The organism is Cupriavidus sp. UME77 (assembly GCF_014170355.1).
Classification (GTDB): domain Bacteria; phylum Pseudomonadota; class Gammaproteobacteria; order Burkholderiales; family Burkholderiaceae; genus Cupriavidus; species Cupriavidus basilensis.
Map to the genome: position 1 here is coordinate 171,799 of NZ_LZZU01000055.1, position 84,166 is coordinate 255,964.

The following is an 84,166-nucleotide window of genomic DNA, read 5'->3' on the forward strand; positions in this document are numbered from 1 at the left end:
TGGCGCGTCCTCGCACCTGGCCGGCGTGCTGTTCAACAACCTGGCCGGCACGGACTTCCGCCATATTCCCTACAAGGGCACCGGCCCCGCGCTCAACGACCTGCTTGGCGGCCAGGTGAGCATGAGCTTCACCGACGTGCTGACCGCGCTGCCCTTCATCAAGAGCGGCAAGTTCCGCGTGCTGGGCGTGACCACCAAGAGCCGCTCGCAGGCGCTGCCCGATGTGCCCACCGTGGCCGAGCAGGGCGTGCCCGGCTTCGACGTCTCGGTGTTCTTCGGCGTGGTCGCCCCGGCCGGCACGCCGCCGGCGGTCATCGCCAAGCTCAACCATGCTTTTGCCGATGCGCTGCAACAGCCCGAAGTGCGCAAGACCCTGCAAGCGCAAGGCCTGGAACTGCCGCCGTCGACCTCGCCCGAGCAGCTTGGCAGCTTCGTCAAGGCAGAGGTGACCAAATGGCGCGGCGTGGTACAGAAATCGGGCGCTCAGCTGGACTGAGCCAGGGGCACGCCCCGCCAAGCCAGGCTATGAATCATGGCCGGTTCGGCGGTAGTATTGACGTTTGCCAACCTGCGTGCAGTCCAATGCACCCGGCGGCGTGAGGGCGAATTCCTGGGCATCGCGGCATAGCGGTGCCCGTTTTGCCTTCATGCGGCCCCAACCTACCCTGTGCCCGCCATGACCGATCTCTCCTCGCCCGCATCCGTCAACGAATTTGCCGGTGAAGCGCCAGGCCTGCTGTTTGCCCTGCCGATGCCCATGGCCCGCGTGTTCGGCCTGACCGGCGTGCACATCAACGCCAAAGAGGCGCGCGTGAGCATGGCCTACCACCCGGACCACACCAACAGCCGCGGCGACGTGCATGGCGGCGCGCTGGCCACGCTGCTCGATTGCGCGCTGTCCTGCGCCGCGCGTGGCCACGATCCGCGCCGCTTTGGCGTGGCCACGATCGACCTGTCGGTGCATTTCACCGCGCCCGGGCGCGGCGAGCTGACCGCCACCGCCTGGTGCGAGCGGCGCGGGCGTTCCCTGTGTTTCGCGCGCGGCGAGATCCGCGACGCGCAGGGCGAGCTGCTGGCGCTGGCCACTGGCACCTTCAAGCTGCTGGATCGCACGCCCGCGCCGGCCGCCTGAGCCAACCCGCGTTTTTCGTCGCACGTTCATCGCCGCAGTTACGGAACCCCTCTCATGAGCAAACTCCCTGTCTCGCCCGGCGCGCTCGCCGGCATCCGCGTGGTCGATCTCTCCCGCATCCTGGGCGGGCCGTTCTGCGGCCAGATCCTTGGCGACCATGGCGCCGACGTGCTGAAGATCGAGCCGCCCCAGGGCGACGATACCCGCACCTGGGGGCCTCCGTTCAAGGACGGCGTGGCCTCTTATTACTTCGGCCTGAACCGCAACAAGCGCGTGATGCGGCTGGACCTGAGCGCCGATGCCGACCGCGAGGTGCTGCTTGTCCTGCTGGCCGACGCCGACGTACTGGTCGAGAACTTCAAGACCGGCACGCTGGAAAAATGGGGGCTGGGGTTTGACGCGCTGTCGGCGCGCTTCCCGCGCCTGGTGCACTGCCGGGTTTCCGGCTTTGGCGCCGATGGCCCGCTAGGCGGCCTGCCCGGCTACGACGCGGCCATCCAGGCCATGGCGGGCATCATGAGCATCAACGGCGAAGCCGGCGGCGACGCGCTGCGCGTGGGCTTGCCGGTGGTGGACATGGTCACGGGGCTGAACGCCGCGCTGGGCGTGTTGCTGGCCCTGCAGGAGCGCGAGCGCAGCGGGCGCGGCCAGTTTGTCGAGGCGGCGCTGTACGACTCGGGCCTGTCGCTGCTGCATCCGCACGCGGCCAACTGGTTCATGAGCGGCAAGGAGCCGACTCGCACCGGCAACGCGCACCCGAACATCTATCCGTACGACACCGTCGCCACCGCCACCGACCCGATCTTTCTCGCGGTCGGCAACGATCGGCAGTTCCGCATCCTGTGCGAGCACCTGGAGATGCCGGGGTTTGCCGACGATGAGCGCTACGCCACCGCCGGCGCGCGCTCGGTCAACCGTGCCACGCTCAAGGTGGAGCTGGAGGCGCGCATGGGCAAGCTGGATGGCAAGGTGCTGGCCGATACGCTGGTGGCCGCCGGCGTGCCGTGCGCGCCGGTGCTGTCGGTGGCGGACGCCTTGCAGCATCCGCACACCGTCCACCGCGAGATGGTGGTGGAGATGGCGGATGGCTACAAGGGCCTCGGGTCGCCCGTCAAGCTCAGCCGCACGCCGGCCACCTACCGTTACGCGCCGCTGGCCGAGGGCGACCGGTTCCTGCCGCGCGACGCCGCCAACGACGGCGAGTAAGCGGCGGGGCTGTGCCCGCTCGGTGGGTCAGTGGCTCAGTAGCTCAGTAGCTCAGTGGGGAATCATCCCCGTGAACACATAAGCCTGCAGCATGGTGATGATGCCCACGATCACCGCAAACAGCAGGCTGTGCTTCACGGTAAAGCGGAACAGCTCGGATTCCTTGCCGACCAGCCCGGTGGCCGCGCAGGCTACCGCGATGGATTGCGGCGAGATCATCTTGCCGGTCACGCCGCCGGTGGTGTTGGCCGCCACCAGCAGCGTGTCGGATACGCCGATCTGGTGCGCGGTGGTGCTCTGCAACGAGCAGAACAGCGCATTGGACGACGTGTCCGAGCCGGTCAGGAACACGCCCAGCCAGCCCAGGAAGGGCGAGAAGAACGGAAACGCCGCGCCCGTGCCGGCCAGCAGCAGCGCCAGCGTCGACGACATGCCCGAGTAGTTGGCAACAAAGGCGAAGCCCAGCACCAGCCCGATCGACAGGATCGGGCGGCGCAGCTCCATCAGCGTTTCGCCGAAGGTGGCCAGCGCAGCGCGTGGCTTCATGCGCAGCAGCACGGCGGAGATCAGCGCGGTCAGCAGGATGGCGGTGCCCACCGCCGATACCAGGTCGAGCTTGAACACCGCTTCGTAGGCCTTGGGCTGTGCCACGATCGGCGCGGCCTTGATCACCAGCTGGTCCAGCGCCGGCACATGGAACTTCAGCACCCACCCGGCCAGCGCGCCGTTGCCGGCAAACAGCGCCTTGAACGATGGCAGGCTCCACACCGTCACGATGGCGGTGAGGATGCCGAACGGCGCCCACGCGCGCACGGTCTGCGCCACGGTGTAGGGCGAGGCACGGCGGTTGCTACCCGCCCCGTCGCCCGCACCGTTGCCGAAGCCGCCTGCATCGCTAGCCAGCCCGCCACCCATGCGCGCCAGTGCCGCGGCACCGCCGCCGCCCGCCTTCACCGCGCCGCCAGCCCGCTGGCTTGCGCTTTTGGGCTGCCACACCTTCAGGAACAGCGTCAGCGACACCAGGCTCACCAGCGCCGACGTGATGTCCGGCAACTCCGGCCCGATATGGTTCGAGGTGAAATACTGCGTCACCGAGAAGCTCGCGCCGGTCACCAGCGCCGCCGGCCACGTTTCTTTCACACCGCGCTTGCCGTCCATGATGAATACCAGCCAGAACGGCACCGCCAGCGACAGCAGCGGCAATTGCCGGCCGGCCATGGCGCCGATGTGCATGGCATCGATGCCGGTCACCTGGCCCGCCACGATGATGGGAATGCCCATGGCGCCGAAGGCCACCGGTGCGGTATTGGCGATCAGGCACAGGCCCGCCGCATAGAGCGGGTTGAAGCCCAGGCCCACCAGCAGGGCCGCGGTAATGGCCACCGGCGCACCAAAGCCAGCCGCGCCTTCCAGGAAGGCGCCGAAGGCAAAGCCGATCAGCAGCATCTGCAGGCGCTGGTCGTCGGTGATGGCCAGCACCGACGCGCGGATGATGTCGAACTGCCCGGTCTTCACCACGATCTTGTAGAGGAACACCGCGGTCACGATGATCCACGCGATCGGCCACAGGCCGTAGGCAAAGCCGAAGCCCGCGGCGGCGAGCGCCTGCGGCACGGGCATGCCGTAGGCGAAGATCGCCACGCCTAGCGCGAGGAGCAGCGTGATGGCTGCTGCCACGTGGCCTTTCATGCGCAGCACGGCCAGGGCGAGGAAGAAGAAGAGGATGGGTAGCGCGGCCGCGAGCGCGGACAGCCATAGGCTGCCTAGCGGTGTGTAGGTTTGGGTCCAGGGTTGCACGGTGGGTCTCCTCCGGGGAATGCGTTTGGGTGAACTGGGGTGGGGCGTTTTGTTGCTTGTGTTTTTTGTCTTGTTCTTGTTGCCTTGTTGCCTGACTGCGAAGTCAAAGGCTTAAGGTCAAAGGCTTAAAGTCAAAGGCGGTTTCACCACCCCTGCGGGGCGGCGACCTACTTTCTTGTCTTGCCAAGAAAGTAGGCAAAGAAGGCGCGCCGGATGGGGCGACACCCCCTCGTCGTCAGCCAAAAAGAGCGGCCGGGGGCCAAACTCACATCGCCTTAAGGCGATGCTCAGACATGGCCCCCTCTTTTCCGCTCTTTTTGCCTGCCGACGAGGCGCCCCATACGGCCTGGTAAACCTTCACGGCTCGCTTCGCATCGCGCTGTGTTGCCCGCTGGCGGGTCTATACGTGGGCGCTTTTGTTGTGTCTGTTCTTGGTACCGGCTTACTCTGCCTGTCCGCGCTCGCGCAGCAAGTCCGACAGGCTGCGCGGCGCGGGGGTAAGCGGTGCGCGGTGCCGGGTCCACCCGAGTTGCTGTTTTGGCGTCAGCACCCGCAGCCGCGTGGCGGCCCAGCGGAACAGCCGGTAGGCGAGCGGATGCGCGAACGCGCCGCTCCAGAAGCGCCAGACCAGGTGCTCGCCGCGGCTGAACTTGGCGCCTTGGCCGCGCAGCGGGTGCGCAACCTGTTCGTCGGGATCGCGGTTGGCCTCGGTGCGCAGGCGGATCAGCAATTGCGGAATCGGGATGCGCACGGGGCAGACTTCGCCGCAGGCGCCGCACAGGCTGGAGGCGGTGGCGAGGTCCGCCGTGGCATCGAGCCCGAGCAGGTGAGGCGAGATGATCTTGCCGATCGGGCCGGGGTAGGTGGTGCCGTAGGCATGGCCGCCGATGCGCGTGTACACCGGGCAATGGTTCATGCACGCGCCGCAGCGGATGCACTGCAGCGTGGCGCGCAGTTGCGCATCGGCATAGGCCTGGCTGCGGCCGTTATCCAGCAGCACCAGGTGCACCTCGCGCGGGCCGTCGCGCTCGCCCGCGCGGCGCGGGCCGGAGATCAGGTTGAAGTAGGTGGTGATGGCCTGCCCGGTGGCCGAGCGCGTCAACAGGCTGGCCAGCGGCACGATGTGCTCTAGCCGTGCCACCACCTTCTCCATGCCCATGATGGCGATGTGCACATCGGGCACGGTGGTGGACAGGCGGCCGTTGCCCTCGTTTTCCACCAGCCACAGCGTGCCGGTGTCCGCGGCGGCAAAGTTCACGCCGGACAGGCCGATGTCCGCGTTGACGAATTCCTGGCGCAGCGCGCGCCGGCCGGTCTGGATCAGTTCGTCCACGTCCTCGGTATAGGGCGTGCCGGGGATATGCTGCGCGAACAGCTCGGCAATGTCGCCGCGCGTCTTGTGGATGGCCGGCATCACGATGTGCGACGGCTTCTCGCCGGCGAGCTGCACGATGTACTCGCCCATGTCGGACTCGATGCAGTCGATGCCACGCTCGGCCAGGTAATGGTTCAGCTCGATCTCCTCGCTGGCCATCGACTTGCCCTTGATCACGCGGCTTGCCTGACGGGCCTGTGCGATGCCGTGCACGATCGCATTGGCCTCGTCCGCGGTCTCGGCCCAGTGCACCTGCACGCCGGCCGCGGTGAGCTTGTCCTCCAGTTGCACCAGCAGGTCCGGCAGCTGCGACAGTGCGTGCTGGCGGATCGCTTCGCCCAGGTCGCGCAACTGCTCCAGCTCATCGCCGTCGGGAAACTGCACGGCGCGCTTGACCTGCAGGAAGTCCATGGCGCCGCGAAAGCTGCTGCGCAGCTTGGGGTCGTCCAGCGCCGCGCGCGAGCGCGCCTTGAAGTCCGCGGCGGGCACGAAGTGCAGGGGCGCGGCGCCGTCCCGCGCAGTCGTTGATGTGCTCATTGCGCGGCTCCCGTCCCGGCGCTGCCGGTCACGATGATGACCCACAGCTCGCGCGGGCCATGCGCGCCGTAGGCCAGCGTTTGCTGGATGTCCGAGGTCTTGGATGGGCCGGATACCAGCACCAGGTTGGTCGGCATGCCAGCGCTCCAGCGCTCGGCGCGCGCGGCGCAATGCAGGTCCGGATGCAGCGTCTCGGCGTACACCAGCGCGATATGCAGCGGCGGCACCAGCGAGACCGTGCGTGGGGTTTGCGCGTCGGGCGCCAGCACCAGCGTGCCGGTGGCGGCAATGCCGGAGCGCGCCACGGTGAAGCCCGCGTCCACGGTGTCGAAGAGTTCCGCCTTCCACGCTTCGATGGGGCGCGCGTAAGACAACGTCGCCACGCTGGCGGGCAAGGCGCGCATCAGCGCGGCGCCTTGCGCGGCCGCGGGGTCCAGCAGCAGGCGGCGCACGCCGGCGGCAGCGAGCCTGCCTGCAAGCTGCGCGGGCCAGGCCTCGGCGCTGGCGCACCAGGCCCGCGCGTGCGAGGCACTTAGTGCAGCCTGCATGGCCTGCGCCAGCTCGGCGGGGGTGGCCGCCTCGCGGCGGGCATCGTAGTGTGCGTCGATGCGCGCATCCAGCTGGCTGGCATCGGCATCGGCAGTGGCATCGGCAGTGGCAGCGGGTGCGGCTGCGCGTAGCCGGCCCAGCATGCGCTCGCGCGCGCTCAGTGTGCTCATGCTTGCTCCTTGGTGGCGCCGCCGGTACGCCGCCACAGGAAGGTGGCGAGATGCTCGACAGCCAGCGGCGCGCCCTGGTGCCTGGCCGCGTGCCCGATATTGAGCAGGCAGCCGCAGTCGGCAGAGACCAGCCGGTCGCAGCCGGTGGCGCAGGCCGAAGCGATCTTGTCCTGCACCATCGCGCCGGAGATGTCGGGATGCTTGAGCGAGAAGGTGCCGCCAAAGCCGCAGCATTCGGATTCGCGCTGATGCTCGGCACGCGTGACGCCGGGCAGGACGTCGACCAGTGCCACGCCATGGTCGCGCGTACCCATTTCTCGACGGGCGGCGCAGGAGGTGTGCAGCACCACGGTTTCGGGCGGCTGGCCGGCGACGCCGCTCACGTCGAAGCGGACTTTCAACACGTGCAGCAGGAATTCGCTCAGCTCGTACACGCGCTCGGCCAGCAGGGCGGCCTTGGGCCCGGCCACGGGGTCCTGCGCGAACAGCTGCGGCCAGTGGTGCCGCATCATCCCGGCGCAAGAGCCAGAGGGCACGATCACCGGCCATGGTTCGGCGAACAGATCCAGCTGGGCCAACGCCACCGCCCGGGCCTGTTCCGGGTTGCCGCTGCTATAGGCAGGCTGTCCGCAGCAGCTTTGCCCACGGGGGAAGTGCACGGTCAGGCCCTCTCGCTCCAGCAGCCGCACGGCGTCCAGGCCGGCTTGCGGCACGAACATGTCGACCAGGCAGGTGGCGAACAGGTAGACCTGTGCCGGGGCAGGGGGATAGCGCCTTTGCTTCATGTCTCGCTCCGTGGGTGCGGCCGCCTGGCTGTGGGGCTCAGGGCCGGCCGTTGTTTGAGCGCATAATTCCGCGAGACGCGCGCCAGTTCAAATTGGTTGGACCAGTTGGGCGTGGCGAACGGATTTCGGAGCGAGTGGATGGCGGCGGGCAGGCAGGCGCGCGGGCGCGTGGAAGAGGTGATGCGGAAACTGGAAACGGCGATGCTGGACGGCACTTGGCCAGCCGGCGCCCGCCTGCCCGCGGAGCGGCTCCTGGCCGAGCAATATGGCGTGGCGCGCAACACCATCCGCGAGGCTATCCAGCGGCTGGCGGCGCGGGGCTTGCTGCAAAGCCGGCAGGGCGCCGGGGTGTTCGTCACCGAGCAGTTGCGCACCGGCTTTGCCTCGCCATGGCGCCAGCTGGTGGCGGACCACCCGGTGCTGCGCGACGATATCCTGGAGTTTCGCCGGGTGCTGGAGGGCGCTACCGCTTACTTTGCCGCTATGCGCGCGGATGCCGCGGATCTCAAGCGCATCCGCGGCCTGCTCCGCGCGCTGGAAGCCGCCCGCCAGCAAGACGACAAGGCCGCCGAGGCCGAGGCGGATGCCAAGCTGCATGAGGCCATTGCCCAGGCCTCGCACAACACCATGTTCCTGCACCTGCATACCAGCGTGATCGGCATGCTGCGCGAACACATCACCATCAACGGCACGGGCCTGCGGGTGCAGGACGAGGATGCCTCCGCGCTATTGCTGCTGCAGCACCGCACGCTGTGCGAGGCCATCTGCGCGCGCCGCCCGGAGGAGGCGCGCACCGCCATGCAGACGCACATCGACTTTGTGCGCAGCCGGGTTGAGCAGCGAGGAGACGGGGCAAGCGCCTGACGTTGGGCACTGGAGCGGCGGGCACCGGATCGGCGGGAATTGGTCCTACCGGTGGCGCCGTGCGTCAGATCAGGCCCTTGTTGGACAGCTCGCGCTTGAGATAGGCGTAGTAGATCGGCCCGGCAATCACGCCGGCGACGCCGTACAGCGACTCCATCAGCAGCATGACCGTGAGCAGCTCCCAGGCGGCGGCATTGATGCGCGCGCCGATGATGCGTGCGTTGAGGAAGTACTCGAACTTGTGGATCACCACCAGGTACAACAGCGAGGCGATCGCCATGGGCAGCGAGACCGACAGCGAGGCCACCACGATGCCCGTGTTCGACACCAGGTTGCCCAGTACCGGCAGCAGCCCGACCAGGAACGTGAGGGCGACCAGTGTCTTGGCCAGCGGCAGGTGCACGCCAAACAGCGGCAGCACCACCAGCAGGTAGATCGCGGTGAGCACGGTGTTGATCAGCGAGATCTGCACCTGGGCGAAGATGAACTGCGAGAACGCCAGCTGCAGGTTGCGGGCACGTTCCACCAGCGCCGAGGCCAGCGGCCGGCGGTTGGGCTTGGAGATGGCGCGGTACAGCGCGACCATCGCGCCGATCACCAGGCCGATCAGGATATGCGCGAGGCTGCGCAGCACCTCGGTGCCGAACTTCTGCGCCATCTGCGCGTGCTCGCGCAGCCAGGCAATGAGGGCGTTGGCCAGCTCATCCACGCCGCGCGGCAGCGCGTCGCTGACCCAGACCGGCAGCTGGGCGCGAGACTTGTCGATGATGTCGGCGGTGCGGATCAGCAGGGTGTCGAGCGTATTGCCGTCGCCGCTGACAAAGCGCACCAGTGCCCAGCCCCCGAGCGTGAGCCCCAGCAAGGTGACAGCGGAGAGGATCGCCACCGCCAGGGCATCGTGGCGCTGGTGCAGGCGCACCAGCTTGGGCGCCAGCACGTCCACCAGCGAGTACAGCAGCAGGCCCGCCATGAGCGCCGCCACCAGGTTGGCCTGCATCACCATCCAGAGCGCCAGGGCGGTCAGGATATAGGCGGCAGTCGTGACATTGAACCACTTTGCATCCGGCAAGCGGGGTATGCGTGGCGGATCGGGTTGATTCATCAAGTCTCCTGCGTTGAGGGGCCGCGCCGTCTGGTGAACGGCCGGGCGTCTGTGCATTGTACGGCGCTCGATTGTCCGATGGGCGGACGGCGAAGGCAAGCGCCCGGGCGGCGACAATGTGCGCCCGTGGTTGCTATGATCGGGCTGTTCGCGGGCCCGCCAGCTGACCGAGACAGATCCCATGACCTTTGCCCACACCGTAGCCTCGCGGCGGCATCTCTTTGCCGATCTCAAGACCCTGCTGGCCAAGGCCAGCCCGGCGCGCTCGGGCGACTACCTGGCCGGGCTGGCGGCTGCCAGCGAGGAGGAGCGCATGGCCGCGCGCATGGCGCTGGCCGAGGTGCCGCTGGCGCACTTCCTGGCCGAGGCGCTGGTGCCCTACGAGGACGACGAGGTCACGCGCCTGATCATCGACCACCATGACAACCACGCCTTTCGCGAGCTCGCGTCCTTCACCGTAGGCGACTTGCGCAACTGGCTGCTGCTGCACGAGACCGACGCCGCGACGCTGGCGCGCGTGGCGCCGGGCATCACGCCGGAGATGGCGGCAGCGGTGAGCAAGCTGATGCGCAACCAGGACCTGATCGCGGTGGCGCGCAAGTGCCGCGTCGTCACGCGCTTTCGCAACACCATCGGCCTGCCCGGCCGGCTCTCGGTACGGCTGCAACCCAACCATCCCACCGACGATGCCCGCGGCATTGCCGCCTCGATGATCGATGGCCTGCTCTACGGCTGCGGCGATGCCACCATCGGCATCAATCCCGCCACCGACAACCTCGGCGCCATCGTCACGCTGCTGCGGCTGGTCGACGACCTGCGCTGCCGCTTCGATGTGCCCACCCAGTCCTGCGTGCTGACCCACGTCACCAACACGCTGCGCGCCATCGAGCAGGGCGCGCCGGTGGACCTGGTGTTCCAGTCGGTGGCCGGCAGCGAGCGCGCCAACGCCGGCTTTGGCATCAGCCTGGCGCTGCTGCGCGAGGCGCATGACGCCGCGCAAGGCCTGGCGCGCGGCACGGTGGGCAACAACGTGATGTATTTCGAGACCGGGCAGGGCAGCGCGCTGTCAGCCAACGCGCACCACGGCGTGGACCAGCAGACCATGGAGGCGCGCGCCTATGCGGTGGCGCGCGCGTTCTCGCCGCTGCTGGTCAATACCGTGGTGGGCTTTATCGGCCCCGAGTACCTGTACGATGGCAAGCAGATCATCCGCGCCGGGCTGGAGGATCATTTCTGCGGCAAGCTGCTCGGCGTGCCGATGGGCTGCGATGTCTGCTACACCAACCACGCCGAGGCCGACCAGGACGACATGGACACGTTGCTGACGCTGTTCGGCGTGGCCGGCATCAACTTCATCATGGGTGTGCCCGGCGCCGACGACATCATGCTGAACTACCAGAGCACCTCGTTCCACGACGCGCTCTACCTGCGCGACACGCTCGGCCTGCGCCCCGCGCCCGAGTTCGAGGCCTGGCTGCAGCGCATGGGCATCCTGGGCGCAGATGGCCGGCTGCTGGAGCTGGCTGAGCGCCAGCCGCTGCTGCAACTCGCGCACGGCCTGTAACGCGTCATGGCCAGCCAACGTTTTCCCGCACGCACGAGGCCCGCGTCATGAGCCAGAAACTGATCCACGACAACCCCTGGCAGCGCCTGCGGCAGTTCACCGTGGCACGGATTGCACTGGGCCGCTGCGGCAACAGCCAGACGACGGAAACCGTGCTCGCGTTCGGCCTGGCGCATGCGCAGGCGCGCGACGCGGTGCATGCGCCGCTGGCGCGCGCCGCCATTGAGCTGGCATTGCGCAATGCCGGCTTCGACACCGTGGCTGCGCACAGCGCCGCACCGGATCGGCAGCACTACCTGCGCCGCCCGGACCTTGGCCGCCAGCTCGACGACGCCAGCCGCGCGCTGCTGGCGCATGCGTGCCCTGCCGAGCCGCCCGACGTGGTCTTCGTGATGGCCGACGGCCTGTCCGCGCAGGCGGCGCAGCGCCACGGCGTGCCATTGCTGCTGGCCGTGCGCGAGCGCCTGCCGGGCTGGCGCATCGGCCCCGTGGTGGTGGCCGAGCAAGCCCGCGTGGCGCTTGGTGACGAAGCCGCGCAGCTTCTCGGCGCGCGCCAGGTGGTGATGCTGATCGGCGAGCGCCCCGGGCTGAGCTCGCCCGACAGCCTCGGCGTCTACCTGACGCACGACCCGCGCCCGGGCCGCACCGACGCCGAGCGCAACTGCATCTCCAACGTGCGCCCCGAAGGGCTGCCCTATGCGCAGGCCGCGGCCAAGCTGGCCTTCCTGCTGCGCGGGGCGCTGGCGCTCGGGCACAGCGGGGTGGATTTGAAGGATGATAGCGAGCATGGGGTGTTGCCGGAGCCATCGGCGCAGCAAGGACCGTTGGGGAACTGACCGGCCATCGCGGATGGCTTACTCGTTTAAGCCGCTTGATGACATCCGCCCGCCTTTCAGGCGAGTCACCTTGCCGACAAAGCCGGATCTGCGCTGCCGTGCTCCCCTCTCCCGCGTGCGGGAGAGGGGTTGGGGGAGAGGGCGGGTGCTCGTTACGCCTGCGTGCAGGACAACCCCAAACACCACGGGCTTCGCTTGAAGTGGCTCCTAGCTAAGCCACCCCTCTCCCCGGCCCTCTCCCCCTGAGGGGAGAGGGAGAGACAGCCGTCGTCATGGCGCGCGGCTCTGGCCTGTTCGGCGGCTTCGCCTTGTGCATCAGGTTTGTCAGCAGTCTGGCTCGCCTTCAGGCGCTTTTTTTGCCGCGCTCACGCAAGATCAAACACCCGCCCCGGGCTCAGGATGTTGTGCGGATCCAGCGCGCGCTTGAGCAGCCGCATCAGCGCCAGCTCCTCCGGTGTGCGGGAGCAGTGCAGGTAGGGCTTCTTGTGAAAGCCGATGCCGTGCTCGGCGGAGACGCTGCCCTTGAATTCCCGCACCACGCCGTACATCACGTCGGAGATCTCATGCTCGGGGAAGTCGTGGTCGGTGGCGCCGGGCAGGTAGACGCTGACATGCAGGTTGCTGTCGCCCACGTGGCCGAAATTGACCGGCTCGGCATGCGGCCACACCGCCAGGAGGCGCTCGCGCAGCGTTTCGGCGAATTCGCCGATGCGGCCGATCGGCAGGCTGACGTCATAGGCCGCATTGGGCGACCACATCACCGGGAATTCCGCCACCGCATCGCGCAGTTGCCAGAAGCTCTGCGCTTCCTTGTGGCTGGATGCGATCGCCGCATCCTGGATCAGGCCGGTTTCCATCGCGGATTCCAGCATGCCTTCGAAGACCGGCGCGTCCTGCGCGGCGTCGTTGCCCTGCAGGTCGAGCAGCACGTAGAAAGGATGGCCGGCGGGCAGCGGCGCGCGCACGCCGGGCACGCGCGTGGTCACCAGCCCGTAGAAATCCGCCCACATGACTTCGAAGGCTGACAGCCGCCCCGAGAGCTTGCGCTGCGCATGGCGCAGCAGGCGCACCACGTCATCGTAGGTTTCGAGCGCGCACAGCGCTGTTTGCGTGGCGCAGGGCAGCGGCGCCAGCCGCAGCACGGCGCGGGTGATCACGCCCAGGGTGCCTTCGCTGCCGATAAAAAGCTGGCGCACGTCATAGCCGGCATTGTTCTTCTGCATCTTGTTGAGCGACGACACCACCGTGCCATCGGCCAGCACCGCTTCCAGCCCCAGCACCTGGTCGCGCATCATGCCGTAGCGGATCACGCGGTTGCCGCCCGCGTTGGTGGCGATATTGCCGCCGATCTGGCAGCTGCCGCGCGCGCCCAGGTCCACCGCCAGCAGCCAGCCGGCCGCACGCGCGGCTTCCTGCGCCGCCTGCAGCGTGGTGCCGGCCATCACGGTCATGGTGCCGGCCTGCGCGTCGATCTCTTCCACGCCGCGCATGCGCTCCAGCGAAAGCACCAGCTCGCCGCCTTCGGGCGTGGCGGCGCCGGCCAGGCCGGTCAGCCCGCCTTGCGGCACCACGGGCTGGCGCAGCCGGTGGCATAGCGCCAGCACGGCGGCCACTTCTTCCGTATTGCGCGGGCGCACCACCGCCAGCGGCGGCACCGCGCCGAGCGGTGCATACCAGTCCTTGCGAAAGCGGGTTTCGATGGCGTCGCCGGTTTGCAGCCCGGGCGCGTCCAGCAGCGTGGCGAGTTCCCTGAGCAGGGCGGAGGACGGGGCGGGTTGGGGAGCGGGGCTTGCCATGTGCGGTGTGTGTGAAGGAGAAGGGTGCTAATGCTATGGGAGGATGGGCACAGCGTTAAGGGCCAATCGGGCCGGTGACGATGGCACCATCACCGCAATGGGGCTCAGCCCGCCAAGAACGCCGAGATCGCCTGGGCCAGGAAGGCGCGATCGGCCGCGATGTTGTGCGGGTTCCCGGCTCGGTGCCCGTAGTCCGAGGGAATTGGCCGCAGCGTGGCAGTGCGGGCTGCGGTGAGCTTGCCGATTTCCGCGGCGTTGTCCTGGGCCTGGAAGTAAGCATCGGTCTGGCCGGGCATCAGCAGCACGTGCGCCCGGATCGCCGCCAGCGCGCGGTCCAGGTCGCTGCCGAAGGCATCGCAGCGGCTGATATCGCCGTTTTGCCACGTCCACAGTTGCGCCAGCAGGTCGTTGGCGTCACGGCGCGAGAAATTGACGTCCCAGGTCTTCGCCAGGAAATCCTCCAGCGAGGCAAAGCCCGATTGGCGCCACAGCTCGTCGCGGTAGAACGCATGCGACAGCGCCCAGCCGGCGTACACGCGGCCCATGGCGCGGTACCCCGCGCGCGGCGCCTCGGTGAAGCGGCCGTCCTTGAATGCCGGATCGGCAGTGAGCGCGGCCCTGACACCTTCGAGGAAGACCTGGTTGAACGGCGAGCATCGCGCGCTGCCGCAGACCACGGCAATCCGCTCGACCATGTCCGCATGGCAGGCGCCCCAGTGATAGGCCTGCATGCCGCCCATCGACCAGCCGTACACCAGGGCGATCTTCTCGATGCCGAACACTTCCTGCAGCAGCCTGCGCTGCACCGCCACGGCGTCGTGGTAGGTCACGCAGGGGTAGGCGCCCGGCGCGAACCGTGCCGCGGCATTCGACGGCGACGCCGACAGGCCGTTGCCGAACAGGTTGGGGATGATGACGAAGTAGCGTTCCGGGTCCAGCACGCCGCCCGGTGCGACCAGCCATTCGGTGTCGTAGTGCTGCGCGCTGAACGAGGTCGGGTAGACGATCACGTTGTCCTTGCGGGCGTTGAGCGTGCCGAAGGTCTTGTAGGCCAGCTCCATGCCGGGGAAGGCCTGGCCGGATTGCAGCGTCACGGTGCCTGCATCGAACAGCGCGTAGTCTTTGTCGACGGTCATGTCAGCAGCTCCAGGTAGGGATGGCGGCTATTGTGCCCGCACTCGCATCAACGCACTCAAGCACCGCTCCAGGCCTCCCGGTTGATCCCCGCTACCGGCGCTCGGCGTGGCGCCTGCGTGCGCGCCAGATGCTCCAGCGCGGGTTCGATCACCTCCGCCAGCTTGTGGAAGGCCGGCGCGATCTCGTCGTCCGGCACGCAGGCATAGCCCAGCAGCAAGCCCTGGTTGGTCGCCCGCGCGGGGTCCGCGAAATAGCGCGACAGCGGCCGCGTCGACAAGCCCTGGGTACGCGCCGCCATGCTGATGCCGAGGTCGTCGGCGCCCGGCGGCAGGTGGATCACCATGTGCAGCCCGGCTTCATGCGTGGAGGTGGGCCAGTCCGCGCCCAGGCGCGTTGCGATGGCCTCGCGCAGCAGCCCCTGGCGTTGCGCGTAGCGCTGGCGCATGCGGCGGATATGCGTGGCGTAATGCCCCTCCTCGATAAAGTCGGCCAGCACCGCCTGCTGCACCAGCTGCCCCTCGCGGAACAGCTCCGACAGCCCGGTTGCGAAGTGCGGCGCCAGCGGCTTGGGCAGCACCATGAAGCCCATGCGCAGGCCGGGGAACAGCGTCTTGGAAAACGTGCCCATGTAGATCACGCGGTCATGCTCATCCAGCCCCTGCAGCGAGGCAAGCGGGCGCCCCTCGAAGCGGAATTCGCTGTCGTAGTCGTCCTCCACGATCCACGCGCCGCGCTGGCGCGCATATTCCAGCAGCATGCGCCGGCGCGACAAGCTCATCACCATGCCCAGCGGATATTGGTGTGACGGTGTGGCAAAGATAAAACGCGGCGGGTTCTGCAGCGTGGCCGCATCCGGGGCAAGGCCTTCGCTGTCCACCGGCACGGGGATGGTCTCGATGCCGGCGCTGTTGAGCAGGCTGCGCGTGCCCCAGTAGCCGGGGTCCTCCATCCAGGCCTTGTCGCCGACATCGCCCAGCAGCCGCGCGATGAGGTCGATGGCCTGGTGGATGCCGGTGGTCAGGATGATCTGCTCAGGCTCGCAACGCACCGAGCGCACCAGCCGCAGGTGCTCGGCCAGCACGCGACGCAGCGGCAGGTAGCCACCGTTGTGCGCATACGTCAGAAGCTCGGGCTTGGGGGCGCGCCAATGCTTGTTGAGCAAGCGCGCCCAGACCGCGTGTGGAAACAGCGAAACGTCGGGTACGCCCGAGACGAACGCACCCCATTGGCGATCCGACGCACCAGAATGCGACACCAGATGCTGCCCGCGCCGCGAGAGCGCGAAGCGGTTTGGATTTTGCTGCGCCGCGAGCACTGGCATGGTGCCACTTTGCGCCCTAACGTTGTGCAATGCACTGTGGTCGGGAAAACTCTGCGACACGAAGGTGCCACTTCCGCTGGCTGCGGTGACATAGCCTTCTGCCAGCAACTGCTCAAATGCATAAAGCACGGTATTGCGGGAAACCCCTATCTCCTTCGCAAGCAGGCGCGACGCAGGCAGCTTGCTACCCGCAACCAAAGACCCAGCAAGGATTTCCTGCCGAATGATCTCGTAGAGCTGGCGGTTCATATGCGCGCCGTTTTTGTCCGCCGCACCATCTGCGGGCCGCTCCAGACGCTGCAGCAGCAGCTCCGACAAAATCGTCTCTTTCAAAGTGGCCCCGCGTGAAAAGAAAAATATGGATCTATGTATGGTACCAATGATCGGCTAAGTTTCGACACATCTTGTTTCGATCGTCGTTTTTTTCAACGACGCTTTGCCGCTCAGGCCGATTCGATCCTCTCCGGGCACGTTCCAAGCGCGCGCACCGGACAGCCAGTGGAGCCACTTATGCAACGTCCCACCGCTATGCCTGCCATGCCCTCTACGTCCTCTACGTCCTCTACGTCCTCTACGCCCTCTACGCCCTCTACGCCCGCCATCCCCGCCACCCCCGCGCTTTCCACCGATGCCATCGCCGCCGCCGTGCGCGCGCTCGAGCCTTACATGGTGCGCACGTTGTCGGAATTCGTGGCGGCACCCAGCCCCTCCGGGCAGGAACAGCCGGCCGTGGCGTTCATGGAGGGCGCGCTGCGCGAGCTGGGCCTGGAGCCGGAGCGCATCTACCTGCGCAGCGAGACGCTGAAGGACCTGCCGCTGTTCTCGCCGCCATGCTGTCCGGACGGCGGACGCTACAACCTGCTGGCCACGCATCGCCCGGCGACGAAGGGCGGCCGCTCCGTGCTGTTCAACGGCCACCTGGACGTGGTGCCAACCGGCCCGGAGTCGATGTGGCGCCAGTCGCCGTATGCGCCGTTTGTCGAGGACGGCTGGCTGTTCGGCCGCGGTGCGGGCGACATGAAGGCCGGCATCATCTGCACGCTCGCCGCCTATAAGGCGCTGAAAGATCTCGGCGTGCAGCCCGCCGGCGCGGTCGGCTTCAACGCCGTGCTCGAAGAAGAGAACACCGGCAACGGCGCGCTGGCTACCGTGGCCGCGCTCGCCAGCGCGGTGGGCGCCGGCAAGCTGGCCTCGTTCGACACCGTCGTGATTCCCGAGCCGTTGGGCGAGAGCCTGATGAGCGCGCAGATGGGCGTGTTCTGGATGTTCGTCGAACTCACCGGCCGCCCGGCGCATGCCGCCTACATGACCACCGGCGTGAACCCGGTGGAGGCCGGCATCGAGGTGATGGCCGACCTGCGCAAGCTCGAGGCCGAATGGAACCTGCCGCAGAACCGCCCCGCCGTGTACCGCGACCACGCGCACCCGATCAACTTCAATCTCGGCCAGATCCAGGGCGGCGAATGGAACTCGTCGGTGCCCTGCACCTGCACGCTCGGCATTCGCATCGGCTTCTACCCGACCATGAGCGTGACCGATGCCAAGGCGCGCGTCGAAGCCTGTGTGCGCGGCACGCTGGAGCGCCTGGCCAGCAACCTCACGCTCGATATCCGCTACGAAGGCTTCCACGCCCCGGGCTGCGAGTTCGATCTCGATGTGCCCAGCATGCAGGCGCTTGGCGAAGCCCACCGCAAGGTCAATGGCGAAGAGGTGCGGCGCGAAGCCACCACCGCCACCACCGACGCGCGGCATTTCCGCCTGATGCTGGAAACGCCGGTGACCTGCTACGGCCCGCAGGCCCGCAATATCCACGGCATCGACGAATCGGTTTCCATCCAGAGCATGGTGCGCGTTGCCACCACGCTCGCGCAGTTCATGCACGACTGGTGCGGCGTAGAGCCGGTCAGCGCTTGAAGTCCACGCAGCAACGCGTCTTCGCGTATCCGCAGATCACGATCACCACCACAGGAAACTGACCGATGAAACACCTCACCCAACACCTGAAAAAGAGCTTTGGTAAAAGCCTGGTGTCGATGGCGCTGGCAACCGCCGGCCTGGCCCTGGCACCGGCACTGTTGCCCGCGGGCAGCGCGGTAGCGCAGACCGTTGGCGGCACCTTGTCCGGCATCGTGCAACCCGAGCCGCCGATCCTCGTCAGCGCGATGAACTCGCAGGCGCCCACGCAGTATGTCGCCGGCAAGATCTACCAGGGCCTGCTCACGTACGGCCCGGACCTCAAGCCGCGCCCGGAGCTGGCCAAGTCGTGGAAGGTGTCGCCCGATGGCCTGACCTACACGTTCGAGCTGCAAAGTGGCGTGAAGTGGCATGACGGAAAGCCCTTCACTTCCGCCGACGTGGTGTTCTCGATCGACAAGATGCTGCGCGAAGTGCACGTCCGTACGCGCGCCGTGCTGAACAAGTACATGGAATCGATCCGCGCCGTGAGCGACAGCACGGTCGAGATCAAGCTCAAGGAAGCGTTCCCGCCGTTTATCTCGATGTTCGAGACCGGCACCATGCCGATGATGCCCAAGCACATCTACGACGGCACGGACTACCGCAACAACCCGGCCAACCAGAAGCCTGTCGGCACCGGCCCCTTCATGTTCAAGGAATGGAAGAAGGGCGCCTATATCAAGCTGGCCAAGAACCCCAACTACTGGAAGAAGGGCAAGCCCTACCTGGATGAACTGGTGTTCTACGTGATCCCGGACTCGGCCTCGCGCGCGGTGGCTTTCGAGAAGGGCGACGTGCAGGTGCTGCGCGGCGGCGACGTGGACAACGTGGATGTGAAGCGCCTGCGCGCGCTGCCCAATGTGGAATACACCACCAAGGGCTGGGAGCTGTTCTCGCCGATGTCGAACCTGTTGATGAACATGCGCAAGCCGCCGTTCAACAACGTCAAGGTACGCGAGGCGGTGATGCACGCGCTCAATCGCAAGATGATCGTGGACAACATCTTCTTCGGCATGGGCAAGCCGGCGGTCAGCCCGTTCGCCTCCGCCACGCTGTTCTTCGACAAGAGCACGCCGGTCTACGACTTCAACCTGAAAAAGGCGCGCGAGCTGATCAAGGAATCCGGCGTCAACGTGGGCCAATACCCGGTCAAGATCCTGTCGTCATCCTATGGCGCCAACTGGGACCGGCTTGACGAGTACATGAAGCAGATGCTGGAACAGCTTGGCTTCAAGGTCAGCATCGAGTCCGCCGATGCCGGCACGTGGTCCGCCCGCGTCAGCAACTGGGACTTCGACCTGACCGCCACCTACACCTACCAGTACGGCGACCCGGCGCTGGGCGTGGAGCGGCTCTACGTGACCAAGAACATCGTCAAGGGCACGCCGTTCGCCAACGTGCAGGGCTACAGCAATCCGCAGGCCGATGAACTCTGGGCCAAGGCCAGCGTCACCATGGACCCGGCCGAGCGTCAGAAGCTCTACAGCCAGGTGCAGAAGATCCTGATGACGGAAGTGGCCGCGGGCAACCTGTTCGAGCTGGAGTTCCCCACGCTTTACCGCAAGAACGTGAAGAACCTCGTGACCACCGCCATCGGCCTGAACGAGTCGTTCGACAACGTTTCCATCGAGAAGAACTGAGTACGCCAGAGTACGCCAGAGTGCCTCTACCCAGGTAACAAGTCGCCAGTCAGTTCACGCGCCGGGCCATCCGCCCGGCGCGTGCGTGGAGCATGCCGTGAATTTCCTCTCTTTCCTGCTATCCCGACTGTGGAAGGCCCTCGTGGTCGTCCTCGGCGTGGTCATCATCAATTTCTTCCTGATCCGCATGGCGCCCGGCGACCCCGCCACCGTGCTGGCGGGTGAGGCCGGCGCGGGCGATGCCGCCTTCGTTGGCCAGTTGCGTCAGCAGTTCGGGCTGGACCAGCCGGTGCTCACGCAGCTTGGCATCTACCTCAAGGGCGTGGCCAAGCTCGATCTTGGCTACTCGTATCGCAATCACCTGCCGGTGCTCGACCTGATCCTGGACCGGCTGCCCGCCACCATCGTGCTGATGAGCGGTGCCTTTGTCTTTTCCCTCGTGCTTGGCGTGTTTCTCGGCGTGATCTCGGCGCGCACGCGCTATGAGAACAAGCGGCGCTGGATCGACAGCGCGGTGATGTCCGCGGCGCTGCTGTTGTACGCCACGCCGCTGTTCTGGCTCTCGCTGATGGCCATCATCCTGTTCTCTGTGGTGCTGGGCTGGCTGCCGGCGTTTGGCATGGAAACCATCGGCGCAGGCTATACCGGCCTGGCGCGCATCCAGGATGTGGCGCTGCACATGATCTTGCCCACCATCTCGCTCGGCTGCTTCTTCATGGCGGTGTACGTGCGCCTGACCCGCGCCTCGATGCTGGAAGTGATGGGCATGGACTTCGTCAAGACCGCGCGCGCCAAGGGCGTGCCCGCGGGCCGCGTGATCCGCGTGCACGTGCTGCGCAACGCGCTGCTGCCGGTCATTACCTTTGCCGGCATCCAGCTCGGCCAGATGGCAGGCGGCGCGGTGCTGACCGAAACCGTGTTCTCCTGGCCGGGCATTGGCCGGCTGATGTTCGATGCCCTGCTGCAACGCGACTACCAGTTGCTGCTCGGCATCTTCTTTGTCACCTCGGCGCTGGTTGTGTTCTTCAACCTCGCGACCGATATCGTCTACCGCTTCATCGACCCCCGCATCTCGGTGGGCGGCAAGGGAGCCACGGCATGAAAGCCTTCGCACAACGTTATTGCCGCAACTACGGCGCCGTGATCGGCCTGGTCGTGCTGCTGCTGGTGGTTGCCGTGGCGCTGCTGGCGCCGGTGCTGTACGAGGAGTCGCCCTGGCTGATGGTGGGCGATCCGCTGGTGCGTCCGTTTGCCGACGCGGCGTTTCCCTTTGGCACCGACATGCTCGGGCGCGACATCACCGCTGGCATGCTGTACGGCGCGCGCGTCTCGCTGCTGGTGGGCGTGATCTCCACCGGCGTGGCGCTGGTGTTCGGCATCCTGATCGGGTCGGTGGCCGGCTACTGCGGCGGACGCATCGACGACGCGCTGATGCGCTTTACCGAGTTCTTCCAGACCATCCCGCAGCTGGCGATGGCGGTGGTGATCGTGGCGATCTTCAATCCCACCATCTACTCCATCGTGGCCGCCATCTCGGTGGTGTCCTGGCCGCCGGTGGCGCGCCTGGTGCGCGGCGAGTTCCTCACGCTCAAGCAGCGCGAGTTCGTGCAGGCCGCTGTGGTGATCGGGCAGAAGCCGCTGCGCATCATCCTCACGCAGATCCTGCCCAACGCCATGTCGCCCATCATCGTGTCGGCCTCGTTCATGGTGGCCACGGCAATCCTGACGGAATCCGCGTTGTCCTTCCTGGGCCTGGGCGACCGCAACATGATGAGCTGGGGCTTCATGATCGGCGCGGCCCGCACCATGATCCGCGAAGCCTGGTGGATGAGCGTGTGGCCCGGCGTGGCGATCCTGCTGACGGTGCTGTCCATCAATCTGATCGGCGAAGGCCTGAACGACGCCATGAACCCGCAACTGCGCCGCCGTGGCGAGTAACGACAAGGAAGACGCCACCATGCAAGCACAAGACAAGCTACCGCTGCTATCCGTGCGCGACCTCACCATCGCGCTGCCCACGGGCGGTGACCGTGCGCACGCGGTGAAGGATGTCAGCTACGACCTGCACGCCGGCGAGATTCTCTGCATCGTCGGAGAATCCGGCTCGGGCAAGTCGATGAGCGCCAACGCCATCATGGGCCTGCTGCCGCCGTACCTGAAGCCGCAGGGCGGTCAGATCCTGTTCCAGGGCAAGGACTTGCTCACGCAGGATGAGCAGACCTTGCTGTCCATGCGCGGCAAGGCCATGGCCATGGTGTTCCAGGAGCCGCTGTCGGCGCTTAACCCCGTGATGACGGTGGGCGACCAGATTGCCGAGGTCATGCGCGTGCACGACGCCTACCCCGGCGAGGCGCGGACAAAGCGCGTGCTGGACCTGCTGGAGTTCGTCGGCTTGCCCGATCCGGCCACGCTGATCCACAGCTATCCGTTCCGCCTGTCCGGCGGGCAGCGCCAGCGCGTGGTGATCGCCATGGCGCTCGCGCTGGAGCCGGCGCTGCTGATCGCCGACGAGCCGACCACTGCCCTGGACGTGACCACGCAGGCCCAGATCCTGGCGCTGATCAAGCGCATCCAGGCGGACAAAGGCATGGGCGTGATGTTCGTCACGCACGATTTTGGCGTGGTGGCGGAAATCGCCGACCGCGTCGCGGTGATGGAGAAAGGCGTGCTGGTGGAGGTAGGCCCGGTGCAGCAGGTGCTCAACCATCCGCAGCATCCCTATACGCGGCGGCTGATCGGCGCCGTGCCGCACGGGCGCGCCAAGGCGCGCGACCAGCAGGCGGCCGAGACCGTGCTGGAGGTGCGCGACCTGCGCAAGACGTATTCCTCCGGCGGTGGCCTGTTCAGCAAGAAGCGCGTGGTCAACGCCGTGGACGGCGTGAGCTTCAGCGTGCGGCGCGGGCAGACGCTCGGCATCGTTGGCGAATCCGGCTCGGGCAAGTCCACCATCGGCAAATGCCTGCTCAAGCTGACCGACATCGATGGCGGCGAGCTGCTGTTCGACGGGCAGGACATCGCCCGGCTGACGGAGCGCCAGTTCCGCCCGCTGCGCAGCGATGTGCAGATGATCTTCCAGGATCCGTTCGCCTCGCTCAACCCGCGCCATACGGTGGGCCGCATCATCACCGATGGGCCTGTCGCCAATGGCGTGCCGCTGGCGCAGGCCCAGGCGCGCGCGCGCGAGCTGCTGCAGCTGGTGGGCCTGGAGCCTTCCGCGTTCGACCGCTATCCCAACCAGTTCTCCGGCGGGCAGCGCCAGCGCATTGGCATTGCGCGCGCGCTGGCGCTGGATCCCAAGTTGCTGGTGGCCGATGAATCCGTCTCCGCGCTGGATGTCTCGGTGCAGGCGCAGGTATTGCAACTGCTGGGCGACCTGCAGAAGCGGCTGAACATCGGCCTGATCTTTATCACCCACGACCTGCGCGTGGCCGCCCAGATCTGCCACCACGTGATCGTGATGCACAAGGGCCGCGTGGTGGAGTCCGGCCCGCCAGACCAGATCTTCGACGCGCCGCAGCATGCCTACACGCAGCGGCTGATTGCCGCGATTCCGGGCAAGGAGTGGGACCCGGCCCTGATCCGCGCCGCGGCCTGATCCCACTGATCCCGACAGTACAACCCCGACAGCACAACCGATATCAAAGATGGAGCAACAGATGAAGAATGCCGAACTGGTTCGCCGCAAGGATGCCGCCACGCCCCGTGGCGTTGGCGTGATGTGCAACTTCTACGCCGAGCGTGCCGAGAATTCGGAGATCTGGGATGTGGAAGGCAAGCGCTATATCGACTTCGCCGCCGGCATCGCCGTGCTCAACACCGGCCACCGCCACCCGCGGCTGGTCGAAGCCATACAACGCCAGCTTGAGCGCTTCACGCACACCGCCTACCAGATCGTGCCGTACGCCAGCTATATCGAGCTGGCCGAGCGGATCAACCAGCGCGCGCCAGGCCGCAGCGCCAAGAAGACGGCGTTCTTCACCACCGGCGCCGAGGCGGTGGAGAACGCCATCAAGATCGCCCGCGCCGCGACCGGCCGCCCGGGCGTGATCGCCTTCTCCGGCGGCTTCCACGGCCGCACCATGATGGGCATGGCGCTGACCGGCAAGGTGGTGCCGTACAAGGTGGGCTTTGGCCCGTTCCCCGGCGAGGTCTTCCACGCGCCGTACCCGTGCGCGCTGCATGGCGTGTCGGTGGAGGACTCGCTCAAGGCAATGGAGCACCTGTTCAAGGCCGATGTGGATCCCAAGCGCGTGGCCGCCATCATCTTCGAGCCGGTGCAGGGCGAGGGTGGCTTCAACGTGGCGCCGCCGGCCTTCGTCAAGGCGCTGCGCGCGATCTGCGACGAGCACGGCATCCTGCTGGTCGCCGATGAAGTGCAGACCGGCTTCGGCCGTACCGGCAAGCTCTTCGCCATGGAGCACTACGACGTGGCGCCGGACCTCACCACCATGGCCAAGAGCCTGGCCGGCGGCATGCCGCTGTCGGCGGTGTGTGGCCGCGCGGAGGTGATGGACGCCCCCGCGCCCGGCGGCCTGGGCGGCACCTATGCCGGCAATCCGCTGGCCGTGGCCTCGGCGCTGGCGGTGCTGGACGTGCTGGAAGGCGAGCAGTTGATCCCGCGTGGCGCGGCACTCGGCCAGCGCCTGGTAGAGCGGCTGGAAACGCTCAAAGCGCGCGTGCCGCAGATTGCCGAGATCCGTGGCCTGGGCGCGATGGTGGCGGTGGAATTCCGCCGCGCCGACGGCGCGCCGGATGCGGAGTTCACGCGCGAGGTGCAGAACCGCGCGCTGGAGCAAGGCCTGCTGCTGCTGTCCTGCGGCGTGTACGGCAACGTGATCCGCTTCCTGTTCCCGCTGACGATTTCCGACGCGGTGATGGACGAAGGGCTGGATATCCTGGCCGACGTGCTCACGCGCTGAAACGAAGCCATCCACGAAGCGATCCACGAAGCCATTCACGAACAGACAGAGAGAACCAGAACGATCATGCAACTCAAAGACCCCACCCTGCTGCGCTCGCAAGCCTTTATCGGCGGCCAGTGGCAGAACGCCGACAGCGGCGCCACCTTCCCCGTGACCAACCCCGCCGACGGTTCGCTGATCGGTACCGTGCCGCTGATGGGCGCGGCGGAAACCACCCGCGCCATCGAGGCGGCCCGCGTGGCGCAGGCCGCGTGGCGCCGCAAGACGGCCCGCGAGCGTGCCCAGGTGCTGCGCGCCTGGTACGACCTGATGCTGGCCAATGCCGACGACCTCGCCGTGCTGATGACTACCGAGCAAGGCAAGCCGCTGGCCGAGGCGCGCGGAGAAGCCGTCTACGCCGCCTCTTTCCTGGAGTGGTTCGCCGAGGAAGCCAAGCGCGTCCACGGCGACGTGCTGGCCACGCCCGCGTCCGACAAGCGCCTGCTGGTGGTCAAGGAACCGGTTGGCGTGTGCGCGGCCATCACGCCGTGGAACTTCCCGCTGGCCATGATCACCCGCAAGGCCGGCCCGGCGCTGGCGGCGGGTTGCGCCATGGTGCTCAAGCCGGCGGAAGACACACCGCTGTCGGCACTTGCGCTGGCGCTGCTGGCCGAACGCGCGGGCCTGCCCGCCGGCCTGCTGAGCGTGGTGACGGGCGACGCCACCAGCTCGATCGAGATCGGCGGCGAGCTGACCGGCAGCCCGGTGGTGCGCAAGCTCAGCTTTACCGGCTCCACGGAAGTCGGCCGCATCCTGATGCGCCAGTCGGCGCCCACCATCAAGAAGCTGTCGCTGGAACTCGGCGGCAACGCACCCTTCATCGTGTTCGACGATGCGGACCTGGACGCCGCCGTGGAAGGCGCCATGGCGTCCAAGTACCGCAACGCCGGCCAGACCTGCGTCTGCGCCAACCGCCTCTACGTGCATGACAAGGTGTACGACGCCTTTGCCGAAAAGCTGGTCGCCGCGGTGAGCAAGCTCAAGGTCGGCCACGGCCTGGAGCCTGGCGTACTGCAAGGCCCGCTGATCAATGAAGACGCGGTCGCCAAGGTGGAGCAGCACATTGCCGATGCATTGGGAAAAGGCGCGCGCGTGCTCACGGGCGGCAAGCGCCACAGCCTGGGCGGCACGTTCTTCGAGCCCACCGTGCTGGCCGGCGTCACGCCGGACATGGTGGTGGCGAAGCAGGAAACCTTCGGACCGCTCGCGCCGCTGTTCCGCTTCACCAGCGACGAGGAAGTGGTCAACATGGCCAACGATACCGAGTTCGGCCTGGCCTCGTACTTCTTCAGCCGGGACATCGGCCGCATCTGGCGCGTGGCCGAGGCGCTGGAGTACGGCATGGTGGGCATCAACACCGGCCTGATCTCCAACGAGGTGGCGCCTTTCGGTGGCGTCAAGCAATCCGGCCTGGGCCGCGAAGGCTCCTCGTACGGCATCGAGGAATACCTGGAGGTCAAGTACCTCTGCATGGGCGGCGTGGACCGCTAAGCCCTCGGCACAACGCAACGCGTCATCAGGAGAAACCACCATGAGCAGACCCCAGGCCGTACCCACCGTGCAGGTGGACAATGATCGCGTGGTCGTTACCGAGTGGCGCTTTGCGCCGGGCGCGCAGACCGGGCATCACCGCCACGGCTACGACTACGTGGTGGTGCCGATGACCACCGGCGCGCTGCGGCTGGAGACGCCGGACGGCGAAGTCGTCAGCCAGCTCGTGGCGGGCCACGCCTACTACCGTGGCGCGGGCGTCGAACACAACGTGATCAACGCGCACGAAGGCGAATGCGTGTTCGTGGAAATCGAGATCAAGCCAGTTGCGCCGCCTCCCGCAGCCGGGAAACCGTGAGTCTCACCCAAAAAAACAATCATGCGCGCCTTCTTCTCGGATGACCAACTGCTGCACCAGCCCCGCCAGTTCATGCGTGCGGGCCGCCTGTGCGAACCCACCGACGTGCCCGCCCGGGCCCATGCGTTGCAACGCGCGCTGGCCGGGCGCGGCATCACGCTGGCTGAGCCGGCCGACTTTGGCCGCGCGCCGCTGGAGGCCGTGCACAGCCCGGCGTATCTCGATTTTCTTGGCTATGCGTACGAGCGCTGGATGGCGCTGGCGCGGCCCGGGTTCGAGCCGGGCATCGAAGTGCTGCCCAATCTTTCGCCCTACTACAACGGGCGCGTGGACCAGCCGCGCCGCGTGCCGTGCCCGACGGATTCCATCATTGCCCAGGCCGGCTATTACCTCGGCGACCTGAGCGCGCCGCTCGGGCCGCAGAGCTGGCGCTCCATCCTGCGCTCCGCGCACAGCGCCGTGGCCGCCGCCGAGTACGTGTGCGAGCAGCAGGACCGGCAAGGCATCGCCTACTCGCTGTCGCGCCCGTCCGGCCACCATGCGCACAGCGACCGCGCGGTGGGCTTTTGCTACGTCAACAACTCAGCCATCGCCGCCGAGACCTTGCTCAAGCGCTTCGACAAGGTGGCGGTGCTCGACGTGGACGCGCACCACGGCGATGGCACGCAGCAGATCTTCTACCAGCGCTCCGACGTGATGACGATCTCCCTGCACGCCGATCCGAGCGCGTACTACCCCTTCTATACCGGCTACGCCAATGAGCGCGGCTACGGCGCGGGCTACGGCTACAACCTGAACTTCCCGCTGCCGCACGGCACCGAGGACGCCGGCTTTCTCGGCGCGCTCGACAACGCGCTCGATGCCCTGCGTGACTACCGTCCGCAGGCACTGGTGCTGGCACTGGGCTTCGACACCTACATCCACGATCCCATCAGCGTGCTGCGCGTGGGGCTGGATGCCTATCGCGGCATCGGCGAGCGCATCAATGCGCTGGGCGTGCCCACGGTGGTGGTGCAGGAAGGCGGCTACGAGGTCGAGGCGATCGGTCCGGCGCTCGATTCCTTTTTGTCGGGCCTCGTACCCGCCATGGCCTGAGCCACGTGCCACAACGCTTGCGCTACCCGATTCCGCTTGTACAAGGAGAGCCGACATGACGACATTGAAGATCGATGGCGACCGCCTGTGGCAGTCGCTGATGGCATTGGCGCGCATTGGCGCCACGCCGCGCGGCGGCAACGCGCGCCTGGCGCTCACCGCGCTTGACGGCCAGGGGCGCGACCTGGTCACGGGCTGGATGCGCGATGCCGGCCTTGCCGTCACGGTTGACAAGGTCGGCAATATCTTCGGCCGCCGTGCCGGGCGCAACGACAGCCTGCCGCCCGTGATGACCGGCAGCCATATCGATACGCAGCCCACGGGCGGCAAGTTCGACGGCTGCTTTGGTGTGCTGGCCGGGCTGGAGGTCATGCGTACCCTGAATGAGCAGGGCGTGCAGACCGAGGCGCCGCTGGAACTGGCAATCTGGACCAACGAGGAAGGCACGCGCTTCGTGCCGGTGATGATGGGCTCGGGCGTGTTTGCCGGCATCTTCCCGTTGCAGACCGCGCTGGATGCGACAGACAACGACGGCAAGCGCGTGGCCGATGAACTGCGTGCCATCGGCTACGCCGGCAGCGCCGAAGTTGGCGGGCGCGAGATCGGCGCGTATTTCGAGGCGCATATCGAGCAGGGCCCGGTGCTGGAAGACGCCGACAACGTGATCGGCGTGGTGACCGGCTCGCTAGGCCTGCGCTGGTACGACGTGACCGTGACCGGCATGGAGGCCCACGCCGGCCCCACGCCGATGCCGCTGCGCCGGGATGCGCTGTATGGCGCGTCATTCATCCTGCAGGAGGTGGTGCGCATCGCGCACGATTTCGCGCCGCACGGGCGCGGCACGGTGGGCGTGCTCGATGTCCATCCGGCCTCGCGCAATGTGATTCCCGGCACGGTGAAGTTCACGGTGGACCTGCGCCACCAGGACGCTGGCAAGCTGGCCGAGATGGATGCCCGCCTGCGCGCGGCCTGCGACGCGCTCGCGCAAGGCAAGACCACGGGCAACCCGCTCGGCGTGCAGATCGATGACGTGCAGTATTTCCCCCCCACGCCGTTCGCGCCGGAACTGGTGGGCCACGTGCGCCAGCAGGCGCAGGCGCTGGGCTACACGCACCAGGACATCGTCACCGGCGCTGGACATGACGCGGTGTACATCGCCACGGTGGCCCCCACCGCCATGATCTTTGTCCCTTGCAAGGACGGCATCAGCCATAACGAAGTGGAAGACGCCAAGCCCGAGCACCTGGAAGCCGGCGCCAATGTGCTGCTGGGCGCGATGGTGGCGCAGGCTGGTGGCGTGAGTGCCTGATCCGCGCCGTTCCCGGAGCCGTCACGGATCGGTCCAGACCAGTGCGCCGCACAGGCAGGATGCACCGCGGCGCGACGCCCCGCTGACCATCGCGGTGCGCTAGCCAACCCAATACCACGGTAACGGCGGGGGCGGCCCCGCCGCGTCCGCGCGCACCGGCTTTCCGGCCCGGACCGGATGGCACAGCACTTGCAATTCAAGCGCATCGCCCGTCGCTGCCACCACGACGGTTCACGTCTTCACTTCCGCAAAGCAAGGAATCCCATGTCCATCCGTTTGCTCCAACACCGCACCGGCGCCATCGCGCTGGCGGCCATGCTGGCCACCGGCCTGGTTGCCGCTTCCCCTGCATCAGCGCAAGCCACGCACGACTGGCCCACCCAACCCGTGCGCATCGTCGTGCCGTTCCAGGCAGGCTCCGCTACCGATCTCATCACGCGCCAGCTCGGCATCGGCCTGGGCCGCGAGTACGGCCAGACCTTCGTCGTGGAAAACCGGCCAGGCGCCGCGGCCATGATCGGCAGCGAGGCAGCCGCGCGCGCGCCTGGAGACGGCTACACCTTGCTGATGTCGGGTCCCGCCTCCATGGTGACCAACCGCTTCCTCTACAAGAAGCTCAGCTACGATCCAGACGCCTTCGAGAAGGTCGCGGTGGTGGCCATCACGCCGAACATCCTGCTGGCCAGCCCTGGCCTGCCCTTCAAGACGCTGCCGGAAATGATCGCTTACGCCAAGGCCAATCCGGGCAAACTGACCTATGCGTCGTTTGGCGCGGGCACCACGTCGCATATGGCAGGCGAGATGCTCAAGGCGCTGGCCGGCATCGATATCGTCCACGTGCCGTACAAAGGCGCGGGCGAAGCGATTCCCGCTTTGCTTTCCGGGCAGGTGTCGATGTACTTCGACACCATCATGACGGGGTTGCCGTATGTGAAGGCGGGCAAGCTGCGCGCGCTGGGTGTTTCCAATGCCAGGCGCTCGCCGATGGCGCCGGATATTCCCACGATTGCCGAGCAGGGCTATCCGGGCTTCGATATCGCGCCCTGGTATGGGATTGTCGCGCCGAAAGGCACGCCCGCCGAGGTGGTTGCCAAGTTGAATGTCTCGATCAACAAGCTGCTCAAGGACCAGGGTTTTCGCGAGAGGCTCGCCGCTACCGGCGCGGAGCCGCGCGGCGGTTCGGTGGCTGATTTCAACGCCATGGTCGGCGCGGAAATCCCGCGCACGGAGAAGCTGGTCAAGCAGTCGGGGATCAGCCTGCAGTAAGGCCTCTGGCGCGAGGCAAAAAGACACCTGGAGAAGCCGGATCTGCGTTGTCGCGTTTCCCTTTCCCGCGTAGCGCCTGCGTGCTGGACAACCCCACGGGCTTCGCTTTGCGTGGCTCCTAGCTAAGCCACCCCTCTCCCCGGCCCTCTCCCCCTGAGGGGAGAGGGAGAGACAGCCGTCGTCATGGCGCGCGGCTTTGGCCCGTTTGGCAGCTTTGGCCCGCTACATCATGTGGCGTGAGAAGCGCCCGTGCTCGGCACCGACCATCAGGTCGGCGAACTGTTCGCTGCTCATGTGCACGAGTTGCTGGTGATCGCCGGCTTCGAAGAACACTTCGGGCTGGGACAGCAGGGCCTCGTCGAGGTAGGTATGCATGCCGTAAGCCATGGCTACCGGCGGGATGGCGCCCAGGTCGCAATCCTTGAAGACTTCGCGGATCTCCTCTTCGTGGGCCAGTACCAGCGTGCGCCCGGATTGCGCGCAGATGGCTGCCAGGTTCAGGTGATGGCTGGACGGGATCACCGCGGCTACGTAGCCGATGTCATCCTCCAGCAACAGGGTCTTGGCCAGGCGATCTCCGGGAACGTGCGCTGCCTCCGCAGTGGCCATGCTGCTGAGGGTGTAGGGATGGCGGATGGTGTCGAAACGGCTGTTCCTGCTGTTGAGGCAATTTGCCAGGGTGGTAGCCAAGGCCATGATGCGTCTCCTTCGCTGTACGTTGCGCTCAGGGCCGCGACGGACCCTAGCGCTTCCTACTATAGACGGTGCCTTTGGCGCCGGGGTGCCACGCGCAGCGCGTCATGCCTCGTCGTGCGCATCCATGGCCGGCAAGCGGCGCGGTTGTGGCCACAGGGCCTGCAGTTCGGTCTTGAGGAAGTTCAGCAGGTAGCGCGTGGCCATGGTCTGGTAGCGGTTGGGCATGGTCAGCATGTAGAGGCGGCTGCCGAACACGCTGATGTGGTAATCCGCCAGCACGGGCAGCAGGGTGCCCGCGTCGAGTTCCGCGCCGATGGCGTAGATCGGGAAGATGCCCAGGCCCAGGTCGCCCAGCACGCCGTCCTTCAGGAAGGCGAAATTCTCCGAGCTCAGCGTGGGTTCCAGCGCCACTTGCTCGCGCACGGCGTCGCTGCCGGTGCCGCGCGTGCCGAAGGCCTTGAGCTTCTGGCCGATGGGCGAGGCGCAGACGATGGCGTGGTCCTTGAGATCGGCCAGGTCGCGCAGGGGCGGCTGCGTGGCCAGGTAGCCGGGAGACCCGCACACCACCCACTCCACCACGCCGATCTCGGTCGCCACCACCGAGTCCGGCGGCGTGGAGATGATGCGCAGCGCCACCTCCACGTCTTCGGAGACCAGGTTGTGGATGCGGTTGTCGAACACCACATCGAGGGTGATGTCGGGGTAACGGTGCTTGAACTTCACCAGCAGCGGCGAGAGCATCGAGTGCCCCAGCCCGGTAGGCACCGACAAGCGCACATGGCCATGCAGGCTCTTGCCCATGCTGTTGATCAGCGCGTTGGCCGCCGCCACTTCACCGAGGATGTTGCGCCCGTGCTCGTACAGGCCGGCGCCCACGGGCGTGGGCTCGACGTGCCGGGTGGTCCGGCGCAGCAGCTGCACGCCCAGCGCTTCCTCCAGCGCCTTGAGGTGGTAGCTCACGTTGGCGCGGGTCATCTTGAGCTTGCGCGCGGCAGCCGAGAGGTTGCCGGCGTCGACGATGTCCACGAAAAGGCGTAAGGCGTTCAGGTCCATTTGGTGGCTTGCTCTTGTTCGGGTGAAAGCGTGCTGGCGTTGACGGGCATGGCAAACAGTTTATCAAGCCGCCGCGTGCCCAATGCGTGAACCGGCGATGCTGGCCGCTCCTGATGGCGGCACGCCATCTAAAGACGGGCAAGCCAAGACAACGCAATTGCGTCAAAGGCTGATGCGCAAAGGATCGCGCCGGGGCATTCCCTTTATGTTCCCTTATGCCCCCTGATGTCCCCTGATGTCGAAGCGATGATCTTCGCAAGCAGCGGTTTCTTCCAGTGCGGGGGGAGCGGATTGCCACTACAGCGGAGACATATCCGTTGCCGATATTGCGTTCGCTCACCACCGTGCGCTGGTGATCGGCGGTCATCGATTGATTGTGCATGCGCCGGTCCAGGCGCCGGAAATCGGTGGCGAATTCCAGCCAGCGCCAGGCGCGCCACGAAAGCATCCAGGCCGGATAGGAGCGGGTAGAACACGGATTCGCCGGGGTGTTGCACCTGGCCCGGCGCCAGCGATCACCGGCCCGGTCGGTAAGGAAAGGAGAAATCCGCGCGGTCTTTTCCGTGCAATGCGGTCCGGCGCCTATTGGAGTGACAGTGAACACGGGATTGCGCAAGCGCGAATGCCGCGTATCAAACGCCGTGCGGGAGCCGGTTGGCCGGGGCTTGCATCGCGCTAGCGGATTGCCATCTCCTGTTTTTGAATGATGCATGGGGCTTGAATGCCAGGCATCAAAGTCAGGATCAAGTCCAGGCGTGGATGCAGGCGAGCTTGCGCTAAAAGTGGATATTGCTTAGCTTCAGGCCCATGCATTTAGCCGGTTTGGGGGCAATTACGGCAAAGCCGGGCGCGCTCCGACAGGCTTTTTTATCACATTGTCTGTACATTTTTCGTGGCAGAACGGGAATTGCGGCTTCGATGCCTGCAGGGCAATGTCCTTTCAGGAACCTTTCTGGATGTTGTCAAATTGTGTCATCGCGCTGTCGGATGAATGCACCGTCAGGACGCATGCCAATGGGGGGATCCAATGGGGGGATCCAATGGCGCCGATGGCATGGCAGAGAAATCCCGCACATAGGGTATTACCTGAACCCGCATTGCGATCCGGAATGCGGAGGCATCGCACGTGCGATCCGGCGTCCAATCGCACCCGCATTCGGCGTTTCCACGGCGTTTTCTATTCTTGTGCAAATCTGGTCGGATGTATCAACTTCTTACGCGATTGGATTTTCTTTAATCAAACGTGGTAGGCTATGCCAGCAAATTTTCCCCTATCATTGAATTAACACCGCTCCAGGAGAATCAAAATGGCAACTTACAAGCAGCTGATTGCAGAGAAGGAAGCGCTCGAAGCAAAGCTGGCCGAGATGCGTGCCAGCGAAGTGGCGGGCGTTATTGCGCAGATCCAGGGCCTGATGGCGGAATATGAGCTGACGGCCGACGACATCGCCCCGAAGCGCCGCCGGGGCCGCCCGGCTGCCAACGCGAATGGCGCCGCGGCCAAGCCCAAGTCCACCCTGCCCGCGAAGTATCGCGATCCCAAGACTGGCGCTACCTGGACCGGCCGTGGCCGCGCACCGGGTTGGCTGGGTAAGAACCGTGCCCGCTTCCTGATCGCCGAAGCCTGATCGCATTGCTGTCTCATTGACGCAGTGGCGCCGGCCCCGCCGGCGCTAGCTTCCCCTTGCGGGCGCTGCGGCAAGCCATTGGCGCAAGCCTTGCGCAAGGCTCGCGCCAATGGCGTCCCTCACCAAATTCCCCCCTCCCAGACCCCAGACCCGATATGAAAAAAGCGCTGCTTTCCGCGTTGCTGCTTTGCGCGTCTTTTGCCGCGCTGGCGGATGAAAAATTGTTGTCAAAGCAATACGGGGCCTGCATGGATCGTCCGGATGTCACTACCGCCGGCATGCACGACTGCATCGCGGCGGAGACGGCGCGGCAGGATAAATCGCTGAATGCCGCCTATAAAAGCCTTCAACAGGCATTGCCTGCCGCCAGGAAAGCAAAATTGCTCGACGCCCAGCGCGCTTGGCTGAAGTTCCGGGACGCCAATTGCAGCTTCCAGGCCGATCCCGATGGCGGCACGATCGCCGGTGTCAACGCGTCTGCCTGTTTTATGCAGATGACGGCGGACCGGGCGCGGGAGCTTAGCGATTTCGCCGCCGAAGCGGCAGGGCGCTAGCCAGCAGGAGGCCAGCCGCACCAGGAATATGCTTCTTTGTGCCCTTCTCTTGATTGTCAAAAGAGATTATCCATTCTGTTCAATACCTGTGGGATTGTCAAAAACGGGTGACGGCGTACCATGTTGGGCACATCGTTGCTTGCTTTGACCGGAGATCCCCATGAGCCTGGATGCAGAATCCTTTTCGCTGCTGCGCGCGTCGGTGCAGCGTTTCATCGACGAACGCCTGAAGCCGGCGGAAGACACGCTCGAGGAAACCGACGATGTGCCGGCGGACATCGTTGCCGACATGAAGGAGATGGGCCTGTTCGGGATCTCCATCCCTGAAAACTACGGTGGCATTGGCCTGTCGATGTCGCAGGAATGCGACGTGGTGTACGACCTTGGCCACACAGCCTTTGCCTTCCGCTCGGTCTTCGGCACCAATGTCGGCATCGGCTCGCAGGGCATCCTGATGGACGGCACCGAGGCACAGAAGCAGGAATACCTGCCCAAGATCGCCAGCGGCGAACTGGTGATCTCGTTCGCGCTGACCGAGCCCAATGCCGGCTCCGACGCGGCTTCGCTGCAGACCAAGGCCGAGCTCGACGGCGACCACTACATCATCAACGGCACCAAGCGCTTCATCACCAACGCACCGCGCGCGGGCGCATTTACCCTGATGGCGCGCACCGGCGGTGCCGGCGCCTCGGGCATCTCCTCGTTCATCGTGCCGGCCAACACCCCGGGCATTTCGCTTGGCAAGCCGGACAAGAAGATGGGCCAGCGCGGCACCAAGACCTGCGACGTGGTGCTGGAAAACGTGCGCGTGCCGGCGGCCAACATCATCGGCGGCGTGCCTGGCGTTGGCTTCAAGACGGCCATGAAGGTGCTCGACCGCGGCCGCCTGCATATCTCGGCGCTGGCCTGCGGCATGGCGCACCGCCTGATCACCGATGCCGTGGCCTATGCCAAGGAGCGCAAGCAGTTCGGCCAGCCGATCGGCGATTTCCAGCTGATCCAGGCCATGCTGGCCGATAGCCAGGCCGAGCTGTACGCCGGCTTGTCGATGGTGCGCGATTGCGCCCAGCGCTACGACGCCAAAACCCCGGGCAAGAGCGATCCGGAAGTCAGCATGCTGGCCTCCTGCACCAAGATGTTCTGCACCGAGATGGTGGGCCGCGTGGCCGACCGCGCCGTGCAGATCCATGGCGGCGCCGGTTATATCGCCGAGTACAAGGCAGAGCGTTTCTATCGCGACGTGCGCCTGCTGCGCCTGTATGAAGGCACCACGCAGATCCAGCAACTGATCATCGCCAAGCAGCTGCTGCGCGACTGATCGGAGGGCGCGGATGCCTGCCGGCACGACCGGCGGGCTCCGCGAGAGGGCCCGTGCCGCACTGGTGCCACTTGTGGGCAGCGTGCATCGGCCTGGCCAATGGACGCGCGCAACGCAATGTCCTGTTGTCTCAACGGAGGCTGCCCCGATGGCTATTGCCGCTCTCAAGGTTCCCGCTAGCTACGCCGGTTTTCCGTCCATGCGCGCCCCTCGCCGGCTCGATACGCCGCCATCGCAAGCGGTGCCCGGCAACGACCACGCAGGCCCGGATAGCACCGCGCCTTGCTACCCGATCATCGCAGCGCTGATGGCCCGCGCCGCGCGGCCCGCCTGCACGCCGCTGGACTGCATCCGCCTGGCGCTCGATGCCGCCGGCGCGCTGGGCCGCGACGATCCGGTTTCCTCGGTCCAGCCAACCCGGCTGCAAAGCTTCGACGGCGCGCTGTATCGCACGGGCACGGGCGCCTGGACGATTCTCTACAGCGATAGCCTGGCGGCGCCGGATGTGCGCTTCATGATTGCGTACCTGCTAGGCCGGCAGCTGCTGGGTGGCAGTGAGCTGGACTACGTGGAATGCACCAACGCCGAGCTGATGGCCATGCCGGACGATGACTCGGCCGGCGGGCTCGCCTACGCCTTTGCCAGCCGGCTGCTGATGCCGCTCAATGCCTGCCGCCTGGCCTTGCCCGGCGCGGTGGACCTCGACGTGCTGGACGCGCTGGCCGAGCGCCTGTGCCTGCCGGTGCATCACGTGGCGCGGCGCTGGCTGTCCTATACCTCGCACAAGGCCGTGCTGACGCTCAAGCGCGATGGCGCTGCGCTGGGCATGTGGGCGAGCGAGACGGCCTTCGGGCTGCGGGCCGATGACCTCGGTGGCGGCATGGGCGTGCGCACGGCGTCGCAGGCATTGTTGCTTGGCGATGGCGTGGGCGTCGAGCTGGCCGTGGGCCCCAGGCACGTGGCAAGCCGCGCAGGCGCGCGCCAGCGCGCTGCCTTTCCCGTCTGACGCGCTGGCGCGTCAGTGCTCGTGGTGCAGGTACTTAGCCTGCCGCGGCAGCCGGAAGCTGACAAGGAACACGATCACCATCATCACCGTCACATACCAGTAGAAGCTGGATTCGTGGCCCAGCGATTTCAGGTCCAGCGCGACATACTCGGCCGAGCCGCCGAAGATCGCGTTGGCCACGGCATAGGCCAGCCCCACCCCCAGCGCCCGGATCTCGGTCGGGAACATCTCGGCCTTCACGATGCCGCTGATGGAGGTGTAGAGGCTCACAATGGCCAGCGCCAGGGAGATCAGCACGAAGGCGACAAAGGGGCTTTTCACGCTCCCGAGCGCCGTCAGGATCGGAACCGTGGCCAGCGTGCCAAGTGAGCCGAACAGCAGCATATTGGCACGTCGCCCGATGCGGTCCGACAGCGCGCCAAAGAACGGCTGCATGCACATGTAGAAGAACAGGCAGCCGGTCATCACGTAGCTGGCTGTCTTGATCGACATGCCGGCGGAGTTGACCAGGTACTTCTGCATATACGTGGTGAAGGTATAAAAGATCAGCGAGCCGCCCGCGGTATAGCCAAGCACGGTGAAGAAGGCCGCCTTGTGATGGCGGAACAGCTCCGTGAGCGTGCCGGCCTCCTTGCTCGCCCGGCTGGCGGCGGAGGTCGTTTCATGCAGGGTGCGGCGCAGGAACAGCGCCACCACCGCCGTGATGGCGCCGATCACGAACGGGATGCGCCAGCCCCATGCCTTGAGCTCAGCCTCGTCGAGGAACTGCTGCAGCACCACCACAACGAGCACCGCCAGCAACTGCCCGCCGATCAGCGTGACATACTGGAACGACGAAAAAAATCCCCGCTGGCCCTTGAGCGCCACCTCGCTCATATAGGTGGCGGTGGTGCCGTATTCGCCGCCGACGGACAGCCCCTGCAGCAACCGCGCGACCAGCAGCAGCGCCGGCGCCCAGGCGCCAATGCTGTTGTAGGTAGGCAGGCTGGCGATCAGCAGCGAGCCGCAGCACATCATCGTCACCGAGATCAGCAGCGAGTTCTTGCGGCCATGCCGGTCGGCAATCCGCCCGAACAGCCACCCGCCAATCGGCCGCATCAGGAAGCCCGCGGCAAATACGCCGGCGGTGTTCAGCAATTGCGCCGTGGGATCGGATTTGGGGAAGAAAGACCCCGCGAAGTAAATGGCGCAGAACGCGTAGACGTAAAAGTCGAACCACTCGACCAGATTGCCGGAAGACGCGGCCACGATCGCGTAGATGCGCTTGCGCTTTTCCTCGGCGCTCGGCGGCGCATCGAGCAGGGGGGCGGACAGGTCTGTCATGGTTTGTCTCTTCCGTTCGGCATGTCGCCCACGCTAAAAGGCCGTGGTGCGAGATCGGCAGGCAGGATTCCAGTGTAGTGCGATTGCGCCGTGATGGCGGCGCAGGGTGACCTGTCTTGCACTACTTGGGGGGGCGGGGAATGGCTGGCGAGGCGGCTCGCAGCCCGTACCGGCGGGGTGCCGGCCGAAAAACGCGTCTGGCCGCATCACGCGGCAGGGCTGGCGCCGTGGGTCGCGGCAGCGGGGCGAGGCGATGGGCCAGGTCCGCTGCGTTTGACGTGAATAACGCCTATTACTGTGTCTTGCCGGGTCTTGTTGGGACTTCTTGGGACTTCTTGGGACTTGCTGCGTCTTGTCTGTGTTACTGCGCTTCTTGCGGCCAGACTCCGTCCACATCCCTTAGCAGATGGCCTGCCAGGATGTAGTCGCCCAGTCGGGTCGCCTTGGCTTCGAGATCGAGCAGTTCATGGTCGGCAAGCGTGCCGAGATCGAACTGGCAATACAGATTGCGCTGCCTGAAGGTGGTCTTGGTCTTAGACAGCCCTTCGATCAGGGCTTCGCGCGAATGGACAGCAATGCTCTCCTGTCCGCGGTATTGCACTTTGATGCCGCGTTTCTCTCCGAGCCGGCCAAGTTCGACGGCGTCCTGCCATCCGGTTTCATAGTCCAGCTCAAGCGCCAGCACATCTTTCGATGCGAGAAGCCGAAGCGCTTCTGCTTTGCTGCTAGCTCGCACTATTGACATCCACACCTCTTATATCGTCTTATACTGTACGAATATACAGTCAACGCGTCATTGCGGCAAGGGGTTGCCCCCAAGCCGTTTGGACTACTGCGCCAGCGGTGTCCCGCACCGCCCTGCGTTGCCACTATTTTCCTCCAGTATTGCCCTTTAGGGGACGGTCACGGCTTCGTTTGCCGGCCCGTTCGCCTTCATTGCCTTCATCGCCTTTGTTGCCTCTATTGTCTTTATCGTCGCCCCGGCATCTTGCACTGCCGTGACAGAAAAATCTCCCGCATACACATGCACCACCCGCGCCGGGTCCAGGTGCTTGCGGATGGCCGCATTGACCTGTTCGACGGTCGCCGTGGCGATACCTTGCTCGTATTCCGTGACAAAGCGCATCGTGCGCCCCAGAAATAGCTGGCTGGCGAGCGTGCCGGCCAACGCGGAATCGCTGGTGCGGGCCAGTGTGCCTTGCTGCAGCAGGCCACTCCTGGCTTGTGCCAGCTCCTCCGGCGTGATGCCGGCGGCTGCCAGCCGCGACAGTTCCTCTTCCACGCCACGCTTGAGCTTGCCCAGGTTCTGCGGCGCATAGAGCGCTTGCATGCCGAAGCGCCCGTTGGTGTCGAGCGCACCTACCTGAACGAAACTGCCGACACTGTAACTGATGCCGTCGTGTTGGCGCAGGCGATCCGCCAGCCGGCTCTTGAGCGCGCTCCCGCCGAACACGCGATTGGCGATCACCAGGGCCGGATATTCCGGTGCATCGCTGGTCAGCGCGACCGGCAGCGCGGCCAGGTAGATGGCATTGGCCTTGTCCGGCGTCTCGCGGGTCAGGTGGGCCGGTGCCAGCGGCACGAAGGGGCGTTCGATGCGGGCATAGGGCACCTGGGCCTGCCAGTCGCCGAACAGCGTGGCCAGTTGCGCCTGCGCCGCCTGGCGGTCGAAGTCGCCGACCAGCGCCACCTGGCCGTGGCTCGCGCCGTAGAAGCGCGTGTGGAAGGCGCGCAGGTCGGCCAGTTGCACTTGCCGCAGCGCCGCGATGTCCTCCTGCGGGGTGCCGACATAGCGCGGATCCCCCAATGGGTAGGGATTGCCGTGACGGCCGAGCACGTTCGATGCGATCGCCTCGGGCTGGCCCAGGCCGCTCTCGATGCCGGCGATGGCGTTGGCGCGCAGGGTCTCGAACTCCGCGGCGGGCAGGCTCGGCTCGCGCAGGATGTCGCGCAGCAGCGCGAGTGTGTCGGCCAGCGTTTCGCGGCGCGCTTCAAAACGCACAGTGACCGCTTCGGCATCGCCCTGGACCGACACCACCGCCTTGAGCGCAGACAGGCGGTCGGCAATCTGCTGCCGCTCCAGGCGGGTGGTGCCGCGTATCAGCATGGCGGCGGTGAGGCTGCCGACCGCGTCCTGGCCTTGCAGGCTGGTGACGTCGCCCATGCGCAGGCTCAGCGTGCCGTTGACGGTCTGGCCGCGGCTGGGCTTGGGCAGCAGCGCGAACTGCATGCCGTTGGCCAGCTTGCCGCGCAGCGTGTGCGCCTCGATATTGTCCGGGCTGGGATCAAAGGCTGCCACCGCGGCCTTGGGCGGCTTGCCCTGGTAGGCCGCCACCAGCGCGGCGACGTCCGGCGCGGCGGGCATGGAGGCCCGGGCCAGCGTCTCGGCCGGCGCATCGCCGGGCATGTCGATGGGAATGAAGCGGCCGAGCGTGCGGTTGCTGGCGCGCAGGTAATTCTGCGCGACCCGTTGCAGGTCCGCTAGCGTGACGCGCTCGGCTTGCTGGCGTGCCACCAGCAGCAGGCGCCAGTCACCCTTGGCGATGGCCTCGGACAAGGCGACGGCGTAGCCGGAAGGATTCTCCAGCAGGCGCTCGTAGCTGTTGAGCAGGCGGGTGCGGGCGCGGTCCAGTTCCACCTGCGTCACCGGCCGGGCGGCAAAGCCCTCCACCTGCGCCACCAGCACCTGGCGCGCGGCTTCGAGATCCTGCGTCTTGCTCAGCCCGGCGGCGAACAGCACCGAGCCGGGATCCTTCATGCCCGATACCGAGCCAGACTGCCAGCTGGCCTTGCCGCTCTCGACCAGCGCCTTGTACAGGCGGCCGCCCGAGCCATCGGTCAGGATATCGGCAAGCAGTTGCAGGGCCACCGTATCCGGATGCGCGCCCGGCGCGATGTGATATTGCACCGCGACCAGTTGCGAGTCGCCCACGCGGCGCAGCGTGACCTCGCGCGCGCCCTCCTGCGGCGGCTCCACGGTGTACTGGACTGGCAGCGCGCGCGTGGGCCGGGGGATGGCGCCGAAGTACTTGCCGATGCGCGCGAGCGTGGCGGCCACGTCGAACTTGCCCGCCACCACCAGCACCGCGTTGTCAGGCTGGTAATAGCGGCGGTAGAAGTCCTGCAGGTTGCCGATGGCGACGTGCTCCACGTCGCTGCGCGCACCGATCGGCGCCTTGCCGTAGTTGTGCCAGCGATAGGCGGCCGAGCGCATCTGCTGCATCAGCATGCCACCGGGATTGTTCTCGGCGCGCTCCATCTCGTTGCGCACCACCGTCATCTCGCTGTCGAGCGCCTCGCGCGCGATAAAGCTGTTGACCATGCGGTCCGCTTCCATCTTCAGCGCCCAGTCGAGGTTTTCCTCGCTGGCGGTGAAGCTCTCGTAGTAGTTGGTGCGATCGAACGCGGTGGTGCCGTTGAACTGCATGCCGCGGCGCGTGAGCTCCTGCGCAATGGTGTTGCCCGGCAGCGCCGGCGTGCCCTTGAACAGCAGGTGTTCGAGCAAGTGCGCCATGCCAGTCTCGCCATAGTTCTCATGGCGGCTGCCGACCAGATAGGTCATGTTGACCGTGGTGACGGGCTGCGCAGCATCGGGCGCAAGCAGCACGCGCAGGCCGTTGGGCAGCCGGTACTCGGTAATGCCTTCCACGCTGACAACTTCCGCCGGCGCCGCGCCGGGCAGCTTCGCGGCGGCAGGCGCCGGCGCCTGGGCCACGCCCGGCGCGGCGTTTGCGGATACGCTGAAAGCCAGGGCTAGCAGCAAGGAAAGGCGCTTGATGATGAGACGCATGCGGAATTCGAAGTCTGGATTGGCTCCCTTGTCGCGGAGATCTGTGCGATTCAGCGGGGCGCGGCAAGGCAGCGGTAAGGCTGGCCCGATGGCCGATTCTAGCTGTTGCCGCGCCCACAGCGGCATGTTGCTGCGTTTTTCAACCGGTGTGCATTGAATTTGGGAATTTTCCGCACCCCTCAAGCCGTGGCAGCGCGCTGGCATCATCCATCGCCACTCTCGCCCTCCGGCTCATCCATCGCGGCGGCCAGTTCGCTCAACACCAGCGTCTCGTGCGCAAGCACGGCCACCAGCGAAAGCAGATGGGCCTGGGTCTCTTCACCAAGGTTGCAGAAGGTGCCGCCCGCCGCGTTCTCGACGGCGACAGACAACAACGCATTGAGCTGCGCGGTTTTTTCCGCGGCAAGGCTTAGCGGGCTTTCGGATGGAGCATGCGCGGTCAGGAAGGTATCGCGGCCTGTGCGTTGGGCGGTGATGTTGTAGCGCGGGTAGTTATACATCGAGCGCCCTCCATTGGGGTGCGCGCAGGCGCTGGCGAATGATGGGGAGCTTGGGGGATGCGATTTGCCCGGAATGGGCGAGCGAAGACTGGGGCATGGAGGTGCCTCCTTCTTAAGCGATTTCGACCCCGCTCCCCGCTGCTAATCGGGGTGGGCGGGCGCATGGCGAGGTTAGCAGACCGGTAAGAAGGAACCAGCGAGCCCGAAGGCTCCCCCGCCAAGGCCCGCCCATAGGGACGTGCGAAGGCGCGACGGACAAAAACCGCCTGGCGGCGGTTGTCCGCCTTCCTAAACGGGCTGCTAAACCCGGCCGCTGTGGTTGCAGCGACGAGCGAAGTATAGCGTCGCGCCATGCAGCCTAACCCAGCCGCAACAAAAAGTCACACCCGCTACCAGCGCCAAATATCGACCCGCCCTGGCCACAGTGCGCTCCAATGAGGCCGCATCACGTCTGTCCACTCGATCTCCTCGTTGCGGAAAAATCGATAGGCAGCGATGGTCGCTGACCATCCACCGCATGCCCCCGGGCCGTCAAGAAGCTGACGGAAGCGGGAACAGTACTGCGCAGGCGCGGAGCAAGCGGCGCGCGTCAATCTCGTTGTCGCCTCAGTCATGCAGCCAACGGCTGTATGTCTTCGGTCCGTGCATGGTGGAGCGTTTCCTTGTGCTGGTTTCTGACTTCGACAATCAGATTCTCAGTTGAAACCGCCACCGCCTTCAACTCCCTGCCTCAACTCCCCGCCCGTACACCACTTTCGACTTTCGCTGGCGGCACAACCAGCGCCACGAATTCACGCCACGGCACCACGCGCTGCATCTCGTCAAGAAACACGCGCGTGCGCCGGTTGCTCAAGTCCAAGCCGAGGTCCGTCTGTTTCATGCGCTCATTGTGGCTGCCAAGCCTGCTCATGGATATCAGGCATTGTGCGGGTTTTGAACACAATCCTTAGCGGATGGCCCGGCGCATGTCGGTTGGTCGCAAGCGCTGGATGTGCGTGTTCGCAGAACGCTTACGCCGCGCAGTAGTTCCATGCAACACAGCGTGGCCGCCGAGAGTCGGTTCGCGGTTCTGTACCAGGATCGAATCACCCACCTATCCACGTCACCGAGATCGTGCTCGGCTCGCCAGCCAATGCGGCCCTATCGGCCACAACATCCGACCACCGTAGAAATGGGCATAATCCACATCAATACAAGCAGATAAATCAAGCATATGCCGGCAAGCATCCCAAATATAACGAGTGGTGCCCAATAATTCCATCGCTTCCTGTGGGATAAGATGGAGAAAACGTGATATGTCGTATAGAGCCAACCAACTCCGCTGACGATGAAACCAAAAGAACCGTCAGTCTTAATACTCAGCGTCGATAGCAGCGTAGCTATCAGCATCAAGAAAAGAATGGCAACTGGCATGGAAAGGACTGTGAGAAGCATCCCGATGCCAATGCATTGCGATGCGGAAAGCCGACGTTCTTTCTGATCAGGATTCATGTATTTTGTGAGCGTTGTGCACGCTTGACGATGGTTAGCGCATTGCGCAAGGAGAAAGGTATCAGTTCGCGATAGGCATGACGCAGCAGCGAATACACCAGCAGGTCATCCAGTCCGCGCTCAGAGTCGGACATTGCTGCCATCGGTCAGGATCTGCTGCCCTGTATATCGGACCAGCCCCTTGGCATCGAGTTTCTGTACCTGGACGCCGGTGAAGTCGATGGCCTTGATGATGTTGGTATTGCGGAAAGTGAGCGAGCCAATCTTGCTGGTGACGAAGCTGGCTTTGTCGGCGGTGAAGTTGTCGATCAAGACGTCAGCGGAATCCAGCCACAGTGCGGCCTTCGGGATGGTGCAGTTGCGAATCACTGTACTGTCCTGGCCTCCCATGATCCAGCACCCAGAAACGGTCTCACCAACTTGGTTCGCCACGTTCCTGTCGCTCTGATCATCGCGCCCGCATTCCACGTTCTCCAGCACAACGGATTTCAGGTTCTTGCGGTCCCCAAGCGAAACGAAGCAGTCGAGCGAACGATAGAGCTTGTCGTAGCTTTCCTCGGGGTTGACATTGACGCCCCTGAACCTGCTGTTTCGGATGGTGATGGAGCGAGCGTTGGCGAACATATCGACCATCGCGCCAGCCTGCACGCCCTCGATCAGGACATCGCCCAGCACGTCGGATTGGCCGATCTCCAGGATATCGAACTTGCTATTGCGGATGGTGAGGCTGGTGAGGGACGATCTCGCGATTTGCGTCTCCCCTTTGAACGTGCAGTTGTCGATGGTGACCGTGGCGCGGTACTGCTTGCCATTGTCCCAAGTCCCATTTTTTGCATCAATGCTCCCAAATTTGCAGTCGCGATAGCTGACGATACTGTTGCCACCAATATCCATGTACTGGCCGGTGCAGCGCTCATAGGAAACATCTCCTTTAAAGTAGATGGCACCATATTGATTGAGATCAGGGTTCTTCCCGCCAAAATCGCATTCGACGAAGCGGACGTTTTTCCCACTTGGTGCCATCAGGTAAGCCCGGCCCATCGTATCGCTGCGGAGGAAGAGAACGTCCTCCATGGCAGAGGCCTGGAAATTGGAGCCTGGAAACTGGCAATGTTCGAACACGCAATTGCGCATGCGTAACAGATGAAATACGCCATAGAAGATGCAATCGTAGAAGTGGATGTTTTCCCACTCCAATTTGTAGAAGTCCGTGCCGCCCAGACCAAAATCTGCGCTGCTGATCTTCAGCCGCTGATCTCCCAATGCCTTGCGGCGCTTCTCCGGGTCCATCAGCAAGGCATACTCGCGCGGCATTTCTTCAATCTTCTTGGCAGTCATTCTGGTGCATCCGGTAGTGGTGAGGCTGGCTATGCCCAGCAGCGCGAGGAAGCGGCGGCGGCTGGTCATTGAGTGTCTACGCCAGTAACGCTATTGGCGACGGGATATCGGGTTTCACCAAGGGTTTTGGACAGCCAGTCCCAATCAGGCACCTCGCCCTGTTCGCCAAGCCGTCGGCGCAGCACGGGCATGGGCCCGTATCCGGTTTTACGTATGCGGAATTCCACGGGGAAGAACCATGAATCGAGCTTGAAGTGGTTAGCCGGAAACCCCTTTGGCGCCTTGAGCTTGACCTCGCAGAACCAGCGGGTGGTTTTCGCGTCCTGTAGTTCCTTGACATCGGCGAGCTTGGCGGCCGGCAGGGCCATCTCGTAGACCCCGCTTTGCGGCGCTGCCACCGGGGATTCGTGGGCGCTACCTCCGGCGAGGTGCCGGAACTTGAGCGTGGTGTCAAATGGCATCCATGTGCCGCTGTCGTTTTGTAGCGTGTTCTTCTTGAATCCCCAAAGCCTGATTGCCACAATGCATTCAAGCTTCTGCGTCTTCGGCCCAACAACCAGGAAGATGGTACTGCCCTTGGCAGGCTCCCACTGGAGCACCCGTTCGGCGTCGCTGATCTCCATGTAATCCAGCGCCACTGCCAAACGCGGTTGCGCGCTGCCCTTGGTATAGGTGATCTGCCGGAATGGCGACTTTGCGGTGCTGTCGTAGAGCGTGCCCGAGGGCGGCGTGAGGGTCCAGCCACCCAGTTCGTGATTCAGGTTCTGCACGCCAATCGGCCCGCCGCAGGAACTCACGACGAACTTTGTCACGCCGGGCTCGATCGCATTGGCTTTGTCGTTGGGCTGCAGTCCGGGGTCGAAAGCACCGACGACGTGTACGACGCTTCCTTGCTCCGATTGGGACGTGGTGTACACGCCGGCGCGGTGCGAGTGCCCGCTGAAATGCACGTCCACACCGCCCGTCTTGCGTTGGTTGGCGCAGTTCTGGAAAAACCAGGCCAGATTGCGTTCGCAGGTGCCCATATTATTGAAGTTCCAGCCGCCGCTGTTTTCTCCTGCTTTGGTGCAGTCGCCCAGCGCATTGGCCGGCACGAACATGCGGTCCCGATCGGAGAAGGCCACCTTGGTGTCATAGTTGACGAATGTGAAGTGCGAAAACAGCAGCATCTGTCCATGGTATTTGCTCTTCGCCAGGTACTGGGTCCTGTTCAGCAGTGCACGCTGCGCATCGCTGATGGCTTGCTTGGCGCGCGGCAGGATGCCCGCTCCCTGCTTGTCCGCACGCAGCGGCATTGTTCCCGACAGATTGACATACTCCTCTTCCGGTCCCCAGTCCAGGCCGAGCATGTATTGCGTGCCGTAGACATGGCGCCAGTCCGAAAGCGGTGTGAACAGGATGAAGAACCAGTCGTAGTAGCCTGCGTCGTAGTTTTTCGCGGTAAGCACCTGAGGGTAGGTTGGCCCATAGGCCAGACAGGCTTCGTAGATGGTCAGGTTGTGATCGGCCGCGATGCCATCATTGGCCTTTGCCTCAACGAACTCACTGGCGCGGTCCGCATCGGCATAGACATCGGCCGGACTGCGGGTAAGATAAGCATCCTTGCCGATTGCTGCCAGCAACTTATACTTGGTCGCTGCGCTGGCAAGCCCGGCGGCCCCCAGGTTGACCGGCCTGAGCCCATGGGGCGCCTTGCCGAAGGCGCCTTCGTCCTCGAGCACCCCGGCAGCCAGCACCCAGGGGTTCTGGCGGGGCGAGATGCCGTAGGGTATCTGGTACGCCTCGTGGTTGCCTGTGGTCAGGAACACCGGCAGGTTCAGTTCGCGGTAGGCATGACGCAGCAGCGAATACACCAGCATGTCGTCCAGTCCGCGCTTGTACAGTGCGCCGTCCCCGATCTTGTTCAGAACATTGAACGCTTTCCACTGTTCGCCTATGTTGTCAGCCGGCACCGCAGCCGGATCCAGGTTGCGGTTAAAGTCGAGCAGGTCGCCGGTGATGACCAGGGCGTCAGCCTTTGGCGTGTCGGAGTCACCCTTGCCGAAGCGTTCCACCAGGCCGTGCAGCGCAATGAAGCTATTGCACAGGTTGGAAGCCGGCGGCTTGGCCGGCGTCTCGGGCGCGGGAGCGCCGCCGGGCAACTCCAGCAGATGGGCCGGGGATTTTGCCAGCGCGTTTTGTCTGGCGTTGACGTGCACGTCGGAGAGATGGCCGATCTTGAGGGCCGTGGCCTTGCTGCGGATGATCGGGTGCCACGCCATCAGGCGATGCGTCGTCTCCGGTGTTTGCCTTGGCAGGGCCGTTGCCGACAACGGCGCTTTCAGATCGAACTCATACAGGTTGGGGTAGTGGCTTCGCTGGGGATTGGTCTTCTGCGCGTCCAGGAAATCCAGGATCACCTGGTCCTGATACTCCCACATCTCCACGCCTTTCAATTCGGGGCGTTGCACGTACTTCTGCGGCACCGGCACCATCCAGGCGAAGGTGCACATGGTACTGAGGCTCGCGCCGCCCGGCAGCTTGGACAGATCGATTTCGATCTCGTAGATGTGGCTCAGTCCGGAATACATCTTGACTGTGGCCGGGCGAATGATGGCCACTGGCTCGCCACTGTGGTTCACCATCATGCCGCCCCTGAATGCGCCTACTTGCCAGACCCGTACCGCAGCCATGGCAAGCGGCGCAGCCTTGCCGTCGGCAAACAGCATGGTGTCCTTGGTCTCCTTGGCGGTCTGCTTCCCCTTGATGGGGTACAGGCGCAGGTGACGGTCCACGAAGACGGCCCCATACTTGGTGTTGAGGACTTTGTTGCCGAAGTACTCCGTGGGCCGAAGGGGCGCGTCAAAGCCAACGCCAAAGTACTGATTCGCGAGAGGCTCCGCGGCGATAAAGATGCTGCACTTGTTCTGCCCTGGCGGCAGGATTAGCGGTGTGCCGAGATTTGGACTAAGAATGACGGCCCGGATCGGTGCCTTCTCTTCGCAGTCCACGCAACCCGCTATCTTAGGCTCGTGCGTGACATTGGTGAAGCTGGTTCGTACCTTCTCGGCAGGGGTGAGTTCAGAAGATGCCATCGGGGATTCCATTGCAGATCGTAGTCAGCGCGCGAGTCCGGATGCGCCGGGTCCAAGCAGGCTGGCAAAGCGTGAGCGTTGCGCCGCCAGGTGTTGCTGGCCCACCGTGTGCGCGAGCACCCAATCCGAGTCGGCCGATGTGGCGACAGCGCGCATGAATGAGCCCGCCACGTTGTCCTTCGTTGCCAAGGCCTGCGCAACGTGCGGTAGCGCCTCGTCGAACAGCGGGTGGGTGCGCAGTCCGATGGAGGCAAATAGTCGGATGCTGTCCTGCGTTGCGAGACCATGCTGACGTGCGCGCCGAATCAGATCATTAACAATCTGGTATTGCAGGTGCGGAGCCAGCGCGTCGAGTTCGCCCTGCCTGATGTCTTCTGTAACGATCAGGCTGAGGATCAGATCGGGCTCGCCGGCTCTGCCAAGTGCAGATATCAACGTATCGGGTAACGCGAAGCACGCATGTTCGGATTGGAACTGCTGGCTGTTCTTTCCTTCGGTGATTTGCCAGCCAAGTTCTCTGTCCCACAAGGCTAGCGTGTCGAGCGGCGCCAGCAGCGCAGTGCGCATGATCTGCGGCGCTATTGTCAGCAGTGACGCCATGACCCGGGGGTCGTAGTAGCGCAGTTGCACCGAATCGCCGCTTTCCAGAAGGCCGTTCAGGCAGCCTCGCAGGTGGGTATGAAGTTTGAAGTCCGGCAATCGGCTACTGAGAAAGCAAACCGTCCAGCCGTATTCCATCAAGCCGACGATCGCTTCGAGGGCGCCTTCATTCGCGTTGCCCAGATCGATCAGGTAGGGGCCGACAGATTCCAACTGGGCTTCCGGCGTATGACGCAGGATGGGCTCAAATGACAATCCGAGCTTTTGAAGCAGGGCGTCCAGATCGACCTCGGTAAGGTGAAGCTGGCCTGCATCTATCAAGGCGTAGGACGCCACCGTTTCTTGTCCCGTCTTCGTTGTCAACCAGCGTCGCGCATCAGCAAGTAGTGCTTGCCGGAAGATCTGGCGCAGCGCTGGCTGCGTCCAATCGGCGTGTGTCATGCTCGTATTGCTCGCGGTCATTGCCTTGCCCCGGGGACACTGCGTTCGGTCACGGCAGAACCCTGCTGCGCCGCTTGCACGGCGCAGGGCAGGCAAACGCCGGAAGGCGGCATGGCCACCGGCATGGTCAGGGACTTTTTCCCTGGCCATCCATGTGTCGCCGCATGCGCTTTCCAGGTGCCCGGCGTGCCTTCCTCGATGCCCCCCTGACCGACCTTCAGGTAACTGCCACCGGCCAGGAATGTCACCGCCTTGGGCGAAACGATCTCAATCCGGTCCTGAGCGCTGATGAGCATCAGCACCCTTTGAGCAATGATTTCGATGTTGTCGTCGTGGGACTGCACTTCGATCTTGCCTTTGGCCGCAATGAAGCGCAGTCCTCGCTTGCGCGCGAACAGCACGAGGCGCTCGGCCGCGCTGGCCAGGAAGCTCTTGCCGGTGGCGAGGGTAAGGTGCTCGCCGCTCGAGATCGCAGTGTGCTGCGCGCTGTGCAGATGGATATCCTCGCCGGCGGTGGCCGCGAGGCCGGCGGGGCTGGCCAGCACCAGCACCGGTTGCGACAGTTCACCCTGCTCGCCGCTGCCCTTGATGGCGTCGTGCTGCGCTTGGGCGGCGTGCGCGACCTTGACCTGCTCACCGTCGAGTGCGCGCTGGTGATCGGCCACCTCGCCCAGCGTGCGCTGGATCTCTTGGCCGTTCTTCAGGCGCGCAGCGGTTTCGCCAAGATCCTTGTGATGGCCCTGCGCGTCGTGCCGGGCCTCGGTGCTGACCAGCATCCCGGCGCCGCCGCGTACCGCCCCCCAACCGTCGGTGCGCAGCTCGAGCCCTTCGCCGCGCTTGTCCTTGCGCCCGTCGGCATCCGGGATGCGCACCATGTAGCCCATGCTGAGCATCGAGGCCTGGTGATCGCTGCCGATCTGGGTCTGGATCTCGCCCTGGGTATCGTCTTGCACGAAGGTGTTGTGGCGCTCGCCGAACAACTCCTTGCTGCGAAAGCCCGACAGCGCATGCTGGCTGGGCAGGTTCCACTGGGGCTTGTTGACGCGGTTGGCCGCCCGGCCGGTGATGATGGGGCAGTCGGCGTTGCCGGTGAGGAAGTCCACGATGACTTCCTGGCCGATGCGTGGCAGGTGAATGGCGCCGTAGTTGTCGCCTTGCCAGTTCGAGGATGCGCGCACCCAGCAGGAGCTTTGTTCGTTGCGTTGGCCGATCCTGTCCCAGTGAAGCTGAATTTTCACGCGCCCGAACTGATCCACCCACAGCATCTGGTTGTCGGGACCCACGACGGTGGCGGTCTGGGGACCAAAGGTGCGCGCCCGCGCCTGGTTGCGATCGGGCCGGAAGATCTCGCTGGTGGGCTGGGCCTCGAAGGCGATGTCACAGCGCCACTGCTGACCCTGGCCGGAAGCCTCTGCCACGTCCTCGATCTCCAGCACCGTCGCGAAGACCAGGTATTCCCGGTTCGCCGATCGACTCGGGTGATGCGTCAGCTTGAAGGTGCAGCCGGGCACCACGGCGCGGAGATTGCCGCGCCCCTTGGCACGGCTGGCGTGCTGGCGGATCGCTTCGATGCGGATGCGCGAGAGCATATCGCCCTCCTGCCAGGGATCATTGTCCGTGGCGGGCTGTGCATGGGTGCCGGGCCATTCGACCATCTCGCCGTCTGCGTGCGCAGTGTCTCGCGGATCGGCGGTGCCCACGGTCAAATCGGCCCGCGGCTTCACGAAGTCGTAATCGTTCGCTGTCCACTTGCCGGACACGAGCTTGTCGACAATCTGGAAGTCGAACAGGTGCTCCTCGTCGACCCGGTCGGCGCTGGGGTACCAGCGCAGGGTGTGGTAGGCGGGACTCGCGAAGCGCCGGAAGGCGCCGTTGCCATCGGTCAGCACCAGCCGGTGCCTGCCTTCCGAGTGTTCAAAGAAGAATGAGATGCCCCATTCTTCGGTCAGGCGCTTGAAGAATGCATAGTCCGTCTCGCCGTACTGCACCTGGTATTCTCGCCTGGGATAGCGCGCTACATCGAGCCGCTTTTCCACAGGGAAGGTGTAGTCGGCCAGCAGTTCGTCCAGGATCTCGACGACGGTCTTCTGCTGGAAGATCTTGTAGTCCGTGGTGCGCGTGGCGAGCCAGAGCCAGGGGCGCAGGGTCAAACGGTAGACGGCTTGCCGCCCGATGATGATCGGGCCTTGGACCTCATGCACAATGCCGGTGATCTCACGGGTGCCGGCGCCCACATTCCCGGCCAGGCCGGTGCCGCTACCCTCGAGTTCAATCTCGATGGTAAGTTCCTTCCCCTGCATTGCCTGCAGGTCCAGGTTGGCTTCCGGGCCAAACCACACGTGGCGGCTGTCAGGCGTTTTGAGCTCAATCTCGTACACGAAGAGCGTATTGACCCCGTCCCGTCCCTTCAGGCGGGAGAAGGTCAGCGCCGATTGCCCAAGGAGGGCGGGCAGGCCGGTGCCCTTGACCGTGACGGCACGCGCCGAATTGAACGGCAAATCTCGAAGTCCCATGGGCCGATCCTTGCGATGTGTGGGTTAGAGACGACGTACCGTCATGCACAGGGCAATGCGGTCACGTAACTGCAGCTCCCAGCCTGTGAGTTCCGGTTGGGAGCAGGGCCACGCTTGTCTGGCACGGCCTCGATCTCGATAACGTAAAGGGACCCTGACGGCGGCTGCGGCTGCGCGACGGCTCATTCGGCCTCCTCCTCCAGTGCCCAGCGCTGGACAAGATCGGGTGGGATCGCCTGAAACACCTCATCGAAGCGCTTGCCCACGAGGCGCTCGGCCTGTCCGAGCAGCAGGGATACGGGACTGCTGGGCTCGTGACGCTCGAACCACTGACGGGCAGCGTGGATCTGAGAGAGGGCAGCTTGGCGGTCGATGGGCATATCGTCGGTGTCCCCCGCACAGGAGAGGTGTGCGGACTGCGCATGCACCGCATTGGGAGATGGCGCCAGTGCTGCCGGAGCGGTCTTGGCGGCGGGAGCGGGAATGGCTTGCGCGGGCGCTGGCTGGGCAAGCTCGGCGTTGCCGACCAGGCGCAGCAGCTTTCCCAGGGGGGCCAGGTCCGGCGCATGGCCTGGCAAGGTGTCCTCGCACCAGCGCTGCAAGACTTCGGCCAGCCGGCACGCCTCGTCCATGGCGGCCATCTGGGGGAGTCCTTGATTGCGCAACGCCTCCAATTGCTGGCGCACCGACTCCGGCGCAAGTGCGTCGGCGGCGCGGGGCGCGCCCAGTGCGCGTTCCACGTCCCGGATTTGCAGGCGCGTGGCAGCATTGCCGGCGAGGGGGATCTCACGCACATCAGCAACGAGCCCCTCCGGATCGGCCAGCGCCGCCAGCGCATTGGCCCGCAGGGCCGGATCGTGTTCGCCATCCGCGTCCAGCCGTGGGTGAATGGCGGCCGGGTAGGTGGTGAGCAGGCGTTCCAGGAGCGCCAGGCCGTCGCGCAGGCCTTCCGCCTGGTCTAGCCGGGTGCGACAGCGCAGGAACAGTGTTAGCAGCCGGATATCCTTGGTGCGCAACAACAGCCGCCGGCAGTTGCGTTCCAGCTCGGTCCAGTTCAGCGGCTCGGCCTGCGCGACGAACTCGCCGTACTGGGCCTCCGCGCGTGGCGCGGCCTTCGCCAGCAGTACCACGAACTCGGCATCGTATTCGAGGTCCTCTCCACAGGGCAGGGTGGCATCGACCGGTGTCGCCAGATCGGCAAAGCGGATCGGCGGCAGCGCTTGCGCCTTGGGCGCAGGAGTGGGCGTCGTGGTCTTGGCCTTCATGGCTTAGTGGGTAACGTATTGTTCAGGGTGGAAAACCATGCCGGTAGTGGCGCGATCCTGGTTGGGCTCGCCCAGCCAGGTGGACCAGCCCAGGCGCTCCTCGGCGCCGAGCACGGCAGGCGGCGCGGATTGCGGCTGCACCTGCAACTCGACTTCCCATTCATATTCGAAGCCGACAAAGGACCGTATCCACTCGACGAGGACCGGCAAGTCCCGTCCGTTGGGCGTGAAGTTCAGGTATTGCTGCAGGTCCAGCGGCCCGATCACCAGACGGAACTTGTGCTGGCGATCCGGCACCATCTCACCCAGCAAGGCGCCCTGGCCCATCACGCTGGGGGAACCCGGGCGGCCAAGGTGGCTGTGTTCGGCCGGATCGAGCGCAATCCAGTGCAGCACGAATTCCTCCAGTCCCACAGGCACGCCGAAGAACTGCGACAGCGCGGCCACGATGCCGTCCGGGTTGCGTGCCTCGCGCACATGGTGTGCGCTGGCGGCCAGGCGGGCGTGCGTGGGCAGCGGGCTGCGGGCGATTTCGGCGGCGTCTTGTCCGGCCAGCCAGCCCACATATCGGGAGAAAACTTCCTCGTCGGGCCGGTCGAGCCCGGCCGTGGCTTGCGATCCCGCCCAGGCGCGGTAGAACTGGGTCAGGGCCCGATGGTGGAACAGATCCAGGAAGGCGGCGGTCGTCTCGTCCCGGTTCGTCTCGGTCCGTTCCCGTACGATTTCCGTCAGGTGGATCGGCAGGGCGCCGTTCGGGCCCAGCATGCCGAGCCCGAACAACTGGATCCGCAGGCCGTTGGCGCGCGCTTCCAGCCTGGCGATCTCGCGTGGCGCAAAAGTGAGCGAGGCGGTTTGTCCGATACGGAAGGGCTCCGCTTGCGGACGCGTGGCGCGGCCCACCGGCGGCAAATCGCGGTGCTGTGCCGACAGCCCGCGCAAGAGGCCAAGGAAGCTGAGCTTCCATGGGGCATAAAGCGCATAGCTGCCGGCGGCACCCTTGGCGGGCGCCGGCGTTGCACTACGCGGACCGATGTCGTCGTGACCCTGGAACATGTCTATACCGCGCCGCGGCCTCCCATGCGCACCGGCCAGCGATGAATCAGACCGCGCTCCATTGCGTACAGCTCCGTTTCCGTGAACGCATTGACCGACACGTGCCGGGCGAGGAAGTGCTCCAGCACGACCCCGAACAGATAGGGACTGATGCCGGAGAAGCCACTCTCATCCACCGTCAACTGGCACTGGATCCCGCGACCATAGAGGATCGGGCCGTTGCCGGGTAGACGCCGCGTGACGGGCTTGATCTTGCCGCCGATCAGGCTCTGGATTTGGCGCTGCTGGGCTGGCTCGTCGCTGGCGACGAAGAGGCGCAGCATCTCGCGCAAGCCCTGGCCGCCTTCGCGGTGATCCAGGTCGGTGAGCGACAGATAGTTGAAGCCCAGTTGCCGGATCAGGCGCCAGGCCGTTTCCCCTTCGGCGAAGGGTGTGCGCGGTGTTGAGGGCGGCCGGATCAACCCGACTCCGGCTACCGGGATGGAATCCGGTGAGCGCAGATCGTTGAAGCCGTTGCGCGGCACGAGATTCGGCAGGTCCCGATTGGTGGCCATGGCCCGCACGGAGAGATAGCGCAGATCGTTCGGGTAGGGCGCTTCATTCTGGTCCACCAGCGAAACGAAGATCTCCGTGCCAGTGTAGGCCGTGCGCGTGCCGTACTTGCGGGCATGGTCCGAGATCAGCCGCCGCTCCCGTCGTATGGAAAAATACCGTCCATGGTTGCCTTCGTCGCTGTTGAGCGTGGCAAAGAGGGGACGGAACTCGACCGGCGTGCTGTGTTCCGACACCTGGCCTGACAAGCTCTGTACCGAAAAGATCTCGTAGTCGAGCGGACGACGCCGGTCGGGCACCAGGTGGAATTCGGTGCGGCCCGGGTCGATCTCCATCCGATCGGTACGCATCGGGAACAGGTTGACCACCGGCGTGCAGAAGAGCGCGAACTGGCTCGCATCGACCTGGCTGGCGAGCGCGCCCGGGGACTTGCCCAGCAGGATGACGATCTCGACCTCGCGGCCATCGATTTTGGCCAGACCCGGCGCTAGTCCGTTGAGGCCAAAGAAATAGAAGCGCTGCGGGCACGCGAAGTATTCGTGGACCAGATTGTGGCCATGAAATTTGTTCCAGGCAAGCGGCAGGGCGCTTTCGTCCGGCGCCAAGCCGACGTAGCCGACCGCATTCTGCGTGATCGCATAGGGTTGCTCGCCCATCGCACCGGGCTTGCCCACGAGCACCGACACCCCGGCACCATGCAGCAGCTCAAAGAGGTGCGAGGCAATTTGATCATTGCCGCACAGGTAGACGGGTAGCGCATCCAGTTCAGCCAGCTTGGCGAAGGTGACGTTCCGGGTTAGGCGAAGGCGCAGGCGCAACGCGCCCTGCACGGTCACATGGGCGGGGACATAGCGCTCCAGGTGGCGGATATCCGGCGGGATGCCGGTCAGCCGGGCTTGCGCGATCTCGATCGGCCACAGGGTCAGCGGCTGAGTCGTACGGAACTCGCACTGCGTGGATTCGCCGGCCGGCGCACGAGCCAGCAGCGCCGTGTCGCGCGGCACCGGGATGCCGCGCACCAGATCGCCTTCCTTGTGGCTGGGGTGGAACTGCGCGACGGCGATGGCTGGCGTCGGCGCGATGTAGTTGGGATAGATGACTTCCAGCAGCCGCTGCGTGAAGCGCGGGAACTCGGCGTCCAGCTTGATCTGGGTGCGTGCCGACAGGAAGCAGAATGCCTCGATCAACCGCTCCACATAGGGATCGGCCACCTCGATGCCATGCATGCCCAGGCGTCGCGCAACCTTGGGGTGCTGTTTGGCGAATTCCCCAGCCAGCTCGCGCATGTAGACAAGCTCGCGGTTGTAGTACTCCAGCAGTTGTGGATCCATGGGGTGTCGGTAGGTGTCAGTTTGCGTGGATCGACTTGAGCTGCATCCGGCTGGTTTCCAGGTCGAGCGAACTCTGGGCGGTGAACGCCATCGGATACGGGTCCATGTGGATGAGCCCAGAGATCTCGAACAACAGCACGTTGTAGCGATGCGGAGCGTCCTCCTTCAGCAGCGGCTCGATCTTGAGCGACCCCGGAATCAGCCGGGGCTCGAAGTCCTCGATGGCCCGCTGCACGATGCCGATAATACCGTCCCACTTGTGCTCGGACAGATAGCTGCCGGCCACCGGCGGCACGCCGTAGTTCAGCGTGGAGCTGGCCGCTTCCGGATACCGCTCGCGGTCAATCTCATCCTCGCGGTTGGTCGTATTGAGCAGATAGGTGAGATCGCGCTGGATGATCTCGCGCATCTGGGCGCGCGTGACGGTGTATTCGTTTGCGCTTTCGGTCTGCCGTTGGGGCGCGTCGTCGCGCAGCCGGTCAAAGAGCGTCGGCAGCAGTTGCGTATTCGGGCGGCGTGGTACCCGCGGCGGGCGGTGGTCAGCCATGCCCGGTTACCAGAGTGAGGGTCGCCACATCGAGCATGGCCACATCGCCCGCATCCGTCATCCAGGTCTTCTGGCCGAATCCGATGACACCGGTATCGCCTACTTCGGCCCAGTTGGTTTCGCGGGCGAGCCGGATGGCGTCGCTACCCTGCTCAGAGTCAGCGTAGCGCACCGGCATGAAGCCACGGCTGACCACACCGTCGGAGAGCGTCACGGTGGCCGGGCGCCACAGCAGATCGAGCAAGCCGGCAGGCTCGGCCAGCTCAAGCTTGTGCATCTGGGCAAAAGGCAGCCAGGCGTAGCGGCCCGCGGCCACGATTTCGCAGGTCGGGCCCAGGCGCGTGTCGGTGTCGGTGATCCACGCGAAGCGCACACCGTCGTGCATGCCGGGCGAGGCCGGGACCTCCGACAGTGCCAGGTTGCGGCTGCTATCGGCGGCGGCGATCTCACCGGCTTTGGTTTGTACGAGCGCCACGTGCAGCCCGGTCATCCAGGCCGGGGCGGGCAGCAGGGAGCCGGGGGCGCGCCGGCCTGCGAAGACCTCGCACCGGAACACCTCCGCGCGGATCAAGTCGCGGTAGACATGCGCGGTTTGCGCAAAGTCGGGTGCGAGCTGCGTGGCCACCTGCAGTTGCCGGAGCGCGCGCGTCCATTCGCCAACCACGCACAGCCACTGGAATAGCTGCCAACGGGAGTCAAATGAGCCGGGCTGCAGGCGCACCAGGCCTTCCGCTGCGCAGAGCGCGCCGGCGGCCGAACCGGTTCGGCGCAGGACCGACGATAGCCCGGCGTCGCGTGTGCTTTCGGGGGCTTGCGTATCAAGCGCCATGATCGGGCTCCGGCTTTTGCGTTTGCGTTTGCGTCTGCGTCTGCGTCTGCGTTTGTGCCTGTGCAGGGCGGTAGGCGCTATCCATCGAGACGAGGTGGTGTTCGCGGCGGGTAAGGGGAGCGGCGACGTCACGGCGCCTGGTGGGCACGATGTCCCCTGCGAAGAGCCAGAGCACGTCCGGCGCAGGCGGGATCACAAAGAACGGGTAGTCATCCAGGGTCTGCGGGGAACCAATCAGGGCGTTGATGTGGCCAGCGGTGGCAAGCATGTCCATCAAGCTGTGGGCATGGTCGGCCTCGCGTGCGAGCATCTGCAGCGGGTTCCGAGCGGGCTCCGCCGGGACAACCGCTGCCGCCCCAGTGGTGGCCCCCGGGTAGGCGCTCAGGTAGTCGGGATCGCGCAGCGCCGCCTCCGCCTCGCGTTTGAGCTGCTCGATCACGTCAGTCCGATCGGGGGCAGCAGCTTGCGCTTTGCGCTCGCCAGCGGCTGGTCTCAGCACCGAGAACGGATCGGCAGTGCCCAGGGGCATCCCGCCGAGCGCATCCCAAGGCCAGGGCGTATCGCTATCGCGGTCGAATCCGGGGTCGGTGGCGCCGGTCCCTGCCGGGAGGGTCTGCGAGTCGCTCATGACCTTGCCTCGCTAGTGATAGGTTCAGGAATGGACCCGATGATAATCGAAAATCACGGCTAGACAAAATGCAAGCGGATGTCATTAATTGCGGTCTGCGCGGTGGCTTCGAATTAAGGATCCATCGTCCTAATATTTTTAGGACGTGTCCTATAAAAACACAGAAATTGTCCTATAAAACGCCGAATTTTTCGGAATTCATATTGGGAAATTTCCGAATTTTTCACGTCTCGGTCCGTGATCGTCGTAACTTACTGCGCCATCCGTGATGGACGTGATAGACGCGCACGTATAGGTTACTTGGCGTTGTTTGGCTGCCACGGATCCACGGCGATCAGGCTTCCTGTCTGGTCACGGAAGCCGCTCTGCGATGATCGCGGAAGGGGTTTACGCATCTAATGTTTTTGCCATATCCTAAAAAGGAGTTAATAAAGGACTCCATCGCAAGGACTCCATCTGGCAAGCCCAGTCGATCGCAGTCGATCATTCAAAAAAGATCAAGGCATCAAATGGACATTTCGCGTCAGGCGCTGTTCGGCCGACTCAATCCCACCCTATTCAAGGCGATCGAAAGCGCGACCGCCTTCTGCAAACTCCGCGGCAACCCGTACGTGGAGCTTGTGCATTGGCTGCACCAGTTGCTGCAGGCCCCCGATGGCGACCTGCAGCGGATCCTGCGCCATGCCGGCGCCGACCTGCCCGCCCTGGAAGCCGACCTGACGCGCGCGCTGGGGTTGCTGCCAGCCGGCGCCACGTCGATCAGCGACTTCTCGTTCCAGATCGAGTCCGCCATGGAGCGGGCGTGGGTCTACGCGACACTTGCCTTCGCCGATGACCACGTGCGCGGCGCCTACCTGCTGAGCGCGCTGCTCAAGACGCCGGAGTTGCGCCGTACGATGCTGGGCATCTCGAATCAGTTCGCGAAGGTACGTGCCGATGACCTGGTCGAAGCCGTTCCCGCGTTGGTCGCGCAGTCGCCCGAAAGCCGGGAAGCGGCCTACGACGGTAGTGGCCTCGCACCGGCCACGCCTGGCGAGGCCAGCGGCGCCATGGCGCCCACGGGTTCCGGCAAGTCTGCCCTTGGCCAGTACTGCCTCGACCTGACCGAGGAGGCCCGCGCCGGCCGGCTGGATCCGGTGATTGGCCGCGAGCACGAGATCCGCACCATGACGGACATCCTGCTGCGCCGCCGCCAGAACAATCCGCTTTTGACGGGAGAGGCTGGGGTTGGCAAGACCGCCGTCATCGAGGGGCTCGCCCAGGCCATCGCTGCGGGCACGGTGCCGCCGAGCTTGAAGGATATCCGGCTCCTGAGTCTCGACGTCGGGGCGCTGCTGGCCGGCGCCAGCATGAAAGGTGAATTCGAGGCGCGGCTGAAAGGCGTGCTGGAGGAAGCCGCCAGGTCCGGGAAGCCGGTGATCCTGTTTGTGGATGAAGTCCACACGCTGGTCGGCGCCGGCGGCCAGGCCGGCACGGGCGACGCTGCCAATCTGCTCAAGCCGGCGCTGGCGCGAGGCGCGCTGCGCACGATTGGTGCTACCACCTGGAGCGAATACAAGCGCCACATCGAGAAGGATCCGGCGCTCACGCGCCGGTTCCAGGTCCTGCAGGTGATGGAGCCAGAAGAGGCCAAGGCTGTCGCCATGGTGCGGGGGCTGGTCGCCACCTTCGAGGCGCACCACCGGGTGTTCATCCGCGACGAAGCGGTGCGTGCCGCCGTCAAGCTCTCCCATCGTTATATCCCCTCCCGGCAGTTGCCGGACAAGGCCATCAGCCTGCTCGACACCGCTTGCGCCCGCGTGGCGCTGTCACTGCACGCCCCACCGGCGGAAGTCGAACACCTGCGCCAGCAACTGGCCGCTGCCGACGCCGAATGCGCGCTGCTCGCCAAGGAAGCCGGCTTCGGCAAAGCAGATGCCGCGCGGATAGCCGTCGTACATGCCCGGCGCGAGCAGATCGAAGCCGACCTGGCGCAGGCCGAAGCGCGCTGGGAGCGCGAACGAAGCCTGGCGAGCGACCTGGTCGCACGCCGGCAGGCGCTGGTCCAACCCCCGGCGATCGAGCCGGCGATCGAGCCGGCAAGCACGGCGCAGCCTCAGCAGTCTCTGGCTGAGCTCGAAGCCGACCTTCGTGCGGCGCAAGGGGAGGCGCCGCTTGTGTACACGGAAGTGGACGAAGCCGTGGTCGCGGCCATTGTCGCCGACTGGACGGGCATCCCGGTCGGGCGCATGGTCGCGGACGAGGTGGCCACGGTCATGCGGTTGCCGCAGACCCTTGGCACTCGCGTCGTCGGCCAGGACCACGCGCTGGCCCAGCTCGGCGAGCGTGTCCAGACCGCCCGCGCGCAATTGACCGATCCGGGCAAGCCGGTCGGCGTGTTCCTGCTGGTAGGCCCTTCCGGCGTCGGCAAGACCGAGACTGCCCTGGCGCTGGCCGATGCCCTCTATGGCGGCGAGCAGAATCTCATCACCATCAACCTCTCCGAATTCCAGGAGCCGCACACAGTTTCGACCCTCAAGGGCGCACCGCCGGGCTATGTCGGCTACGGCGAAGGGGGCGTGCTGACCGAAGCGGTGCGCCGCAGGCCCTACAGCGTGGTGCTGCTTGACGAGGTCGAGAAGGCGCATGCCGACGTCCACGAAGTCTTCTATCAGGTGTTCGACAAGGGCTACATGGAAGACGGCGAAGGGCGCCACATCGACTTCAAGAACACCATCCTGCTGCTGACCAGCAACGCTGGCTCGGATCTCCTGGCGAATCTCTGCGAAGACCCGGCGCTGATGCCGGAGCCCGCCGCGCTGCGCGACGCGCTGATGCCGGAGCTGCGCAAAGTCTTTCCGGCGGCGTTCCTCGGCCGCCTGGTGATCGTGCCCTACCTGCCGCTTGCCGCCGAACACCTTGGCCGCATCGTGCGCTTGCACCTGGGCCGCGTCGTGGCACGCATGCACGACCAGCACGGCATTGCGCTCACCTATGGCGACGCCGTGGTCGAGTTCATCGTGGCGCGCTGCCCGGTTGGCGAAACCGGCGCTCGCCGTTTGATCAGCTTTATCGAGCAGGTCGTCCAGCCGCAACTGGCTCGCCTGTGGCTGTCGGCGATATCGGAGAAGCGCCAGCTGGCCGCGATCGACATCCGGCTGACGGCAGAGCAGCCAGATGCGCCCGTACTGACCTATCACACCGAGTACCGTGCCGGCCACGACGCTGTTGGGCCGGAATATCCCCAAGCCGAAGCGGCCTGACGCCGTGCGGCACGTCCTTGCAACCCCTCTTGTCACCCGTTGAGGAGACCTATGTCTGTTGTGAACAGTTCGCAGAAATTCATCGCGCGCAATCGTGCGCCACGCGTGCAGATCGAGTACGACGTCGAGGTATATGGCTCGGAGAAGCGCATCGAGTTGCCCTTCGTGATGGGCGTCCTGGCCGATCTGTCGGGCAAGCCCGCCGAGCCGCTGCCGCCGGTCGCCGACCGCAAGTTCCTCGAGATCGATATCGACAACTTCGACGAGCGCATGAAGGCGATGAAGCCTCGTGTTGCGTTCGCGGTTCCCAATACGCTGGCCGGCGGCGGCCAGCTGATGGTCGACATGACGTTCGAGAGCATCGAGGACTTCTCGCCAGCGGCGGTGGCCGGCAAGGTCGATGCGCTGCGGCAATTGCTGGAGGCCCGCACGCAACTCGCAAACCTGCAGACGTACATGGATGGCAAGTCGGGTGCCGAATCGCTGATCAATCAACTGCTGCAGGACCCCGCGCTGCTGCAATCGCTTGCCAAGGCGCCCAAGCCCCAGGCTACCGATGGCGACGCCCAGGCGTCCCAGGCCTGACCGGAACGGCTTCTTGCCTACCTGAACAACCTTATCAAGCAAGGATTCCATGGCTTCCGCCCAACAAAAGCAACAGCAAGCCCTCGCGACCGTAGAGCAATCGGACTTCGCCGCACTGATCAGCCGCGAGTTCTCGCCCAAGACCGACCAGGCCCGCGAAGCCGTCGATCTCGCCGTCAAGACCCTGGCCGAGCAGGCGCTCGCCAGCTCGTTCACCATGAGCGACGATGCATACAAGAGCATCGAAGCCATCATCGGCGCCATCGACACGAAGCTCTCCGAGCAGATCAACCTGATCCTGCACCACGAAGCATTCCAGAAGCTGGAGTCGGCCTGGCGCGGCCTGCATCACCTGGTCTCGAACACCGAGACCGACGACAAGCTGCGCATCCGCGTGATGGATGTGTCCAAGGACGACCTGCGTCGCACGCTGCGCCGGTACAAGGGCATCGGCTGGGACCAGAGCCCGTTCTTCAAGCGCATCTACGAAGAGGAATACGGCCAGCTCGGCGGCGAACCGTACGGCTGCCTGGTCGCCGACTACTACTTCGACCACACCCCGCCCGACGTGGAGCTGCTGGGTTCGCTCGCCAAGATCTCGGCGGCCGCCCATGCGCCGTTCATCGCCGGCGCATCGCCGTCCGTGCTGCAGATGGATTCGTGGCAGGAGCTGGCCAACCCGCGCGACCTGTCCAAGATCTTCCAGAACCTGGAATACGCGCCGTGGAACAGCCTGCGCAACTCGGAAGACGCACGCTACGTGGGGCTGGCCATGCCGCGCTTCCTGTCGCGCTTGCCATACGGCATCAAGACCAACCCGGTTGATGAATTCGACTTCGAGGAAGACACCGACGGCGCCGACCACCGCAAGTATGTGTGGAGCAACGCCGCCTACGCAATGGCGGTGAACATCAACCGCTCGTTCAAGCTGTACGGCTGGTGCACGCTGATTCGCGGCGTGGAGAGCGGTGGTGTGGTGGAGAACCTGCCGTGCCACACCTTCCCGACCGACGATGGCGGCCTCGACATGAAGTGCCCGACCGAGATCGCCATCTCCGATCGCCGTGAAGCCGAGTTGTCGAAGAACGGCTTTATCTCGCTGGTCCACCGCAAGAACACCGACTATGCGGCCTTCATCGGCGCGCAGTCGATGCAGAAGCCGGCCGAGTATTACGACGCCGACGCCACGGCCAACGCCAACCTGTCGGCACGGCTGCCGTACCTGTTTGCCTGCTCACGCTTCGCCCACTACCTGAAGTGCATCGTGCGCGACAAGATCGGGGCTTTCAAGGAGCGCGAGGACATGCAGCGCTGGCTCAACGAATGGATCATGAACTACGTTGACGCCGACCCGGCCAACTCCTCGCAGGAGACCAAGGCCCGCCGTCCGCTCGCGGCCGCCGAAGTGGTGGTTGAAGAAATGGAAGGCAACCCCGGCTACTACAGCGCCAAGTTCTTCCTGCGCCCGCACTTCCAGCTCGAAGGCCTGACGGTGTCGCTGCGACTGGTGGCGCGCCTGCCATCGGTCAAGGACGCTGCCTGAGCGTCGCCCGAAGCCTGAAATGTACCGGTAGTCCCGCATCAGGCAACCCCGCCCCTGATCCCTTGGGGGCGGGGGCCTTGTTGCGGCTCTTGTCTGCAGTACCTGTCTTAACGTGAAGGAGTTTTGCAATGGCACAGGACATTTTCCTGAAGATCAACGGCATCGACGGCGAGTCGCAGGACACGTCGCACAAGAACGAAATCGAAGTGCTGGCCTGGGACTGGAGCATCGAGCAGCAGTCCACCATGCACGCGGGTAGCGGCGGCGGTGCCGGCAAGGCGACCGTGTCGGACCTGTCCTTCGACCACTTCATCGATCGCGCTTCGCCCAACCTGATGAAGTACTGCCTGACCGGCAAGCACATCAACGAAGCCGTGCTGGTCGTGCGCAAGGCCGGCGGCAATCCGCTCGAATACCTGAAGCTCACCATGACCGACGTGGTCGTCACCAAGGTGAGCCCGAAGGGTTCGGTGGATGACGAGTTGCGCATGCGCGAGAAGGTCTCCCTGTCGTTCTCCAAGATCAAGCAGGAGTACGTGGTGCAGAACGCCCAGGGCGGCAGCGGCGGCGCCGTGACCGCGGGCTACGACATCAAGGGCAACAAGGAAGCCTGATTGTCCGCTGATGTCAGATTTTGCCGTGTCACGCTGAAACGTGACGCGGCAAGACTTTGTTGGTTTGGTATTCAAAGCGCTCGCATAGGGAAGGAGAGATGATGGGTACCTCGTTCAATCTGCCCGGGATCGGTGGCCGTACGGTCATGCTCAAGGGCGAGGGCCTGCCAGAATTGCTGGGGCGTTCCGCGCTCACCGTCGTGCGCCTCGAGGGGCAGGAGAACCTGTGCGAACTCTTCGAATACCGCGTCAGGCTCAAGACGCCGGATAGCCTGAATAGCCTGTTCGGGCCGGCGGCGAACCTGGACATGCCGGCGCTCCAGGGTAGGGAGCTCACGATCGCCATCGAACTCGACGGCATGGGCAGCGGGCTGGCAGGGCGCGTCGGTGCCGGCACGCGGGAAATCACCGGCCTGGTCACACAAGTGGAAGGGCCAGCCAGCGAGGGCCGCTCGCTTGCCTACACACTCACGCTGCGTCCGTGGCTGTTCCTCGCCACACAGACCACCGACTTCAAGATCTTCCAGCAGAAGACGGTGGTCGAGATCCTGGACGAACTACTCGCGGACTACACCTTTCCGGTCGAGAAGCGGCTGGATGTGGCGCGCTATCCCAAGCGCGAGTATCAGGTTCAGTACGGCGAGACTGACTATGCGTTCTTCAAGCGCCTCACCGAAGAGTGGGGTATTGCGTTCTTCTTCGAGCATTCGCAGGGCAAGCACCGGCTGGTACTGACCGACGGCAACGGGGCGTTCCGCAATGCCCCGAGCCCCGCCTACCATACCGTGCGCTGGCATGACTCGGTCGGGCGCATCGATGAGGAGTACATCTACGAGTTCGCCGTCATTGACAAGCTGGTGTCCGGCGCCTGGGTGTCGAGCGACTATGATTTCAACAAGCCTCGGGCCGATCTGGACGTTAGCACGCGCGATCCGCGCGACACCGCGCACGCTGATGGCGAGATCTATGAATGGCCGGGAGACCACGCCCAGCCGGTGACGGGCAACGATCCCTGGAAAGCGGGAGACAAGGTCTCCCGAATCCGTATGGAGGAGCTGCGCCAGCATGGCAGCCGTGCCCGTGGCAAGGCCAATCTGCGTGGCCTGGCCGCCGGCTGTACGTTCACCCTCACGCGCCATCCACAGGACAAGGCCAACGTCGAGTATCTGACCTGTGCGACTCGGTTCAAGCTGGAGGAGGTGGCCGAAGAATCTGGGCAGGACCAGCACTGGCAGTGCGAGGTGGCGTTCGAAGTCCAGCCTACGAAGGTGATCTTCCGCCCCGTGCGGCTGCAGGAGAAGCCCAGAACCTTTGGGCCGCAGACGGCCACCGTCGTGGGTCCGCAGAACCAGCAGGCGTGGCTCGATGAATTCGGGCGGGTCAGAATTCAGCTTCACTGGGACCGGCTCGGCCAGCGCAACGAAAACAGTTCATGTTGGGTGCGCGTCTCGCAGGCCTGGCAGGGCGACCAGTTCGGGGCGAGCCACATTCCGCGTATCGGGCAGGAAGTCATCGTCGACTTTCTCAATGGAGATCCCGATTGCCCGATCATCACCGGCCGGGTGCCCAATCGCGTCAACATGTCGCAATGGGTCCTGCCCAGCCAGCACGCGCTGTCGGGCTTCCGCAGCAAGGAGCTCTTTGGGGAGCGGCACAACACCTTCCTGCAGGACGATACGCAGGGAGAAATTCAGACGCAGATCGGCAGTGACCACCAGGCCTCGCTGCTGAGCCTTGGCTATATAACCCGGGTGCCGGACGCCGACGGCCGCAAGGAAAAGCGCGGCGAAGGGTTCGAGTTGCGCACCGACGGTCACGGTGCAATCCGGTCGGCCAAGGGCATGCTGGTCTCCACCGAGGCGCGCCATGACGCGCAGGGCCACCACAAGGATATGGGTGAGACCGTGCAGCGGCTTACCAACGGTCGCGATATCCAGGAGGCGCTGGGCGAGAGGGCCGACCATCAACAGGCGCAGGCCAGCGAGCAGCTCGATGTGGCGAGGGCGCTAAAGGCGCAGAACGACGACATTCGCGGCAATGGCGAGCAGGGTGAACTGAGTAAGCCGCACCTGGTCCTGGCGAGTCCCTCCGGGATTGCGGCGACCACGGCGGAAACCACGCACCTGCATAGCGGGCGGCATACCGCCATCACCACCGGCGCGCATTTGTCGATCGCAACGGGCGGGGGTTTCTTCGGCAGCTTCGCCGAGCGAGCTGTGCTTTTCGTGCAGAAGCTTGGCATGCGGCTCTTTGCGGCCAAGGGGAAGATCGAGATTCAGGCTCAGTCCGACGATATCGAAATCATCGCCCAGAAGGTCCTCAAGCTGATCAGCGTTACGGACCTGATCGAGATTGCTGCCAAAAAGGAAATCTTGATCAACGGCGGTGGCAGCTATATCCGTCTGAATGCCAGTGGGATTGAGCACGGTACATCTGGCAGTTGGAAGGCTCATGCGGTCTCGCATGGCCTGCCGGGGTCAAAGACACTTGCAGAATCCCTGCCTGTCATGCCGCAAGGATTGCCGGGGAGCTATGACCAGGCCTTCCTCGCTACCTGGGCTGGTACGGAGTTGCCAGCATCTGGTGTGGCCTATCGCTTGCGCGACGATGCAGGAAAGATCCTGGCCGAAGGCATCACCGGAGAGAACGGCGAGACAAAGCTCTCCGCGCGTCAGGTGCCCGATGGCGTTGTTGTAGAGCTGTTCGACAAGCGAGATAAGGCGGTATGAGTCAAGACAACGAAAACCCTCTCGGCCAAGGGGGTGCCATTCACACGCCGGTGAACTTGCAGGAACCTGCGAAGGTGACGGCCTCCTCGTGCGACAAAATCGTTCCTCCTGCGGCCGAAGGCATCATCGGGCAATGTGTGTACTACTACCGTCCGCTGCATCAGGAGTATGTCAACAAGAGTGGAGCCAAGACTTGGGAAACGATCAAGGCTTGGCTGACATGGTGGAACCCGTGGGATGACAAAGAGGTTGTTGAGAAGCTCATCCGCAACCGTGATGCACTGATTCAGCCGAGTAGTGATTCACCGCTGTGGTCGCGGGGCACCAACTTCATGATGCGCCACATCGGCTGTGGGCACCAGATGCCGAAGTATTACGCCGGATATGGGTACTACTACTGCTCGAACTATGGGGAGAAGTTGTACCCGCGCCTGACGCCACTGGGGCAGTTGTGGCTGATCGCAGCCAGACGGAATTTGCAGCAGAACATGGAGGACGGTCTCAAGCAGAACATGCGGGGAGACTCAATTGCGATTCCGTGCAAGTTCAACAGCAACCGTGGTTTCAGGCTGAGCGCGACGAAGTTTGAGCTTGAACTGAATAGCGACAAGTTCAAGGAATTCGCATTCAAGACCCACGTCCCAGCCTATCTCGATGGAGGGTTGGCTGGTCTGCCACCAGACGACCTCATGAAGATTGGTGGCCAGCCAAACATCGAGGAATGGCTCGACGGTGCGACCTGGGGGCAAGCGCTTGACAGTGGCGCGGAAGTTGGGAAGCACAAGGTGACGCACCCAAGGCAAACCGTCAAGGAGACCGGGGAGGCGCTTGTCAGGGCAATACAAAGCCTGCTGGAGAACCTGAGATGAGCCGCCGGTGGCTCGTTCGGATCGTCATCCTCGGGCTGCTGCTCGGGACTATCGGATATGGATGCAGGGGATTGGGAATGTGGACAAGTCGCGCAGTAGTGCTACGTAACGACAAGCCTTACGGTGGAGCAGACTTCAGGGTGAAAGGTGAGCAGTTGCTCTGGTTGAAAGTCGCACCGCCTCTTGACGTTCTCAAACCTCGTGTCGAGTGGAAGGATCCGATGATTGCGGAGCCAACGGAGCCGTGGATGAACGACTCGTCGGAGCGGCTCAATCGCTACACCGTGCGGTTCTTCAATGGCACCTTCGAGCTGGACCTCTCTAAACGCTTCGAACAGTTTGGCCAGAATGCGACCTGGTGGGTCAGCCCGGATTGGAAGGTGATCTACATCGCTACCGAGTGGACCGACTACAAGCAGGAGAACGGTCCGGATGACTATGGCGTGGCCTACCACAAGCTGTGGAAGAGCACGGATGGCGGCATGACGTGGCGGCGCCTAGCGTGGCCGGAGGCGAACAATATCGGCAAACTGGCCTTCCTGGATGCGAATCGCGGCTACGCCATCGGCTGGGGGCCGCACATCTGGCGCACTGTCGACGGCGGGCAGCACTGGCAGCAAATACTGGTGCCAGGGCTTGCTTACAAGATCGATAGAAACCTGACCCGTGCCGCACAGGTAAAGCAGCGCAGCGACAAGCCGGTAATCAAGGACGCGCGCTTTGCCTTCACTTCGTCCTACCTTGCAGGCAATGGTGTGCTGTTCTTGGCGTTTTGGTCACCAGAGACGTATGGCGGGCAGCCCGACGCGAGTCTGGTCTATGCCTTGCGCTGGGACGACCCTGCTGACGTCTTCGTCCGTGCCGACCAACCGCGCCAGCCTGAGACTGTTCTAGCTGACGCCACCGTCTCAGACATGCTTTGGGTGCCGGATAGCGACAAGGGGCTGCGCGGCAACAAACTGTACTTGCTGACGGAGCAGGGGAAGCCCCACGACGATGCCATCCCGCATGACTCGGACCGCAAGCGTCCGGCTGGCATCTGGCGTTGGACAGGTGGACCGGCGCGACACCTCAAGACGTTCGGTGACAGCATCGTCCCTGGCGCGCTTTATCTCGGTAAAGACAATCTTCTGATGATTGACGCCAGCAATGGGAAGAACGAGCACGACGTGGCATTGATCAGCCGCGACAGCGGCGAACAATGGGAAGAGCAGGATGAAGGCCCTGGCGCAGCCGGTGGGCATTTCCAGAACGGAGGCGTCACAAAATGGCGCTACTTCGGCAACACCTTATATAGCAGGGAGATTCGTTGAGCGGCCCGACGATGCCTGGAAGTGATTCTGACGATGTCGTAACAGGGTTTTGATTGTTGCGGAATCGCCGGACACATTTGATTTGCTTCTGATCGTTGATCCCCACATGGCCGTACTGCCAAGCCCTTTGATACCGGCTCTTAACGCAGGACTTATTGCGTGTTCGCTGATGCCCTGGGCCAGATCCGGCCATGCCTTTGTCGGCGTCTGCCCTCTTTCGTCGATGCGACTGCCTTCGCACTTGCCGGCATCGTTGGCCAACGTCTAGTTCAGGTACTGAAGAGAGCCGGATGGCTTTCTGTAAACAAATACGGAGATCTCCATGAGCTTACGCATTATTACCGTCGGCGATGACACCGATCATGACGGCAAAGTCATCAGCGGGTCGCCCACCCACACGATCAACGGCAAGCCGATCGCACGCCTCGGGGATCAGGTTGACTGCCCCCAGCGGTACCCAGATGGCCGGCCGCACGGGATCAACAAGATCATTGAGGCTCATCCGACTTTCACCGTTGGCGACGTACCCGCCGCGGTGGAGGGTTGCCGCACCGAATGCGGATGCAAGCTGATCGGCAGCGAGTCCGCGTCGGTGGGGGATTGAGCATGCGAGCCAGGTATTGCCCCGGCCCAACAGTGGTTCTCTTGGCAGTGGCACTGCTGAGCGCCTGCTCGGTTCCGCAGCCGGTCGCGCCAAAGGAGCAGATCAAGCTCGAGTTGACCATCGACGCCAAGTCGACCGTCAATCCGGATGACAAGGGCAGGGCATCCCCGGTTTTGGTACGCCTCTACGAACTCAAGACCGATACGGCCTTCGAGAACGCGGACTACTTCACACTGGAGAAGAACGACAAGACGGTCCTGACTCAAGACCTCCTTGCGCGCGACGAATTTGTGCTGCGTCCTGGAGAGTCGCGGGACTTCGAGCGCAAGCTGAACCCGGAAGCCACCGCACTCGGCTTGCTGGTTGGCTATCGGGAGTTGGGCAAGGCCCAGTGGCGCAGCGTCTACAAGCTGCCACCGGCGCCAGAAGTCGCGTGGTACCGCACCGTCATTCCGGCCCGCAAGGTCAAGCTGCAGGTCTCGCTGGACCAGCAAACCATCACCGTATCCAAACCTGACTGAATTCATGAGCTGGTATAACAAGGTCGTCTGGAGCGAGGGCCTTTTCCTTCGCCCGCAACTCTTTCAGCAGCAGGAGCGCTATCTTGAGCATTTCGCTCACAAGCGCGCCGCTGCCTTGAGCCCGTTCTTTTGGGGCTTCCATCACTTCGCCATGGACACGGAAGCACTGGCGCTCGGCAAGTTGGTCGTATCTGGCGCCGGCGGCATCTTCCAGGACGGCACCCCGTTTGATGCGCCGGCGCACGCGAGGCTTCCCGCGCCACTGGCTCTGCAACACGAGCACCTGAACCAGCGGATCTACCTCGCTGCACCGATTCGCGCTCCGAATGCGGAGGAAACGGCGTTCGAGGACGCCGCTGATTCGCTGGCGCGCTATCGCAGCTTCGAGGAGGAACTGCTGGACGCCAACTCCATTGGTCAGGGCCCGAAACTAGTGCAGTTGGCCGATTTGCGCTTGCGCCTGCTGCCGGAGAAGGAGCTTACGGAGTCCTGGATCGGCTTGCCGCTGGCCAAGGTCACGGAGATCCGTGCAGACGGCAGCGCTAGACTGGAGTCGTCGATGATCCCGCCGGTCAATGTCTACACGGCCAGCGCTTTGCTGACCACATGGCTGGGTGAGATCCATGGTCTGCTGCATCTGCGGGCTAACGCGATGGCCGAACGCTTGGCGGCGTCGAGCATGCGCGGTGGCGACGCTGCCGAGGTCTCCGAATACCTCATTCTGCAATTGCTCAATCGCTATGAGCCGATCCTGACTCACAGGATGCACGCCAAGGCGGCATCGCCCGAGGCGCTGTATGTCGAACTGACCGCGCTTGCCGGGGAACTGTCGACCTTCGTGCGGACCGCGACACGGCGACCGAGCACGTATGACCCTTACCGACATGATGAGCCGCACACTTGCATCAGACCTGTCGTGGATGACCTGCGTTTCCTGTTAAATGTGGTCCTGGAGCGCAGCGCGCAGCGCATCGAACTGCGCAAGCAGGCTCATGGTATCCGGCTGGCTGTGCTGGCGCCGACCGAGTTCGAGCGGTTCAGCACCTTTGTGCTGGCCGTTGGTGCCCAGATGCCACCCGATGTATTGCAGCAGCAGTTTCCGGCGCAGGCCAAGGCGGGCCCGTCTGAACGCCTCTCTGAGTTGGTCCGTTCGCACCTGCCAGGGATTCCGCTGCAGCCGATGCCGGTGCCGCCACGCCAGATTCCATTCAATGCTGGCCAGGTCTATTTCGAGCTGTCGCAAAACCATCCGCTGTGGGAACAGGTGCAACGCTATGGTGGTTTGGCGCTGCATGTGGCGGGCCACTTTCCGGAAATTCGCCTTGAACTGTGGGGAGTGCGCAGCTAATGGAAAGCGACTTCAAGAACCAGGACGCGGCCAGCGGCGACGAAATGAATTCGGTGGCCGAAGGGAGCCTAGACAATGCCAACCGGCAAGCCTCGACGTCCGCGATTCACACGCCTGCAGCCGCGAAGCGTACGCCGTGGCGCTGGGGCGTCCCTGAGACGTCGGAGCAGCGAGCCGAACGCATTGCCAAGGCGGCGAACCCACTGCTGGCGGCCGCGCAACCCTTGCTGCGCGCACTCGCGGACATGCCGGCGGGCATACCCAACGCTGGTGGGACTGCCGTGCTCAAGCAACTGCTGATGGACGAGTTGCATCAGTTCCAGTCGGTGTGCGAGCGAGCCAATCTGCGCCGCGAGCACATCCTGGGTGCGCGCTACAGCCTTTGCACGGCGCTGGACGAAGCCGCAAACGGCACGCATTGGGGGCACGAGAACGACTGGGCCACCCAGAGTCTGCTGATTCAGTGCCACCAGGAGGGCGACGGGGGCGAGAAGGTGTTCCAGTTGCTTGGCCGCCTGGTGGCCTCGCCGCAGGAACACATGCCCGTGATCGAGGTGATCTACCAGATCCTCTGCCTGGGCTTCAAGGGCCGCTATGGCAAGCGTACAGAGGGGCCGCGAGAACTCGATGCGATCCGTCAGCGCTTGCTGAACATGATTGCCGGAGCACGCGGGAGCGTCCCCCGCGATCTTTCGCCTCACTGGCGCGGCGAGGAGGCCGGGAAACTCGGCCTGCTGCGCTCGCTGCCGGTCTGGGTCACGGTCTGTGTACTGGCGCTTGCCGTCTTCGGGCTTTTCGCTTGGTACAAGTATCAATTGCTGTTCCGGACACATGACCTGGAGCAGCAGATCGCCGCCATTGGCCAGATTACACCGCCCGAGCCGCCAAAGGCGCTGGGGCTTGCCGAGCTGCTCAAGGACGACATCGCCCGCGGGGTGGTCAGCGTCAAGGAAGACAGTACCCGCAGCGCGGTCACGTTCCGCGGCGACGACATGTTCGGCGCCGGCCAGATCGATGTCAGCGGCAAGATCCTGCCGGTGCTCGACAAGGTGGCCAGCGAAGTCAACAAGGTGACCGGCAAGGTCACGGTCATTGGCCATACCGACAACGTGCCGATCAAGACGGCGCGGTTCCCCTCCAATCAGGTCCTGTCCGAGGAGCGCGCGGCGACCGTCGTGGAGTACCTAGCCAGCAAGGGCGTTGCCAAGGGCCGCCTGGAAGCCGTAGGCAAGGGCGACGGCGAGCCGGTTGGCGGCAACAAGACGGCTGCAGACCGCGCGAAGAACCGCCGCGTGGAAATCGTGGTGACGCAATAAGAGAGAGTACGGTATGGATTTCCTGAAACGTTGTGCGGCAGTGCTGTTCTCGCGTCAGATGCTGATTTTTTTGGTGCTGGTGCTTGTCGCGGTCGCGGTCTGGTTCATTGGCCCGTTGCTGGCCTTTAATGGTATGCGACCGCTGGCCGGCATTGGTATGCGGGTGACGGTGATCGTGCTGTTGCTGGCGCTGGTGCTGTTGCTCGTCATGAAGTGGTCGGTCGCTGTCATCGGCGTCGCCGCACTCTGCCTGCTGATCTGGCACGCCGGGCCGTTGCTGGCGATTGGCGACGCGCACCCGCTGGCCTCCGCAGTGGTCCGGGTCGTTGTCATTGCCGTACTGGTCTTCCTGGTAGTCGCCTATGAGATTTTCCAGTTCCTCAGAAGGTCACAGGCGAACGATTCGCTGCTGGAGAAGCTGCTGAATTTCGGCGGCAAGCGCCCTGAAGTCGTTGCCGGCGATGAGATCGCCAAGGTGAACGAGACCGTTCAAACAGCGCTGAAGCAGCTCAGAGGGATGCGAACTGGGGGCGGGATCGGCCGGTTTTTCGAGGGCAAGCGCTACCTCTACGAACTGCCGTGGTACATGATGGTCGGCGTCTCTGGCGCCGGCAAGACCACGGCACTGCTCAATGCCGGCCTGCAGTTCCCGCTGCCGGAGCAGATGAGCGCGGCAGTCGCGGCACGTAAGGAAAAGGGCACGCTGAACACCAATTGGTGGCTGACCAACGAGGCAGTGCTGATCGATACGGCTGGGCGCTATACCACGCACGAACAAAGCCAGAAGATTGACCTGGCCGAGTGGGAGGGGTTCCTGGCGCTGCTGCGCAAGCACCGCAGTCGTGCGCCCATCAATGGCGCGGTGCTCACCATCAGCGTGGAGGATCTGCTTACGCAAACGCCGGACGAACGGGTACGCGAGGCAGCCAGCTTGCGCGCCCGACTCGCCGACCTGCGCAAGGAATTGGGCGTCCAGTTCCCAATCTATGTCATGGTCACCAAGCTCGATCAGCTGGCCGGCTTCAGTGCGTATTTCCAGTACCTGAGCAGCGAGGGGCGGGCGCAGCCTTGGGGCTTTACGTTCCCCTATGCGCAGAAGAAGCCGAAACGTGGCGAAGCTCCCGTGCCGTTCGCGCAGCACTGCCGCTCGGAAATGGCGCTTCTCATCGACAGGCTACAGGGAGGGCTCGATGCGCGCCTGTACGAGGAATATGCCCCAGACCGGCGCAAGGCTCTGTTCGCACTGCCCCAGGAATTCGCGAGCCTGACCGAGCCGATCGTCGATATGCTCTCGCAGATCTTCCTCGGGTCGCGTTTCGACGATACCGAGCGCGCGAATATGCTGCGCGGGGTGTATTTCACCAGTGCCGCCCAGACTGCGGCCACCGTAGTCGCCGACCACGAGACCGTGCTGAGACGGCTTGGCCGGGATCAGGGGGAGATGATGGAGGCGCCGGAGCACCTTTTGCCCACTGGAACACAGATGGCCGGTGAAGAGGCAGTCGCGCAGTCAATGGGCAGCCGTAGCTTTTTCTTGCAGGACGTATTCAAATGCATCATCGTGCCCGAGGCGCACCTGGTGAAGCCGAACTTGCGCTGGGAGTACCGCTTCCGGTTGCTGCGCCTGCTCGGGCATGCGCTGGCGCTGGTGATCTTCCTGTGGTTGGCCGGGGCGCTCTATACGAGCTTTGGCCACAACCGCAGCTATCTGGACTTGGTGCAGGAAAAGGCCAAGGCGCTGGCTGCGACGGTGACTGCGTTCTACAAGAAACCGCAGCCGGATGCGATGCCCGAGGTTCTGGCGGCCGCCCGCGACCTGCCTGTCTACCCTGGCCTGAATCTGGTCGATCCGTCCGCCGACTGGCGCTACGGGTTCTACAGCGTGCCGCCGGTGCTGGACGCAGCGACGCTCACCCACATCAAGCTGCAGGACAACCTGCTGGTGCCCTACCTGGTGCGCCGGGTCGAAGCGCTCCTGTCAACTGCGGTCAATCAGCGCGACGCCAAGCAGACCTACGACACCCTGCGGGTCTACCTGATGCTGCACGATAAGGACAAGTTCAGCGCGTCCGACGTACGTAGCTGGGTGCAGAGCGACTGGGCGACGGGCAACGGGGCCGATGCCTTCGGTGGCCGGGTGGCGGTGCTCGAACACCTGGACAACCTGCTGGACGGCAATCGCCCTGTATTGTCGCCGTATGCCAAGAACGAGGCGCTGATCCGCTCGGCGCGCGATCTGCTGGACGGCAATACCTCAATCGAACGCCTGTATGACCGCGCCAAGGCGGCCATGATGGAGGAGGCGCCGCAGGATTTCACGCTGGTGCGCGCGGTGGGGCCTCAGGCCGGCACAGTCTTCACCCGCGCGAGCGGTGAGCCGCTGGAGCGGGGTATCCCGGGCCTGTTCACCTACGCCGGCTACCACGACCTATTCAACACGCGCCTGTCGGAGTTCGTTGGCAAGGCCCAGGCTATCGACGCCTGGGTGATGGGCCGGGGAGTCGGGCTCAGCGCTCAAAAAAAAACGCTTGAGGATGCCGCCGGTAAGCTGACCGGCATCGATCCCCTGACGCGCGAGATCCGCCGCCTGTACCTCGACGAATATGCCCAGCGCTGGGAGAAATTCCTGGGCGACATCCGCACCGTGACCGGCAACAACCTGGCCTTCGACCTGGAGATTCTGCGCAACTTCGCCGCGCCGGACTCCCCGCTGGCCCGGCTGGGCCGGGCGGCGGTGCAAGAAACCACGCTGAGCCGTCCGCTCGATCCCGAGGACAAGTCCCTGGTGGAGAAGGCGTTGTCCGCGCTAGATAAGAAGACGGAGAAGGTCAACGCACTGACCGCGCGCGCCGAAGCCCGGCAGGAGCGGGAGGTGGTCGACAACCGCTTCGCCGCCCTGCGTGAAGTGGTCACCGGCCAGGCCGATGCGGCAACCCCGGGCGCGCAGGCCGCTGCCGGCAAGCCACAGCTGGACGCGATCGCGGGCATGGTCAACGCCTACTACACCAGTCTGGTGGTGGCCAACAATGCGCTGAACACCCGCAATCTGCCGCCGCCGGCGGATGCCGGGGCGCAATTGCGTATGGAGGCAGCTAAACTGCCGGCACCGTTCAAGGCGGTGTTGGCCGACTTGGTGGTGCAGGGCACCCGTGATGTCAACAAGGGCATCGGCGACATCCTGATTGCGCAGATGGACGCCGTGATCGGCGAAAGCTGCCGCAGTGCCATAGACGGCAAGTATCCGTTCACGCCGACCTCGATGCAGGATGTGGATCCGGAGGATTTTGCACGCGCCTTCGCAACCGGCGGTGTGCTGGACGACTTCTTCCAGAAGGTGTTGGCCCCCCACGTGGATACCACTATCTCGCCATGGCGGTACAAGCTGACCGCGCCGGACGTGCCGCCGATCGTCGGGCCGAGCCTGGTGCCGTTCCAGCGCGCCAAGGAAATCCGGGAGGTGTTCTTCCGTGATCCGGGTGCGAAGAAGATGGCCTGGAAGGTCGATCTGAAGGTCGTGGAGCTCGATCCCGAGATCGTCGAGCTGAACATGGACTTCGATGGGCAGAGTCAGCGCTACGTACATGGCCCGGTCATTCCGCTCAAGGTTATCTGGCCCGGTCCGCGCGGCGGGCAGGGGGCGCAGATCACCGCCAGCCCCCGCATCCGCCCGGATACCTCGACGCTGACCGCTGACGGTCCATGGGCCTTGATGCGCGTCATCGCCAAGGGCAAGCTCGCCGGCTCGGCCACCGCCAGCCATTTCATGGCCGAGTATGACTTCGATGGCCGCAAGGCGAAGCTGGACATCAATACCGGCAGCCTCGCCAATCCGTGGACGACCGGTTTGCTGCAGGGCTTTCAGTGTCCAGGGAGGTCAGGGTGATCACGGCGCCGTCGATCTTCGGCAAGCTGCCGGCCCTGGGAGACTTTGTTCGCCACAATGCCCCGCTGGACCAAGTGGAAATGTGGCGCACCTGGTTCGACCATGGGGAGGGCGACGCTCCGGCGAGCAAGCCTGAGCTGTCGTTGGTCGGCCACCCGCCCCACTGGCTGCATCTGACGCCGCCCAGCCTTGCGAGCCATTCCAGGCTGCGCACGGCCGAGCCTTGCTATTTCATCCTGCGGCCGCGTGGCCTGCAGTTCCCGAGCGACGGCAGCTACCTGATTGGTATCCTTGCCGGCTCCCGCGACCGGGTTGGCCGCCGCTACCCACTGGTGGCTTGGCAGGCCGTTAGCGCCCAATGGGCCGAGCAGCTCCTGTCCGCACCGGCGCACTGGCTCGCCGACCTGGCACAACTGGTCCACGATCACACTCGCCGGCCTGACCTCACGGGCCTGGCCACCGCCGTCGATGCGCTGTGGGCCGAACATCGGCCTGGCTGGCGGGATCGTCTCAGCGTGTCAATCAAGCGGCTGGCGGATGCCCGCAATCAGGCTGCTCTGGGCGATTTGCTGGGCGGCAGTCTGGCCGGACCGGCCGAGATGCGTGACGACTGGCCGCCGATCCTGCTGCGCGGCGGCAGCCATGGCTGCGTCTGGCAGGCTGGCACTGGCTGCGCCCTTGAGATCGACGGCATTCCCGCCATCCGCCGCATCGTAGCCGGACTTTAACTACTTTCCCCCAAACGGGGCACCTTCACCGCATCGAAATTCGTACTTGTCCGATATCAATCGACGCCCTCCATTGCTAGCCGCACCGCGCACGCCGTCAGCACGGTCAACCGCGGCGATTAGCCGAAAGCCATGCCAGCGTGGCAAATGATTGAGGTCATCACCAATGACAAGGGAGAGACAGAACTCGCGACGAGTAACGCCTATGAGATTGCCAAGATCGAGATCCTGCGCAATACCGATCCCAACAGCGTTATCGCTGTACAAACCAAAATGGTGTTGACCCGAACATGAGTACGCCCTCACTGGAATCCGAAAAGCGGTCCCCCGCCGAGCGCAAGCTGAAGCAGACGGTTGGTGGCAGGCAGGTGCTGCTCGACAGCGACGCCCCAACGTCCCTGGGGCGGCCGCCAGTCTATGCACTGTGCGAGCCGTACACCTTTGGCATGCGCCTGGCCGAGCCAGCGACCGATGGCAGCATGCACAAGTACCACTACCCCGTCGCGCAGGCTTATACCGACGCGATGCAGGCATTGCTGACCTATGGCATCGAATGGCCAGCGATTCATGGGGTAAAGGAATCGTTTACTCCGCTTGGACGGGGCGCTCTCAAGGCAAAGGCAAAGCCAACTGGCGTTAAGATGGCTTGGCCGATGAATGACGGCCTGAAAAAGGCATTTGCCGATGCGATTCGGCCCGTCGTGGAAACCGCTCTGCAAGCGACGGCCTTTGGATTGCCCAAAGGTTATCCAAAGCAGGGCGGCGCGATGCCGGTCATTGGTTTTATGGGCGAAAAGACAACGACGCCGGCAGCTGGGGTTCAGAAATGCGATCCCTGGACGTTTCTAATGAACCCGTCGCTCATCCGGGAAATTTGCGAATCCCAGGAGCCCAGTAGCCGCGATATGAAGCTATGTCTGCTGGCCACCACCATCTATCACGAGGTCAGGCACGCGCAGCAGTTCTTCTGGATGCTGGCCATGGTGAAGCAGTTTCCGGGCGATTATCCGGGGCTCACACTCATGCCGGAGGTGTTTCCCGCAATATATCAGGAGGAATTGCGCCCCGTGGTGGTGGCGACCCCCGTCCCTGAGGAACCAACGGCGCGTATCGCCATCAAGCGCCTGGTAATCAGCTACTACTATGCCTTGCTGCACCTGCAACTGAGCACCCTGAAAAATCAACGTGACGCGCCATCTCAGCGAGTTGCCGAATATGAGCACGAGCTGGCTGTTTGCGAACAGCAAGTGGCAGACCTTCTCTTACATGTGGGCAGAAATGGCAGACCAATCGACTATAAGAAACTTCCTGACCGGGGGCTGGGCTACCGCTTGCGCCCCTGGGAAGACGATGCGTTTGCTTGCGACTTCGTGGTTTGTCAGCAGTGGTTTGGGCGTGCTTTGCCTGAGCCCGACCGCTGCAACCAGTTCTACGATCTCAAGGACGGAGAAAGACCCGATGCCAGGCTGTAACTATAACTCGTCGCCATGGTGCGGCAAGCCGCTTGTCCATGAGCCGAATCTAGAAGACGTGAAGACGTTGACGCCCGAGCAGGCCGCTCTGTATCTGAAGATTGCGGAAACGGCCATGCGGTTGTTGCGGGATGACGTGCCATTTGAGGAAGTCAAGAATATTTTTGGGAAACAAATTTACTACAGCACACATGACAACGCATACATATACACTCGCCCGGATCTTAGTGATATTTCCTTTGATATTGGTTTTACAAGAACTAAAGATGGATCATCGGAGTCGGTAGATAGCGTGACCATTAGCGGAGGATATATGATTGGTGTCAGCAAGCAGGATCTTGAGAAACGACTCGGTTTGCAGCGCGCCTCCAACTACGTCACCTTCAATATCGACCCTGCAATATTTATCGATTTCCACTATCATGCCGGCATGGATCTTGTGTCCTGTTATCCGGTCAGTGTGTATCTGTCGTTCTTCAAGGATCAGGAATATTCGAATATCGATCCGCGGGCGGATAGCGAGGCCAAGTACCTGGGCACCGTCACCATGCTCCGGGCTTACATGACGCCGGAAGAGAAAATGCAGCGTGCGCAGCGGGTACCGCAATGTCGTAGCCGGCAACCTGCGCCACGATCCGGCTTGTGGCTGCCCAAGATTCCGCACGATGTGCCGGGCGCGGATTACTTCCTGAGCAAGGACATGCGCGCCCAGCGGGTTCAGAAGGGCCAGCCGATGCTGAGTGTCGGCATTTCTCCGCCGTCAGAGGAAGCACGGGTACTGTGGACCTGGGTAGGTGAATGAGAGGTGCGTGCTGGCGCTGCTTCCTTCCTCGCTGGAATCCGCCATTCCTACATGGTCGGCGTCAACTGTTCGGCGAGCGGCATACGGCGCTGACCACCGGGGAACACCTGTCCATTGCCACCGGCAAGAGCCTGCTGGCGTGCTACACGCCTAATGCCGAGGAGTTGGACTGGGCCACCCGTTCAACCCGAGGCCAGGGGCTGCGCCTTGGCTCGCTTGTGTTGCTGAAGGTCTTCCAGCAACTGCATTATTTCCCCAACTTGGATGGCATACCGACGGCCGTGATCGACCACGTGCGCGCCAGCGCCGGCCTGGATCCGGATGCCGAGTTTGGCTACCCCGGTCGATGTGGCCGATATTGAATTTCTGAGCCCCTATCTCACCAGCCACATCAAACGTTTCGGCGATTTCAAGCTGAATCTGGAACGTATGCCGGAAGCGTGGATTCGTGACTGCCTATTCGCAGGACCTGCCCACGCCGAGCAAGGCAGGGTTCCCACTCGCTCCTTTTCGGATTTTTCCGAAAATGCTCCCGCTCGCATCCGACGTCACAATTTTTGACACTTATTCGGCACATTTCACGGTAGCCTGATTGGCTACCCCGCGCCATACAGCATTCGCTGCATGTGCCACTCGTGGGCCCCTTCACCCCGCCGGAGTGCCGCCTATGGGCAACCGCCCGCCGTTCCTGTCCAACCGTACTGTCACGATTCGTGGTGACGGTTTGCCCGAAATCCTGGGTCAGGTCGCCCTGACCGTCGCCCGCGTGCAGGGCGCCGAGGGCCTGAATGACCTGTTCACCTACACGGTCGACCTCAAGACTCCGGATGCGCTCCCTCGTCTGTACGGGCCCGCCGCCAATCTGGACCTGCCCGCGATGCAGGGCAAGGAGCTGACGCTCGAGATCGAACTCGACGGCGCCGGTAGCGGCCTGGCCGGCCACGTGGGCGCCGGCACCCGCGAGATCACCGGCATCGTGACCCAGGTCGAAGGGCCGATTGCCGAGGGGCACCACTTTGTCTACCGTCTCACGCTGCGGCCGTGGCTATTCCTCGCCACGCTCACCACCGACTTCAAGATCTTCCAGCAGAAGACGGTGGTTGAGATCCTGCAGGATCTGCTGGGCGACTACACCTTCCCGGTCGAGAACCGCCTCGATGTCGCCCGCTATCCCGTGCGCGAATACCAGGTGCAATACGGCGAGAGCGATTTCGCCTTCTTCCAGCGCTTGACCCAGGAGTGGGGGATCTCATATTTCTTCGAACACTCGGGCAGGCATCACCGCCTGGTGCTGACCGATGGCAACAGCGCCTTTCGCCGCTTCACCAGTCCGGCGTATCACACGCTCACCTGGCGCCGCTCCTCGGACCGGGCCGATGCCGAGCACCTGTACGACTTCCACGTGCAGGACCAGCTGGTGTCGGGCAAATGGACCAGCACCGACTACGACTTCGTCAAGCCGCGTGCAGACCTGTCGGTGGGCGCCCATGACCCGCGCGACACGGCGCACGCCGAGGGTGAAATTTACGAGTATCCCGGCGACCATGCCCAGCCGGCCACCGGCAATGATCCGTGGTGCGAGGGCGACATGCTCGCCCGCATCCGCATGGAGGCGATCCGCCAGCACGGCAGCCGCGTCCACGGCCAGGGCAACGTGCGCGCGGTGGTGCCAGGCTGCACCTTCACGCTCCAAGGCTTTGCGCAAACCGCCGCCAACCGGGAATACCTGGTGTTCGGCACGACGCTGGAAATCGAAGACGTGGCCGTGGCCTCGGGGCACGGCCAGCAGTGGCGCTGCGAGGTTGCGTTCCAGGCGCAGTCCACGGCGGAGATCTTCCGCCCGGAACGCACCCAGCCCAAGCCACGCGTCCACGGGCCGCAGACCGCCACCGTGGTTGGCCCAGAGAAGGAACAGGTGTGGATCGATGAGTACGGGCGGGTCAAGATTCAGCTGCACTGGGACCGTGTCGGCCAGCGCGACGCCAACAGTTCCTGCTGGGTGCGGGTATCCCAGGCCTGGCAGGGCGACCAGTTTGGCGCCAGCCATCTTCCGCGCATCGGTCAGGAGGTGATCATCGGCTTCACCCACGGCGACCCGGACTGCCCGATCATTACCGGCCGGATGCCGAACCGGGTCAATCTGACGCCGTGGATCCTGCCCGGCCAGCACGCGCTGTCTGGCTTTCGGAGCAAGGAACTGTTCGGCGAGCGGCATAACACCTTCGTTCAGGATGACACGCCGGGCGAGATCCAGACGCAGATCGGCAGCGACCACCAGGCCTCGATGCTCAGCATGGGTTATATCGTGCACATCGTTGAGGCTGAGGGGCGCAAGGACAAGCGCGGCGAGGGCTTCGAGCTGCGTACCGACGGCTGGGGCGCGGTGCGTGGCGGCGCTGGCCTGCTGATCAGCACCGAGGCCCGGCCCAATGCCGCGGGCCATCACAAGGATGTGTCCGAGACCGTGCAGCGGCTGGCCAGCGGCCATGACCTCCAGCAATCGCTGGGCGACGCGGCCGAGCATCTGCGCGCGCAGGAGGGCCAGCAGCTCGACGTAGCCAAGGCCCTGCAGGGGCAGCACGACACCCTGAAGGGGAGCGGCGAGCAGGGTGAGTTCGCCGCACCGCATCTGATAGTGGCCAGCCCCGCCGGCATCGCCGCCACCGCGGCCGAAGATATCCACCTGCACAGCGAGCGGCATACGGCGCTGACCACGGGGCAACACCTGTCGATCGCCACCGGCAAGAGCCTGCTGGCCAGCGCCGTGGAGAAGATCGTGCTGTTCGCGCGCCAGGGCGGCCTGCGCCTGTTCGCGGCCAAGGGCAAGATCGAGATCCAGGCGCAGAGCGATGACATCGAGCTCATCGCGCAGAAGGTACTGAAGCTCATCGGCACCATGGAGCGGGTCGAGATCATCGCCGCCAAGGAGATCCTGGTCAATGGCGGCGACAGCTACTTACGCATCAATGCCAGCGGCATTGAGCACGGCACGCCGGGCAGTTGGAAGGCGCACGCAGGCATACACGGCATGCCTGGGCCGCGGTCCATCGGACAGGCCAAGCCGCTCCTGCCGCAGCAGGCGCCCACGGTGGTCGAGCACTTCGTGCTGGCCGAACTCGGGACCGGGCTGACGCTGCCGGAACAACCTTACCGCATCACGCTGGACGATGGCCGCGTGATCGCTGGCGTCACCAATGCGCTTGGGGAAACCGAGCTGGCAAGCGCCGCCGTGGCCCAGATCGCGACACTGGCGATTCTGTCGGCCAGCGAGCCGGGCAAGGTGGTGGCGGTGCATCAGCCAATGCTGATGAAAGATGCAGAGCGTGTGTATCCCGGCGCGCCGAATCCGGCGCGGCGTTCGACCAGGGTGGGCGGCAAGACTGCCGAGAAGGCCGAGCGCGAGCCGACCAGCGAAAACAAGCTGCCGATGCTTGCCACTTGTGATCCGCACAACTACGGGCTGCGATTTTGCGAGATCGCCACGGATCCCGCGACCGGCAAGCCGGGCGAGAGCAACCGGCCACTGCGCCGTGATGTGGTCTATCCGGTGGCCAAGACTTACACCGAGGCGATCAAGCCGGTGCTGCAGGGCATTGATTGGGGGGCAATGCAATGGCCCTTGTCGGAACGCCAGGTGGATGCCATCGTGAGTCGGGTTCAGCCCCTCATCCATGCTGCGCTGCAAAGTGGACCGTTTGGATTGCCTGCTAACCCGGCGGATGACAAGGAGCCGAGCGGTGCCCTGCCCGCGATCCGCATCGTCAATGATGACGAACAGAAAACACTGAATCTGGTCGCAACCGCCAATGGGGGTTTTGTGCGGCTTCCGTGGCAGATTGTGATTACGCGCAAGACGATCGAGGACGTGCTGGCGGCCCGGGGCAAGGCTGGTAGCGACCATCTGGATGCCAAACTGAAGCTGCTGGCTGAGAACCTCTATCACGAGGCCCGGCATTGCCAGCAGGAGTTCTGGCTGGCGGCCCTGCTGCAACAGTTCCCGCAGGACTATGCACGTGTGCCGCACATGCAGGAGTTCTACGAGGAGTATTTCCATAAGGGCGTCTTCAAACTTGCCGGCAAGCAGCCAGTGCCCCAGGACACGCTGGTGCTGCGGGGCCTGCACCGCATGCTGGTCGGGCACTACCACTGGATGCTGGCGGGACTGCGGCAAGGCCGGTTGGACTACAAGGCCAGGAATCCGGGGGTGCCGCTGTTTGGCGACGAATTTTATGACGCCGAGTTGCAACGGGCGCGGCAGTTTGCCTACGACCTGCTGCAGACCGTCGGCGCTGGCGGCGTTTCCATCAATGTTGACACCATGGTGAACCATGACACAGGTTATCGCGCGCAACTCCACGAAGACGATGCGTTCATTTGCGGCGCGGCAGTTCAGGCGTACTGGGATAGTCGCGATGGTATTCCTTTGCTGCACAACCCAGGCACTTGCACAAGAGAGTTCTCCGATGCCACCCGCCCCGATGGGAACCACAATCATGGCTGAAGGCTACAACGATCAGCAGCGGAAGGTTGTGCAGGAGATATTGCAGGCTGCCATGCGGCTATTACGGGATGATATACCGCTGGCCCAGGTTCAGGCAGTGTTCGGGGAGACCTGGAAGATTGAGCCAATCCCGGGCACGGTTGGCAACCGCTATCGCTTTGAGCACCCTCAGTTCCCCAGAGTGGCGATGCGACTTTATACCAACGGTGACCCCGCCGATTTCCGCGAGGACCGCAGCAGGGTAGCCGAGGTGCCGGTCCACTTTTCAATTCACTTTACCCCCAACCTGGACAAACTTGCGCGAGAGGAACTGGAGACG

Annotated in this window: 64 protein-coding genes and 3 pseudogenes (1 of these 67 cut by a window edge); 40 read left to right on the forward strand and 27 right to left on the reverse strand. The window is 64.5% G+C overall.

The features are described 5' to 3' along the window. The 3 genes from A9975_RS22775 to A9975_RS22785 all read left to right on the forward strand — a co-directional run. A protein-coding gene (locus A9975_RS22775; protein WP_183034779.1) for a tripartite tricarboxylate transporter substrate binding protein crosses the window boundary here: on the forward strand, positions 1–496 show its 3' portion. The gene continues 485 nt to the left of window position 1, outside the view; the window shows 496 of its 981 coding nt (coding positions 486–981); the start codon falls outside the window, past its left edge; it ends in the stop codon at positions 494–496. Positions 497–676: 180 nt separating this feature from the next. Next, positions 677–1,132, forward strand: coding sequence for a PaaI family thioesterase (locus tag A9975_RS22780; RefSeq protein WP_183034780.1), 456 nt, complete (start codon positions 677–679; stop codon positions 1,130–1,132). A gap of 54 nt (positions 1,133–1,186) precedes the next feature. After that, complete coding sequence (locus A9975_RS22785; protein ID WP_183034781.1) at positions 1,187–2,338, forward strand: CaiB/BaiF CoA-transferase family protein; 1,152 nt, start codon at positions 1,187–1,189, stop codon at positions 2,336–2,338. 51 nt (positions 2,339–2,389) lie between these two features. Here the strand turns inward: A9975_RS22785 and A9975_RS22790 are convergent, their stop codons facing one another. The 4 genes from A9975_RS22790 to A9975_RS22805 all read right to left on the reverse strand — a co-directional run bounded on the left by A9975_RS22790 (position 2,390) and on the right by A9975_RS22805 (position 7,551). Next, the gene (locus A9975_RS22790; protein ID WP_183034782.1) at positions 2,390–4,135 is read right to left on the reverse strand and encodes a lactate permease LctP family transporter; all 1,746 of its coding nucleotides are present in this window, start codon (positions 4,133–4,135) and stop codon (positions 2,390–2,392) included. Between the two features lie 442 nt (positions 4,136–4,577). Next, a complete protein-coding gene (locus A9975_RS22795) occupies positions 4,578–6,047 on the reverse strand; it encodes a LutB/LldF family L-lactate oxidation iron-sulfur protein (protein WP_183034783.1) in 1,470 nt (489 codons plus the stop codon). After that, positions 6,044–6,757 carry an LUD domain-containing protein gene (locus tag A9975_RS22800; protein ID WP_183034840.1) on the reverse strand — a complete coding sequence of 238 codons (714 nt, stop codon included), beginning with the start codon at positions 6,755–6,757 and terminating at the stop codon, positions 6,044–6,046. The genes A9975_RS22795 and A9975_RS22800 overlap by 4 nt, the downstream gene beginning before the upstream one ends. Before the next feature lie 5 nt (positions 6,758–6,762). After that, positions 6,763–7,551 carry a (Fe-S)-binding protein gene (locus A9975_RS22805; RefSeq protein ID WP_183034784.1) on the reverse strand — a complete coding sequence of 263 codons (789 nt, stop codon included), beginning with the start codon at positions 7,549–7,551 and terminating at the stop codon, positions 6,763–6,765. A gap of 138 nt (positions 7,552–7,689) precedes the next feature. Between A9975_RS22805 and A9975_RS22810 the strand changes: the two genes are divergently transcribed. Further along, the gene (locus tag A9975_RS22810) at positions 7,690–8,415 is read left to right on the forward strand and encodes a FadR/GntR family transcriptional regulator (RefSeq protein WP_183034785.1); all 726 of its coding nucleotides are present in this window, start codon (positions 7,690–7,692) and stop codon (positions 8,413–8,415) included. Positions 8,416–8,479: 64 nt separating this feature from the next. Here the strand turns inward: A9975_RS22810 and A9975_RS22815 are convergent, their stop codons facing one another. Continuing rightward, positions 8,480–9,517: an AI-2E family transporter gene (locus A9975_RS22815; protein ID WP_183034786.1), complete on the reverse strand. Its 1,038-nt coding sequence runs from the start codon at positions 9,515–9,517 to the stop codon at positions 8,480–8,482. 181 nt (positions 9,518–9,698) lie between these two features. Between A9975_RS22815 and A9975_RS22820 the strand changes: the two genes are divergently transcribed. Together A9975_RS22820 and eutC are read left to right on the forward strand one after the other, a co-directional pair. After that, a complete protein-coding gene (locus A9975_RS22820) occupies positions 9,699–11,081 on the forward strand; it encodes an ethanolamine ammonia-lyase subunit EutB (RefSeq protein WP_183034787.1) in 1,383 nt (460 codons plus the stop codon). Between the two features lie 47 nt (positions 11,082–11,128). Beyond that, positions 11,129–11,917, forward strand: coding sequence for an ethanolamine ammonia-lyase subunit EutC (gene eutC / locus A9975_RS22825; protein ID WP_183034788.1), 789 nt, complete (start codon positions 11,129–11,131; stop codon positions 11,915–11,917). Between the two features lie 365 nt (positions 11,918–12,282). Here eutC and A9975_RS22830 read toward each other — a convergent pair whose 3' ends face one another. The 3 genes from A9975_RS22830 to A9975_RS22840 form a co-directional block, all read right to left on the reverse strand. Then, positions 12,283–13,713: an FAD-binding oxidoreductase gene (locus tag A9975_RS22830; protein ID WP_183034789.1), complete on the reverse strand. Its 1,431-nt coding sequence runs from the start codon at positions 13,711–13,713 to the stop codon at positions 12,283–12,285. Between the two features lie 104 nt (positions 13,714–13,817). Beyond that, on the reverse strand, positions 13,818–14,849 hold the full coding sequence (locus A9975_RS22835) for an alpha/beta fold hydrolase (RefSeq protein WP_183034790.1): 1,032 nt from the start codon (positions 14,847–14,849) through the stop codon (positions 13,818–13,820). 56 nt (positions 14,850–14,905) lie between these two features. Next, on the reverse strand, positions 14,906–16,504 hold the full coding sequence (locus A9975_RS22840) for a PLP-dependent aminotransferase family protein (protein ID WP_183034791.1): 1,599 nt from the start codon (positions 16,502–16,504) through the stop codon (positions 14,906–14,908). 267 nt (positions 16,505–16,771) lie between these two features. Here A9975_RS22840 and A9975_RS22845 point away from each other — a divergent pair, with 267 nt between their 5' ends. From A9975_RS22845 to A9975_RS22895, 11 genes are all read left to right on the forward strand, one after another. Further along, positions 16,772–18,085 (forward strand): ArgE/DapE family deacylase, encoded by a 1,314-nt coding sequence (locus A9975_RS22845; RefSeq protein ID WP_370565304.1) that lies wholly within the window; start codon positions 16,772–16,774, stop codon positions 18,083–18,085. A 65-nt stretch (positions 18,086–18,150) separates the two neighbouring features. Then, the gene (locus tag A9975_RS22850; protein WP_370565275.1) at positions 18,151–19,767 is read left to right on the forward strand and encodes an ABC transporter substrate-binding protein; all 1,617 of its coding nucleotides are present in this window, start codon (positions 18,151–18,153) and stop codon (positions 19,765–19,767) included. A 97-nt stretch (positions 19,768–19,864) separates the two neighbouring features. Next, positions 19,865–20,869 carry an ABC transporter permease gene (locus A9975_RS22855; protein ID WP_150986490.1) on the forward strand — a complete coding sequence of 335 codons (1,005 nt, stop codon included), beginning with the start codon at positions 19,865–19,867 and terminating at the stop codon, positions 20,867–20,869. Further along, entirely contained in the window at positions 20,866–21,705 is an 840-nt protein-coding gene (locus tag A9975_RS22860; protein WP_150986491.1) for an ABC transporter permease, read from the forward strand. Before A9975_RS22855 ends, A9975_RS22860 begins: the two co-directional genes overlap by 4 nt. 19 nt (positions 21,706–21,724) lie before the next feature. Next, positions 21,725–23,362 (forward strand): ABC transporter ATP-binding protein, encoded by a 1,638-nt coding sequence (locus A9975_RS22865; protein ID WP_183034792.1) that lies wholly within the window; start codon positions 21,725–21,727, stop codon positions 23,360–23,362. Positions 23,363–23,423: 61 nt separating this feature from the next. Continuing rightward, entirely contained in the window at positions 23,424–24,686 is a 1,263-nt protein-coding gene (locus A9975_RS22870) for a 4-aminobutyrate--2-oxoglutarate transaminase (RefSeq protein WP_183034793.1), read from the forward strand. Positions 24,687–24,752: 66 nt separating this feature from the next. After that, on the forward strand, positions 24,753–26,219 hold the full coding sequence (locus A9975_RS22875; RefSeq protein WP_183034794.1) for an NAD-dependent succinate-semialdehyde dehydrogenase: 1,467 nt from the start codon (positions 24,753–24,755) through the stop codon (positions 26,217–26,219). Between the two features lie 40 nt (positions 26,220–26,259). Beyond that, positions 26,260–26,577: a cupin domain-containing protein gene (locus A9975_RS22880; RefSeq protein WP_150986495.1), complete on the forward strand. Its 318-nt coding sequence runs from the start codon at positions 26,260–26,262 to the stop codon at positions 26,575–26,577. A gap of 21 nt (positions 26,578–26,598) precedes the next feature. After that, a complete protein-coding gene (locus tag A9975_RS22885; RefSeq protein ID WP_183034795.1) occupies positions 26,599–27,672 on the forward strand; it encodes a histone deacetylase family protein in 1,074 nt (357 codons plus the stop codon). A 55-nt stretch (positions 27,673–27,727) separates the two neighbouring features. Next, on the forward strand, positions 27,728–28,981 hold the full coding sequence (locus tag A9975_RS22890; protein WP_183034796.1) for a Zn-dependent hydrolase: 1,254 nt from the start codon (positions 27,728–27,730) through the stop codon (positions 28,979–28,981). A 264-nt stretch (positions 28,982–29,245) separates the two neighbouring features. Continuing rightward, positions 29,246–30,247, forward strand: coding sequence for a tripartite tricarboxylate transporter substrate binding protein (locus A9975_RS22895; RefSeq protein ID WP_183034797.1), 1,002 nt, complete (start codon positions 29,246–29,248; stop codon positions 30,245–30,247). 222 nt (positions 30,248–30,469) lie between these two features. On the opposite strand, the gene A9975_RS22900 is transcribed toward A9975_RS22895, so the two are convergent. Then, positions 30,470–30,943, reverse strand: a complete 474-nt coding sequence (locus A9975_RS22900; RefSeq protein WP_183034798.1) for an aminoacyl-tRNA deacylase — start codon at positions 30,941–30,943, stop codon at positions 30,470–30,472. A 102-nt stretch (positions 30,944–31,045) separates the two neighbouring features. Then, entirely contained in the window at positions 31,046–31,996 is a 951-nt protein-coding gene (locus A9975_RS22905) for a LysR family transcriptional regulator (protein WP_150986500.1), read from the reverse strand. Between the two features lie 1,307 nt (positions 31,997–33,303). Here A9975_RS22905 and A9975_RS22910 point away from each other — a divergent pair. From A9975_RS22910 to A9975_RS22925, 4 genes are all read left to right on the forward strand, one after another. Then, positions 33,304–33,624: an H-NS histone family protein gene (locus tag A9975_RS22910; protein ID WP_150986501.1), complete on the forward strand. Its 321-nt coding sequence runs from the start codon at positions 33,304–33,306 to the stop codon at positions 33,622–33,624. A gap of 155 nt (positions 33,625–33,779) precedes the next feature. After that, on the forward strand, positions 33,780–34,178 hold the full coding sequence (locus A9975_RS22915; protein WP_183034799.1) for a lysozyme inhibitor LprI family protein: 399 nt from the start codon (positions 33,780–33,782) through the stop codon (positions 34,176–34,178). 160 nt (positions 34,179–34,338) lie between these two features. Continuing rightward, positions 34,339–35,496, forward strand: a complete 1,158-nt coding sequence (locus A9975_RS22920) for an acyl-CoA dehydrogenase family protein (RefSeq protein ID WP_150986502.1) — start codon at positions 34,339–34,341, stop codon at positions 35,494–35,496. A 148-nt stretch (positions 35,497–35,644) separates the two neighbouring features. Beyond that, positions 35,645–36,502, forward strand: a complete 858-nt coding sequence (locus tag A9975_RS22925; RefSeq protein WP_183034800.1) for a hypothetical protein — start codon at positions 35,645–35,647, stop codon at positions 36,500–36,502. A 12-nt stretch (positions 36,503–36,514) separates the two neighbouring features. Here A9975_RS22925 and A9975_RS22930 read toward each other — a convergent pair whose 3' ends face one another. From A9975_RS22930 to A9975_RS23010, 17 genes and pseudogenes are all read right to left on the reverse strand, one after another. Beyond that, complete coding sequence (locus A9975_RS22930; protein WP_183034801.1) at positions 36,515–37,825, reverse strand: MFS family transporter; 1,311 nt, start codon at positions 37,823–37,825, stop codon at positions 36,515–36,517. A 361-nt stretch (positions 37,826–38,186) separates the two neighbouring features. Further along, on the reverse strand, positions 38,187–38,570 hold the full coding sequence (locus A9975_RS22935) for a PHA-granule associated protein 4 (RefSeq protein ID WP_183034802.1): 384 nt from the start codon (positions 38,568–38,570) through the stop codon (positions 38,187–38,189). 147 nt (positions 38,571–38,717) lie between these two features. Further along, the gene (locus A9975_RS22940; protein WP_255503378.1) at positions 38,718–41,615 is read right to left on the reverse strand and encodes a pitrilysin family protein; all 2,898 of its coding nucleotides are present in this window, start codon (positions 41,613–41,615) and stop codon (positions 38,718–38,720) included. 203 nt (positions 41,616–41,818) lie between these two features. After that, on the reverse strand, positions 41,819–42,115 hold the full coding sequence (locus tag A9975_RS22945; protein ID WP_183034803.1) for a hypothetical protein: 297 nt from the start codon (positions 42,113–42,115) through the stop codon (positions 41,819–41,821). 389 nt (positions 42,116–42,504) lie between these two features. Beyond that, a complete protein-coding gene (locus A9975_RS38160) occupies positions 42,505–42,729 on the reverse strand; it encodes a transposase DNA-binding-containing protein (RefSeq protein ID WP_254615713.1) in 225 nt (74 codons plus the stop codon). A 137-nt stretch (positions 42,730–42,866) separates the two neighbouring features. Further along, positions 42,867–42,995 (reverse strand): annotated as a pseudogene (locus tag A9975_RS22955) (IS5/IS1182 family transposase); the annotation flags it as partial. 607 nt (positions 42,996–43,602) lie between these two features. Then, a complete protein-coding gene (locus A9975_RS22960; protein ID WP_183034804.1) occupies positions 43,603–43,749 on the reverse strand; it encodes a hypothetical protein in 147 nt (48 codons plus the stop codon). Beyond that, positions 43,727–45,013 carry a hypothetical protein gene (locus A9975_RS22965; protein ID WP_183034805.1) on the reverse strand — a complete coding sequence of 429 codons (1,287 nt, stop codon included), beginning with the start codon at positions 45,011–45,013 and terminating at the stop codon, positions 43,727–43,729. Before A9975_RS22965 ends, A9975_RS22960 begins: the two co-directional genes overlap by 23 nt. Beyond that, entirely contained in the window at positions 45,010–48,018 is a 3,009-nt protein-coding gene (locus A9975_RS22970; RefSeq protein WP_183034806.1) for a metallophosphoesterase, read from the reverse strand. Before A9975_RS22970 ends, A9975_RS22965 begins: the two co-directional genes overlap by 4 nt. Positions 48,019–48,042: 24 nt before the next feature. After that, positions 48,043–49,059, reverse strand: a complete 1,017-nt coding sequence (locus tag A9975_RS22975; RefSeq protein ID WP_183034807.1) for a DUF4123 domain-containing protein — start codon at positions 49,057–49,059, stop codon at positions 48,043–48,045. Positions 49,060–49,076: 17 nt separating this feature from the next. Further along, a complete protein-coding gene (locus A9975_RS22980; RefSeq protein ID WP_183034808.1) occupies positions 49,077–51,572 on the reverse strand; it encodes a type VI secretion system Vgr family protein in 2,496 nt (831 codons plus the stop codon). A 182-nt stretch (positions 51,573–51,754) separates the two neighbouring features. Then, positions 51,755–52,837, reverse strand: a complete 1,083-nt coding sequence (gene tssA, locus A9975_RS22985) for a type VI secretion system protein TssA (protein ID WP_183034809.1) — start codon at positions 52,835–52,837, stop codon at positions 51,755–51,757. Positions 52,838–52,840: 3 nt separating this feature from the next. Continuing rightward, entirely contained in the window at positions 52,841–53,890 is a 1,050-nt protein-coding gene (tssG, locus tag A9975_RS22990) for a type VI secretion system baseplate subunit TssG (protein ID WP_183034810.1), read from the reverse strand. Positions 53,891–53,892: 2 nt separating this feature from the next. Next, entirely contained in the window at positions 53,893–55,773 is a 1,881-nt protein-coding gene (tssF, locus tag A9975_RS22995; protein WP_183034811.1) for a type VI secretion system baseplate subunit TssF, read from the reverse strand. A 16-nt stretch (positions 55,774–55,789) separates the two neighbouring features. Next, on the reverse strand, positions 55,790–56,320 hold the full coding sequence (gene tssE, locus A9975_RS23000; RefSeq protein ID WP_183034812.1) for a type VI secretion system baseplate subunit TssE: 531 nt from the start codon (positions 56,318–56,320) through the stop codon (positions 55,790–55,792). Continuing rightward, complete coding sequence (locus A9975_RS23005; RefSeq protein WP_183034813.1) at positions 56,313–57,149, reverse strand: type VI secretion system accessory protein TagJ; 837 nt, start codon at positions 57,147–57,149, stop codon at positions 56,313–56,315. Before A9975_RS23005 ends, tssE begins: the two co-directional genes overlap by 8 nt. Next, positions 57,139–57,777 carry a TagK domain-containing protein gene (locus A9975_RS23010; protein ID WP_183034814.1) on the reverse strand — a complete coding sequence of 213 codons (639 nt, stop codon included), beginning with the start codon at positions 57,775–57,777 and terminating at the stop codon, positions 57,139–57,141. Before A9975_RS23010 ends, A9975_RS23005 begins: the two co-directional genes overlap by 11 nt. A gap of 509 nt (positions 57,778–58,286) precedes the next feature. Between A9975_RS23010 and tssH the strand changes: the two genes are divergently transcribed. The 19 genes and pseudogenes from tssH to A9975_RS23105 form a co-directional block, all read left to right on the forward strand. Beyond that, positions 58,287–61,019, forward strand: a complete 2,733-nt coding sequence (gene tssH, locus A9975_RS23015) for a type VI secretion system ATPase TssH (protein ID WP_183034815.1) — start codon at positions 58,287–58,289, stop codon at positions 61,017–61,019. 51 nt (positions 61,020–61,070) lie between these two features. Then, positions 61,071–61,604: a type VI secretion system contractile sheath small subunit gene (gene tssB / locus A9975_RS23020; protein ID WP_150988725.1), complete on the forward strand. Its 534-nt coding sequence runs from the start codon at positions 61,071–61,073 to the stop codon at positions 61,602–61,604. A gap of 49 nt (positions 61,605–61,653) precedes the next feature. Then, complete coding sequence (gene tssC, locus A9975_RS23025) at positions 61,654–63,147, forward strand: type VI secretion system contractile sheath large subunit (protein ID WP_150988723.1); 1,494 nt, start codon at positions 61,654–61,656, stop codon at positions 63,145–63,147. 128 nt (positions 63,148–63,275) lie between these two features. After that, positions 63,276–63,761: an Hcp family type VI secretion system effector gene (locus tag A9975_RS23030; RefSeq protein WP_043344077.1), complete on the forward strand. Its 486-nt coding sequence runs from the start codon at positions 63,276–63,278 to the stop codon at positions 63,759–63,761. A gap of 98 nt (positions 63,762–63,859) precedes the next feature. Then, positions 63,860–66,490: a type VI secretion system Vgr family protein gene (locus A9975_RS23035; protein WP_255503379.1), complete on the forward strand. Its 2,631-nt coding sequence runs from the start codon at positions 63,860–63,862 to the stop codon at positions 66,488–66,490. Continuing rightward, positions 66,487–67,359 (forward strand): hypothetical protein, encoded by an 873-nt coding sequence (locus A9975_RS23040; RefSeq protein WP_183034816.1) that lies wholly within the window; start codon positions 66,487–66,489, stop codon positions 67,357–67,359. The genes A9975_RS23035 and A9975_RS23040 overlap by 4 nt, the downstream gene beginning before the upstream one ends. After that, on the forward strand, positions 67,356–68,672 hold the full coding sequence (locus tag A9975_RS23045; protein WP_183034817.1) for a hypothetical protein: 1,317 nt from the start codon (positions 67,356–67,358) through the stop codon (positions 68,670–68,672). The genes A9975_RS23040 and A9975_RS23045 overlap by 4 nt, the downstream gene beginning before the upstream one ends. A gap of 322 nt (positions 68,673–68,994) precedes the next feature. Further along, entirely contained in the window at positions 68,995–69,276 is a 282-nt protein-coding gene (locus A9975_RS23050) for a PAAR domain-containing protein (RefSeq protein ID WP_174428567.1), read from the forward strand. A gap of 2 nt (positions 69,277–69,278) precedes the next feature. Further along, positions 69,279–69,797, forward strand: coding sequence for a type VI secretion system lipoprotein TssJ (gene tssJ / locus A9975_RS23055; RefSeq protein WP_183034818.1), 519 nt, complete (start codon positions 69,279–69,281; stop codon positions 69,795–69,797). Positions 69,798–69,801: 4 nt separating this feature from the next. Next, positions 69,802–71,145, forward strand: coding sequence for a type VI secretion system baseplate subunit TssK (tssK, locus tag A9975_RS23060; RefSeq protein WP_183034819.1), 1,344 nt, complete (start codon positions 69,802–69,804; stop codon positions 71,143–71,145). Then, entirely contained in the window at positions 71,145–72,461 is a 1,317-nt protein-coding gene (gene tssL / locus A9975_RS23065) for a type VI secretion system protein TssL, long form (RefSeq protein WP_255503380.1), read from the forward strand. The genes tssK and tssL overlap by 1 nt, the downstream gene beginning before the upstream one ends. 13 nt (positions 72,462–72,474) lie before the next feature. Beyond that, the gene (gene tssM, locus A9975_RS23070; RefSeq protein WP_183034820.1) at positions 72,475–76,344 is read left to right on the forward strand and encodes a type VI secretion system membrane subunit TssM; all 3,870 of its coding nucleotides are present in this window, start codon (positions 72,475–72,477) and stop codon (positions 76,342–76,344) included. Then, positions 76,341–77,072, forward strand: a complete 732-nt coding sequence (locus A9975_RS23075) for a TagF domain-containing protein (protein WP_183034821.1) — start codon at positions 76,341–76,343, stop codon at positions 77,070–77,072. The genes tssM and A9975_RS23075 overlap by 4 nt, the downstream gene beginning before the upstream one ends. A gap of 132 nt (positions 77,073–77,204) precedes the next feature. Then, positions 77,205–77,366, forward strand: coding sequence for a hypothetical protein (locus A9975_RS23080; protein ID WP_183034822.1), 162 nt, complete (start codon positions 77,205–77,207; stop codon positions 77,364–77,366). Next, entirely contained in the window at positions 77,363–78,544 is a 1,182-nt protein-coding gene (locus A9975_RS23085) for a hypothetical protein (protein WP_183034823.1), read from the forward strand. Before A9975_RS23080 ends, A9975_RS23085 begins: the two co-directional genes overlap by 4 nt. Then, entirely contained in the window at positions 78,531–79,346 is an 816-nt protein-coding gene (locus A9975_RS23090; protein WP_183034824.1) for a hypothetical protein, read from the forward strand. The genes A9975_RS23085 and A9975_RS23090 overlap by 14 nt, the downstream gene beginning before the upstream one ends. Positions 79,347–79,435: 89 nt before the next feature. Further along, positions 79,436–79,684: pseudogene (locus tag A9975_RS23095) on the forward strand (DUF4158 domain-containing protein); the annotation flags it as partial. Positions 79,685–80,013: 329 nt separating this feature from the next. Then, positions 80,014–83,847, forward strand: a complete 3,834-nt coding sequence (locus A9975_RS23100) for a type VI secretion system Vgr family protein (protein ID WP_183034825.1) — start codon at positions 80,014–80,016, stop codon at positions 83,845–83,847. Beyond that, a pseudogene (locus A9975_RS23105) lies at positions 83,840–84,166 on the forward strand (hypothetical protein); the annotation flags it as partial. The gene A9975_RS23100 and the pseudogene A9975_RS23105, both read left to right, overlap by 8 nt.

Excerpts from the sequence above, each read along its gene's own strand:
- A9975_RS22965 (WP_183034805.1), bottom strand. The coding sequence starts at position 45,013 with ATGACCAGCCGCCGCCGCTTCCTCGCGCTGCTGGGCATAGCCAGCCTC.
- A9975_RS22880 (WP_150986495.1), top strand. The coding sequence starts at position 26,260 with ATGAGCAGACCCCAGGCCGTACCCACCGTGCAGGTGGACAATGATCGC.
- A9975_RS23035 (WP_255503379.1), top strand. The coding sequence starts at position 63,860 with ATGATGGGTACCTCGTTCAATCTGCCCGGGATCGGTGGCCGTACGGTC.
- A9975_RS22870 (WP_183034793.1), top strand. The coding sequence starts at position 23,424 with ATGAAGAATGCCGAACTGGTTCGCCGCAAGGATGCCGCCACGCCCCGT.
- A9975_RS23030 (WP_043344077.1), top strand. The coding sequence starts at position 63,276 with ATGGCACAGGACATTTTCCTGAAGATCAACGGCATCGACGGCGAGTCG.
- A9975_RS22795 (WP_183034783.1), bottom strand. The coding sequence starts at position 6,047 with ATGAGCACATCAACGACTGCGCGGGACGGCGCCGCGCCCCTGCACTTC.
- A9975_RS22940 (WP_255503378.1), bottom strand. The coding sequence starts at position 41,615 with ATGCGTCTCATCATCAAGCGCCTTTCCTTGCTGCTAGCCCTGGCTTTC.
- A9975_RS23050 (WP_174428567.1), top strand. The coding sequence starts at position 68,995 with ATGAGCTTACGCATTATTACCGTCGGCGATGACACCGATCATGACGGC.
- A9975_RS22885 (WP_183034795.1), top strand. The coding sequence starts at position 26,599 with ATGCGCGCCTTCTTCTCGGATGACCAACTGCTGCACCAGCCCCGCCAG.
- A9975_RS23100 (WP_183034825.1), top strand. The coding sequence starts at position 80,014 with ATGGGCAACCGCCCGCCGTTCCTGTCCAACCGTACTGTCACGATTCGT.
- A9975_RS22970 (WP_183034806.1), bottom strand. The coding sequence starts at position 48,018 with ATGGCATCTTCTGAACTCACCCCTGCCGAGAAGGTACGAACCAGCTTC.
- A9975_RS22930 (WP_183034801.1), bottom strand. The coding sequence starts at position 37,825 with ATGACAGACCTGTCCGCCCCCCTGCTCGATGCGCCGCCGAGCGCCGAG.
- A9975_RS22910 (WP_150986501.1), top strand. The coding sequence starts at position 33,304 with ATGGCAACTTACAAGCAGCTGATTGCAGAGAAGGAAGCGCTCGAAGCA.
- A9975_RS22935 (WP_183034802.1), bottom strand. The coding sequence starts at position 38,570 with ATGTCAATAGTGCGAGCTAGCAGCAAAGCAGAAGCGCTTCGGCTTCTC.
- A9975_RS22785 (WP_183034781.1), top strand. The coding sequence starts at position 1,187 with ATGAGCAAACTCCCTGTCTCGCCCGGCGCGCTCGCCGGCATCCGCGTG.
- tssA (WP_183034809.1), bottom strand. The coding sequence starts at position 52,837 with ATGAAGGCCAAGACCACGACGCCCACTCCTGCGCCCAAGGCGCAAGCG.
- tssK (WP_183034819.1), top strand. The coding sequence starts at position 69,802 with ATGAGCTGGTATAACAAGGTCGTCTGGAGCGAGGGCCTTTTCCTTCGC.
- tssG (WP_183034810.1), bottom strand. The coding sequence starts at position 53,890 with ATGTTCCAGGGTCACGACGACATCGGTCCGCGTAGTGCAACGCCGGCG.
- A9975_RS22810 (WP_183034785.1), top strand. The coding sequence starts at position 7,690 with ATGGCGGCGGGCAGGCAGGCGCGCGGGCGCGTGGAAGAGGTGATGCGG.
- A9975_RS22915 (WP_183034799.1), top strand. The coding sequence starts at position 33,780 with ATGAAAAAAGCGCTGCTTTCCGCGTTGCTGCTTTGCGCGTCTTTTGCC.
- A9975_RS23005 (WP_183034813.1), bottom strand. The coding sequence starts at position 57,149 with ATGGCGCTTGATACGCAAGCCCCCGAAAGCACACGCGACGCCGGGCTA.
- tssH (WP_183034815.1), top strand. The coding sequence starts at position 58,287 with ATGGACATTTCGCGTCAGGCGCTGTTCGGCCGACTCAATCCCACCCTA.
- A9975_RS22975 (WP_183034807.1), bottom strand. The coding sequence starts at position 49,059 with ATGACACACGCCGATTGGACGCAGCCAGCGCTGCGCCAGATCTTCCGG.
- A9975_RS22815 (WP_183034786.1), bottom strand. The coding sequence starts at position 9,517 with ATGAATCAACCCGATCCGCCACGCATACCCCGCTTGCCGGATGCAAAG.
- tssL (WP_255503380.1), top strand. The coding sequence starts at position 71,145 with ATGGAAAGCGACTTCAAGAACCAGGACGCGGCCAGCGGCGACGAAATG.
- eutC (WP_183034788.1), top strand. The coding sequence starts at position 11,129 with ATGAGCCAGAAACTGATCCACGACAACCCCTGGCAGCGCCTGCGGCAG.
- tssB (WP_150988725.1), top strand. The coding sequence starts at position 61,071 with ATGTCTGTTGTGAACAGTTCGCAGAAATTCATCGCGCGCAATCGTGCG.
- A9975_RS23040 (WP_183034816.1), top strand. The coding sequence starts at position 66,487 with ATGAGTCAAGACAACGAAAACCCTCTCGGCCAAGGGGGTGCCATTCAC.
- A9975_RS23080 (WP_183034822.1), top strand. The coding sequence starts at position 77,205 with ATGCCAGCGTGGCAAATGATTGAGGTCATCACCAATGACAAGGGAGAG.
- A9975_RS22925 (WP_183034800.1), top strand. The coding sequence starts at position 35,645 with ATGGCTATTGCCGCTCTCAAGGTTCCCGCTAGCTACGCCGGTTTTCCG.
- A9975_RS22960 (WP_183034804.1), bottom strand. The coding sequence starts at position 43,749 with ATGGCAGCAATGTCCGACTCTGAGCGCGGACTGGATGACCTGCTGGTG.
- tssF (WP_183034811.1), bottom strand. The coding sequence starts at position 55,773 with ATGGATCCACAACTGCTGGAGTACTACAACCGCGAGCTTGTCTACATG.
- A9975_RS22875 (WP_183034794.1), top strand. The coding sequence starts at position 24,753 with ATGCAACTCAAAGACCCCACCCTGCTGCGCTCGCAAGCCTTTATCGGC.
- A9975_RS23085 (WP_183034823.1), top strand. The coding sequence starts at position 77,363 with ATGAGTACGCCCTCACTGGAATCCGAAAAGCGGTCCCCCGCCGAGCGC.
- A9975_RS23090 (WP_183034824.1), top strand. The coding sequence starts at position 78,531 with ATGCCAGGCTGTAACTATAACTCGTCGCCATGGTGCGGCAAGCCGCTT.
- A9975_RS22835 (WP_183034790.1), bottom strand. The coding sequence starts at position 14,849 with ATGACCGTCGACAAAGACTACGCGCTGTTCGATGCAGGCACCGTGACG.
- A9975_RS22920 (WP_150986502.1), top strand. The coding sequence starts at position 34,339 with ATGAGCCTGGATGCAGAATCCTTTTCGCTGCTGCGCGCGTCGGTGCAG.
- A9975_RS22850 (WP_370565275.1), top strand. The coding sequence starts at position 18,151 with ATGAAACACCTCACCCAACACCTGAAAAAGAGCTTTGGTAAAAGCCTG.
- A9975_RS22890 (WP_183034796.1), top strand. The coding sequence starts at position 27,728 with ATGACGACATTGAAGATCGATGGCGACCGCCTGTGGCAGTCGCTGATG.
- A9975_RS38160 (WP_254615713.1), bottom strand. The coding sequence starts at position 42,729 with ATGACTGAGGCGACAACGAGATTGACGCGCGCCGCTTGCTCCGCGCCT.
- tssM (WP_183034820.1), top strand. The coding sequence starts at position 72,475 with ATGGATTTCCTGAAACGTTGTGCGGCAGTGCTGTTCTCGCGTCAGATG.
- A9975_RS22895 (WP_183034797.1), top strand. The coding sequence starts at position 29,246 with ATGTCCATCCGTTTGCTCCAACACCGCACCGGCGCCATCGCGCTGGCG.
- A9975_RS22905 (WP_150986500.1), bottom strand. The coding sequence starts at position 31,996 with ATGGACCTGAACGCCTTACGCCTTTTCGTGGACATCGTCGACGCCGGC.
- tssJ (WP_183034818.1), top strand. The coding sequence starts at position 69,279 with ATGCGAGCCAGGTATTGCCCCGGCCCAACAGTGGTTCTCTTGGCAGTG.
- A9975_RS22805 (WP_183034784.1), bottom strand. The coding sequence starts at position 7,551 with ATGAAGCAAAGGCGCTATCCCCCTGCCCCGGCACAGGTCTACCTGTTC.
- A9975_RS22830 (WP_183034789.1), bottom strand. The coding sequence starts at position 13,713 with ATGGCAAGCCCCGCTCCCCAACCCGCCCCGTCCTCCGCCCTGCTCAGG.
- A9975_RS23045 (WP_183034817.1), top strand. The coding sequence starts at position 67,356 with ATGAGCCGCCGGTGGCTCGTTCGGATCGTCATCCTCGGGCTGCTGCTC.
- A9975_RS22860 (WP_150986491.1), top strand. The coding sequence starts at position 20,866 with ATGAAAGCCTTCGCACAACGTTATTGCCGCAACTACGGCGCCGTGATC.
- A9975_RS23010 (WP_183034814.1), bottom strand. The coding sequence starts at position 57,777 with ATGAGCGACTCGCAGACCCTCCCGGCAGGGACCGGCGCCACCGACCCC.
- A9975_RS22980 (WP_183034808.1), bottom strand. The coding sequence starts at position 51,572 with ATGGGACTTCGAGATTTGCCGTTCAATTCGGCGCGTGCCGTCACGGTC.
- A9975_RS22780 (WP_183034780.1), top strand. The coding sequence starts at position 677 with ATGACCGATCTCTCCTCGCCCGCATCCGTCAACGAATTTGCCGGTGAA.
- tssC (WP_150988723.1), top strand. The coding sequence starts at position 61,654 with ATGGCTTCCGCCCAACAAAAGCAACAGCAAGCCCTCGCGACCGTAGAG.
- tssE (WP_183034812.1), bottom strand. The coding sequence starts at position 56,320 with ATGGCTGACCACCGCCCGCCGCGGGTACCACGCCGCCCGAATACGCAA.
- A9975_RS22820 (WP_183034787.1), top strand. The coding sequence starts at position 9,699 with ATGACCTTTGCCCACACCGTAGCCTCGCGGCGGCATCTCTTTGCCGAT.
- A9975_RS22945 (WP_183034803.1), bottom strand. The coding sequence starts at position 42,115 with ATGTATAACTACCCGCGCTACAACATCACCGCCCAACGCACAGGCCGC.
- A9975_RS22865 (WP_183034792.1), top strand. The coding sequence starts at position 21,725 with ATGCAAGCACAAGACAAGCTACCGCTGCTATCCGTGCGCGACCTCACC.
- A9975_RS22900 (WP_183034798.1), bottom strand. The coding sequence starts at position 30,943 with ATGGCCTTGGCTACCACCCTGGCAAATTGCCTCAACAGCAGGAACAGC.